71 protein-coding genes and 1 tRNA gene (1 of these 72 only partly in view) are annotated in these 80858 nt (G+C 61.6%); 31 read left to right on the forward strand and 41 right to left on the reverse strand.

Annotated elements, in window-relative coordinates; translation table 11 throughout:
* On the reverse strand, positions 1 to 239 hold the beginning of the coding sequence (locus PQR32_RS17950) for a substrate-binding periplasmic protein (RefSeq protein WP_408229406.1). It extends 499 nt beyond the left edge of the window; only the first 239 of its 738 coding nucleotides appear in the window; the start codon lies at positions 237 to 239; its stop codon lies beyond the left edge, outside the window.
* A gap of 330 nt (positions 240 to 569) precedes the next feature.
* Between PQR32_RS17950 and PQR32_RS17955 the strand changes: the two genes are divergently transcribed.
* The gene (locus PQR32_RS17955; RefSeq protein WP_408229409.1) at positions 570 to 1046 is read left to right on the forward strand and encodes a YybH family protein; all 477 of its coding nucleotides are present in this window, start codon (positions 570 to 572) and stop codon (positions 1044 to 1046) included.
* Positions 1047 to 1171: 125 nt separating this feature from the next.
* Here the strand turns inward: PQR32_RS17955 and PQR32_RS17960 are convergent, their stop codons facing one another.
* Positions 1172 to 1489: a hypothetical protein gene (locus PQR32_RS17960; RefSeq protein ID WP_408229412.1), complete on the reverse strand. Its 318-nt coding sequence runs from the start codon at positions 1487 to 1489 to the stop codon at positions 1172 to 1174.
* 236 nt (positions 1490 to 1725) lie between these two features.
* Between PQR32_RS17960 and PQR32_RS17965 the strand changes: the two genes are divergently transcribed.
* Positions 1726 to 2784 (forward strand): catalase family peroxidase, encoded by a 1059-nt coding sequence (locus PQR32_RS17965; RefSeq protein WP_408229414.1) that lies wholly within the window; start codon positions 1726 to 1728, stop codon positions 2782 to 2784.
* Positions 2781 to 3320 (forward strand): cytochrome b, encoded by a 540-nt coding sequence (locus PQR32_RS17970; protein WP_408229417.1) that lies wholly within the window; start codon positions 2781 to 2783, stop codon positions 3318 to 3320. The genes PQR32_RS17965 and PQR32_RS17970 overlap by 4 nt, the downstream gene beginning before the upstream one ends.
* 87 nt (positions 3321 to 3407) lie before the next feature.
* On the opposite strand, the gene PQR32_RS17975 is transcribed toward PQR32_RS17970, so the two are convergent.
* From PQR32_RS17975 to PQR32_RS18000, 6 genes are all read right to left on the reverse strand, one after another.
* Complete coding sequence (locus PQR32_RS17975; protein ID WP_408229420.1) at positions 3408 to 5150, reverse strand: ABC transporter substrate-binding protein; 1743 nt, start codon at positions 5148 to 5150, stop codon at positions 3408 to 3410.
* 108 nt (positions 5151 to 5258) lie between these two features.
* The gene (locus PQR32_RS17980) at positions 5259 to 5540 is read right to left on the reverse strand and encodes a DUF2160 domain-containing protein (protein ID WP_408205239.1); all 282 of its coding nucleotides are present in this window, start codon (positions 5538 to 5540) and stop codon (positions 5259 to 5261) included.
* Positions 5540 to 6349 carry a carbohydrate ABC transporter permease gene (locus tag PQR32_RS17985; protein ID WP_134132701.1) on the reverse strand — a complete coding sequence of 270 codons (810 nt, stop codon included), beginning with the start codon at positions 6347 to 6349 and terminating at the stop codon, positions 5540 to 5542. The genes PQR32_RS17980 and PQR32_RS17985 overlap by 1 nt, the downstream gene beginning before the upstream one ends.
* The gene (locus PQR32_RS17990; RefSeq protein WP_408229424.1) at positions 6339 to 7235 is read right to left on the reverse strand and encodes a carbohydrate ABC transporter permease; all 897 of its coding nucleotides are present in this window, start codon (positions 7233 to 7235) and stop codon (positions 6339 to 6341) included. The genes PQR32_RS17985 and PQR32_RS17990 overlap by 11 nt, the downstream gene beginning before the upstream one ends.
* Positions 7232 to 8320, reverse strand: coding sequence for an ABC transporter ATP-binding protein (locus PQR32_RS17995; RefSeq protein ID WP_408229427.1), 1089 nt, complete (start codon positions 8318 to 8320; stop codon positions 7232 to 7234). The genes PQR32_RS17990 and PQR32_RS17995 overlap by 4 nt, the downstream gene beginning before the upstream one ends.
* Complete coding sequence (locus PQR32_RS18000; protein WP_408229430.1) at positions 8307 to 9413, reverse strand: ABC transporter ATP-binding protein; 1107 nt, start codon at positions 9411 to 9413, stop codon at positions 8307 to 8309. Before PQR32_RS18000 ends, PQR32_RS17995 begins: the two co-directional genes overlap by 14 nt.
* A gap of 359 nt (positions 9414 to 9772) precedes the next feature.
* Here PQR32_RS18000 and PQR32_RS18005 point away from each other — a divergent pair, with 359 nt between their 5' ends.
* Positions 9773 to 11671 carry a S9 family peptidase gene (locus tag PQR32_RS18005; protein ID WP_408229433.1) on the forward strand — a complete coding sequence of 633 codons (1899 nt, stop codon included), beginning with the start codon at positions 9773 to 9775 and terminating at the stop codon, positions 11669 to 11671.
* Between the two features lie 127 nt (positions 11672 to 11798).
* Here PQR32_RS18005 and PQR32_RS18010 read toward each other — a convergent pair whose 3' ends face one another.
* Positions 11799 to 12329, reverse strand: coding sequence for a MarR family winged helix-turn-helix transcriptional regulator (locus PQR32_RS18010; protein ID WP_408229436.1), 531 nt, complete (start codon positions 12327 to 12329; stop codon positions 11799 to 11801).
* A gap of 106 nt (positions 12330 to 12435) precedes the next feature.
* Between PQR32_RS18010 and PQR32_RS18015 the strand changes: the two genes are divergently transcribed.
* Positions 12436 to 13230, forward strand: a complete 795-nt coding sequence (locus PQR32_RS18015) for an SDR family NAD(P)-dependent oxidoreductase (protein ID WP_408229439.1) — start codon at positions 12436 to 12438, stop codon at positions 13228 to 13230.
* Between the two features lie 33 nt (positions 13231 to 13263).
* Here PQR32_RS18015 and PQR32_RS18020 read toward each other — a convergent pair whose 3' ends face one another.
* The 6 genes from PQR32_RS18020 to PQR32_RS18045 form a co-directional block, all read right to left on the reverse strand.
* Positions 13264 to 14223, reverse strand: coding sequence for an alpha/beta fold hydrolase (locus PQR32_RS18020; protein WP_408229442.1), 960 nt, complete (start codon positions 14221 to 14223; stop codon positions 13264 to 13266).
* 17 nt (positions 14224 to 14240) lie between these two features.
* Complete coding sequence (locus PQR32_RS18025) at positions 14241 to 15653, reverse strand: NAD(P)-binding protein (RefSeq protein ID WP_408229445.1); 1413 nt, start codon at positions 15651 to 15653, stop codon at positions 14241 to 14243.
* A 133-nt stretch (positions 15654 to 15786) separates the two neighbouring features.
* Positions 15787 to 16503 (reverse strand): glutathione S-transferase C-terminal domain-containing protein, encoded by a 717-nt coding sequence (locus tag PQR32_RS18030; protein ID WP_408229448.1) that lies wholly within the window; start codon positions 16501 to 16503, stop codon positions 15787 to 15789.
* 200 nt (positions 16504 to 16703) lie between these two features.
* Positions 16704 to 17726 carry an SGNH/GDSL hydrolase family protein gene (locus tag PQR32_RS18035; RefSeq protein WP_408229451.1) on the reverse strand — a complete coding sequence of 341 codons (1023 nt, stop codon included), beginning with the start codon at positions 17724 to 17726 and terminating at the stop codon, positions 16704 to 16706.
* Between the two features lie 348 nt (positions 17727 to 18074).
* Positions 18075 to 18662, reverse strand: a complete 588-nt coding sequence (locus PQR32_RS18040) for a hypothetical protein (protein WP_408229454.1) — start codon at positions 18660 to 18662, stop codon at positions 18075 to 18077.
* 378 nt (positions 18663 to 19040) lie between these two features.
* Positions 19041 to 19427, reverse strand: a complete 387-nt coding sequence (locus PQR32_RS18045) for a MerR family transcriptional regulator (protein WP_408229456.1) — start codon at positions 19425 to 19427, stop codon at positions 19041 to 19043.
* A gap of 87 nt (positions 19428 to 19514) precedes the next feature.
* Here PQR32_RS18045 and PQR32_RS18050 point away from each other — a divergent pair, with 87 nt between their 5' ends.
* Entirely contained in the window at positions 19515 to 20423 is a 909-nt protein-coding gene (locus tag PQR32_RS18050; protein WP_408229459.1) for an alpha/beta fold hydrolase, read from the forward strand.
* 345 nt (positions 20424 to 20768) lie between these two features.
* Here PQR32_RS18050 and PQR32_RS18055 read toward each other — a convergent pair whose 3' ends face one another.
* A complete protein-coding gene (locus PQR32_RS18055; protein WP_408229462.1) occupies positions 20769 to 21359 on the reverse strand; it encodes a hypothetical protein in 591 nt (196 codons plus the stop codon).
* Between the two features lie 263 nt (positions 21360 to 21622).
* On the opposite strand from PQR32_RS18055, the gene oxlT reads away from it, so the two are divergent.
* The 9 genes from oxlT to PQR32_RS18100 all read left to right on the forward strand — a co-directional run bounded on the left by oxlT (position 21623) and on the right by PQR32_RS18100 (position 32162).
* Positions 21623 to 22954, forward strand: coding sequence for an oxalate/formate MFS antiporter (oxlT, locus tag PQR32_RS18060; RefSeq protein ID WP_408229465.1), 1332 nt, complete (start codon positions 21623 to 21625; stop codon positions 22952 to 22954).
* A 64-nt stretch (positions 22955 to 23018) separates the two neighbouring features.
* Complete coding sequence (oxc, locus tag PQR32_RS18065; RefSeq protein WP_408229468.1) at positions 23019 to 24761, forward strand: oxalyl-CoA decarboxylase; 1743 nt, start codon at positions 23019 to 23021, stop codon at positions 24759 to 24761.
* 25 nt (positions 24762 to 24786) lie between these two features.
* Complete coding sequence (frc, locus tag PQR32_RS18070) at positions 24787 to 26037, forward strand: formyl-CoA transferase (protein ID WP_408229471.1); 1251 nt, start codon at positions 24787 to 24789, stop codon at positions 26035 to 26037.
* Between the two features lie 104 nt (positions 26038 to 26141).
* Entirely contained in the window at positions 26142 to 26573 is a 432-nt protein-coding gene (locus PQR32_RS18075; RefSeq protein ID WP_408229474.1) for a PAS domain-containing protein, read from the forward strand.
* A gap of 96 nt (positions 26574 to 26669) precedes the next feature.
* Entirely contained in the window at positions 26670 to 27596 is a 927-nt protein-coding gene (locus tag PQR32_RS18080; protein WP_408229477.1) for a LysR family transcriptional regulator, read from the forward strand.
* A 355-nt stretch (positions 27597 to 27951) separates the two neighbouring features.
* The gene (locus PQR32_RS18085; protein WP_408229480.1) at positions 27952 to 29169 is read left to right on the forward strand and encodes a YbfB/YjiJ family MFS transporter; all 1218 of its coding nucleotides are present in this window, start codon (positions 27952 to 27954) and stop codon (positions 29167 to 29169) included.
* 49 nt (positions 29170 to 29218) lie between these two features.
* Positions 29219 to 30322, forward strand: coding sequence for an NAD(P)H-dependent flavin oxidoreductase (locus PQR32_RS18090; RefSeq protein ID WP_408229483.1), 1104 nt, complete (start codon positions 29219 to 29221; stop codon positions 30320 to 30322).
* Positions 30319 to 31596, forward strand: coding sequence for an MFS transporter (locus PQR32_RS18095; protein ID WP_408229486.1), 1278 nt, complete (start codon positions 30319 to 30321; stop codon positions 31594 to 31596). The genes PQR32_RS18090 and PQR32_RS18095 overlap by 4 nt, the downstream gene beginning before the upstream one ends.
* On the forward strand, positions 31593 to 32162 hold the full coding sequence (locus tag PQR32_RS18100) for a CHAD domain-containing protein (RefSeq protein ID WP_408229489.1): 570 nt from the start codon (positions 31593 to 31595) through the stop codon (positions 32160 to 32162). The genes PQR32_RS18095 and PQR32_RS18100 overlap by 4 nt, the downstream gene beginning before the upstream one ends.
* 52 nt (positions 32163 to 32214) lie before the next feature.
* On the opposite strand, the gene PQR32_RS18105 is transcribed toward PQR32_RS18100, so the two are convergent.
* Positions 32215 to 33252, reverse strand: a complete 1038-nt coding sequence (locus tag PQR32_RS18105; protein WP_408229492.1) for a transporter — start codon at positions 33250 to 33252, stop codon at positions 32215 to 32217.
* Between the two features lie 294 nt (positions 33253 to 33546).
* On the opposite strand from PQR32_RS18105, the gene pstS reads away from it, so the two are divergent.
* The gene (gene pstS, locus PQR32_RS18110) at positions 33547 to 34587 is read left to right on the forward strand and encodes a phosphate ABC transporter substrate-binding protein PstS (RefSeq protein WP_408229494.1); all 1041 of its coding nucleotides are present in this window, start codon (positions 33547 to 33549) and stop codon (positions 34585 to 34587) included.
* Between the two features lie 72 nt (positions 34588 to 34659).
* On the opposite strand, the gene PQR32_RS18115 is transcribed toward pstS, so the two are convergent.
* Complete coding sequence (locus PQR32_RS18115) at positions 34660 to 37509, reverse strand: DNA-binding protein (RefSeq protein WP_408229497.1); 2850 nt, start codon at positions 37507 to 37509, stop codon at positions 34660 to 34662.
* Between the two features lie 355 nt (positions 37510 to 37864).
* Between PQR32_RS18115 and PQR32_RS18120 the strand changes: the two genes are divergently transcribed.
* Positions 37865 to 38557: an arylsulfatase gene (locus PQR32_RS18120; protein WP_408229500.1), complete on the forward strand. Its 693-nt coding sequence runs from the start codon at positions 37865 to 37867 to the stop codon at positions 38555 to 38557.
* A gap of 96 nt (positions 38558 to 38653) precedes the next feature.
* Here the strand turns inward: PQR32_RS18120 and PQR32_RS18125 are convergent, their stop codons facing one another.
* Positions 38654 to 39103, reverse strand: a complete 450-nt coding sequence (locus PQR32_RS18125; RefSeq protein ID WP_408229503.1) for a hypothetical protein — start codon at positions 39101 to 39103, stop codon at positions 38654 to 38656.
* A gap of 610 nt (positions 39104 to 39713) precedes the next feature.
* Here PQR32_RS18125 and PQR32_RS18130 point away from each other — a divergent pair.
* Positions 39714 to 40346: a helix-turn-helix domain-containing protein gene (locus PQR32_RS18130; RefSeq protein WP_408229506.1), complete on the forward strand. Its 633-nt coding sequence runs from the start codon at positions 39714 to 39716 to the stop codon at positions 40344 to 40346.
* Between the two features lie 40 nt (positions 40347 to 40386).
* Here the strand turns inward: PQR32_RS18130 and PQR32_RS18135 are convergent, their stop codons facing one another.
* Both PQR32_RS18135 and PQR32_RS18140 read right to left on the reverse strand, forming a co-directional pair.
* Positions 40387 to 43386, reverse strand: a complete 3000-nt coding sequence (locus PQR32_RS18135; RefSeq protein ID WP_408229509.1) for an FAD-binding and (Fe-S)-binding domain-containing protein — start codon at positions 43384 to 43386, stop codon at positions 40387 to 40389.
* A gap of 40 nt (positions 43387 to 43426) precedes the next feature.
* Entirely contained in the window at positions 43427 to 44464 is a 1038-nt protein-coding gene (locus PQR32_RS18140) for a DUF1338 domain-containing protein (RefSeq protein WP_408229512.1), read from the reverse strand.
* Between the two features lie 167 nt (positions 44465 to 44631).
* Between PQR32_RS18140 and PQR32_RS18145 the strand changes: the two genes are divergently transcribed.
* Entirely contained in the window at positions 44632 to 45564 is a 933-nt protein-coding gene (locus PQR32_RS18145) for a LysR substrate-binding domain-containing protein (protein WP_408229515.1), read from the forward strand.
* A gap of 19 nt (positions 45565 to 45583) precedes the next feature.
* Here the strand turns inward: PQR32_RS18145 and PQR32_RS18150 are convergent, their stop codons facing one another.
* Both PQR32_RS18150 and pcaQ read right to left on the reverse strand, forming a co-directional pair.
* Positions 45584 to 46720, reverse strand: coding sequence for a 4-hydroxyphenylpyruvate dioxygenase family protein (locus PQR32_RS18150; protein WP_408229518.1), 1137 nt, complete (start codon positions 46718 to 46720; stop codon positions 45584 to 45586).
* A gap of 247 nt (positions 46721 to 46967) precedes the next feature.
* A complete protein-coding gene (gene pcaQ / locus PQR32_RS18155) occupies positions 46968 to 47951 on the reverse strand; it encodes a pca operon transcription factor PcaQ (RefSeq protein WP_408229521.1) in 984 nt (327 codons plus the stop codon).
* Between the two features lie 108 nt (positions 47952 to 48059).
* On the opposite strand from pcaQ, the gene pcaH reads away from it, so the two are divergent.
* A complete protein-coding gene (gene pcaH / locus PQR32_RS18160; protein ID WP_408229524.1) occupies positions 48060 to 48764 on the forward strand; it encodes a protocatechuate 3,4-dioxygenase subunit beta in 705 nt (234 codons plus the stop codon).
* A 4-nt stretch (positions 48765 to 48768) separates the two neighbouring features.
* Entirely contained in the window at positions 48769 to 49356 is a 588-nt protein-coding gene (pcaG, locus tag PQR32_RS18165) for a protocatechuate 3,4-dioxygenase subunit alpha (protein WP_408229527.1), read from the forward strand.
* A gap of 149 nt (positions 49357 to 49505) precedes the next feature.
* On the opposite strand, the gene PQR32_RS18170 is transcribed toward pcaG, so the two are convergent.
* A complete protein-coding gene (locus PQR32_RS18170; protein WP_408229530.1) occupies positions 49506 to 50738 on the reverse strand; it encodes a serine hydrolase in 1233 nt (410 codons plus the stop codon).
* Between PQR32_RS18170 and PQR32_RS18175 the strand changes: the two genes are divergently transcribed.
* Complete coding sequence (locus tag PQR32_RS18175; RefSeq protein WP_408229533.1) at positions 50711 to 50896, forward strand: hypothetical protein; 186 nt, start codon at positions 50711 to 50713, stop codon at positions 50894 to 50896. The genes PQR32_RS18170 and PQR32_RS18175 overlap by 28 nt on opposite strands.
* Here the strand turns inward: PQR32_RS18175 and PQR32_RS18180 are convergent.
* Positions 50893 to 51156 carry an H-NS family nucleoid-associated regulatory protein gene (locus PQR32_RS18180; protein WP_408229536.1) on the reverse strand — a complete coding sequence of 88 codons (264 nt, stop codon included), beginning with the start codon at positions 51154 to 51156 and terminating at the stop codon, positions 50893 to 50895. The two genes, PQR32_RS18175 and PQR32_RS18180, sit on opposite strands and share 4 nt — an antisense overlap.
* Before the next feature lie 467 nt (positions 51157 to 51623).
* On the opposite strand from PQR32_RS18180, the gene PQR32_RS18185 reads away from it, so the two are divergent.
* The 3 genes from PQR32_RS18185 to PQR32_RS18195 all read left to right on the forward strand — a co-directional run bounded on the left by PQR32_RS18185 (position 51624) and on the right by PQR32_RS18195 (position 53275).
* Positions 51624 to 52259, forward strand: coding sequence for a LysE family translocator (locus PQR32_RS18185; protein ID WP_408229539.1), 636 nt, complete (start codon positions 51624 to 51626; stop codon positions 52257 to 52259).
* A 297-nt stretch (positions 52260 to 52556) separates the two neighbouring features.
* Positions 52557 to 52760 carry a cold-shock protein gene (locus tag PQR32_RS18190; protein ID WP_007178877.1) on the forward strand — a complete coding sequence of 68 codons (204 nt, stop codon included), beginning with the start codon at positions 52557 to 52559 and terminating at the stop codon, positions 52758 to 52760.
* A gap of 290 nt (positions 52761 to 53050) precedes the next feature.
* The gene (locus PQR32_RS18195) at positions 53051 to 53275 is read left to right on the forward strand and encodes a hypothetical protein (protein WP_132383764.1); all 225 of its coding nucleotides are present in this window, start codon (positions 53051 to 53053) and stop codon (positions 53273 to 53275) included.
* 133 nt (positions 53276 to 53408) lie between these two features.
* Here the strand turns inward: PQR32_RS18195 and PQR32_RS18200 are convergent, their stop codons facing one another.
* Entirely contained in the window at positions 53409 to 55040 is a 1632-nt protein-coding gene (locus PQR32_RS18200; RefSeq protein WP_408229542.1) for an acyl-CoA synthetase, read from the reverse strand.
* A gap of 155 nt (positions 55041 to 55195) precedes the next feature.
* On the opposite strand from PQR32_RS18200, the gene PQR32_RS18205 reads away from it, so the two are divergent.
* Together PQR32_RS18205 and PQR32_RS18210 are read left to right on the forward strand one after the other, a co-directional pair.
* The gene (locus PQR32_RS18205; RefSeq protein ID WP_408229545.1) at positions 55196 to 55942 is read left to right on the forward strand and encodes a Crp/Fnr family transcriptional regulator; all 747 of its coding nucleotides are present in this window, start codon (positions 55196 to 55198) and stop codon (positions 55940 to 55942) included.
* Positions 55943 to 56123: 181 nt separating this feature from the next.
* Positions 56124 to 57683 (forward strand): methyl-accepting chemotaxis protein, encoded by a 1560-nt coding sequence (locus tag PQR32_RS18210; RefSeq protein ID WP_408229548.1) that lies wholly within the window; start codon positions 56124 to 56126, stop codon positions 57681 to 57683.
* Positions 57684 to 57791: 108 nt separating this feature from the next.
* Here the strand turns inward: PQR32_RS18210 and PQR32_RS18215 are convergent, their stop codons facing one another.
* Entirely contained in the window at positions 57792 to 58112 is a 321-nt protein-coding gene (locus PQR32_RS18215; protein WP_408229551.1) for a transposase, read from the reverse strand.
* Positions 58113 to 58477: 365 nt separating this feature from the next.
* Between PQR32_RS18215 and PQR32_RS18220 the strand changes: the two genes are divergently transcribed.
* Positions 58478 to 59560, forward strand: coding sequence for a porin (locus tag PQR32_RS18220; protein ID WP_408229618.1), 1083 nt, complete (start codon positions 58478 to 58480; stop codon positions 59558 to 59560).
* A 140-nt stretch (positions 59561 to 59700) separates the two neighbouring features.
* Here the strand turns inward: PQR32_RS18220 and PQR32_RS18225 are convergent, their stop codons facing one another.
* From PQR32_RS18225 to PQR32_RS18270, 10 genes are all read right to left on the reverse strand, one after another.
* Positions 59701 to 60834, reverse strand: a complete 1134-nt coding sequence (locus tag PQR32_RS18225; RefSeq protein ID WP_408229554.1) for a porin — start codon at positions 60832 to 60834, stop codon at positions 59701 to 59703.
* A 940-nt stretch (positions 60835 to 61774) separates the two neighbouring features.
* On the reverse strand, positions 61775 to 61948 hold the full coding sequence (locus tag PQR32_RS18230; RefSeq protein WP_408229557.1) for a hypothetical protein: 174 nt from the start codon (positions 61946 to 61948) through the stop codon (positions 61775 to 61777).
* A 203-nt stretch (positions 61949 to 62151) separates the two neighbouring features.
* Complete coding sequence (locus PQR32_RS18235) at positions 62152 to 62361, reverse strand: hypothetical protein (protein WP_408229560.1); 210 nt, start codon at positions 62359 to 62361, stop codon at positions 62152 to 62154.
* A gap of 507 nt (positions 62362 to 62868) precedes the next feature.
* Entirely contained in the window at positions 62869 to 65499 is a 2631-nt protein-coding gene (locus PQR32_RS18240; protein WP_408229563.1) for an enterotoxin A family protein, read from the reverse strand.
* Positions 65500 to 65916: 417 nt separating this feature from the next.
* Positions 65917 to 66004 (reverse strand) — tRNA-Ile (locus PQR32_RS18245).
* Positions 66005 to 66157: 153 nt separating this feature from the next.
* A complete protein-coding gene (gene rpoD / locus PQR32_RS18250; protein ID WP_408229566.1) occupies positions 66158 to 68563 on the reverse strand; it encodes an RNA polymerase sigma factor RpoD in 2406 nt (801 codons plus the stop codon).
* A gap of 91 nt (positions 68564 to 68654) precedes the next feature.
* Complete coding sequence (dnaG, locus tag PQR32_RS18255) at positions 68655 to 70523, reverse strand: DNA primase (RefSeq protein WP_408229569.1); 1869 nt, start codon at positions 70521 to 70523, stop codon at positions 68655 to 68657.
* A gap of 79 nt (positions 70524 to 70602) precedes the next feature.
* Positions 70603 to 71049, reverse strand: coding sequence for a GatB/YqeY domain-containing protein (locus tag PQR32_RS18260; RefSeq protein WP_408229571.1), 447 nt, complete (start codon positions 71047 to 71049; stop codon positions 70603 to 70605).
* Positions 71050 to 71284: 235 nt separating this feature from the next.
* Positions 71285 to 71497 carry a 30S ribosomal protein S21 gene (gene rpsU / locus PQR32_RS18265; protein ID WP_408229574.1) on the reverse strand — a complete coding sequence of 71 codons (213 nt, stop codon included), beginning with the start codon at positions 71495 to 71497 and terminating at the stop codon, positions 71285 to 71287.
* A 68-nt stretch (positions 71498 to 71565) separates the two neighbouring features.
* The gene (locus tag PQR32_RS18270; protein ID WP_408229577.1) at positions 71566 to 72783 is read right to left on the reverse strand and encodes a BaiN/RdsA family NAD(P)/FAD-dependent oxidoreductase; all 1218 of its coding nucleotides are present in this window, start codon (positions 72781 to 72783) and stop codon (positions 71566 to 71568) included.
* 121 nt (positions 72784 to 72904) lie between these two features.
* Between PQR32_RS18270 and tsaD the strand changes: the two genes are divergently transcribed.
* A complete protein-coding gene (tsaD, locus tag PQR32_RS18275) occupies positions 72905 to 73933 on the forward strand; it encodes a tRNA (adenosine(37)-N6)-threonylcarbamoyltransferase complex transferase subunit TsaD (protein WP_408229580.1) in 1029 nt (342 codons plus the stop codon).
* A 77-nt stretch (positions 73934 to 74010) separates the two neighbouring features.
* Here the strand turns inward: tsaD and folE2 are convergent, their stop codons facing one another.
* From folE2 to PQR32_RS18295, 4 genes are all read right to left on the reverse strand, one after another.
* Positions 74011 to 74817: a GTP cyclohydrolase FolE2 gene (gene folE2, locus PQR32_RS18280; protein ID WP_408229582.1), complete on the reverse strand. Its 807-nt coding sequence runs from the start codon at positions 74815 to 74817 to the stop codon at positions 74011 to 74013.
* A gap of 255 nt (positions 74818 to 75072) precedes the next feature.
* Positions 75073 to 76980 carry a 1-deoxy-D-xylulose-5-phosphate synthase gene (dxs, locus tag PQR32_RS18285; protein WP_408229585.1) on the reverse strand — a complete coding sequence of 636 codons (1908 nt, stop codon included), beginning with the start codon at positions 76978 to 76980 and terminating at the stop codon, positions 75073 to 75075.
* A gap of 85 nt (positions 76981 to 77065) precedes the next feature.
* Positions 77066 to 77947, reverse strand: coding sequence for a polyprenyl synthetase family protein (locus PQR32_RS18290; protein ID WP_408229588.1), 882 nt, complete (start codon positions 77945 to 77947; stop codon positions 77066 to 77068).
* Positions 77944 to 78252, reverse strand: coding sequence for an exodeoxyribonuclease VII small subunit (locus tag PQR32_RS18295; RefSeq protein ID WP_007178839.1), 309 nt, complete (start codon positions 78250 to 78252; stop codon positions 77944 to 77946). Before PQR32_RS18295 ends, PQR32_RS18290 begins: the two co-directional genes overlap by 4 nt.
* Before the next feature lie 285 nt (positions 78253 to 78537).
* Here PQR32_RS18295 and PQR32_RS18300 point away from each other — a divergent pair, with 285 nt between their 5' ends.
* Together PQR32_RS18300 and PQR32_RS18305 are read left to right on the forward strand one after the other, a co-directional pair.
* Complete coding sequence (locus PQR32_RS18300; protein WP_408229591.1) at positions 78538 to 79644, forward strand: aromatic ring-hydroxylating oxygenase subunit alpha; 1107 nt, start codon at positions 78538 to 78540, stop codon at positions 79642 to 79644.
* 265 nt (positions 79645 to 79909) lie between these two features.
* Positions 79910 to 80779, forward strand: a complete 870-nt coding sequence (locus PQR32_RS18305) for a sulfurtransferase (protein ID WP_408229594.1) — start codon at positions 79910 to 79912, stop codon at positions 80777 to 80779.
* The last annotated feature ends 79 nt before the right edge of the window (positions 80780 to 80858 follow it).

Consider the following 80858-nt stretch of genomic DNA (forward strand, 5'->3'; position numbering starts at 1 on the left):
TACTCATTGCGCTCGTCGTTGGCAATGCCCGACAGGCTGAAATCAAGTCCGCCGGATTCAATCAGCTTCCAGATCCTGGCCCGCGACATCAGACTGACTCTGATCTGGCAACCGCTGCGACGGATCAGCTCGTCAGCGAAGTCCTTGTCGATCCCGGTATCCGTGTCGACGGAATAGAGCAGACCGTGATCGTGTAAAGCTAGCGTAAATGAACGCGAACATTCGGGACCAGCGGCCATGGCGCTACTCACGCAGCTTAGCGCCAGTAGCCAACCCCCGAGGCAATGTCGAATCACAGTGTCTCCGTCGTACGAAGATGACTTGAATACCACATTCAATTTTCCCGACGATGACGCCGGCGACACGATTCTGCTATTTGGTCACTTTGAATGCGGCTAATGAGATGCCATTTTTTTGCGGACTGGCCAGCATACACCTGTCCGGCTGGACCAGCGGAACATTCAAACCGAATGCGCTCTTCTCGCAATATCGGCAGCGCGCTGCAGTTCTTGAGGGGATGGTTGTTATTTTTTGAGTGGAAGCGGATTCTGTCGATTTGGAGAATTTCGATGACCAGACGGCTGCTTACGATTGCCGCGGTGTTAGCGGGCGCTGTGATGGCGACTCCGGCTCGCGCTGACGCAGGTTCCGACAAGGCCGCCATCACGCAACGGCTGCGAGGTTGGGCAGAGGCTTTCAACGCGCGCAATGCAGCAGGCGTCTGCGATGTGTTCGCGCCCGACCTGGTTTCAACCGTTCCTGAAGTGCTCGATGGTAACCGGGATGCGCTCTGCACGAAGCTCGCCGCGCTGCTGGCGAAGCCTGAGTTGAGCCTCCATTACGATAGCCCGGACATCCGCGAGATCATCGTTTCCGGGGATATCGCCGTTGTGCGACTGTTCTGGACGCTGACAGCCCGCAAGGGTGCTGAGCAAAGCGTGACGCATGAGGCAGGGATGGATATTTTTAAACGGCAACCGGATGGCAAATGGTCCATCGCGCGGTTCATGTCGTTTAGCACGACGCCGAATGGTGTTCTTCAGTAAGGCGGCGGTTGATGGTGCCGACGCGCCGCGCCACAGTCGATGAAACGCGTCGGACGGAACCAGGCCGGCAGCGGACAAAAACATAAGGGCCGGTAATGCAGCCCTTATGTCATCTTTAACAGCTGCTATTGGCCGGCGGCCGGCGACACTACGCTCGGGGTCGCCAGCGTGTTGTTGCTCTTGGGAGCGCTGGTGGCAGACGTCGAACTGCTGTTCGTGCTCGGCAGGCCCGAGTTGGGCGACCTGGCGGCCGAGCCGCTGTCCGAGCTGGTGGCGCCTGGCGTGCCGTAGCCGCTCGTTGCACCGTTGACCTGGTTCGACGGGCTAGCCGTGCTGCCTGACGAACCACTCCCGCTTGAGCCGCCGGCCGCCTGTGCATAAGCGCCCCCCGACAGCGTAAGCGCGGCGACGGCCGCGATTAATGAGCAGGTTGCCTTAATCATGATCCGTTCCTCCTTGATTGACTGGAATCGACGCAGACGATCGCCGCCTGCTTGACCACAGACCGAGCAATCAGCGTGCCGCACGCTCTTATCCTCTGAAGCGGCAGTAGTTGCAGCGGTGCCTTCGGGTCCTGGGGCATCTGGCGGCATTCGATGCACACTCCCCCAACCAATGGCACTATTCTCCCCACCCTGCTAGATTTCTACTCAGCCGAATCATTGCTCGGGAGAGACCGATGGCCGACAGACCGACTTCCAACGCCTCCGCCGTTCGTTCGCTGGTCCTGATTGCAGTCGTCGTGGTCGCGCTGGTCGCGGCCTTCGCCTTTACGGCCGGCTGGCTCTCGCCGGGGCGCCTGACGCCGGCGAAGATCGTCAACGGGCTGGCGCCGCCGGGCGGCGCGGCGCTTGGCTTCCGGCGCAATCACGCCAAGGGCATCTGCTTTACCGGCAGCTTCGAATCGAATGGCGGGGCCGCGGCCCTGTCCAAGGCGCCGATGTTCGCGCCTGGTTCATATCCGGTCACGGGACGTTTCAACCTCGCTACGCCGGATCCCAAAGCGCCGGACGCCACGGTTCGGGTGCGGGGTCTCAGCCTGCGCATCGTCGCGCCGGACGGAAGCGAATGGCGCACAGCGATGATCGACGCGCCTTTCTTCCCGGTCGCCACGCCGCAGGCGTTCTACGCGCTGCTGCAGGCCTCGGCCAACAAGACCGATCCGGACGCCATGAAGAATTTTGTCGCCGCCCACCCGGAGTTCGGCACGTTTGTCGGCTGGGCCGGCAGCGCGCCGTGGACGGCCTCGTACGCGCAGGACCGGTACAACAGCCTCAATAGCTTCATCTTCACCAATGCCGAGGGACAGGACCAGGCCGTGCGCTGGTCCTTCGTCCCGGCCGCGCAGCCCGAGGCGGTATCCCCCGACCAGTTGAAGCAGAAAGGCGCCGACTTCCTCGCCGCGGATATCACGCAGCGGGTGCAGAGCGCGCCGCAACGCTGGACGCTGGTCGTCACCGCCGCCAATCCGGGCGACCCGACCAACGACCCCAGCAAAGCGTGGCCGGAAGATCGACGCAAGGTGGACGCGGGTACGCTGGTGGTCAACGCGATCGAACCCGAGGCCGATGGACCGTGTCGCGATCTCAACTTCGATCCCACCGTCCTGCCGTCCGGCATGCACGTCTCGGACGATCCGTTTCCGGCCGCGCGCTCAGCCGCCTATTCCGTATCGTTCAACCGGCGGACCGCCGAGGATAAGGACTATCCGCGCCATCCGGGAGGAGCCACACCATGAACCCGATCCATGATCGCTTCACGCCGCTGCAACGCGCGCTTCACTGGCTCATGGCGATTTGCATTCTGGCGATGCTGTTCATCGGCGTCGGGATGGTGTCCACCGTTCGCCCGGATTATCTTTCGCTGGTGTCCATTCACAAGCCGCTGGGCATCGTGATCCTCGTGCTGGCGCTGATCCGCCTGGCGGTGAGGTTGACGCGCGGTGCGCCGCCGCTGCCTGCGTCGATGCCGGAACCGATGAAACTCGCCGCGCACCTGTCGCATCTCGCGTTCTACTTGCTGATGATCGGGCTTCCGCTGATCGGCTGGGGCATGCTGTCGGCCGCGAACTATCCCGTTGTGGTGTTCGGAATGCATTTGCCGTCCATCCTGCCGCATAGCAACGGTTTGCACACGCTGCTGTGGAACGCGCACAGGACGCTCGCGCTGTGTTTTTTTGCGCTGATCGTGCTGCACCTGGCGGCGGCGCTTTTGCACGCGCTGGTCAGACGTGACGGTGTATTCCAGGCGATGGCGCCCTGGTCGAAGCGGTGAGGTGCGCGCCTCCAGTAATTGAAACGACACGGGCGACCTGAACAGGCCGCCCGCATCAACTCCTCTCTCATTACCGCATCGCCACCTTTACCGCACCTTCCCCTGTTTCCACGCAGTCAACAGTTGGTCGTACTTGACCGTTTCGCCTTTCGGCTTCTCGTTCGCCAGCTTCTTCCACGGTGCGTGCTGATCCGACAGCCATTTCTCCGGAGCGCTTTCCGGATTCAACTCTGGCGCGCAAACCTTCATCCCCGCGCGCTGCAAACGGGCCAGCACCTGGTCCATTTCCTTCGCCAGATTGTCCATCGCGGCTTGCGGTGTCTTCTCGCCGGCGACGGCCGTCGCGACATTCTTCCACCACAGTTGTGCCATCTTCGGATAATCGGGCACATTGTTGCCGGTCGGCGTCCAGGCGACGCGCGCCGGACTTCTGTAGAACTCGATGAGCCCGCCGTACTTGTCCGCGTTCTTCGTAAAGTAGTCGCTATGAATATCGGAATCGCGGATGAACGTGAGACCGGTAATCGACTTCTTTAGCGAGACGGTTTTGGATGTGACGAACTGCGCGTATAACCACGCGGCAGCGCGCTGGTTCGGCGGCGTCGACTTGAAGAAGGTCCACGAACCGACGTCCTGGTAGCCGTTCTGCATGCCGTCCTTCCAGTACGGACCGTGCGGCGATGGCGCCATCCGCCACTTCGGCGTGCCGTCCGCGTTGGTCACGTTGCCGGGTTTCAGCATCGATGCGGTGAACGCGCTGTACCAGAAGATCTGCTGCGCGATCTTGCCTTGCGCCGGCACCGGTCCTGCTTCGTTGAAGGTCATCCCCGAGGCCTCGGGCGGGGCGAACTTCTTCAGCCAGTCGATGTATTTGGTGGTCGCGAACACCGCGGCCGGACTGTTCGTGCCGCCGCCGCGGCTGACTGATGCGCCTACCGCATGGCAGCCGTCCGGCGTGACGCGCACGCCCCATTCGTCGACCGGCATGCCGTTCGGGATGCCCTTGTCGGCTTCGCCCGCCATTGATAGCCACGCGTCGGTAAAGCGCCATCCCAGCGACGGGTCTTTCTTGCCGTAGTCCATGTGGCCATAGACTTTTTCGCCGTCGATATTCTTGACGTCGTTCGTGAAGAATTCGGCGATGTCCTCATACGCGGACCAGTTCACTGGCACGCCGAGATCGTATCCGTACTTCGCCTTGAACTTGTCCTGCAGGTCCTTGCGCGCGAACCAGTCGGCGCGGAACCAGTAAAGATTCGCGAACTGTTGGTCCGGCAACTGATAGAGCTTCTTGTCCGGCGCGGTCGTGAAACTGGTGCCGATGAAGTCCTTGATGTCGAGCCCAGGGTTCGTATATTTCTTGCCTTCGCCAGCCATATAGTCGGACAGCGGCATGATCACCCCATAGCGATAATGCGTGCCGATCAGGTCGGAATCGGAAATCCAGCCATCGTAAATGCTCTGGCCGGATTGCATCGACGTCTGCAGTTTTTCGACGACGTCGCCTTCCTGGATAATGTCGTGCTTGACGGAAATGCCGGTGATTTCGGTGAACGCCTTGGCGAGCGTTTTCGATTCGTACATGTGCGTGTCGAGTGTTTCGGACACCACGTGCACCTCTTTGACACCTGCCGACTTCAGCGTCGCAGCAGTATCGATGAACCACTTCATCTCGTCCATCTGCTGCTGCTTCGACAGCGTGCTCGGCTGGAACTCGCTGTCGACCCACTTCTGCGCTTCGGGCGTGCCGGCGATCGCTGCGTGGCTCGTCAAGCCAGTCGCGACGACCCCTGCCACGGCGAGCGTGACGATTCGTCTCCTCTGTTGCATGGCTTTCTCCTGTGTCTCCGCACCCCTTGGATCAACTGCCGAGGTCCGCCCGGGGCATCAACGGAACCGGTCTGTCCAGATACGCAAACCTTCAGGACGCAACGCTGTTCATCCTTTCCACATGACGATCAGCAGCACGAGCATCGACGCCGCGAAACCGGGCCACGCGCTCGCGCGTTCCGCGCTGATGCCGATCCATGCGAGATTGATGTACGCCGCAATCAGCAGTCCGATAAAGAGCCGGTCGCCACGCGTAGTGCCGATCGGCAGGAAGCCTTTTCGTTCGACGGTGGGCGAGCGGATTTCCCACACGGTCATGCCCGCCAGCATCACCACGACGCAGCCGAAAAAGATCGCCACTTCCGGTGTCCAATACATCCACGTCAGCATCAGACTCTCCCCATCGCAAAGCCCTTCGCGATGTAATTCCGCACGAAATAGATGACGAGTGCGCCGGGCACGATGGTCAGCACGCCCGCCGCCGACAGCACGCCCCAATCCATCCCCGCCGCCGATACCGTGCGCGTCATCACGGCGGCAATCGGCTTGGCGTTGACAGTGGTGAGCGTGCGCGCGAGCAGGAGTTCGACCCAGCTGAACATGAAGCAGAAGAACGCGGTCACGCCCACGCCCGACTTGATCAGCGGCAGGAAAATCTTGATGAAGAATGCCGGGAACGTATAGCCGTCGATGTAGGCGGTTTCGTCGATTTCGCGTGGCACGCCCGACATGAAGCCTTCGAGAATCCACACTGCGAGCGGCACGTTGAACAGCATGTGCGCGAGCGCGACCGCGATATACGTGTCCATCAAACCGACGCTCGAATACAGCTGGAAGAACGGCAGCAGGAACACCGCGGGCGGCGTCATCCGGTTGGTGAGCAGCCAGAAGAACATGTGCTTGTCGCCGAGAAAGCGATAGCGCGAGAACGCGTAAGCGGCAGGCAGCGCGACCAGCACCGACATCACCGTGTTCATCAGCACGTAGATGATGGAGTTGATATAGCCCCAGTACCAGGACGGATCGGTGAAGATGACCTTGTAGTTGTCGAAGGTCACGTGATGCGGCCAGATCGCGAACGCCGACATCGTCTCTTCGTTCGTGCGCAGCGAGATCGACAGCATCCAGTAGAGCGGAATCAGCGCGAACAGGATGTACACCGTCAGCACGACCACGCGCATCCAGCGGTTATTGCGCATAGTCGTCTCCGGTGGTCGCGGGGCCGCCTTTGCCCACGCGCTCCATCCAGTTGTAGAGAATGAAACACAGCAACAGGATGATCAGGAAGTAGATCAGCGAAAACGCCGCCGCCGGGCCGAGGTCGAATTGGCCCACCGCTTTTTGCGTCAGGTACTGCGACAGGAACGTGGTCGAATCGCCCGGGCCACCGCCCGTCAGCACGAACGGCTCGGTATAGATCATGAAGCTGTCCATGAAGCGCAGCAGCACGGCGATCATCAACACGCCGCGCATCTTCGGCAGCTCGATATAACGGAATACCGCGAAGCGGCTCGCGCCGTCGATTTCGGCGGCCTGATAGAACGCGTCGGGAATCGCGCGCAGACCTGCATAGCAGAGCAGCGCGACGAGCGGCGTCCAATGCCAGATGTCCATCACGAGCACCGTGATCCACGCGGCGGCGGGACTGGCCGTGTAGTTGTATTCAATGCCCACGTGATTGAGCGCATAACCGAGCAGGCCGATATCCGGCCGCCCGAAAATCTGCCAGATCGTGCCGACCACATTCCACGGAATCAGCAGCGGCATGGCCAGCACGACCAGCGACGCCGACGCGCGCCATCCGGACGCGGGCATCGCCAGCGCAAGGCCGACGCCGAGCGGGATCTCGAACAGCAGCACGCACGCGGAGAAGATGATCTGCCGCCCGAGCGCGCCGCGCAGGTCGTCGTCGTTGATGATCGCGCGAAACCACTCGGTGCCGACGAACACATGCTGCGTCGGGCTGATGATGTCCTGCACCGAATAGTTGACCACCGTCATGAGCGGCAAGATGGCGGAGAACGCGACGCAGATGAACACCGGTACGACCAGCAGCCAAGCCTTCTGGTTGACGGGCTTGTTCATCGCGTAATCCTTTCATCGTTGCTGAAGAACACGGTTTCCGTCGTGGCGAGCTTCAACCAGACCGCCCCCTCGTCGACACGCAGATGCGGTTCGACCTTGGCCCTGAAGACGTGCCCATCGCATTGCGCCGTGACCAGTTGGTAATTGCCGAGTTGCTGCACGCGCAGCAGGTGTGCTTTCACCGCACCGGGTTCACCATCGCTCACCACGCGCACGAACTCCGGGCGAATGCCGAGCGTCAGCGTTCCGTTGGCGTGCTTCAGCGTATCGAGCGTAGGCGGGTCGAGTTGCAAGTGTTGCGTGCCGATCTTGATGCCGTCGGCGTTCAGCTCGATCGGGCAGAGATTCATCCCCGGACTGCCGATGAAGTAGCCGACAAACGCATGATCGGGTCGCAAAAACAGCGCTCCCGGATCTCCCTTCTGCACGACGCGGCCGTTCGTCATCACGACGACTTCATCCGCGAAGGTCAGCGCCTCGACCTGATCGTGCGTCACGTAGATCAGCGTCAGCTTCAGTTGCTGATGAATCTTTTTCAACTGACGACGGAGGATCCACTTCATATGCGGATCGATGACGGTCAGGGGTTCATCGAACAGGATCGCGGCGACGTCCTTGCGCACGAGGCCGCGCCCAAGCGAGATTTTCTGCTTCGCATCCGCCGACAGATTGTTCGCCTTGCGCGGCAATTCACGCGTCATGTCGAGAATTTCCGCCACTTCGTGAACGCGCTGTTTCACGTCACGTGCCGTCATTTTCCGGTTGCGCAGCGGAAACGCGAGGTTGTCGAACACGCTCATCGTGTCGTAGATCACCGGGAACTGGAACACTTGCGCGATGTTGCGTTCGCGCGGGCTCTTCGCCGTGATGTCGCTTCCGTCGAACAACACCTTCCCTTCCGACGGCGTCACGAGGCCGGATACGATGTTGAGCAGCGTGGACTTGCCGCAACCGGACGGCCCAAGCAATGCGTACGCGCCGCCGTCTTCCCAGACCATGCTCATTGGTTGCAATGCGTAGTCGTCGAGCGTGGCGGGCTTGGGTGCGTAAGCGTGCGCGAGATTCTGGAACTCAATGCGCGCCATGAGCGGCCTCCGGGCCAGACACCAGCGTCGTGTCCGCGCCGAACACAAACAGTTCGTCGGGGTCGATGTACACGTCGAGTTCCGTACCGAGATCGATCTGATGCACGCCTTGCAGTTGCGCGACCAGATCGATGCCGCCTTGGCGCGTATGCAGATGCAGGTAGGTTTCGGAGCCGCTCAATTCGGCCAGTTCGAGCCGGCAAGGCACCGCAACGGAGCGCTGGGTTCGCGGCGCGAGTCGCAGATGGCCCGGCCGCACGCCGATACGGAACGTTTCGTTTCCGCTGACAGCGCGCGCGCTGGCCCGCCCGAGCGGCACGTCGATGCCGATCGGCAGGCGCGCGGTGCCGTCGGCGGTGAGATCGCTGGCGAGCATGTTCATCGGCGGATCGTTGAAGACGGCGGCGACGTCGATAGTGGCGGGCGCGTTGTACACATCGAGCGTCGGGCCGTGTTGCAGCACGCGCCCCTTGTCGACGATCGCCGTATAGCCGCCGAGCAGCAGCGCTTCGAGCGGTTCGGTCGTCGCGTAGACGACGGTGGTTTTGCCGTCCGCGAACAGCGTCGCCAGTTCGACGCGCAATTCCTCGCGCAGCTTGTAGTCGAGATTGACGAGCGGTTCGTCCAGCAACACCAGCGACGAGCGCTTGACCAGCGCCCGCGCCAGCGCGCAACGCTGCTGCTGGCCGCCGGACAGTTCGCCCGGGCGCCGCTGCAGCAGGTGGTCGATATGGAGTTTGGCGGCGACTTCGTGGACGCGCCTTTTGACTTCGTCGGCGCCGGTCTTTTGCAGCTTCAGCGGCGACGCGATGTTGTCGAACACCGTCATGGCCGGATAGTTGATGAACTGCTGATAGACCATCGCGAGGTTGCGCTGCCTGACGCTGACGCCGGTCACGTCGTTGCCGTCGGCCAGCACCCGGCCCGAAGCCGGGCGGTCGAGTCCGGCCATCACGCGCATCAGGGTGGTCTTGCCGGCTTGCGTCGGTCCAAGCAGCACGTTGATCGCGCCGGGCACGAGCCGCAGATCGACGCCGTACAGGTGCGTCTGAGCGCCCGAAACGACTGTCACCCGCTCCAGTTCCAAGACCAAATCGCTCTCCTTTTTTCTAGTGCGTCTCCGGTGCTGCGGGTGCCTTCTGGTTCATCTTGGGCGGATGGCAAGGCGCGCCCTTTTTTCTGAAAGGAAATCAAAACAACGGATTCGATGTTCCTTTTTGTTCGTTTACGTTTAAATTGGTGTTAACCATACAATCGGTCGACAATGAAGTTCTCTGGCGTTTACCGTATTGATAACGATTGCTTTCGTTGAATATTTTATTTCGTGCCAATCGTAATCTGGGTGTCAGCGTAACAGAATGGTAATCAGTCTGAGGGATTGCCTGCTCGCGCCGCGCGGATAGGACGCAGGTTTGACGCGCATGGTCAAATGGGGCTTTTGGGGAGAACTGCATGAGTGCCGTCAATGATCAGGAAGCCGCTCGCCCAACCGTCAAGCTCTATTCGGTACGCGACTTTTTCCGCAGGCCCGAGAAACACCAGTTCACGATTTCGCCGGATGGCCGGCATCTCTCGTTCTTGACTCGACACGCGGGCCGCCAGAACATCTTCGTTCAGGAAATCGGCGTCGATGGCTCGCCGCTTGGGGACGCGCAGGCGCTGACCAACGAATCCGAACGCGATGTACCCGGCCACGCCTGGAAAGGCAACGACCGCATTCTGTTCGTCAAGGACTTTGGCGGCGACGAAAACTTTCACGTGTTGTCGGTGCCGATCCATGGCGGCCAACCGGTCGACCTGACGCCGTTCGACGGCGTCAAGGCGAGCATCGTCGACGATCTCAGGGACGATGACCGCCATATCCTGATTCAGATGAACCGGCGCGACCCACAGGTATTCGACGTGTTTCGTGTCGACGTCGTCACGGGCGCGTTCACCCCGATCGCTGAAAACCCCGGCAACATCATGGGTTGGATGACCGATCACGCCGGGAGCCTGCGCGTTGCGACCGCCTCCGACGGCGTCAACACGACCCTGCTCTATCGCGATACCGAGACCGAACCGTTTCGCCCGATCCTGACGACGAACTTCCGCGAAACGGTGTCGCCGCTGTTCTTTACCTTCGACGATCAGCGTTTGTACGTGCTGTCCAATCGAGGCCGGGACAAGACGGCCATCTTCGAGTTCGACCCGCAAACCGCGCAGGAGGGCGAATTGCTGTTCGAAACCGAACACGTGGACGTGAGCGGTCTGGCTTATTCGAAACATCGGCGCGTGTTGACTGCCGCGTGGTACGTCGATGACCGCATGCATCGGCACTTCTTCGACGAATGGGCTCGCTCTATCCACGAGGACCTGGGTCGTCAGTTGCCCGGCCAGGAAATCTCGATCACGAGCATCACACGCGACGAGTCGCGCGCGATCGTACACGCTTCGAGCGATCTTTCGCCGGGCTCGATCTGGACATACGATATCGCCACCCGTCATCTTTCCAGGCTCACCGAGCTCATGCCCTGGCTCGACGCCGCGGACATGGCGCGAATGGAACCCATCCGCTTCGTCGCGCGCGACGGTCTGCAGATCAACGGCTATTTGACATTGCCCGCGGGCATCGAAATCGGGCAAAAGCTGAAGCGGCCGCTCCCATTGATCGTCAATCCGCACGGAGGGCCTTGGGCGCGCGATTCGTGGGGATTCAACCCTGAAGCGCAATTGCTCGCCAATCGCGGGTATGCAGTCTTGCAGTTGAACTTCCGGGGATCGACGGGCTATGGACGCGCGTTCTGGGAGGCGAGCTTCGGTCAATGGGGCAAGTCGATGCAAAACGACATCGACGACGGTATCGACTGGCTCGTCGCACAAGGTCTGGTCGACCCCGCGCGCGTGGGCATCTACGGCGCGAGCTACGGGGGCTATGCGGTGCTCGCCGGCGTGGCATTCACGCCCTCGCGCTATGCGGCTGCGGTCGACTATGTCGGCGTCTCGAACCTGTTCACATTACTCGAATCGTTGCCACCGTATTGGAAGCCGATGCTCGACATGATGTACGAGATGATCGGCAACCCGCAAACCGAAACGGGCAAGCAGGCGCTGCACGATGCATCGCCGCTATTCTTTGCGGAGCGGATCGTGACGCCGCTATTCGTCGCACAAGGCGCAAACGATCCGCGAGTCAAGCAAGCCGAAAGCGACCAGATTGTGGACGCCCTGCGCGAGCGTGGGATCGACGTCAAGTACATGCTCAAAGACAACGAAGGGCACGGCTTCCGAAACGAAGAAAATCAGTTCGAGTTCTACGAAGCTATGGAAGCCTTCCTCGCGCAACACCTGGGCGGCCGCTCGACGGCGTAACGCTGAAGGTTCAGCGGCGGTGATGGCCGGCGCTGATCGACCCGCGGCGGCCTGCCGTGCCATGAGGACGAACATCCACCGCGCGCCAGCCGTTTTCACGTGCGAGTGGTCGATACCGGCCGGGAAGCTATTCCCCGTGATAGGCCGCGAGAAACTCGTCGGACGCCACCTCATCCGCGAGCGCCCGCAGCGTTGCAGCCGAGTCGCGGCCCAACACGTCTTCGACGCGACTGTTCGCTTCAGCCCAAAGCACCAATGCCTCCGAGAGGCGCTTCTTGCCAAGGCGTGTAAGAACGCCGTGTTTTGTCCGCCGGTCCTCGGCGTCCTGGCGCAATTCCACCAGTCCGTCCCGCACCAGCGGCCTTAGCGCATGTGTCAATGCCGAAATCTGGATCGCGAGTCGAGCCGCCAGGTCCTGCAATGTCGGCCCCTCTTCACTGCCGCTGGCGGAGAAACGCTCAATTTCGGCGATCAGGCCGATCTGCGTGGCCTTCAGGTCGAGCGGCGCCAGCGCCTCGTCGTATAGCTGGCCCAGTCTGCGTGCGGCGCGCCGCAATGCCGTGTTCGTACACGCGAGTTCGCCGAGGATATCCCGCTCATCAGTAGCTGGCCGATCCAGATCGTCTGGGTTCACCAGTGAATCAATTTTCTTTCCCATACGCATAGGATGGTTGAGTACTGCACTGTTGACAAGAGGGAGCTGTCTGGTTATATACTTGAGCCCTCAATCATTATAGTTGAGTACCAAACTAACGGAGTCACCTATGTCCAGTTCACGGAAAGTTGCTGTCGTAACCGGAGCGTCGTCCGGTATTGGTGCCGTCTACGCGGACCGCCTTGCCGCTCGCGGCTACGATCTCGTCCTCGTCGCACGGCGCGCCGATCGTCTCGAAGCGCTCGCTGCGAAGGTATCGGCGGCACACGGCGTCAAGGTCGATTCAATTGTTGCGGACCTGACGAAGGACGCTGATCTGGCGCGTGTCGAGAAGGTTCTCGCCACCGATCCGGCCGTGCGCGTTCTGGTCAACAACGCAGGTCTCGCGCGACTGCGGCCGGTCGCGGAATCCTCCGCCGAGGACACGGGTTCGCAGATCGCGCTCAACATCACGGCGCTCACCCGGCTGACGCAGGCCGCCGTGCCGGCGTTCGTGTCGCGAAACGAGGGCGTCATCGTCAATATCGCTTCCGTGCTGGCGATCCACTCGATGCCCGTCAGCGCCGTCTACAGCGGCACCAAAGCGTTCGTTCTGCAATACAGCCGCGGCCTCCAGCAGGAACTCGCGGAGACTGGCGTGAAGCTGCAACTCGTCCTTCCGGCATCGACGGCAACCGAAATCTGGGACGAATCCGGCATCCCACTTTCGGCGCTGCAGAAAGAATCGGTGATGACGACAGAGAACCTGGTCGATGCGGCTTTGTCCGGATTCGATCAGGGCGAAACTGTCACGTGGCCGTCGGTGGCCGACGCGAGCCTGTGGGATACCTACGACACTGCCCGCTCGGCGTTGTTTGCCGCAACGCAGGTCGGCAAGCCGGCCCCGCGCTACAAAATCGGTTGATTGTCCTCGGGAGCGCAAAGCGCTTCCGACCCGCTACAGTCCTCTCAGGAACGCAACTAGCAAGTCGTTCACTTCGGCCGAACGTTCGCGCTGAATCCAGTGACCCGCTCCATCGAGAATATGGCAGCCACGCAATCCGGGTAGCACGCGCGCCAGATTCTCGATACGAGCCTGCGAGCCCGGAAACTTGAGAACATCGTCTCTCGCGCCCGCCACGAACATCGATGGCTGCCGGATCACGGCCCCTCGCCATGCAGCCATCAGTTCCGACGAGCGTCGAATGCAGCGGTACCAGTTCAGTCCACCTCTAAAGCCCGTGCGCGCGAACTCGCCCGCCACATAAGCGATCTCTTCGCTGCTCAGCCAGCCCGGCAGCGTCTCGGGGTCCACGGTGCTGTCGAGAAAACCCGCACCGGGCGCCAGTATTCCTGCCACGACGCGCTCGGGTCCATCGCCCGACATGCTGAAAGTGATCCGTCGAATCGCGGCTTCGGGGTCGGCCTCAAACTCGCTCTCGGCCACACCGGGCGTCTGGAAATACTGCATATAGAATGTTCGTATTCCTTGACGATCCAATGCACTGAGCAAATCCTCCCGCGCAGGCGGATGAAACGGCACGCTCATGCCGACGACAGCACGGAACAGATCCGGCCGCATCAGCGCCGCATTCCAGGCCACCGGCGCACCCCAATCGTGGCCGACGATCACCGCCTCGCTCTCACCAAGCACGTTGACGAGTTCGACCATGTCGCCGACGAGATGCAGCATCGTGTACGACTCCGCATCCGGCGGCGCATCGGTGCCGCCATAGCCACGCATATCGGGCGCGACAGCGCGGAAACCCGCGGCGGCGAGCGCCGTCAACTGATGTCGCCAGGAGTACCAGGACTCCGGAAAGCCATGACATAGCAACACTAGCGGGCCGCTGCCCTGGCTGGCTACGCGCATGCGAAGTGCGCCCACCTGCAGCGTTTCGAGGCGAAGTTCGTGCAAGGTCGGCTCCATGAGGTTCAGTTCAGCGTGGCAAGCAACGCTGGCAGCCTGGCGGCCGCCGCCGCGGCCTTGGCCCCGCTCTCCTGCAACAAAGCGAGCTTGGCGGTGTCGTCGGGTCGCATGCCACGCATGATCGCGTTCTGGCTGTTCAGGCGGCATTGCGACAGCCAGGCGTTCAAGCCCGCGTTCTGCCGCCAGCTCGCCATGTTGGCAAGGGTCACCGCCCACATGCGTAGCCAGTCGACGGGATGCTCGGGGCTGGGCACGAGTCGGCACAGCGCGTTCTGCTCGGCCGGGTCCGTGACATGGCTCTCGACATACGCAATCAGCGCGGCACTGAAGACCGGTTGGCACCAGCGCACCATCAGCAGATTGATCTGGTCGCCGTCGAACACAGGCAGCGCGGGCGGCATCTGGATCGCGCGGGCGGAGCAGTCGATATAGAGCGTGTCGGGGTCGGCGGGCAGCGAGCCTCGATCGAGCGTGATCTGCGTGGACTGCACCGATTGCAGGTGACCGAGACGCACAATGTCTTCGATACGCCGGAGTTGTTCCAATTCCGCCTGAGAAACGGTGGCGCAACGATACATGCTCGGTTCGACTGTCTTGTCGATGCGCACGAGCAAGCCGCGCTGTTCCAGCCTGGCAAACAGATCGGGTGTCGAACTCGCCTCGGCGATGGCTTCGAACTGACCGATGGTGCTGCCGATCGTCCGCTCCAGATTCTCCGCGCCGGGCTGCGTGTTGGCGCGATCCAGCAGCCACGCATCGCGCGGCATGATCCAGCGCATGCGCGACGGCGCCACTCCGTTTTGCAGCAGCCAGAGGCAGGCATCCATTCCAGTTTTGCCGGAACCCACCACTGCATAGCTGGCATGTGGACGTTGAATGTCGGGCAGCCGGTTCAACGGTATGCAATTCACGTCTGCCGCAACCGTGTATCTGGGAGGATGCGTCGACGGCACTTCTGTCCGCGCATGGGTGGCGTTCACGAGTTTCCTGCGCGCAACGACTTGCCGCTCGTCGCCATTCATCAACGACTTGAAGCGATGCGTGCCGTCGACGCCCGCGCTGTAGTCGCTCATTGGAAACCATTGAACGCGGCCCGAGGGCAAGAAGCGCTGCCGCATCACCTGGTCGAAATGGCTTAGCACTTCCGCGCCACTCGCCAACTCGTACAGGCCGGTGTTCAGACCAGTCTCGTCCTTGGTCCAGGTGCTCAGCTCGCGCGAGTTCACACCGTAAAAGGCGGACGGCTGATGCAGACCGACGAATGGATAGGCGTCGTTCCAGTGACCGCCAGGACGATGGTGTCTGTCGACCATCACCACGTGGGCGTCGGTCTCGCTGAGCAGCGTGTCGACGAAAGCCATGGCTGTCGCGCCGGTGCCGATGACGAGGTAGTCGGTTTCGATCGGTTGAGTGCCCATTGTCTCTCGCTCCCGATGCGTTTCACGGCAGCAGAACACATTGCCAATAAATCATGCAGGCGCCGTATGTAAGCGCTCCAGCGAATCAATAAGCCTTAATGGACCATTTTGCCGAGTTGCCCATTCGCCCACCTCAAGGGGATACCCGTACATGTAGCTCGACGTTGATCCGCCCATGAATGGCCTCGCAATGGCGAACGAGCGCAGGACGCGAGAGCACGAACTGCTTCAACGGCGTATCGATCTTGTAGAAGTAGATGTTGGCGACAAAGCCATAGATCGCGGCGTCGACGGTGGTCGGGTCGGGCCCAAAAACAAATCCGTCGTTGCCGAGCAGGTCCGCCACGACACGCAGATCGTCGATACCTCTCGCATAGACCTGCTCCGGCTCATAGCGGCCGATGCCCTGATAGTGATACCGCAACCGGTTGTATTCACGCGCGGCTTCGAGATCGCTCGCGCTCACGTCTGCGTGCGTTGCGAGGATGGCGTCGCGGAAAGACGGCCAGAAGCGGTCGTCGCGCCAGCGTGAAAAGCTCATCGGCCAGTACAGGTCGTCGAGCGTTCTTCGGACCAGGAAGTCGAGATTCAATTGCCCCGGCGAAAGCGCGTGGTCGATGCGTAGGTCGTACCGACGCTTTAAATGGGCGATGATCCGGTCGCTATCGCCGATCGTTTCTTCGCCATCGCGCAGATACGGCAGTTGTCCGCGCGGCGCGAGGCTCGTGTCGAGGATGTGACGATGCTCGAAATCCATCCCGCACAGACGCATGAACGCGAATACCTTGAGACCGAAGGGATTGTTGTCGGCAACGCCAAACAGGTCGGGGTAAGAATAAAGCGTCAGCATGAGGCACTCCTCGCCGGGGGCCGTCACTCCGCGAGAAGTCGCTACTGCGGAGTGCGGAAGTGAGCGGGCACGATGCTCCCAAGCTTACTCGACTCGTGGTTGACCGTCATGGAATTGGCGCGCGAACACATCGCAGGTGCGCGCGATGACGATATCGACGCGATCGGTTTTTTCCAGGCGCCGTGCGCCACCTCCCGAATTCAGTGACCGAGACCGCTCTTGGCGAGCTGCTGCTCAACGAACTGGGCGAACAGCGAATGCAGATGTGTCGTCGGATGAAGGTCGTCGGCGAACATATACGTCTGGTCCGCGTTGGCGCTCACGTAGGTGGGCGGCGAGCACAGCAAGGACGTATTATCGGGCGTCTTCTTGGGGTCGCAGGCTTGCGCCGTATTCGACACCGTGAAGCCATTGGCCTGAAAGTTGGCGATGATCCCGTTTAACCACGTATAGGCATCGATCTGGATGACTTTCGGTTGCAAGCCACTAGTCTGCAACGCGGTGTTCAGGCTATCGTTGAACAGTTGCGATAACTGGGTCAAGTTGGCCCCGCCATCCGACGACGTGATGCCGTCCGGCGAGAGTCCGACATTCGGAAGATTAACCACCACGACGTGCGCGCCGCCGTTCTGGACGATCTGCCCGATGATCTGAGCAAGCGTGTTAGCCGCCGTCTGCACGGTGGGCGCCGCAGCCGGCAACTGCCCGGCGCGAAGCACGTCGTTCGCGCCCGCCCAGACGAGCACCAGTTGATTGGCGCTAAAGTTGCCGTGCGCGGCCAGATAGCTCGAAACCTGCTGATTGACAGGCATTTCGACGTTGCCGATCACTGCGGTCAGAAAATCGGATTGGTTTGCCGGCGTCGCCACGGTGGCACCGCCTTCCGCATAACCGAGGCCGCCCTGCGCACTGAGCTTATGCGTGATGTCGATCGTGTACGCAGCCTTTAGCGTGTCGCCGTAGTACTGCGCGACATTCTGAGTCCACACCTGGCCGGGATTGGTCGTGAAACGCCCGCCGCCAACCGCGCTTGCGAGCGGCGCGTAGGTGCCGACGTCCGAAAGGCTGTCGCCGAACGAGACGATTTGCAGATTGATACCGCCTGCCGGTGTGGCTGCGCCGCCGCTATTATTCGAGTCGCCTCCGTGCCCGCCACACGCCGGGAGCAGTGAGATCGCCACGGCAAAAATTGCAGCGCGTACCTTGTCATTTATTCCATGCATGGCAACGTCTCCCGAACCGGCCGGAGAGCTGTGGCCACTTTGCGGCTCAACCGCGCGTCGCTCTCCCGATAAGCACTCCCTTCAAGCAAAAAGCGTGCGCTATCGCGGTTGGCGTTGCCGGGTTGTCACGCATGCCCTCGGGAGCGGCGGACGACATGAAGCAATGACGGGGTATACGACCGTCGTCAATTAAAGGATTCCATATCAATTCAGTGCTGGGATTTTCGGCACGCGCCGCATGCAATATCGGACACATCCCGATCAGGTATAAGCATCTCACTGTCGGCGTCGATGTCGACGGCCCCGCGGCCGTCTTCGATTGGCGAGCCGCAACGGCTGATCCGGTGGCTAGTCTCGCGCCCTGTCGATCGCGCTGACAGCCAACTCGCGCGCCAGGTCCGCGTACAGTTCGGCCCACTTGCCTATCAAGCTGGGATCATCGGTCAGGAAAAGCGGATGTTCGGCCCAGGCACTGACGTCCGCACCTTTCCAGGCCATTTCGAATATCCGCAACTCCTCATCCTCGCTGACGCCGACGTCGACCAACTCGCAGAACGAGGCGAGATTGGAGAGAGTCACAACGTGGGCCGCGATGCCGTGGATAGCAGCCAGCGCGCCAGCCGCCCGCTTTCGCGCATCGTCGCGGCTGCCGGCCAGCAGGAACACGATGCTTTCGTCGTGCGCGTTGTTGAATACCGCCCGATACAGCGAGGTTTTGCAGCGATGGCTCAGTTGCGTGCCCATGGTTGCCCCCGGTTCCGAAAACTGTTCGTCGTTTTGCTCCGCCGCCTGGGTTCCGCTGATTTGCGTCTCCAAACGCTGCTGCCGGTCGCGGTATCTGTCGCTGCTCCAGTACAGGTAAATACCGCACACGAGCAGGCAGGCCAGCGCGAGAATCCCGACGCCCCCAAGTATCGCCAGATCCGCATGCGCCATTTCAGGCCTCCTCTAGTCTCGCGCGAGCCTCGCCCGCCATTTGCGGGACCTTGCCGGCACGCCATCTATCAGAATACGGCGGCCCCGCTCGACTTTTTAAACCGTCCCACGCATGGACCGGACGCGGGCGGCGAAGAATCGGTCCGCTCGTTGCCAGCGTGGCCATGATCTTGCGAGCGTAGGGACGTTGCTTCGAGTATCTGATGGGAGTTGTTATTGATCAATAGAGCACACCTCTCTATTGACCAATCGGCGCCACTATAGGAACCTAGTTGGCTCAGGCCGCCCGTTTCATGATCGGCGACATCGAGATGTCGCCAGCGCCTTGAACTGACTCACTTCGGCGCTTCGCCCGGGCGCGCCGTCAATTCCGGCAAATTAGTCTAAAGGTGGAACAATTCCTTCCGCCAGCGTTTTGAGCAACCGCGCGCGAAGCCGTTCCAGCTCCGCTATCTGACGCTCGATGGAGGCCAGCCGCTTGCGCTGCGCATCGGTCGTTTCAGCGCACGAACTCGCACCTTCGATCATCCGCATGCAGTCGGGAAATGAGCGGATATCAGCCAGACTGAAACCGGTGGCGATCATGCGTTGAATCTGCCTGACCTGCGCGACAGCCGCATTCGGAAAAGCTCGATAACCATTGCTGGCGCGCACCAAGGTGAGCAATCCGTGTTCATCGTAGTGACGGATCGAGCGCACACTCGCGCCGGTCTCGCGAGCGAGTTCACCGATGGTCAGCAGGTCTTGCTTGATGGATTGGGTCATGGAAAAAGCATAGCGCTTTCTGCTTGACCCTCACATCAGTGTGAGGGTTGAGACTGTGGGCATCTCAACGATCCCGGAGTCCTGCTCATGCCCCGCAGCATCTTTCGTCACGCGCTCTGCGCTTCGGTGGTAACGGTCGCCCTGTTTGCAGGGTCGTCTGTAGCCGTCGCGGATACAAAAAACTATTCCGTCACTGCGCCGGATGGCGTCACGCTTGCCGTCCAGGAATCAGGAAACCCAGACGGCCCCGCGATCGTGTTCATTCACGGACTGCTCGGCAGCCATCTGAACTGGGACGCACAGTTGAAGAGCGCCGCGCTCCATCGGTATCGCATCATCACTTATGACCTTCGCGGCCATGGTCTGTCCGGCAAGCCGACGGATGCCGACGCGTATCGCGATGGTCGTCGTTGGGCGGACGATCTCGCTACCGTCATCCAGTCGTCGCACGCGCGCAATCCCGTTCTCGTCGGGTGGTCGCTGGGCGGCGCCGTCATATCGAACTATCTGGCAGCGTATGGCGACGGCCGGATTGCCGGGGCGGTGTATGTCGACGGCGTGATCGAACTGAAGACGGACCAGATCGTGGTTCATCCGGAGGTGTACCGCGACATGATTTCACCGGATTTGAAGACGCACCTCGATGGCGAGCGCACATTTCTCGGCCTGTGCTTCCACACGCAGCCCGACAGGTCCACGTTCGAGCGTCTGCTTGCGAATGCGGCGATGGCATCGTGGGACATGCAGAGCGCAGTTCAGTCGATGACCGTCGCTGCGTCCGAAGGATTGAGCAGGACCAGAGTGCCGGTTCTGTTGATCTATGGCGCACGCGACGCGCTTGTCAAGGCCAGGCCCGCGATCGCGCGCGCGACGGACCTGAATCCGCAAATACAGAGCAAGCTATACGCGAATTCAGGTCACGCACCCTTCATCGAAGAGCCGGATCGCTTCAATCGTGATCTGGCCGCTTTCATCGATACTGCATCGGCTCGCTGAGTGGCCACCTGCAAAAAGAGGCACACATGTCATCAGAAAACGGCCGTCATGACCGACACGACTCCCTCGCAGGCTTTACCCGTCTACAAGTCGACGCCGACGAGATCTGGCGTTGCTGGGCGAACAATGTCAGCGGCAAACCGCTTCGCGGGGGCCATCTTCTTCCCGAAGAATGCCCGGAACAGGTCACGGCGGAGCTTCTTCCATTCCTTTTGAGCCAATAGCGCATCCAAACGAGAGGCCGCTGTCACGCCTGCTTTATTGGCTATGACTGTGAGTCTTCGCATGCACACATGATCGGCCGGTGCGCCCTCGCATAGAACGCGCGCGTGCCGTCCACCGCATCTACACACCTGCCAGCGCCGGCAAGTCCGCCTCGTACGAAACGCGTTCGAGCCAGCTGCTCATTTCTGGCTGATGAACCACGCGGCTCTGACGCGGCGCGATTTCAACGCGTCTCGGCAACGGCGCCGGATAACGCGCACGTTTCTTCTCCAGAATGGCCTGGCTCAAAAACTCAGCGCTGTAAGCTTTCAACAAGTGCGCATGATGCGCTTCGATATAAGCGGCAATCTGCGCCTGCTCGCCTTCGATCATGGCCAGCAACGCCAGCGTCTGCGCATCCCAACGAAAGCGCAGGCCGAGTTCGTCGAAAGCGGCGTTATAGGCGCACAGTTGCGCCTGGATTTCAGCATGGTGCGCGCTGTCGCCAGCGTCGAATTGCGAGGGGTTCATGGTCGTCTCCATCAGGCAGGTGGCATGACGAAGAGTAGAACCGCCAATCGATAAACGATAGTTAAAGTTTTTTCTAAAAACGATAGTGCTTTGTTTATATGTTGGTTTACCCCAAGTCCCCTCAGCAACGAGGTCTGTGCACTTGAACAGGCGGGTCGTCGCCCTCAATCGGGCCATAGCCAAGGGGGGCAGCGCATCCATTAGGAATGCCGAATGCAAACCATAAAATGTTTTAACTTTTACTTATTGCTGTTCTCGCGCAGCATCCCCTCAGACGCGCTGCACGAGCTATTGCCTCTCACCCGGTGGCTTTGCTTTTGACGGGCAAGGGTTTTCGTTAGTGCAGTTCCCTCTGGCCGACCATTGGCGCCTCGTTGCCCGCAAACCTAGCGGCGACGAAGCGGTTCGATCACGTAAGTCCAACGCGCCGCTTGAGCGCGACGGAATATACAGGAGACGGAGACATGGGACATTCCAGTGCATCGGAAAGAGGCCGTACTGCATTCACGCATCACCGCTGGGTGCAACTCGCGATCGGCATTGTGTGCATGGGGCTCGTCGCGAACCTGCAATATGCGTGGACGCTGTTCGTCGTACCGATGGATAACGCCCACCATTGGGGACAAGCGGCGATCCAGACCGCGTTCACGATCTTCATTGTGACCGAAACCTGGCTCGTGCCCGTCGAAGGTTGGCTCGTCGATAAGTTCGGGCCGCGCCCAGTCGTCATCGGCGGCTCGCTGTGCGCGGCGCTCGGCTGGATCATCGACGCGCATGCGAGCAGTCTCGCTGCGCTGTACGTCGCGGCAGTCATCGCCGGGATCGGCGCGGGCTGCGTGTACGGCACCTGTGTGGGCACGGCGCTCAAATGGTTTCCGGATAAACGCGGTCTCGCGGCTGGTTTGACCGCGGCAGGTTTTGGCGCCGGCGCGGCCGTCACCGTGATTCCGATCGCCAACATGATCCAGCATTCGGGCTATCAGCACACGTTCATGTTCTTCGGCATTTTTCAGGGCGTCTGCATTCTGTTGCTCGCCACCATGCTGATCCGGCCGAAGCCGCCCGCAACCGCTGTCGCCGCTAAACGCATCGTCGCTAGCAAGATCGACTACACGCCAGGCGAGATGATCCGTTCGCCGCTCTTCTGGGTGCTGTATCTGATGTTCGTGTTCGTCGCGGCCGGCGGCATCATCGCGACCGCACAGCTCGGGCCGATTGCGAAGGAATACGGCTTTGCCAAGCTGCCCGTGAATCTGATGGGAATCACGCTGCCGCTCCTCACGATGACACTGTCTATCGACAACCTGTGCAACGGCTTCACCCGTCCCTTGTGCGGCTTTCTGTCGGACCGCATCGGCCGGGAAAACACGATGTTCATGATCTTTCTCGGCGAAGGCGTCGCGCTGCTGGGACTCATGCAGTTCGGCCATAACCCGTACGCCTTCATGTTCTTCGCGGCCGCCGTGTTCCTGTGCTGGGGCGAAATCTTCTCGATCTTCCCGGCGACCTGCGCGGATACGTTCGGCAGCAAATACGCCGCAGCCAACGCGGGAACGCTTTACACCGCGAAGGGCACCGCATCGATGCTGGTACCGCTTGCATCGGTACTGTCGGCGAACGGCGGATGGAGCACGGTGTTCATCTCCGCCGCCGTGGTGTCGATCGCGGCCGCCGTGTCCGCGAAGTTCATCCTCGCCCCCATGAGAAAGCGCTGGATCGAAAACTCAGGCGCGCCGGCCAGCGTCGTCATCGCCGAAGCAGGACTGCAGCCGTCGTCCGGCGGCTCGCCTGATTGACTGACCACGTGAGCGCCCCGCTCGCGACACACCACACAACGCCCCGCCACCAAGGAGAGATGTCATGGCAGAAGCCGACCAGCCCACAACAGACAACACGTCGACACAACAGGCGACCGAGACGACCGACGGATTCCATCTCGTCATCGACGCGCTGAAACTGAACGACATCGACACCATCTTTGGCCTGGTGGGCATCCCGATCACCGACCTGGCGCGACTTGCCCAAGCGGAAGGGATGCGTTTCATCGGCTTTCGCCATGAACAGCACGCGGGCAACGCCGCGGCCGTTTCCGGCTACATGACGAAGAAGCCGGGGATCTGCCTGACGGTGTCGGCGCCGGGCTTTCTGAATGGACTGACCGCACTCGCGAACGCAACCACCAACTGCTTCCCGATGATCCTGATCAGCGGCTCGAGCGAGCGCGAAATCGTCGATCTGCAGCAAGGCGATTACGAAGAGATGGATCAGTTGAACGCGGCCAAGCCGTACGCGAAGGCCGCGTATCGCGTGCTGCATGCGGAAGATATCGGCATCGGCGTGGCGCGGGCGATCCGGGCCGCGGTGTCGGGCCGTCCCGGCGGCGTGTATCTGGACTTGCCCGCCAAGTTGCTCGCGCAAACCATGGACGCCGTGAAAGCGCAGCAATCGCTGGTGCGCGTGATCGACGCGGCGCCACGTCAATTGCCCGCGCCGGAATCGGTCAAGCGCGCGATTGACGTGCTGAAGAGCGCCAAGCGTCCGCTGATCCTGCTCGGCAAAGGCGCGGCGTACGCGCAGGCCGACGCGGAGATTCGCGGGTTCGTCGAACAAAGCGGCATTCCGTATCTGCCGATGTCGATGGCCAAGGGTCTCTTGCCCGATACGCACGAGCAATCGGCGTCGGCGGCGCGTTCGTTCGTGCTGCAGGAAGCCGACGTCGTCGTGCTGATCGGCGCGCGTCTGAACTGGCTGCTCTCGCACGGCAAGGGCAAGACGTGGGGCGCCGAGCCGAAGAAATTCGTCCAGGTCGACATCTCGCCGACGGAAATCGACAGCAACGTCGCGATTGCCGCGCCGGTGATCGGCGATATCGGTTCGTGCGTGGCGGCGCTGCGTGAAGGCCTCGATGCGAGCTACAAAAAGCCGAGCACCGAGTGGACTGGCGCGATCGCCGAGCGCAAGAACAAGAACCTCGCCAAGATGGCCGCGACGCTCGACAAGAACCCGTCGCCGATGAATTTCCACAGCGCGTTGCGCGCGATCCGCGACGTGCTGAAGACGCGCCCGGATATCAACGTTGTCAACGAAGGCGCGAACACGCTCGACTACGCGCGCAGCATCATCGACATGTATGAGCCGCGCAAACGCTTCGATTCGGGCACGTGGGGAATCATGGGCATCGGCATGGGCTTCGCGATCGGCGCGGCAGTGACGAGCGGCAAACCGGTCGTCGCGATCGAAGGCGACAGCGCGTTCGGCTTCAGCGGCATGGAACTCGAAACGATCTGCCGTTACGACTTGCCGGTCTGCACCATTGTCTTCAACAACAACGGCGTGTATCGCGGCACCGACGTGAACCCGACCGGTGGCAAGGACGTCGCGCCGACCGTGTTCGTGAAGAACGCGCGCTACGACAAGATGATCGAGGCATTCGGCGGCATCGGCTACCACGCGACCACGCCCGAAGAGCTGACGAAGGCGCTGCTCGAATCGATCGCCTCAGGCAAGCCGAGCCTGATCAATGCCGTAATCGACGAAGCGGCCGGCACCGAAAGCGGCCGCCTGACCAATCTGAATCCGCAAAGCGCGGCAATGAAAAAGTAATCTGGGCAACCACGGAGATATCAACATGACCAAACCTCTCGAAGGCATCAGGATCATCGACTTCACCCACGTTCAGGCGGGCCCCGCATGCACGCAGTTGCTCGCCTGGTTCGGCGCGGACGTCATCAAGGTCGAGCGGCCGGGTTCCGGCGACGTGACGCGCAACCAGTTACGCGATATCCCTGACGCCGACGCGCTGTACTTCACGATGCTCAACAGCAACAAGAAGTCGCTGACGCTCGACACGAAAAAACCCGAAGGCAAAGAGGTGCTCGAAAAGCTGATCCGCGAATCGGACGTGCTGGTCGAGAATTTCGGCCCGGGCGCGTTGGACCGGATGGGCTTTTCGTGGGAACGCCTGAACGAACTCAATCCGAAGATGATCGTCGCTTCGGTGAAGGGCTTCAGCGACGGCCACCACTACGACGACCTGAAGGTCTACGAAAACGTCGCGCAATGCGCGGGCGGAGCGGCATCCACCACCGGCTTCTGGGACGGCCCGCCGACCATCAGCGCGGCGGCGCTTGGTGACAGCAACACCGGCATGCATCTGGCCATCGGCATTCTGACCGCGCTCTTGGGACGCGACAAAACCGGCAAAGGCCAGAAAGTCGCGGTGTCGATGCAGGACAGCGTGCTGAACCTGTGCCGCGTGAAACTGCGCGATCAGCAGCGGCTGGAACGTGTCGGCTACCTCGAAGAATATCCGCAGTATCCGCACGGCGAATTCAGCGATGTCGTGCCGCGCGGCGGCAATGCGGGCGGCGGCGGCCAGCCGGGTTGGGTGCTCAAGTGCAAAGGCTGGGAAACGGATCCGAACGCTTACATCTATTTCACGATTCAAGGCCACGCATGGGAGCCGATCTGCAAGGCGCTCGGCAAGCCGGAGTGGATCGATGACCCGGCGTACAAGACGGCGGAAGCACGTCAACCGCATATCTTCGACATCTTCAAAACGATTGAAGGCTGGCTCGCCGACAAGACCAAGTTCGAAGCAGTCGACATCCTGCGCAAGTTCGACATTCCGTGCGCGCCGGTGCTGACGATGAAGGAACTGGCCAACGATCCGTCGCTGCGCGCGAGCGGCACGATTGTCGAAGTGCCGCACAAGAAACGCGGCTCGTATCTGACCGTCGGCAGCCCGATCAAGTTTTCGGATCTGAAGCCGGAAATCACCGCCTCACCGCTGCTGGGCGAACACACCGAAGAAGTGCTCGCGAGCCTCGGCTACAGCAAGCAGGACATTTTTAACCTGCGCGAAGTGAAAGCGGTTTAAATGGTGCTACGCAAGGCCGGGTATAAGCCCGGCCTTGCCGATGCGGCGTCCCTGGCGGCGCCGTATCCTATTGAGCATTCGTGTTTTCACATAGGGGGAGCGCCATGCAAAACGCCATCGACTTCCAGCAACTTGCCAACGCGATCGGCGACGCGATCATCATTTCAGACGCCCGCGGCAACATCACATTCTGGAACCCCGCGGCTGAACGCATGTTCGGCTTCACGCAAAACGAGGCGCTCGGCCATTCGCTGGACCTGATCATCCCGGAACGTCTGCGCGGCCGCCATTGGGACGGCTACCACAAGACCATGGCAACAGGCGAAACCCGCTATGGCAACGACGTGCTGCGCGTCCCCGCCGTGCACAAGGACGGGCGCTCGCTGTCGATTGCCTTCACGGTCGCGTTGCTGCATGCGCCACAAAACGAACTCACCGGCATCGTCGCCGTGATCCGCGACGAAACCAGCCGTTTCCAGGAAGATCGCCTGCTGCGCAAGCGGCTTGCGGAACTGGAGGCATCCGCCGGCGCGTGAGCGCATAGCCGCTCAAGCGCCCCTGCTCCACTCCCTTTCGGTTCGTCGCTGTAGACTCTGCCAGATCGCGTTTTCAATCACACCGGATCAGGCAACATGGACCGCATCGACGCAATGAAGGTGTTCGTCGCCACGCTCGACGAAGGCAGCCTGGCCGGCGCGAGCCGTCGACTCGGCCGCTCACCCGCCGCGGTTAGCCGCGCTATCGCGTTCCTCGAAGAACATGTCGGCACGGCCCTGCTGCATCGCACGACGCGGACGATCAAACTGAGCGAAGCCGGCGAACGATATGCCGCCGCCTGCCGGCGCATTCTCACCGATCTCGAAGAGGCCGATCTGTTGATCGCCGGCGAGCGCTCCGCGCCGCGCGGGCTGCTCACGATCACCGCGCCGGTGGCCGCCGGCCAGGACATGCTGCAGCCGATCATCGACGAATTCGTCGATCACTATCCGGCGGTCTCGGTGCGCCTGAATATGCTCGACCGCCCGGTCAGCCTCATTGACGAAGGCATGGATCTGGCGTTGCGCATCGCCCATTTGCCGGATTCGACGCTGGTGGCGATCCCCGTCGGCGAAGTGCGGCGGGTCGTTGCCGCGTCGCCTCGCTACCTGGCTAAGCACCCTCCAATTACCGAACCTGCGGATCTGGCCCAGCATCAGATCATCTCCATGACCCACTTCGGCCTGGATTCGTGGAGCTTTCCGCCGCCGAACGGCTCGACGATTCCGCGAGTCGTGCAGTTCACGCCTCGCTTCATCGTCAACAGTATTCAGGCGGCCGTGGCCTCGGCGGTCGCGGGACACGGCGTCACCCGCATGTTTTCCTACCACGTCGCCGAACAGGTCAAGGACGGCTCGCTCAAGATCGTTCTGAGCGACAACGAACCCGCCCCGCTGCCGGTCCACCTGCTGACGCCGCACGGGCGCCTCGCCGTGCCCAAGGTGCGCGCGTTCGTCGATTTCGCGGCGCCGCGTCTGCGCCAGCATTTCACACAATCCCAACGGATTACCACGCGAAATTGAATCGTTTCGCGGAAGAATGTCTGCCGTGCCGCGTGGATTCTCTCTTCAATCGGTTCAATCTAGACTTACTTCCATCGAGATTACCTAGCGCAAGCTGTCGGCCGCCCCGGCCAATTCACTGACACGACCGACGCCACGCTCGACTCGAATCGGCAATCTTCGTAACGGGCAAACATCCCACACGTGGACGGCGGCGACAGCGTCGGCGCTCCCGGCATCGTTTGTCACATTGCGAGGCATTCCGCATTCAGTTTGCAATCCTCATGAGAGGCATTGCGAGCTGTGACCTACGTACCTATCGTGTCGACCCCGCCAGCCAGACGAGTCGGCGCGTAACCGAACAGTGGAGACAGTGATGCAACGTGCAGTCGTCAACGGACCGATCCCGCCGGCGTTCAATGTCTGGCGCGGCACGCTGGCAGGCGCCAGCGCGAGCCTTGTCGGCATCGGCCTCGCGCGCTTCGCCTATACCCCGTTATTGCCGGCGATCGTCAGCGCGCACTGGTTTCCGGCGTCGACCGCAGCGTATCTCGGCGCGGCCAATCTCGGCGGCTATCTGGCGGGCGCGCTCGCAGGCGGTTGGCTGGCACGGCGTTTCGATGCCACGTTCGTGTTACGCGCGATGATGCTGCTCGCGACCGTCGCGTTCGTTGCCTGCGCCTTCCCGGTTTCTTTTCTCTGGTTCTTCGTCTGGCGCTTCGCATCCGGCCTGGCCGGCGGCGCGCTGATGGTGCTCGCCGCGCCGACGATCCTCGCGCACGTCATCCCATCGCGCAAGGGCTTTGCGAGCGGCGCGATCTTCAGCGGTATTGGTCTCGGCATCGTGGCATCCGGGACGATCGTGCCGATACTGCTGCGTCAGGGCCTGATGCAAACGTGGCTGGGACTTGCCGCGATCTCCCTCGCGCTGACGGCCGTCGCATGGAACGGCTGGCCCGGACGAGGCGAAGCCGCCGTTCAGCCGGCGACGCATCACAGAGGGCATGGCCGGTCTTATCCGGCTGCATCGATGCGCGCGCTCTACACCGGGTATGCGTTGAACGCCGTGGGCCTCGTTCCGCACATGATCTTTCTCGTCGATTTCGTGGCGCGCGGCCTCGGCAAGGGCCTTGATGCCGGCGCGCAATTCTGGGTGCTGTTTGGACTCGGGGCGATTGTGGGCCCGCTGCTGAGTGGCCATCTGGCTGACCGTACCGGGTTCGGTCCGGCACTGCGCGTGGCCTATGTCCTGCAGATCGTCGCGGTGGCCTTGCCGGCTGTCGTGCGCGGACCTGCGGCACTGATTGTGTCGAGCGTCGTAGTCGGCGCGTTCGTGCCGGGCATCGTGGCGCTCGTGCTCGGCAGGGTCAATGAATTGCTCGCGCATCATCCGGCTGCCCAGAAAGGCGCCTGGAGCGCGGCGACCACCAGTTTTGCCGTCTTGCAGGCAGTCGCGGCGTACGGCTTGTCGTTTCTGTTCGCGCACGACGGCGGCAACTACGCGATGTTGTTCGTGATCGGCGCGGCGTCGTTGGCACTTGCTCTGGCAGTGGATCTGTTCGCGGCGCTTCGCTTCGGTCCGAAGCAAGCATAGCCACTCCGCTCCAGGCGTTTCTATCCACTACTCGAACTGTGAGAACCCCATGACCTCCGATATCCGCTTTCTGCAAGCACTTGGCGTGCGGCATCCCATCATTCAGGCGCCGATGGCCGGCATCTCGACGCCCGCACTGGCCGCCGCGGTTTCCAATGCCGGCGCGCTCGGCTCGATCGCCGTCGGTGCGAGCACCGCGCAGCAAGCGCGTGAACTGATCGTCGCGACGCGCGCACTCACGAGCCAGCCGTTCAACGTCAACGTGTTCTGCCATCGGCCGGCGTACAGCGATCCGCTTCGCGAAGCGACCTGGCTTGCGCATCTGCAACCGCTGTTCGCCGAGTTCGGCGCCAGAACGCCCGCTGCGCTCAAGGAGATTTACACGAGCTTTGTCGTCGACGAGGCACTGCTGCAAGTGCTGATCGAAGAGCGTCCCGCTGTCGTCAGTTTCCATTTTGGGCTGCCATCGCGCGAATGGATCAATGCACTGCATCGCGCCGGCATTCTGCTGTTCGGATGTGCGACCACGCCGCACGAAGCCATGCAGATCGAGCAGGCCGGACTCGATGCGATCGTCGCGCAAGGTGCGGAAGCAGGCGGCCACCGTGGCGTCTTCAATCCGGACGATGACGCGATGATCGGCACCCTGGCACTGGTCCGTCTGATCGCAAAACAGTCGACGCTGCCGGTCATCGCCGCGGGCGGCATCATGGACGGTCAAAGCATTGCCGGCGCATTGCTCCTCGGCGCTAGCGCCGTGCAGATGGGCACCGCGTTCGTGCTGTGTCCGGAATCGGGCGCGGATGCCGCCTACCGGAGCGCACTGACCACCCAACGCGCGTACCGGACGGCCGTGACGGCCGCGATCTCCGGCCGCCCGGCACGTGGACTGAGCAACCGGTTGTTTACCGACGTCGACTCGCCGGACGCGCCGCCGCTGCCCGACTATCCGATTGCGTATGACGCCGCCAAGGCGCTGAACGCCGCGGCCCGCGCAAAGGGCAACACCGAATTTGCCGTCCAATGGGCCGGCCAGGGCGCGCCGCTCGCGAGAGCATTGCCTGCGGCGGAGTTGGTGGCCACCTTGGTGAGCGAACTTGCCGAAGCACAGGGCCAGTCACGCTCGCATTCATTTGCCGGGAAGGCGGTATGAACACCCCTCAACAAGTTTCCCTGCCGTCCGGTCAGGCAACGCACGGCCTCGATTATTCAGCGCGACATGAACGCTATTGGCGCCGCAATCTGGCCGTGTGCGTATTCGGCTCGTTCACCACGCTCGTCAGCCTGAGCATGCTGCTGCCGTTCCTGCCCATCTACGTCCAGCAACTCGGTGTGCAGTCGCAGTCCGCCGTCATCCAGTGGTCGGGAATCGCGTTCGGCGCCACGTTTCTGGGAACTGCTGTCACCGCGCCTGTCTGGGGACGGCTTGCCGATCGTTATGGCCGCAAGCCGATGCTGGTGCGTGCGGCCGTCGGCATGGCGGTGGTGATGTCGTTGATCGGCCTTGCGCACAACGTGCATCAACTCGTCGCCCTGCGCTTGATTGCGGGTCTCGTGGGCGGGTACTCGTCGGCGTCGACGGTGATGGTCGGCACGCAGGCGCCGAAGGAACGCGCGGGCTGGGCGCTGGGCGTGCTGTCGACAGGCGCGCTGGCCGGCAACCTGATCGGGCCGCTCGTCGGCGGTTTTTTGCCGGGCTGGCTCGGCATTCGCGGCACGTTCTTCGCCGGCGGCGCCATGATCGCGGTCGCCGCGCTGCTCACGATTTTCGTCGTCAAGGAAGATTTCGACCCGGCCACTCATTCCAGGCGACGTCCCGCCGGGCATGCGTCGACGAGCACACATCGCAACAACTATCCGGTGATCGCCGCGTTGCTCGTCACAGCGATGATGGTGCTGCTCGCCAACATGTCGATCGAGCCAGTCATCACGGTCTATGTCGGCAGTCTCGGCGTGCCGTCGCTTCATCTGGCGCGCGTGGCGGGTATCGTGATGGCCTGTTCGGCGTTCGGCAGCATGCTCACGGCAGCGCGCCTCGGCGCGTTGGCCGATCGGATCGGCAGCTGGAACGTGATCGTCGCTTGTCTGGTGTTGACCGGTGTGGTGATGATTCCGCAAGCGTTCGTTCACGCATGGTGGCAACTGGCGGGATTGCGCGCGCTGATGGGCATGACACTCGCCGGTCTCCTGCCTGCGATTGCCAAACTGGCCCGGCATGCAGTGGAAGAGCACAAGACCGGTCAGATGCTCGGCTACCTGCAGTCGGCGCAATTCAGCGGGCAAGTCGTCGGTCCGATTATCGGCGGCGTAATCGCTGTCCATCTCGGGCTGCATTCCGTGTTCTTCGTCACGGGCTCGTTGCTGGTGGCGTGCGCCGCGCTTGCTCAGTGGGCGCGGACTCGTCAGCGGTTGGCTATCGTTCGATGAGCGCCGCAAAAGAGTGCGGCGTCGGTGCGTCTTCCGCCAGCTTTTTGCGCAATCGCGCAACGATCGCCGCAGCAAACGTCGAAGCCATGCTCGCGCAATGGATAGCCGGCGTGATGCTGCAACTCGACGCGTGCTCGTTTGACGAACCGCTCGCGGCATTCGCCGCGAACCGTGTTGCCACGGCGAAGCAGGCGCTGCGAAAACGGATGGAGCGTGTGCTTAGGAAGCCGGACGCCGTATACGCCGAGGTTCACGAAGTCCGAATCGCAGGGAAAAAGATGCGCTATCTGCTGGAGTTTTTCGCGCCTCTGCTCGAAAACGGGAACGAGATCGGCGTCGTAGAGCTCACGCAATTGCAGGACGAGCCAGGAAAACTCAACGACATCGTTTCGAGTGAAGCGCTACTCCTCGAGCACACAACTCAGCTTGGTGGGCGCGGCGTTGTAGAAGATGCGATAGCGCATTTGAGGCATCGCAAAGGCGATCACATGCAACGCGCCGACGCACTGTTACGCGCGTTCAGCGATACGTTGGCCGGCGAGCGTCCCGACGCCGGCATGAGTTGACGTTACCGCGTGCAGAGCCGCTGATGCTGAAGTCGGATGCAACACCTCGTCCCTACCGTTCCTTGCGCCGACGAAATGCCCACCAGCCCGCGAGCCCCGTAAAACCGGCGACAAGGAACACCATCACCCAGAAGCCGTGCCGGTTTTCAGCGAGCGGAATACCGCCCACATTCATGCCGAAAAAACCCGCGACAATATTGATCGGCATCGCCAGAACCGTCACCAGCGTGAGCGTGAACAGCGTGCGGTTGTTCTGTTCCTCGAGGCGGGAAATGATTTCCTCCTGCAACAGCCTGACCCGTTCGATCAACCCGGCCACATCCGAGAGAACCACGGAAAACTCTTCCGTCGACTCGCGCAGGTCCTGTACGTCCTCTGAATGCAGCCAGCGCGGCGGCCTTGCGAGCAGACGGAAGATCGCGCCGGGTTCAGGCGCGAGCATGCGCTGCAAGCGCGTCAACATACGACGCATCGCGCCCAGATCGATCCGGTTCTGTGTCGGCCGCTGCGACAGGAACCGATCCTCGATCCGGTCGACGTCGGCGCTGGTTCGCCGGACGATCTGCACCAACAGGTCCGCCTGGTCACGCATCAGGTGAACCAGCAATTCCGCTGGAGACCTGAACACCTCGCCTTCCCGAACGGATGCGCGCAATCGGTCGACCGAACGCAGCGGCTTGAGACGCGCGGTCACGATGATCCGTTGATTCGCGTAAATCCACAGCGTCGCAATCTCGGAGGGAGTGAACTCAAGATTGAACATGACGTCGTTCACGACCGCGCGCAGCGCGCCGTCCGCATGTTCGATACGCGTGGAGTGCGAGCCTTCACGCAATGCGTCGAAAAAAGTCTCGGGCAAGTCGAGTTGGGCTCTCATCCACCGTTCGCTGGCACTATGCGCCAGATTGAAATGAAGCCAGAGAAACTCACTGCCTTCCTTCGCCGGGCCGTTCGCGTCGTGGGCCTGGAGCCATTCGGCGACTTCATCGGCGTCGACGGACCGTCCGGCGCGAGTCGAGGAAAAGAGAAAGCCGCAGACCATGCCGGACGAGTCCGCGCCGTAGGTTTGCAATAGCAGATCAGATTTCATAGGTCATTCAGCGTTTGCTTCCCGCGCGGGATTGGCCTATCCAGCAATTTGCCGGCCGAAATCAGAACCGTGGCAATCGCCACGCAATGCCAACTTCAAGCGCCGCACAGATTGAACCGGAATCAAAGGCCTGAGCATATCGCGGCCGATCAAAAGAAGGTTAACCCGCTAGTTTTCACGACGTCGACTTAGCGAATGCTTAAGGTTAGGCAAGCGGCTCATTTAATTTGAGTAGTCACAAGAACGTCATATTTCACCCTTAAGTTGCAGCCCATCGACGGCGACCGCGTCGCCATGAGGAGTCTCATCATGAATCTCAAGCAACTTACGCTGGTTGTGTGTGCATTGTGTGCCAGCGCCGCACACGCCGCCGACATCACCGGCGCGGGCAGCACCTTTGCCGCGCCGATCTATACGAAATGGGCCGACGCCTATCAAAAGAGCGGCGGCGGCAAGGTCAACTATCAGGGCATCGGTTCGTCGGGCGGTATCAAGCAGATCATTGCGAAGACCGTGGATTTCGCCGGCTCGGACGCCCCGCTCAAAGACGACGAACTGGCCAAGGACGGCCTGTTCCAGTTCCCGACGGTGGTCGGCGGCGTGGTCCCGGCAATCAACGTGCCGGGTTTGAAGGCTGGCGAACTGGTGCTGTCGGGTGAAGTGCTCGGCAACATCTATCTGGGCAAGATCAAGAAGTGGAACGATCCGGCGATCGTCGCGCTGAATCCGAAAATCAAGCTGCCGGATACCGACATCGCCGTGGTTCGTCGTGCCGATGGGTCGGGCACGAGCTTCATCTGGACGAACTACCTGTCCAAAGTGAACCCGGAGTGGAAGTCGAAAGTGGGCGAAGGCGCGACGGTGAGCTGGCCGACGGGTACGGGCGGCAAGGGTAACGACGGCGTTGCCGCTTTCGTGCAGCGTCTGCCTGGCGCGATCGGCTACGTCGAGTGGGCGTATGCGAAGCAGAACCACATGACCTATGCCGCGCTGAAAAATGCAGCGGGCACGGTGGTCGTGCCGGCGACTGACACCTTCAAGGCCGCAGCAGCCGGCGCCGACTGGTCGAAGTCGTTCTACCAGATCCTGACGAACGAACCGGGCAAGAACGCGTGGCCCGTGGTCGGCGCGACGTTCGTGCTGTTGCACACGACGCAGGACAAAGCACCGCAAGGCGCCGAAACGCTGAAGTTTTTCGATTGGGCGTTCAAGAACGGCGGCAAGGCGGCCGACGATCTCGACTACATTTCGCTGCCGGAATCCGTGACGGCTGAAATCCGCACGCAGTGGAAACAGAAAGTGAAGGACGCGTCGGGCAAGCCGGTCGCGCCGTAAGCGTCGAGCTCATGGGGCGCGCGTCGCAGGCGCGCGCCTTTCTCCATCATGCGTCCGACCGGCCGCCACGCGTCAGGTCGCGACCTTCGACATCACCGCCGTCGCCGGATCGTAACGGTAGCCCTTCTGCGCAAGTTGGTGCGTCATGGTCGCGGCGATCAGTTTTTGCTGCATCTCCCTGGAGATCAATTCGTGATCCGGCTTGAGCCGCTCCAGTTCGGATGAGAGCCGCCGGACAAGCGCCACCTCGCCGGTGCTGCGTGCGTCGATGAACAAGATCTTCTCGCTTGCCAGACCGAGCCGCTGTTTAAGGTCCTTTGCGTGCACGACCCACTGTTCGGCCGTTGTGCGAAGCTCGCTCATGGCCTTTGTATGAGCTTTGGCTTGTGTCGATATTTGGCGTTGCAACGCCGCGACTTCCTCCGCGCTGTCGGTCTCCTCGGCGCGGGCTGCTAACTGCTGGGCGCGCTGAGTGTGTTGCGCGATAGCGGCGGCTTGCGACGCTACGCGCTGCTCCAACTGCGCGACATGCTGTTCGGCGGCCTCCGCGCGTTCCCTCACGGCGGACGCATCTTGCGATAGTCGAGCCAGGTTGGCGCTGACCAGTGTCTTCGCCTCTGTCACGGCACTGATCTGCTCCCGCGCCTCGTCCAGTTCATGCGTGACGCGCTGGAACTCGCTGAGTTGAGCCGACGTTTCCTCGGCCCGCGCCTCGGCGGCCTCACGCTCTGCTGTCAGCGCAGCGCGGGCTTGCTCCAGTTCAGCTTCCAGCGCGGTGAGCCGCGCGAAGTTCTCGTTGGCCTGCGCCTCGACGGTCTGTGCATGCGACGAGGCCGCCTCCAACTCGGTCGACAACCGTGCCGCTTCTTCTTGCCTGGCTTGAGAGGCGCTGCTCAACGTCGCAATCTGCTGCCGGGCTTGATCGCGTTCCTGCGTGGCTCGCGCTATTTCATCGTTCTTGCTTGATATCGCTGCAGCCAGTTCCGCCCGTGCCTTGCGTTCTTCGTCGAGCAAAGCCGTCGTGGCTTGCTGATCGGCAGCTTGCGACGCTGCGCGCTGCGCGAGTTCGTCTATGCGTGCCTCGGCTGCTTGCGCGCGCGACGTGGCGGCGCTTAACTCCTCGGACAGTCGCGTCGCTTCTTCTGACTTCGCCCGATGGGTGTCGCGCAAAGTGGCGAACTGCTGCCGGGTCTGTTCGTGTTCCTGAGTGACTCGCGTGACATCGTCGTTCCTGGCTGAGATAACCGCGGTCAACTCTTCACGTGCTTTGCGTTCCTCTTCCAGCAACGCGTTCGTCGCCGTCAAATTGGCCTGATCCACTGATGCACGCTGTTCGAGTTCTTCTACACGTGTCTCTGCTGCCTGCGCGCGCGCCGTCGCTGAGTTCGCTTCCTGCGACCATCGTGTCACTTCTTGCGAGCTCGCCTGACAGGCGGCGTCCAACGTTGTGACTTGCTGCAGCGCCTGATCGCGTTCCTGAGTGACTCGCGTTACGTCATCGTTCTTGCTCGAGAGAGCCGAGGCCAACTCTTCACGTGCCTTGCGTTCCTCTGCGAGCGATGCCTTCGTGGCTTCCAGGCTGGCATCTTGCGACGACACACGCTGCGTGAGTTCTTCCACGCGCGCCTCTGCCGTTTGCGCACGTGTGGAAAGAGCGCTCGCCTCGTGCGACTTGGCCTCATAGGCGTCGCGCAGCGATGTGATCTCCTGCAGCGCAAGATCTCGCTCTTGGGCGACTCGCGTCATCTCATCGTTCGTGACGGAGACGATCGAAGCCAATTCCTCGCGTGCCTGGCGTTCTTCAGCAAGCGATGCCTTTGCAGCTTCCAGGCTGGCATCTTGCGACGACACACGCTGCGTGAGCTCTTCCACGCGCGCCTCTGCGGCTTGCGCACGCGACGAGGCGGCGCTCGCCTCTTCCGACCGTTGCGTGACTTCTTGCGACTTCGCCTCATAGGCGTCGCGCAACTCTGCGATCTTCTGCTGAGTCTGATCACGTTCCTGCGTGATTCGCGCTACTTCCTCACTCTTGCTCGCGACAACCGCGGCCAACTCTTCGCGTGCCTTGTGTTCCTCTTCCAGCAATGCGTTCGACGCTTCCAGATTGGCATGGTCCACCGACGCACGCTGCACGAAATCCTCGATGCGTGCCTCCGCCGCTTCAGCACGCGACGTGGCCGCGCTCGCCTCGTGCGACCATCGCGTCGCTTCTTCCGTCTTCGCCTGACAGGCATCGCTCAATGTCGCGGCCTCGTGCCGCGCCTGATCCCGTGCCTGAGTAACCTGAGCGACTTCATCATTCTTGCCGGCGAGCGCCGTGGCCAACTCTTCACGCGCGAGGCGTTCCTCGTCGAGCGAGGCCTTCATGGCCTCCAGGTCGGCGTCTTGCGCGGACGCACGCTGCACCAGTTCGTCGACGTGAGTCTCAGCCGCTTCGGCGCGGCCGTTGGCGGTCGCGAGTTCCGCTTCGAGGCGCAGGGCAGCACTTTCCGACGCGCTCAGCGCGTCCGTCAGCGCGCTGAGACGATTGCGCCCCGTTTCGATCTCATCAATCGTCTTTTGATATTCGGCAAGCGCCTCGTCCCGTTCCGCGAGGGCCGCTTCGAGGTCCTGATTCACCGTGGCGAGACGTTGATTGAACGCCTTCTCCGCATCGTGTTGAGACGCTGCCCAGATCCTATCCGCGGTGCTGATCACGGTTTCGGCGAGGCCCTCCGGCAATCCGGGCTGGGCCTGCACTTGTGGCGTTTCGGCCTGCCGCGCTTCGCGCCAGCGTTGCAAGGCCGCGACTATCGCCACAAGCGAACCGCCGCGAACCTCTTTCCAGATTGTCACTGGCGACACTCTTCTGCCTTCTTCGACCATGCGGTCGGCGATTGCAGCGATCTGTTCATCGGTGATTGTGTCTGTGTCCGTGGACATATGCGCCTCAAGAATCAATGTAACGGGGCGAAAAGGTTAAATTTTCAATACGTTACTACGTCTGCGGACGTCCGGCGACGTTCGGGATCCAAGCTAAATGACAGCTAGCAGGATGCGAACCGATGATATTAGGGCTCAACGGTCTTCTCGAATGCACGGAACAAGGGACCATAAGGCGGCTATATCGTCGCGGATCGCTCGCGCAAGAGAGGTACTGGCGATACCGGTAGAAGAGCTTGCCTTGTTAGCCCGCAACGACGTTGCAACAATGCAGGCGAACCGATTGGGCAGCCCGTCGGCGTGAAAACCACGAAGCGGCGTCGACCTGACGCACCTGACACCGAGGCATACGGCCATGCGTATTTCGTTTCTCCATACGATGGATGGAAACCGGCGAGTGTTCGAGCAGGCAGCAACAACGCTTGGACTGCGGGCCGAAGATCTTCAACATGAAGTGCGAGCGGATCTTCGCGAGGCTGTCGACCAAACGGGGACGTTCTCCGACGAGTTGCGAGCCCGGACAAACCAGCGCCTTCTCGCGTTGGCAGCCGATTCCGATGCTGTCATTCTCACTTGCGCCACGCTCGGGCCGGCCGTGGCCGATATCGAGAGTCCGCCTGTGCCCATCGTCCGAGCTGATGTCGCTTTGGCTGCGGCGGCAGCGGAAGTGGGCGGGAAAATCGTCGTGTTGTGTGCCGCTGAATCGGCAATCGAGTCGATCAGGAAGCTCTTTACGGAGCACGCAAGCAAAAGCGCTGCATCGGTGGAGGTCGTTCACGTTGCCCACGTTTGGGCGCTGTTCAAAGCGGGCGACATTCAAGCATGCGTAGCAGCGACCGCGTCATCCGCCGATGAGGCGTATGAGGCGGGCGCGACCGTAGTCGCATTCGCTCATCCGTGGATGGCGCCCGCCGCCGACCTCGTCCAGAAGGGAAGACGGCCGCTCGATAGTCCGAGCGCGGCGCTGCACGTTGCAACGCGGCGATTCAACGAACGCTCGGGTCACGGCAGACTGGGACCGGCGCTAAATCAGCCACAACCGGACTGAAGACAGCAGGTGTCAAAAGACGAATCACGTCGCCCGACTCCACGTTAAATGCCTGCGGCGACCCACACTTTTGGAGTTGTCACGCTTCAAATCCGCTCACCAGGGCGATTGTTTGTCACTCTGACCGAACCGCACGACGCGCGACTCAGCTTCGTCCACTGCGAATACAGGTGCAGTTTGCAATTGCTGTTCGTGCAAATCGAGAAGCCTGGTGATCGGCGCGCAGTCCGTTGCCGCGATCAGCCAGATGTCTTTGCTCGCACTACGGGCGGCGGCATCCAGAATACGTTCGGCATCGAGATAAACGTCATGCTCCAGCGCACCGAACCCGGCCTGCTGAAGATACCAGGCCAGGTAAAGCGCCTTCGCCAGTTTCGCCAGCAATTCGCCGTTGCCCTTGCCCGCCTGAAATGCGGCCAGGGCGAGATGCCAGCGCAATGACTGTTCTCGCACGTATGTCGTGGTATGCGGCAAGAGCTTGGCTTTGCCAAGCGGCTTTCTGCGCGCCTGATTCCCCGGCGGTCGTTTTTTACGATTCTGAGACATGGATCGTTTATCTTGCCGATGCCGCTTTTAATTCCAGCATCGTAATGCATGCGACAAAGAAAAATCCACCATCAACGCGATTTAACAAATTTATTAATATGCCGTTCGCATACCAGGCTTGATGATTAAATGAATGCGGCTCCATTTATATTTGGCAAGCGACTGTTTTTATTGATCTTCCTGAATCAGGTCGACCAAAATTGGTTCGCCGATCTGGGAGTGACGTTATCAAGGCTAGCGGGTGGGAAGAGAGCAATAGCGCGCTGCGCAATGACTTAACTAATGCCTTCCGTCCAAAGCCGATGCGATTATCAGGCACGCGATATAAAACGAGACTCGCAACTTGAGTTAATAGCCGGCCCGGCTACAGTAGCTTCACGCCGCCCATACGCCGAAGACCAAAAGTTTCCAATGAGAAAAACACGCGGACATCGCTCACGCTCGGATGCCGCCTATCCGCTTCGCCGCTCAAGCCCGGCGCGACCGCTCAAAGCGTCCCCGACGACCCCCACCGCCGACACCCAACCCTCCAAACTTGCTGCTCGCCCCAAATGTTATTATCGGAAACAACACTGTCCCCCCAAAGCGCGCATTTCGAGCATCAAGCCCCATGGACACCCATCTTGCCAAACCCGCCGATCCGTCCACCACCGACCTCGGCCGCCGCGTCCGCGCCGCCCGCCAGGCGCAGGACCTGACGCTGGAAACCGCCAGCCGCCTGTGCGGCGTGTCCCGCTCGACGCTCTCCAAGGTCGAAAACGGCCTGATGTCCCCCACTTTCGACGTCCTGCAGAAAATCGTCCTGGGATTGAAGATCGAAATCGGCGAGCTGTTCGGTTCGACGCCGAAAGTCAGCGCCAGCGGCCGTCGCGCGCTGACCCGCAAGAATGAAGGCCAGCGCCACGCGTACCGCGGCTACCAGATGGAACTGCTCGCAACCGACCTCGCGCACAAAGCGATGCTGCCGTTTCGCATCCGCATCTCCGCGCACACGCTCGACGCATTCGACGACTGGGGTCGTCACGAAGGCGAGGAGTTTCTGTATGTGATCAGCGGCAGCGTATGCCTCTATTCGGAGTTGTATGCGCCGACGCATCTGAACGCCGGCGACAGCCTCTACTTCGATAGCCGCACCGGTCACGCGGCGGTCTCCACGAGCGAAGAAGACGCCGAAGTGTTGTGGATGGCGACTAGCGCCGACATTCCGCAAGCGCCGGCCACCATCGAATTAACGAAGAAGTAACGCAAGCGCATCAGCGCGCGTGAATGCGCATGAATGCGCTTTAGCGCGCCGCCAACGCCCGCTGCGCGAGCTGCGCAATATGCATTGTGTGACGCCCCGTACCCTGTGCGATCTGCTCACGGCAACTGAAGCCGTTGGTCAGCACGATCGTCTCCGCGGCCGCCGCACGCACCGCTGGAAATAGCTTGTCTTCGCCGATCTTCGTGGACAGCGCGTGATGCTCCGCGTCGAAGCCGAACGATCCGGCCATGCCGCAGCATCCCGTATCGAGCAGTTTCCATTTCACGCCGAGCTTGTTCAGCAGCGCGGTATCGCCCTGCATGCCGAACAGCGCCTTCTGATGACAATGCCCGTGCACGATGACGTCCGCGGCGAGCGTCGGCCAATCGAACGGCTGACGCGCGACGAAATCGGAGAACAGGAAAGTTTGCGCTGACAGCTTCTTCGCTAGCGGATGGCCGGGCAGTTGCTTCAGCAGTTCGTCCTTGAACACCGACAAACAACCCGGTTCGAGACCGACGAGCGGCACGCCGGCGGCGATATCGTCGGCGAGGTCGTCGAGAATGTGCGTGAGTAGTTCGCGCGCGCGTTCGAGCAGGCCGAAGTCGTACAACGGACGCCCGCAGCACAACCGGTTCTTTGGCAACACGACGTGCCAGCCCAATTGCTTTAGAACATCGGCAGCGGCCTGCGCGATCTCGGGCGTGAAGTGATCGTTGAACGTGTCCACCCACAAGATGACCTTCTTCACGTTGCCGCGAGCATCACGCGCCGTTTGCGGCGAACGCTGTGCGATGTACCTGTACGTGGCATTCGCGAACCGGGGCAGTTCGCGCGTTTGCGCCACACCGGCCAGCCACTTGCCGAACGAAGACAAACCCGGCGCCGACGTCATGAAGTTCGTCAGACGTGGAAAACGCGCCGCCCACGGCGCCCATTCGCCGATCCGTCCCATGAACAGCGCCTGCCGTGGTCTGCGATTCGTCTCGTAGTAATGTGAAAGAAATTCCGCCTTGTATGACGCCATGTCCGTATGCGTCGGGCAATCGGATTTGCAGCCCTTGCATGCGAGGCATGTATCGAGCGCTTCCTTCACTTCGCGGCTTTGCCAGCCGTCGGCGATCACATCGCCTTGCAGCATTTCCCAGAAGAGATGCGCGCGGCCACGCGTCGAGTATTTCTCTTCACGCGTCGCGCGATAACTCGGGCACATCGTGCCGCCTTCGAGCGAGCGGCATTTGCCCATGCCAATGCATCGCTCGATCTCGCGTTGGAAACCGTCGCCTTCCTGGCTCGCAAACGTCAGCCTGGTTTGAAGGGTCACCGACTTGTAGGCGGGCCCCATGCGCAGGTTCTCGTCGGCGCGATACGCATGCACGACCTTGCCTGGATTCAGACGATTGCCCGGATCCCAGATCGCCTTGAATTGCTCCATCGCCTGCATCAATTCGGGGCCATACATGACCGGCAGAAACTCGGCCTTGGCCTGGCCGTCGCCATGTTCACCTGACAGCGAGCCGCCGAACTCGACCACCAGTTCGGCCGCTTCGCGAAGAAACTTGCGCCACGTCGAGACACCTTCCGCGCTGCGTAGATCGAAGGTAATGCGCGCGTGCACGCAGCCATCGCCGAAATGGCCGTAGAGACTTGTCTCGTAACCGTAGCGATCCACCAGCTTCTGGAACGCGCGCAGATAATCGCCGAGACGCAACGGATCGACCGCCGCATCTTCCCAGCCGACCACCGGGTCCGGCGTGCCGGAATCGACCGACAACGCCACCGCCGACGCGCCCGTCTCACGAATCGACCATACCTTGGCCTGCAACACGCGATCTTCGACGAGCATCGCCGACACATTCGGCCCTGCTTCACCCGAGGCAAAGTAAGCTGCGGCGGCTTGCGATTCAAGCATCACATCGTCTTGCGTGTCCGCGCCGAATTCGAGCACGACCCACGCATCGCCTTTGGGCAGCAACGCGATCTCGTCCTTTTTCAAACCGCGCGCCTGCAAGCCGCGAATGATCGCGCGGTCGAGTCCTTCGATAGCGATCGGCCCGCAGCGCATGAAATGCGGCACGGCATCCGCCGCCGCGTAGATATCCGTGAAGCCGACCACGACGATCACACGCTTCGCCGGACTCTTCACGAGGCGCACCTTCGCCTGCAAGGTGAGCGCGCAGGTCCCCTCGGTGCCGACCAATGCACGCGCGACGTTGAAGCCGTTTTCCGGCAGCAGTTGATCGAGGTTGAAACCCGACACACGCCGCTTGATCTGCGGGAATTTCGCACGAATCTGCTCGGCGTAGATATCGCGCAACTGCTTCAGCGCGGCGTAGATTTCGCCTTGACGGCCGCCCGCAGCGATGATGCGTTCGAGTTCCTGATCGGATGTGGGACCGACCCAGAAACGCGCGCCGTCGAAGGTCGCGATTTCCAGCGCTTCGACGTTTTCGACCGTCTTGCCGGCCATCACCGAATGCGCGCCGCACGAGTTGTTGGCGATCATGCCGCCGAGCGTGCAGCGGCTGTGCGTCGCCGGGTCGGGCGCGAAGGTGAGTCCATGCTGTTCGGCCGCATCGCGCAAGGTGTCGCAGACCACGCCGGGCTCGACGATCGCGACTTGCGCCACCGGATCGACCGATACGACGCGGTTCACATACTTGCTCACGTCGGCGACCACCGCGACGTTCACGCATTGGCCGTTCTGCGACGTGCCGCCGCCGCGTGCGAGAAACGGCACGTCGTTGCGGCGGCATGCGGCGAGCGTGGCCAACAGATCGTCGACATCCGCGGGCACAACGACGGCGAGTGGCACTTGTCGATAGTTCGACGCATCCGCCGCATACAGCGCTTTCGAACCCGAATCGAAGCGCACTTCGCCGCGCACGTGGCTGCGCAAATCGGCTTCGAGCGCCTGCATCACGGCGGCGCTGCCCACGAAAGGCGTAGCGACACGCGGCGCCTCTTTCAACCCGCGACGGCCGGCATCGTTCAACTCATCGACGCTCGCGCCCTGTTCTTCATCAAATGATGTTCCCACTGCGCCCCTCGTCTCTCGTGCGAGTGCTGCCTCTTTGGACTCAGGCAGCCTGGCTCGCGGTCATCTTGAAGATGCCCTGTGCGTTGCCCGCGTCGAAACGCAGGTCCGTTTCCCAACGACGCGCGTCCTGATCGAAAGTCCGCTTGCGCGTGATGAACTCGTAAAACGAACCCGGCACTTCACGCGTCACGATGCCGCCGTCAGCCGCGCGGAACTCGCGCTGCACCATGTCCGCGCGATACGCAGTCTGAAACACGCGGCCCGAGCGCGAACGCTCCACTTCCGGTTTCATCGGACGACCCTTGGCCTTCTCGTCGTCGGAGAGTTGAAAGACATCCGGGACGCGATCGGTGGCGTGATTGAACGCGTTGCCTTCCGTGGCGATCCACGCCATTTCCGCCGATTCCTTCAACAATACTTCGTAATCGGCTTCGCGTGGCATGTCGTGCTGGCGCGCAAACGCGCCGACGATCACCGGCAGCAATTCATGCGCTGCGTCGCGCGATAGCACGCCGTCGCGTTCGAGTTCCCACAATTGGCCGATGGCGCGCGGCGTCAACGGATCGCGCGACGCGCCGATCACGTTGGTCACGGCCTGCTGAAACGCCGCCGAGAACCGCTCGGGATGCAATTCGCTGACGAAGAACTGCGCGATTTCATCGGGCGCATCGTCGTGCGCCCACGCGCGGCCGGTCATGCCGAGGCGGTCGAGCGGATAGCGGCCGTTGATGCGGAAGCCGAGCGGACGAAGAATGCGCGCAAACGCGGCTTCGCCCGTCGGCAGCGCGCCGCTGTGCGGCCAGCGCACCGTGCGCAACGCGCCGTGATCGAAGTACACGCTGCCGCCTGCCGCGATTGTCTCGTCCGTGTACTGGCGGCCGTTCGCCGAACGCGCCAGCAGATCTTCGAACAGCGCCATGTTCATCGCCTGCGCGAGTTCGGCGCGTGTGACGATGCCGTCCTCCCATTCGTTCAGAATGCGCGGATGATTCAGCGCCGTGAAGAGCCTCGCAGTTCGATCGGCGCCGAGCAATTTCAGCAACAGTTGTTCGACATTCGCATTCTTGATATTTCGCATAGCGGTTCTCTACGTGGCTTTTACGGGCGCTGATTCACTTGTTCGAGCAGACCTGCCGCCGTGTGAGAAAGCCACAGGAAGGCATAGTCGAAGGCGTGATTATTCAAACCGGCCAGCTTCCCGTAAAGCGAGATAAAATCGCCACTTGATGCGTTTTTGGAATCAACGTGCGAAAGTTCAAGATCCCCAACATGGGCGCGCTGCTCGCTTTCGAAGCCGCAGCGCGGCACGAGAGCTTCACGCATGCGGCGCGCGAACTCTTCCTGACCGAGAGCGCGGTGTCGCGGCAGATCAATACGCTGGAGAGCAATCTTGGCGTGCGGCTGTTCGTGCGCGTCAAACAGCGCGTGGTGCTGACGAAGGCGGGCAAAGTCTATAGCGCGCAAGTGCGGCGCTCGCTGGAACAACTCGATCGCGACACGCTGTCCATCATCGCGCACGGCAGCGGCGGCGGTTATCTGGAACTGGCCGTCCTGCCGACTTTCGCGTCGCAATGGCTGATTCCTCGGCTTGCGGCATTCAATACGCAGTATCCGGACGTGCGCGTGAACATGGGCGTGAGGACCGGCACGTTCCCGTTCGCCGAGACCCATTTCGAGGCCGCGATTCACTACGGCAAGCCCACATGGCCTGGCACCTCGGCGGATTTTCTTTTCAGCGAAGAGGTCGTGCCGGTGTGCGCGGCGAGTTTGCTGAAGCGGCCGGTTCAAAGCGCCGCCCAGCTTCTGGACTATCCGCTGCTGCACTCCACCACCCGGCCGGACGGCTGGGCGTCATGGTTCGCCAGCATGGGCGTCGACGACAACCGGACCATGCAGGGCGTGCGCTACGAACTCCACACCATGCTGATCAGCGCGGCTGCGGCCGGCCTCGGCATTGCGCTGGTTCCGCGTTTTTTCGTCGATGCGCAACTCGACCAGCTCGGCCTCGTGATTCCGCTCGACGCGCCCGCGGTCGCGGACTCGGCGTACTACCTCGTCTATCCGACCGAGTTGAGTCATGGCAAGCCGCTGGCGAGTTTCCGCGAGTGGCTGTTGCACGAAGCCGCGGCCTACAGTGCGGTGAATCCCCTGGTGGCCGGGCCGCCCGATTCCGCTTGAGCCGGTGTCACTCCAGGCCTTAAGCGCCGCCGGTTTGTTCCCGCGCTTTGGCCAGCGCGCTCAGATTGCCTTCGCCGAAGCCGTGATGGCCCTGGCGCTGAACGATCTCGAAGAATATTTCGCCGGCACGGCGCCGCACGAAAGTCTGGAAGAACAAGAGCGGCACGCCGTCCGCGCCGATCTCACCATCCACCAGCACGTGCGTGCGCTTGAGCCGCGCGACGTCGAGCCCATGACCCGGCAGGCGCGCGTCGAGTTGCTCGTAATAGCGCGGCGGCGGCTCGACGAATTCAACGCCGTTCGCGAGCAACTGCTCGACGCACGCGAAGATGTCGTCGGTCGCGAGGGCGATATGCTGCACGCCTTCGCCCGGATGGTCCGGCAGGTACTCGTGCATCAAGTTGGTCCGGCTCGTGCCTTCCTCGTACAAGGGCACGCGGATCGCGCCGCACGGTGACACCATCACGCGCGATTCCGCCGATACATGCCAGTTGGCGTGCAACTCGTGAATCTCGCGGAAGTTGAGCAGGTCGCGATAGAAGTCGAGCCATTCCTGCATCCGGCCCTCGCCGACCGTTTGCGTCAGATGATCGACCGCGACGAGGCCGTTGCCCGCGTGGCTCAAGTCGGCATGCGCCGTGTCGATCTCGATGGGCCGGAAATCGATATCGAAGATCGAGATGTCGCCGAGTCCGCCACGCTGGCCGCCGCGGCCGCGCCAACGGTCGACGAAATAGATATGCGAGTCGCCAATGCCCTGAATGGCCGGAATCAGCAACTCGCCCGCGCCGATCTTTTCGCCTTCGAACGCCCATGCGCCGAGTTCGATCGCGCGGTCGAAGGCGCGCTGAGCGTCCGCCACGCGAATACCGATCGCGCAAATGCCTGCGCCGTATTCCTCGGCATAGCGCGCGGCGAACGAATCCGGCTCGGCGTTGATGAGGAACTGCATCTCGCCCTGGCGATAGAGCGTGACGTCCTTGCTGATGTGCCGCGCAATCGCCTTGAAACCGAGCTTGGTGAAGGTTTCGCCGAGCGCTTGCGGATCGCGCGCGGCGAACTCCACGAATTCGAGGCCGGCGGTGCCGAGCGGATTGTGCTCAGGCGCCGACACGGCGCGCAGCGCGACGTCTGGAGTGGGCAAGTCGCTGGGCATGGCAATCTCCTTTACAGTCTTTCGACGCTGTTCCCACTGTTCTGGTGTTCGGTGCAGCCGTCGCCACACCCTTAGTGTGACACCGCATGCGTGATGTGCCGCAGCATTGCGGCCCGCGACGGCTTTTGCACCGTGTTTGTACACCGGGTAGGCGGGCGTCCGCAACCTTCATTTTGTACCGGATGGTTCACACGCCAGCACGCGCATGCCTGGCGGCACTCAACACCATGATTGAGTACCGCACGCCCTATTTGCGGCGCCGCTTCTGCGCCCTTTTACCGGCCGCCTTATCCGCACTCGACGCCATGCGCTGCTGCGCGACCTCGCGCACCGCCTCGATAAACGCCCGCCCGACCGGCGACGGCTGCGTGTCCGAGCGGCGGATCAAGCCGACCGGCTCGCCGGTGCCGGCGAAGGGCAATGGCAAACGTACCAGCATGCCGTGCGCCAGCTCGTATTCGACGGCGCTCAACGGGACGAACCACACCGCGCCGTTCTCCAGCGTCAACGCGCGGCCCGTCGAAACCGACAATACCTCGACGAACGCCGACAACGGCGGCACGCCCCATGCGCTCAACAGACTGTCCGCCGATTGCCGGATCAACGTGCCGAACGGCGGCAACACAACTGGAAAATCCTCGAGCGATGTAGCCGGCAAACCCGCGCCCGCCGCCAGCGGATGCCCTGCGCGTACCACCGCGATCAACGGTTCGCTGAACAGCTGTTCGAAGCTGAGCCCGACCATCCGCTCGGGATCGGCCAGGCGTCCGATCGCAAATTCGATCGTGCCCGCTTTCAGGCGCTCGAGCAATTCCGGATTGGCGCCGGTCGCAAGACGCACGATCACGCGCGGCCACAACGTGGCGAACTGCTTCAGCACCGGCGGCATCAATGCCGCCGCGACGGTCGGCAGAATGCCGATTTCCAGCGTGGCGGCGGCCGCGCCTTCCGCGCGCGCCAACAGATCGACACCCTGGCGCAACGCGCTGACGCAGGCGCTCGCGTGCGGCATGAAGAGTTGCCCCTCGCGGGTTGGCACGGCGCCGTGGCGGCCGCGCTCGAACAGCTTCACCCCGAGAATCGCTTCGAGTTCGGCGACGGTCTTGGAGACCGCGGGCTGAGTGATCGACAGGCTGTCGGCCGCCCGCTGGACGCTGCCGAACTGCGCGACGGCCAGAAAGCACTGGAGGTGACGGAATTTGACGCGGCTATCCGCGAGACTGCGTTGCATAACGGCAGGTTATACGAAAAGGGCGAAAACGTCATTTTGCATAACCGCTCAGGTTGGATAAAGTCTTTCCATAACGCCGTATCCCACAATTCCTCGAAGGAGACACTGATGGACGATTCCTTTCTCAGCGCGCGTGACTTCACGTCGCATCCCGCTTACGTCTACCCTGGCTACGGTTCGTCGGTCAAACGCGGCCCGACGCGTCCGCTGATTCCGCTGAAAGAAAAGCTGCGCGACCAGCGTGTGCCGGTCTACGGCACCGACGATCTCGGCGCGCTCGATCACGACCTGACGCGCAACGCCGCGCGCAATGGCGAGCCGCTTGGCGAGCGCATCATCGTGACGGGCCGTGTGCTCGACGAAGGCAACCGCCCGGTGCGCAACACGCTGGTCGAAATCTGGCAAGCCAACGCCGCCGGCCGCTACGTGCACAAAGCCGACCAGCACGACGCGCCGCTCGACCCGAACTTCCTCGGCGCAGGCCGCTGCATCACGGACAACGAAGGCCGCTACCGTTTCCTGACGATCAAACCGGGCGCGTATCCGTGGGGCAACCATCCGAATGCGTGGCGTCCGAACCATATCCACTTCTCGCTCTTCGGCGACCATTTCGGCTCCCGCCTCGTCACGCAGATGTACTTTCCTGGCGACCCGCTGCTGGCGTTCGATCCGATTTTCCAAGGCACGCCGGAGCACGCCCGTGACCGCCTGATCGCGGATTTCTCGCTCGACACCACGCAAGAGGCCTATGCCCTCGGCTACGACTTCGACATCGTGCTGCGCGGCCGTAACGAAACTCCGATGGAGCGCTAAAGCCATGACGACCCTCAAGCAAACGCCTTCGCAAACGGTCGGACCTTACTTCGCGTACGGTCTGTGCCCGCAGCAGTACGATTTCGACTTCAAGAGCCTGTTTACGCCGGTTCTGGCTGACCGCGAAGCGGCCGGCGAACACATCACGATCGTCGGCCAGGTGTTCGACGGCGACGGCAAGGTGATCGGCGACGCCATGCTCGAAGTGTCGCAAGTGGACGCGAACGGGCACTTCCCTGAGTCGCGTGAGGAAATCCTGAAGACCGGCTTTCGCGGTTTCGCGCGTGTCGGCACCGGCACGGATCCGCACAAACGCTTCGTCGTGGAAACGGTAAAACCGGGCCGCGTCACTCCGGATGAAGCGCCGCATCTGAACGTGATCCTGACCATGCGCGGCATGCTGCTGCACACATTTACGCGCGTCTATTTCGAGGACGAAGCCGCGGCGAACGCGAAAGACCCCGTGCTGGCAGCGGTTCCGGCGGACCGGCGCGATACGCTGATCGCGCGCCGCGAGCCGAATGTGGCGAACGTTTACCGTTTCGATATTCACATGCAAGGCGATAAGGAAACCGTATTTTTCGATCTTTGACGCGGTTTTTCTACACTTTCATATAGCTTTCACATACACTGAGCGTGATCCTTCTAGCGACTGGATCGCGAAACTCCGAGTAGTTGAGCCCGCCTTGTGCGGGCTTTTTTTTGGGCTTTTTTTCGGTCTTCTTCTCTGATGAATAATACTTACCGCAGCGAACAGCGAAGCCAGCGGCTGATTCTTACCACGTCGGCAATGTGATCGTGCGCCCCGGGCGCACCCAACACCACGATGTCGACCGGCCTGCCGTGCACCCTCATTCGCACGACAACGCAATGCCCGGCCTCGTTGATGAAGCCGGTTTTCTGCAGCACGATCGAGCGGTCGCCGCCTCGCACCAGCGCATTCGAGTTGTGATAACTCAGGCTCGCTCGGCCACCGCCGGGTAAAACTACTTGCGCGCGATCGGTGGAGTAAGCACGAATCAACGGATAGCGGCTGGCCGCGGCGACCAGCAACGACAAATCCCGCGCGGTCGAAACGTTCTGCGGCGACAAGCCCGTGCCATTCACGAACGACGTGTGCCGCATACCGAGCACGCGAGCCTTCGCGTTCATCGCGGCGACGAAGCCCGGACGGCCGCCCGTGTAATCGCGGCTGAGCGCGGCCGCGGCGCGGTTCTCCGACGACATCAGCGCAATATGCAGCATGTCATGGCGTGACAGCGTCGAACCGACACTCAAACGTGAACCGGTGAACTTGTCGAAATCCTGGTCCTGAACCGTGACGTTAAGCGGCGAGTTCAATGCATGCTTCGCATCGAGCGACACGACCGCCGTCATCAGTTTGGATACCGAAGCAATCGGCACGACGCGGTCAGCCTGCTTTTCGGTAAGCACGGTTTGCGTTCGTTCGTCGACGACGTAGACGGATCTGGCGCGCAGCAACGCGCGCGATTTCGGCGTATAGCCGCAGCGCGCCAACAAGCGAAGCCCTTGATGCGGCATCGACGCGCGCGACGCTGACGCATGTTGCGTATCGCGCTTTGCCGCCAACTCTGCGGGGCGTCTCGCACTGCGCGGATCCCGCGCAATGCGCGCAGCTTGCCGGCGATGTTTGGGTGTGACCTTGCTGACATGCATCGTCCGCCCGGTGCTCGTCACATGCTTGCGCTTGTGCGCGACACGACGCCGAGCCTTGCCGGCAGTCGGCTTCTTCGCTTTGCTCGAGCGTTGGGCTTTCGCTTTGGACGTGTGCCTCGTGGACGGCTCAACGTGCCGGCTCACGCGCGCGGACGGCTGCCGTGCAGGCTCGTGGGCCGCACCAAACGACCAGCCGGTATTCAGCCACAACAGGCCGAATACCGCGAGACAGCGGAGCCATGCAGGGAAACGAAAAGCAGGAAATTCAGATGAAGGAGTTCGACGACCGTACGGCATGCAGCTTCCAGTTCTGTGCCGCTTGCGCCCGCATGAATGGGCACGGAATCGGCAACGACCTGCCGATCTTAAGGCAGATCGCGCATGCGTTCAACGGCAAAGGAACGCGCCGACTGGCGATGCGACAACTGCACGCAAACGGCAAACACCGCCCTTAGCAACGGAAATGATCGATGTTCTGTCCAGCGTAGATTGCACGCGCGAGCCAGTCCGGTTTATCACCGTGACCGTCCCACGTATTGCCGTAGGCGTCGCGATATATCACGGCCCGGGTCGTGGCCGCATCGGCTTCGATCGCTTCGGCGAGCGCTTCTATCGTAATGCCGTATTCTTCCATGCGGCGGCGGATCCATACGACGAGGCGCTCACGCGCATTCCCGTCGAAGTCGAGCTGCCGTTGTTCTCCAAGCTCTTTCATAACGTACCGGTGTCGCGGCTAATAATGCTCGCGTTGGAAAAACAAAAAGCTTCGCTAAACAACGCGAAGCCTATGCGTGATTCAGATGGCTCGAGTGCGAATCGAACTCGCGATGCCTCTCCCGATGCGGGAGAACTCGCACCTGGAAATCATGCCCATTAAATCTTGGATTATGGGGAATTCGTCGGCAACCGGATCGAATTGCGCTCGTGTCTCGCCCCGTTGTTCAGGGCTGCTTCAGCGTATGGAAAGCGATTCTAGCATCCAATTTCTTTTGCCTGCAGCAATGAATTGTTAGTCCGCGATGCAGGGCTTTTCGATTCCCATTGGCTTATCCAGACTGCGAGCAGAATCGGCAATGCTCATCGACAGGAAATGAGCGGGCAGCAAAGGCAAAAAAGCAAAGGCTCGCTCTCTCATGTTATGTTTCACTGCCTAGCACGCTAGCGCATAGGAGACACTCGGCCATGACCGCTTCAACCGCCATCATCACCATCCTCGCCGCACTCCTGTTAGGTGCCATGAGCCCGGGGCCGAGTTTCGTCATCGTCGCCCGTAACGCGATCGGCTTGTCGCGCGGCGATGGTCTCGCCACCGCCATCGGCATGGGCGTCGGCGGTGTGTTCTTTAGCGGCATCGCATTGCTCGGCCTTTATACCTTGCTGGCGAGCGTCGAATGGCTCTACGTCGGCCTGAAAGTGGCAGGCGGGCTCTATCTGATCTACCTCGCGTCGAAAATCTGGCGTGGCGCCGCGAAACCGCTCGCCTTCGATGCCACGCAAGCGGTCCGGGCCAATGCCCGCAAATCTTTCTGGATCGGCTTGAGCACACAACTCAGCAATCCGAAGACAGCCGTGTATTACGGCAGTATCTTCGCGGCCCTGCTGCCGCAACATCCGCCGCTGTGGTGCTACTTTGCATTGCCGCCCGCGATCTTCACTATCGAAGCCGGCTGGTACACCGTCGTCGCGCTGTGCTTTTCGAGCAAGCGGCCGCGTGAAATTTACCTGCAATGGAAAGCCTGGGTCGATCGCGTCGCCGCGAGCGCAGTCGCTGCGCTCGGGTTGCGCCTGATCCTGACGGCACACAAAGTGGGCATCTGAAACACGTTGGCGCTCGAACGGGATGCCGTGCCGCGTCGCACGGCATCCCGGGAACCGGGGCTCTATCGGCCAGCGTCCAGTGCAAGCCTTCCGCGGCACCCGGCAAAACAGTTACAAGATAAGTGTTGACGCTGATACACCCCGGCGGTTACTGTGGCATCCGAAGTTCAAGAAGTTCGATTGCTGTTCATCAATGTCTCGCTCCCTCAGCGGTATTCGTTGTCCTCTCCCTCCTTGACGCTTCACACGCTCTCGCACAGAGCACATCTTTCTATTTTTTTACCTCAAGGATTCTTCATGGATACCGGTACCGTTAAGTGGTTCAACGACAGCAAAGGCTTTGGCTTCATCACCCCGGACAAGGGCGGCGACGACCTGTTCGCGCACTTCTCCGAAATCAGCGGCGACGGCTTCAAGACGCTGGCTGAGAATCAGAAGGTGAGCTTCGAAACGAAGCAAGGCCCGAAGGGTCTGCAAGCGGCTAACATCAAGCCGATGTAAGTTTGAAGGGCTCGGTGTCCGGCAAACGGACATCGGGCTGCAGCGACATCCTCGCGGAGCTTTGTCTCCCACAGTTGGCGCGTATCGCTTTGAGCTGCATGTCATTCAAGCAGCTTGCCTGAGCGCCAAACGCCTCGTCGCACCTCATTCTCCCCTCCGGCTTCAACGCCCATTTTTCGCTTTCCGACTGCGTCAGGATTCGGCTCGCAATGGCTTGAATCAGTTCGTCCGCGCGACCCATCCATGGGTCTGCAAGGCAGGCGCGCACTCGAACATCATTAAAATATAAAATGCAAAACAAACATATTCATCACTACAACGGCTATGCCGTCAAACCCTCGGCGCACCGTTTGCCCGATGGCACTTTTTCATCCAATCTGCTGCTCGAACGTGCCGACAGCGCGCGTACCGAAGGGCGCTACCAGTTCTATTCGCTCGATTACTTCACGAACGAAGAACAGGCTTTGCAGCACTCGGCACGCTGGGCACGTCACTGGGTCGACACGCGCGGTTAAGCTCGCGACCGGCGTGCGATCCTGCGCGGCGATGCGCACGTAATCCACGCGCTCGCGTGCGCTTATCTTGCGGCGCGAACTACCGGCACTGACGTGCCACTCGGCACGCCACACCGTCACACGCGCGACCGCATCATGGCTTTTCTTCGGCCTTGATGCGCGCGCGCAGTTCGAACTTCTGAATTTTCCCCGTCGATGTCTTCGGCAATTCGCCGAAGCGCACCGCTTTCGGCAGCTTGTATCCCGCAAGAAAGAGCCGGCAGTGCGCAATGATCTCTTCCGCGCTCACCTGAGCGCCCTCCTTGAGCTCGACGAAGGCGCACGGCACCTCGCCCCACTTCGGGTCCGCCATCGCCACCACGGCGGCTACGGACACCGCAGGGTGACGGTACAGCGTGTCTTCGATCTCGATGCTCGAGATGTTCTCGCCGCCGGAAATGATGATGTCCTTACTGCGATCGCGAATGCGGATATAGCCGTCGGGCATCCGCACGCCGAGATCGCCGGTATGGAACCAGCCGCCCTCGAAGGTGGCTTCCGTCGCGCGCTCGTTCTTCAGATAGCCCTTCATGCAGATGTTGCCGCGGAACATGATCTCACCGATGGTCTCGCCATCGGCGGGCACGGGTGCGAGCGTGTCCGGGTCGAGCACGGTCACCGCCGCCTGCAGGTGATAGCGCACGCCCTGCCGCGCGTTCAGTTCGGCGCGCGCGCTGTCGTCGAGCGACTCCCACTCTTCCTGTTTTGCGCAGACCGCGGCCGGTCCGTAGGTTTCGGTGAGTCCGTACACGTGCGTGAGATCGAAGCCGATCTCTTTCATCTTCGCGATCACCGCCGGCGCGGGCGCCGCGCCCGCCACCATCGTCGACACGCGATGCTCGATGCCCTCGCGCCATTCGGCCGGCGCATTCGCGAGCGCGCTCTGAACAATCGGCGCGCCGCAATAGTGCGTGATGCCTTCGCGGCGAATCAGATCGAACACCGTCTTCGCATCGAATTTGCGCAAACAGACATTGACGCCGGCACGCGCGGCCACCGTCCACGGAAAACACCAGCCGTTGCAGTGGAATAGCGGCAAGGTCCACAGGTAGACCGCGTGCTTGGGCATATCCCACTCGAGGATATTGCTCAGCGCATTCAGATACGCGCCGCGATGGTGGTAGACCACGCCCTTCGGATCGCCGGTCGTGCCGGAGGTGTAGTTCAGAGCGATGGCGTCCCACTCGTCAGCCGGCAGGGTCCACGCGAATTCGGGGTCGCCGGATTGCAGGAACGCTTCGTAGTCCGTGGCGCGGATGATTTGTGCAGGATCAGCCGGCATCGCGTCCGCCACGCTGATCACACGCAGGTTCGGGAACTCCAGCGCGGCGCGATGCGCGAACTCGCCGTACTCGGTATCCACGATCAGCGCCTTCGCCTCGCCGTGGCGCAGCATGAACAGCAGCGACGACACGTCGAGCCGCGTATTCAGCGTATTGAGCACGGCGCCGGCCATGGGTACGCCGAAGTGCGCTTCTATCATCGGAGGAATGTTGGGCAGCAAGGCCGCGACCGTGTCGCCGCGCTGAATGCCGGCCCGCTGCAGCGCGCTGGCCAGACGCCGGGCGCGTTCGTAGGTCTCGCGCCAGTTGCGGCGCATCTCCCCATGGACGACCGCCGGCCGCTCACCGTAGACTTCGGCTGCGCGCACGATGAAATCGATCGGCGTCAGCGGGACATAATTGGCCTCACGGCGCTCGAGGCCTGCTTCGAACATGTGCTTCATCGGATCGTCTCCAGAGGCGCTGGCCGCGCCGTCGATTATTCTGATTGATGAACTAGGCTAACAATTGTCATGGTGAACTGTCTGTCATTCAAATGACAGAGTGGCGCGCCCTGGCGCTTCTGCACCCCCATCCGCCCCAAAACCGCAAGCCGCCCATGAACGACGCTCCCCTCACCGCCCCCGTCGACGCCCGCCCGCGCAGGCCGGAGCGGGTCGCGCGCGCCGATCTGCCGAGCCTGTTTGCCACGTGCGCGTGGTTCCGGGCGCTCGCCGCCGAGCATCAGGCCTGGGTGCTCGCCAGCGCGCATGCCGAGCATCTGGAAGGCGGCGCATGGATCGCGCGCCGCCAGGAGCCGTCGGACTACTGGATCGGCGTGCATTCCGGCCTCATCAAACTTGCCATCTACAGCCCTTCGGGACGCAGTTGCACGCTATCCGGCGTGCCGCGCGGCGGCTGGTTCGGCGAAGGCAGCGTGATCAAGCGCGAACTGCGCAAATACGACGTGGCGGCGATTCAGCCCTCGCTGGTCATGTTCGTGCCGTCGGAGACGTTCCATGCGCTGCTGGAGTCGAGCCTGCCGTTCACCGGCTTCGTGATCCGGCAATTGAACAACCGCATGGGCGAATTCATCGCATCGATCCAGAATAGCCGGCTGCTCGATGTGGACGCTCGCGTCGCACAGTCGCTCGCGCAACTATTCAACCCCGACCTCTATCCCGACACCGGCCGCACGCTGGCCGTCTCGCAGGAAGAAGTCGGCCTGTTGGCGGGCGTTTCGCGTCAACGGATCAATCAGGCGCTGCAAAACCTCGAACGGCTGCAGATTCTCCGCCTCTCGTACAACCAGATCGAGGTGCTCGACCTCGAACGCCTGGGCGCGTTCGGCCGGGAACAGCTCTAGCGCCCACACTCCGTCAGCCGCCTTTTGCCCCGCCATGTTTCGACGGCCGCCGCCGCGCGGCTGTTCGCCTGTTTTTTGAGCAACCGGATAAAGAAAGCGCCGCACGCGCCGTTATGCGAGCTATGCAGCGCAGATTGCAGCCTCTCCCTATTCCGAACTCAACGTATTGTCGAATCCGATAATGAACCGACTGACACTGAAACAGAAATTGTGGGTGCCATTGCTGCTGTGCTGGGCTGCGCTCCTGATCGTGACCGTTGTGAACGCGTACGAAGCACGTAACGGTCAAATGGACGCACGGCGCGCGGATCTGGCCGATGTCACCGACATGGCGGCATCGATCGTCGCGGACTATGCGAAACAGGCCGACGCCGGCAAGCTCTCCGCCGACGACGCGAAGCAGCAAGCCATTGCCCGCGTCAATGCCCAACGTTACGGCGCATCCGGCTACGTGACGATCGTGCGCAGCGATTCGGTCATGATCGACCACCCGATGAGCCCGAAGCTGAACGGCAAGGACATGAGCGGCTTTCGCGACGCCAAAGGCAACGCGCTATATCACGACATCGCCCAGGCCGGCGGCTCGGCGGCCGGCGCCGGCTACCTACGCTACTGGTGGCCGAAACCTGGCGAAACGACGCCCAGCGAAAAGATCGGCTACGTGAAGCGCTTCGGGCCGTGGGGCTGGGACTTCATCGCCGGCGCCTACATGGACGACATTCAGGCGCAGTTCTACGCGACGCTCGCGCGGTCGGCCGGCATGCTGGTGGTACTGGGCGTGATCGTGTCGTTCGTGGCGTCGCGCGTGGTGCGCAGCGTGTCGCGCTCGATTGGCGGCGAGCCCTCCACGGCGGCCTCGATTGCGATGCAGATCGCGCGCGGCGATCTGGCCACTCGTATCGACTTGCGCCGCGACGACAAATCGAGCCTGCTGTGCTCGTTGCGTGAGATGCGCGATCAACTCGCGTCCACTGTCGCGCGGATCAAGACCTCGGCGGAGACGATCACCGTCGCCTCGAAAGAAATCGCCGCCGGCAATCTGGATCTGTCGAGCCGCACCGAGGAACAGGCCGCGTCGTTGCAGCAGACCGCCGCCAGCATGGACGAACTCACCAAGACCGTCACGCAGAACGCCGACAATGCGGCGACCGCGTCCGAACTGGCCAGCGACGCGTCGGCCATCGCCGCGCGCGGTGGCCAGGTGGTCAACGACGTCGTCGAGAAAATGGCGGGCATCACCGATAGTTCGCGCAAGATCGGCGAGATCATTAGCGTGATCGAGGGCATCGCGTTCCAGACCAACATTCTGGCGCTGAACGCCGCAGTGGAAGCCGCGCGCGCCGGCGAAGAAGGCCGCGGCTTCGCGGTGGTCGCGGGCGAGGTGCGCAATCTCGCGCAGCGCAGCGCGACAGCGGCCAAGGAGATCAAAGTGTTGATCGATCAGTCAGTCGCGCAAGTCGGCGAAGGCTCGACGCTCGCGGGCAAGGCGGGCAGCACGATCGGCGAGGTGGTCGACGCAGTGCGCCGCGTGACGGCCATCATGAATGAGATCTCGGCCGCTTCGAAGGAACAGAGTTCAGGTATCGGCGAAGTCAATCTCGCGATCCGTCAGATGGACGATGTAACGCAGCGCAATGCCGCACTCGTCGAGCAGGCCGCCGCCGCGGCCGGTTCGCTCGATGAGCAGACCGAACAGTTGCGACATGCCGTCGCCGTGTTCAAGGTCGAGCAAACTGCGTGATTGAGTAACGGTCGGTCTTTTCAGATCCACAGATCTTCTGACTGATCAAACAAGGCTGTCGCCGGGACCCGGCGACAGCCTTTTTATTTGTCGTTGCGAAGCTGCCACCTATGCAGCACTCACACCGCTCCTTCGCGTAACAGGCCGCTCCAGGATCGCATCGGTCTCGAACAGCGTGAACACGATGTCGGCCAGCACGCCGGACTTCTTCCAGCGCAGGTAGTAGCGATGCGCCGTTTGATACGGCGCGTAGCGTTCCGGCATCGCGCTCCAGGGCGCGCGTGCGTGCAGCACCCACATCACGCTATTCACCACCCAGCGGATATCGATGCTGGGACGCCCACGCCGAGGTCCAAGGGCCTTCATTTCAGGCAGCAGCGGCACGATGCGATGCCATTGCTCGTCAGTGAGATCGTGATTGGTCAGCAAATGAGGCTGCGTCTTTCGGGCGGAATTATCCATGCGGTAAAAGCGCGCGGCCGCCGCATACAGGCTGGCGTCGCGGCGAAATAGCGTCTATCAATCAATGGATTTCAGACTAACCGAAGCACGCTTCCGCGAAGGTTAACTCTTGTCAGACGGACCGGAATCATTGTCAGAAAGTGCAATAACTTATTGCGCTAAAGGACTTTTGGCGCGATGAGGGTGCTGGTCTATCATCGGCGCGCCGGCGCATGGCCAGCTTGCGCGCGGCGGACTCGAATGAAAAATCCATAACCACATAAGCAGGAAATTCAGTGAGACAAATAAGACTCCTCAAGACCGCCGCCATCGTGGGTGGCGCGGCCCTCGCGATGACCTCCGAGCAAGCCTCGGCACAGAGCTCGATTACGCTGTACGGCGTCGCCGACGTGAGCGTTCGCTATCTGACGAACTCCAACGCCAAGAACGATGGCCGTCTGTATATGACGAACGGCGCGATCACCAACAGCCGCTGGGGTCTGCGCGGCTCGGAGGATCTGGGCGGCGGACTGAAGGCGATCTTCGATCTGGAAAGCGGCATCAATCTGCAGGACGGTTCGGCCTCGGACAGCCAGCGGCTCTTCAACCGCAATGCGTATGTGGGCCTGAGTAGCCAATACGGCACGCTCACGCTTGGCCGACAGAAGACACCGTTGTTCGACTTGCTCGGCGACACTTACGACCCGCTCACGGTCGGCAACTACTTCGAGAACTCATGGCTGCCGGGCGCGCTCGGCGCGGGGCTCTATGCGGACAACGCCGTCAAATACACCGGCTCGTACAAAGGCCTGACCATGGCCGCGATGTACTCGTTCGGCACCAACTCGGAATCGACCGGCGCGGGCGGTTTCTCCGGCCAGGTGCCGGGCCATCTCGGCGCGGGCACGATGTACGGCTTCACGTTGTCGTATGTGGCCGGCCCGTTGAGCGTCGCAGGCGGCGTGCAGCAGAACAGCGACAACAGCAATCACAAGCAGACCATCTTCAACGCGAACGCCGTGTATGCCTTCAGCACGGCGAAGGTGTACGTCGGCTATCTGCATTCGAAGGACGACACCGGTTTCGTCGACAGCGCGCTGGCGCAGCAGACGCTCGTGCCCGGCGTCGATATCCTGAAGGGCTCGGGCCGCGGCGACAACGGTCCGTTCGCCGGCGTGACGTGGCAGGCCACACCCACGCTCACGTTGACGGGCGCGGCGTACTACGACCACATGTCCAATGCGGCGATCGGCAACGGACAACTGGGCAGCGGCAATCGCTATACGTTGGTGGCATTGGCTGAGTACGCATTGTCCAAGCGCACCGAGGTGTACGGCACGGTCGATTTCGACAAGGTGTCGGGCGCTGCCTCGGTCGAATTGCCGGGCAAGAGCAATCAGACCGGCGTTGCACTCGGTCTGCGTACGATTTTCTAAAACGGGCAGGGCCACCTGAGCCCTGCAACGCGCGCGGCATCCGGCATTTACGCCGGGTGCCAACCATCGAATCGCGCACGCATAAAAAAAGGTGCCGCGAACGGCACCTTTTTCGTACAACAACCAGCTTCTGCTGAAGCTTAGAAGCGGTGACGCAGACCGACCGTAGCAGCCGTCTGGTTCTTCGACGACGACGGCAGTTGCGTTACGTCGCCGCTGTAGATCGAAGCGACACCGCCGTCGCCCATTGCGTGCTGGTACACGGCTTGAGCGTAGACGTCCGTACGACGCGACAGCGAATAGTCAGCCTGCAGGCCGATCTGATGGTAACGCACCGACTCCGAACCACCGTTCGCGCCAACGCCGTAGCCCTTGCCGTCCGTGAACGTGTAAGCAACGCCCAGGCCCAGAGCCGGGGTCACGTTGTACTTGCCGTTGACTTCGTAGTTGTTAGCGCGCAGCGTTTGCTGACCAGCCGTGAAGTTGTCCGAACGCGATTGCGTCCATGCCAGACCGACGGTAGCCGGGCCGAAAGCGTACGAACCAGCAACGCCGAATTCACGTTGACGGAAGTTGCCGACGTTGCCTGCCAGTGCGTTGACGTACGAACCGTCCGAAGCACCCGTGTTGCCTGCGCCCGGGTTGTTCTGCTGTGCGTAGGCAGCGCCCAAACGCAGACCTTGCCACTGGTATGCAGCACCAACGCTGTATTCGCGGTTGTTTGCGAATGCGCCAGCCTGGTTCGAGAAGCCGTACGTGCCGCCGAACGAGAAGCCAGCGTAGTTAGCGCTCGAGTACTTGACCGAGTTGTTGACTGCGTAGCCGCCGTTCGTGTTCAGGTTGTCGTTGTTGAACGGGTGCGCGAAGTACGTACCGCCCCAGCTGCCCGTTGCGGTCAGCGGTGCCAGGTAGTCTTGAGCTGCGTCATATTGACGACCCAGCGTGACCGTACCGAATTGCGCGCTCGACAGACCGACGAACGCTTGACGGTTGAACATGCCGTTGTTGTTAGCAAACTTGCCGTTGTTGATGTTGAAGCCGCTTTCCAACGTGAAGATTGCCTTCAGACCGCCGCCCAGGTCTTCCGAACCGCGCAGACCGAACATGCTTTGGTTGATGCCGCCGCTACCCGCTGCCCACTTGGAATTGTGGTTGACGTTGCTCGTGTACGTCAGGCCCGCGTCGAGCAGACCATACAGGGTCACGCTGCTTTGTGCGTGAGCGACGGAAGCGAACGATGCGGCAACCGCAACGACGATGAGACTCTTTTTCATGCGTGGGACTCCTGTTCGATGAATTTACGCGGGGAGCGGGACCTGCCTCGGCAGCGCGTGCATCGCACTCGTTGCCGCCCGGTTCGCTGACCCGTTTCGGATCAGCCGGGCACCCTTGAAACGAAGCGTGAGTGTAGGGGGACACCCTGGTAGCAAGGTCGGCAATTCACGCAACAGGATTTTTCGGAATCAGCAACAATCGAAATGCCACGGACATTAAGTCATTGTTTTTCCGACGTTAATTGCGAGATTAGGCTACTGTCGCACCTGCCGTGGACATAAGTATTTTGCAACTTCTCAATATTGTCAGTTGTGTGTATGCAACAGCGTTTTAATATTCCTGACCTAATCGGGTCGGAACGATTAAAAAATCAGAGACATCTGATTGCCCGGAAATGAGGCAATTAACCGCACGCATTCAGCTCGCTGTAAATTTATTTTAGAAAACCGGGAACTTAATTGAGTTGGTAATGTCGCAGCTATTCGGAGCGAATGAAACCGTGCCATTGGCTTTGGCCATTAACTTCTTTTGTTACGGCAAATCGATTAATGACGCGCTTTTACTCTCCCGCTGTTCGATAGAGCGTTTCGATAGCGCTGAGCGGTCCCGTGCGCACCGCGGCACGCGTGCTGCCTGTCTGCCCGCCGCGCGCGGACGGTTGGTCACGTGCAGCCCCAAGAAGTGCCGGTAAACTCGCTGCCAGCCGGTCCGACAGAGATCGAGTCTGCACTCTGATGCGTCGCCGCAAAACCCCGTGCGTCGAAGGGAAAGCCTTCAGCACGGGCGTTGCCCGGAGGTGAGATGCGGCGCCGACCGCCGCGTGACAAAAACCCGTGCTGAAAGCGGATGGCAAACATCGAACAGCCTTCCGCCTTCATTAAACGGCACGAACGTGCCATTTTTTACACGGAGTTTCCCTAGTTCCCGGTAACCATGGCCTTATGGGTTGTCTTGCGATCGCCGGAGCGCGCCTTCGTCCTCGGGAGAAGCGCCCGGCGCAAGCGGATCGGTTTCGGGCGGCACGCCCGGCAACGGACGCGGCTGCTCGCCGGGTTCATCGAGCGGCTGGTTGGCGGGATCGGCGACGGGGTCGATGGTCGGATCGGTTTGCATGATGAGCGTCCAGAGGATGGGAATGTCTCCCAACGTTCAGCGCGCAACGGCTATTCCCGGGGTTCTGGCGCGACGGTCGAATCGCTCGGCCGTCGCGCGGCGATCTCGATCGGGTGATGTCTGGCTGTAGAAATTGCCCCGCTATGCGGCGAAACTTTCAACGCCTAATCGCAAGGCTGCCTGCGCCATGCCGTGTCACAAGACTAATGGCGATCGAGCCGCGAGCGCGGCGTCTCGTCGCCCGAACCGGTCAGGAATGGCTCCAGCCCGAACAGCCAGGCAAAACAAAAGGTGACGCGCGCCAACGCACTGACCCGCTGCCGTTGTGGCGCGCCCTCGCCGCAGCCTTCCAGTGGCGTGGCCAGTAAGGGTTGAGTCTGGACAAACTCAGTAGCGGTGTGGTCGGGTCGCATGGTCGTTCTCGTTATTGATATGGTTTGGAAGCCGAGCTTACGCAAACGACGTGCCACTATCGCGGACGGCGTGCGGACCGACTGGTATTCAGGGTAGCGCTGCCATCGCAAGCAAGACTGTATGCCGGACCACTATATAAGCGTCACGAAATGACACGGCGCATTCCGCGGATCCGAGATTGAACCGGACGGAATTTGTGACGGCATTAGCCAGAGGCCGGGAGATATACCGAGGGTTGAAATGCGCTGGTCAATACGCTCGTTTGAACCCGCAACAATCAATTCGAAGCGCTTTAAAGCGCACCCATGCAGCGGTGAACGCTATCTGGCCTTTCACATAACCGGACAGAAACCCATCGCACGTAGCTTAATAGCGTAGTGGAAGTGACATATCGCCGCGCCCGATAATCGTTTTTCGGGGGCAAGCTCATTCTACCGGGGCGGCATGTATTCTGACGCCGGCCAAGGTCTTAGGCCTGGCGGCTTCGATAAACGGGCTCGCCACAGCTACATTCTGTACTTTTCCTTTTGTAGCTGCTCGACATACCGGCGCTCGGCTTCCTGTTCGCCAATCGACTGCCACAGTGTGTCTGGGGCGCGGTAATTGGACGACAGCGACTCCGACAGCCTCTGCATATCTTCCTTGCGTGTGGCAGGATTGATGTCGATCCGCCAGACGGGCGTGCCGTCCAGCTTGCGCACTTCAAGCCGGTTGGGCCCCGCCGACATCGCATAGAAGCCATCCCTGAAGAACCATGCAGCGTGGTGTTCGGACAGCCACGCTGCGGCTTTAGCGCCATCCCCGGCAGGGATCTCGCTCACGTAGTCCAGAAAATTGTTTCCGGATGGCGGATGCGTTCCGGGGACTTGCGTCACAAAGTGGGTGGTGCCGTACGGTAGCGCGGCGTCGGGGTCCTGACTGAACTCATATAGCTGAAACTGATCGCCGGCTGTGTTTCCCCTGAAGGTATGGATGTTCGTCCGCGGCAGCGTGGCAGGTTGCCCCTTGTCATTGAGCGCACTCCATTCCGAATACGAACCTTGATCTGTGGCGCTGACATAGACCGCCTTGTTCAACACACCTCCAGCGTTCAGAAATTTTCCGTCCTCGTCGTGAACGAGGTGACCGTTGCGATAGTCGAACACGCCGTTCCGGTTGTACGGATCCGACGGGATATCGCCGACATAGACATAGCCCCTGCCATCGACGCGAAGCACCTTGCCGAAGTCATCGGTCAGATGAAAACGGCCGTCCTCGCCCCAGATGAAACTGGTCTTGGCCTGGTCGCCATAGCTGGCTGAGACGCCCGTATAGACGTAGTTATCGCTGAACGCGTAAAGGTGTGTGTAAGCGCCTCTATTGGCTGGGTTCAGTTGCAGGGGGCCGCGATAGTCCAGTCCTCGCGCTTGCCTGTCTGCCAGATAGTGAATTTTGTCCGTTGCGTGCCCATAGAATTCGGCGTTAATCAGATCCGGATTTTGTCCGGGCGCGTAGGTCGTTTGCCCATCGCGATGCTTGACGGTCACGAAAGGTCTGTGAATCTCGTCAGCCCATGCTGGGTCAGTCGCCGGAAAATGGCTTAGTTGCGGTTGTGCGCCCGCCGTCCGGGTCTGGTCATAGATGTCCCAGCGATAGTCGGGATTGGCGACGTAAGCGCCAGGTTTGCCGTTTGCTACCTGTCGCCAGCCACGTATCTGCGTATAGTCGATACGTCCCATTGCGGCCACTTCCTGCGTCTGTGGTGCGCGAGCATGGCTGCCGAGGCTTGCGTTGACGTCGACCATGTTTGGGCTTGGCGCGACATAGTAGATGTAACCGTTCGTGGCATTCTTCTCGGAACCGTTGCCCGGCCCGGCGGGCAATCGCCCGATCGCCACATCCGGACTCCGGAAAGTGCCCAGATATCCCGCGCTGTCGGTACCGGACGGATTGGCTGCCACGTCAAAATCGTGCAGATCGAGGTTGATGTCCCGCAGTCTGGTGCGCTCAGCGCTAAATCCACTCTGTTTTTTTAGCGCACTGGGCGTCACGTCGGACGGCCGGTAGAGCGCAAAGGGCTGGCGGTCTGCCGTCGGGTCGGCATCGCGCTTAAGTTCATGATACGTCTGGTGACCGGGAGGCTGGTACCCGGAAGGGCCTGGCTGATCGAAAGAGGGCAATGGCGGCAAGTCGGCGCGCGGCGGTGTCAGCGAGCGGCCGACCATCATCCCGAATCCGTAGTCCAGATCACTCAAGGACTGCGCACCGAATTCAGTTTGCCGCTGACCCGGATTCGCGTAATAGACCGAATGAACCATGCTAATTCCAGCGTATTCCGGATAAGCGTGGTGGAAATAATCGGTCAGGACAGAATGCATACTTTCAAAATTGCCGTAGTCGAATACGCCGAAATTTGCATCGTATATTTGATAGTGATCGTTCAGGTAGTTTCCGGACGGGTTGATTCTTTCTATGAGGATTGAATGCGATGCATTGGGTGCGTCGTTCACCCGGAGCGATAGCCGTGCGAAATCCACTTGTGGACCGCCAGCGTCCGCGCCAGCAAACCTGTTCCGCAATTCTCGAGTCAGTTCATCCGGACTTCCGAGACCAACGGTTCCGGGCATTCTGATACGTCCGGGTATGTCCTGTTCGGGGTAAAAGAACTTCGCTTGCTCCTGCTGGAAACGCCGCACATCGCCGAGTGCCGATTCTCTTGTTTGAGGATTGCCTAGCCTCGTGCGAAGACGATCTGTCGCATCCATCAAATCTGGCGACCTGCCTGTCGTCACTTCATTCATTCCATACACCAGTAATCCAGTGCATAGGCCTTCGCCCGCCTCACCCTTGTTAAACCCAAGATTCTTGTAGTCCAGCCCGTTATAAATCGCGCCACCCTTTGCGAGCGCCTGAAAAGTAGCATGTCCCTTATCGATCGGGAACGGAAGTGGAGTCGTGGATTGCGCGGGCGGAGGCGAAGTTCTACGCACACGCGGCAGGCTGGAATGAGCAGTGGAGAATTCCTGCAGCTTCGACTGCGCGGCTGACGGAATAATCGGCGTGCTGCCGGTTTGTGCAGTCGAGTGATCGTTCTGGTTCGACGGATCCGCTAACGGAATGGTCGGCGTGCTACCGACAGCAAGCGTTGACATGTTCATGCATGGCTGGATTGAGGGATGACTATGTCAACATATTCATGTCGCGCCATGTAGTGCTTGCGTAGGCTGTCCTCTACTCTCTTCCGCGAGGTGGAAACCAACTCATCTAGCCAATCGGCCACGAGCTTGGCATAGGCAGCGCATCCAGACCGACAGGGGCATGCTTCGTGAGAATCGGGCTCAAGGCCTCGATAAGAGTCGCGACGTACATGCCCGTCATGGTGTATCAGGCGGAGGTTCTTGAGGCGGTAGAAAAATTCTGACGGCCGCATCCGCGCGAATGGCGATCATCGAAAGCCAGGATGATCGCCCAGACGGCGGGAAAGTGAGCAGCGTCCCTAGGATACGTGACGGATTGCGCCGTAGCCTACGGTCAATTTTCGAGCTAAGGAATTGCCTCAAAAATCGCTGAAAATTTGGTGGGCCGGGTCGGATTCGAACCGACGGTGTCCTTTCGGAGGCGGATTATGAGTCCGCTGCCTGCAACCAGCACGGCGTCCGGCCCAAGAAAAAAGACCCGGTCGTGAAGGCCGGGCCTATTCGTTGATTGGCCGACATACTACACGAAAAAGGGGCCTTCGCAACCGCTTCGCTACGGCGAACCAACCGCGAGGCCCCTTCAAACCGCTACATCATTTGCAACGAACCCCTGCCTCGATCAATTCCCTTCGAGGAACGACTTCAGCTTGTCCGAACGGCTCGGGTGACGCAGCTTGCGCAGCGCCTTCGCCTCGATCTGACGAATCCGTTCACGCGTCACGTCGAACTGCTTGCCGACTTCTTCGAGCGTGTGATCGGTGCTCATCTCGATACCGAAGCGCATGCGCAGCACCTTCGCCTCACGCGGCGTCAGCGAGTCAAGCACGTCCTTCACGACATCGCGCATGCTGGCATGCAAAGCGGCGTCGGCCGGTGCAACCGTGTTGTTGTCTTCGATGAAGTCGCCCAGATGCGAATCGTCGTCGTCACCGATCGGCGTTTCCATCGAGATCGGCTCCTTCGCGATCTTCATGATCTTGCGGATCTTGTCTTCCGGCATTTCCATCTTCTCGGCCAGCGTTGCCGGATCCGGCTCGAGACCGGTTTCCTGCAGAATCTGACGCGAGATGCGGTTCATCTTGTTGATCGTTTCGATCATGTGAACCGGAATCCGGATCGTGCGCGCCTGGTCGGCGATCGAACGCGTAATGGCCTGACGGATCCACCACGTTGCGTACGTGGAGAACTTGTAGCCACGACGGTATTCGAACTTGTCCACCGCCTTCATCAGGCCGATGTTGCCTTCCTGAATCAGATCGAGGAACTGCAGACCACGGTTCGTGTACTTCTTCGCGATCGAGATCACGAGACGCAAGTTCGCCTCGGTCATTTCGCGTTTCGCCTGACGCGCCTTCAGTTCCCCCGCCGCCATCTGACGGTTGGTTTCCTTCAGGTCCTTCAGCGGCAGAACGACACGCGCTTGCAGGTCCAGCAGACGCTGTTGCTGTTCGCGAATGGCCGGAATGTTCCGCGTGAGGATCGCGCTATACGCGTGACCTTCACCGACGATCTTGTCGGCCCACTCGAGATCCGTTTCGCTGCCCGGGAAACGCGCGATGAATTCCGCACGCGGCATGCCGCACTTGTCGACCACCGTGTGCAGGATCTGGCGCTCGACCTGACGCACTTCGTCCACTTGCGCACGCAGCGTGTCGCACAGACGTTCGACGGTACGCGCGGTAAAGCGGATCGTCATGAGTTCGTTCTGGATCGTTTCCTGCGCCTTCAGATACGACTTGGACTTGTAGCCTTCCTTCTCGAAAGCGCGACGCATCTTGTCGAACCATTCGCTGATCATCGCGAATTTTTCGAGCGACGCACGCTTGAGCGCTTCCATCTGCGCAGCGTTGGCCGTAGCTTGCGCCGTGCCGTCGTCTTCTTCCTCGTCCTCTTCTGCGTCCTCTTCGACTTCCTCGTCTTCGCTCTCGATAGCTTCCGCTTCTTGCGCGGAGAAGCCGTCCGCGTCTTCCGCGTTGGCGTCGATCAGGCCGTCGACCAGTTCGTCGATGCGAATTTCCTCATTCGCGACGCGTTCCGCCATCGCCAGGATGTCGGCGATGGTGGTCGGGCACGCGGAGATGGCCATCACCATGTGCTTCAGGCCGTCTTCGATCCGCTTGGCGATTTCGATTTCGCCTTCGCGCGTGAGCAGCTCGACCGTGCCCATTTCGCGCATGTACATGCGGACCGGGTCGGTGGTGCGGCCGAATTCCGAGTCGACGGTAGACAGCGCAACTTCCGCTTCCTCTTCCACTTCGTCGTCCGACGAAGCCGCCGGCGCGTTGTCGTTCAGCAGCAGCGTTTCAGCGTCGGGCGCCTGTTCGTACACAGCCACGCCCATGTCGTTGAACGTGCTGATGATGCCTTCGATCGCCTCGGTCTCGGTGAAGTTATCCGGCAGGTGGTCGTTGATTTCAGCGTACGTCAGGAAGCCGCGCTCCTTGCCGAGCTTGATCAGCGCGCGCAGCTTGGAGCGGCGTTCCTCGAGTTCCTCGACCGTGCCCGGCTGTGACGACGCGAAAGCGTCTTTCAGCAGCGCTTTTTCCTTTGCACGACGATCGCGAGCCTTGGCCTTTTCCACCTTGGCTGGAACTGCAGCCGCGGGGGTTTCTTCGCTTTGGGTTGCGTCGTCATCGACGGGTACTTCGTTCAGCTTTTTCGTCATGGAGTTCGCCGTACCGGCTGTAGTCTCGACTCGCGGCTGGTGGACAACAGCCGTTTGAACCGTGGATACTGGAACCTCGCGCACTACCGCATCGTCCTGCGCGGCAGCCGCTTCCCTTGCGCTTCTGACACCCGACCCCTTCGTGGCCGGTACTGCTACAACTTTCGCCGCCCTGTCCGGCTCCGCTCGCGCAGCCGCCGTGGTCGAGGACCTCTTCCCGGCAACCGGCGCAACGCTCACCGCAGACGTTTTTCTGGCGGAAGAAACTAACCTGGCCTCGGTGACCTTTCTGGTCGGCTCCCTGGAGCCTGTGCCTGTGGTTTTCTTCCCGCCCGTAGTTCCGCCTGCAGTCTTTGCCATCGCATCGCCTTTTCGCCTTTGCTAGGAAAACCCTTAAAAAACAAACCGCTGGAAACCTTTTATTATAGCACTCCGGCTTCCTGCGCTCCGCCTACAGCCCGAGCTGGCGCTTCATGTCAGCCCGCTTCCGATTGAGCTCCGACAGCTCCGCAAACTCCTCCGGCGTGTGCCGGGATTGCCGAGAAAGCTGCTCGAGACGATCGCAGTAAGCGTCGTACCGCATCTTCAGGATCGCCGCAATCAGTTCCTCTCCAACGATCCGTTCCTGCTCGCGCCGTTCCTCGATGACGGTCGCATCTTCCGGGTCCTTCAGCAGTAAATCCCGGACGTTTTCATCATAGTCTAGAATTTTGCGAAAGATTTCCTCGAAAGTTGGGGCGTTCGCGCCGTTTCGCAATAGGTCGGACAACAACTGAAACTCCGCCGAATCGCCCAGCGCACGCGCGTGCGTCGTCACTTCCTCGAACAGCTCGCCGTGCCGCGTGACCGTGAGAAGAGCCTGTTCGGCCTCTTCATCCAGCACTGACACCGTGCGCGGATACATCACCAGATTGCGCAGCGTTTTTTCCTCGATCCCGGTCACACTGCGCCGGTCTTTGCGGGCCGGCGCCGCGCGGGCCGCCGCCGCGATTCGCGAATCGACCTCACACAGCGCGGCGACTTCGTCGAACGGCACGTCGAGCCGGTCGGCGAACATATGCATGATCTGGGCGCGCAGCGCATTGGCCGGCAGCGCCTGCAGCAGCGGCTTGGCGTCGAACAGCGCGCGGGCCTTGCCTTCCGGCTGGTCCAGCTCCTTGCCGGTCAGCACCTCGTTCAGCATGAACTGCGACAGCGGCATGGCCCGCTCGACCTGCTCAGCGAAGGCCTCGGTGCCGAATTCACGCACATAGCTGTCCGGATCGTGCTCGGACGGCAAGAACAGGAACCGGATGGTCCGGTTGTCCGCCGCGTGCGGCAAACAGGCATCCAGTGCACGGCGAGCGGCGCGCCGGCCGGCCGAATCGCCGTCGAAACTGAAGATGACCGTGTCGGTCTGGCGCATCAGTTTCTGCACATGAATCGGCGTGCAGGCCGTGCCGAGCGTGGCGACCGCGTTCTGGAACCCCAATTGGGCCAACGCGACCACATCCATGTAGCCTTCCACGACCAGCACGTAGTGCTGCTCGCGAATCGCCAGACGCGCCTCGAACAGTCCATACAGCTCGCTGCCCTTGTTAAATAAAGGCGTTTCGGGCGAATTCAAATATTTCGGCTCGCCGCCGTCCAGCACGCGGCCGCCGAAGCCGATCACCTGCCCCTTCACATTGCGTATCGGGAACATGACCCGCTCGCGAAAGCGGTCGTAGCGACGGTTCTGACCCTGAGCGTCAGACTTTTCGCTGACGATCACCAGACCCGATTCGACCAGCGAATCGTCGCGGTAGTTCGGAAATGCCGCTTCGAGGTTCTGCCAGCCGTCCGGGGCGTAGCCGAGCCCGAAACGGGCCGCGATCTCGCCGGTCAAGCCGCGCTTCTTCAGATACTGGATCGCGACCGGCGCGCTGCGCAGTTGCTTGCGGTAGAAGTCGCAGGCGGTCTGCATGACATCGGACAGCGCGGTGGTGACCGCTTTGGACGCCGCCGGCGCATAGCCGCCGCCGGAACCGCCGCCATATCCCGGCGATGGTTCGTTCGGCACGGTTAGGCCAACCGACTGCGCCAACTCATTGACTGCCTCGGGAAACGATGAACCGACGTGTTCCATCAGAAAACCGATGGCCGTACCATGCGCGCCGCAGCCAAAGCAGTGATAAAACTGTTTAGTCGGACTAACCGTAAACGAAGGGCTCTTCTCGTTGTGGAACGGGCACAGCCCCATGAAGTTCGCGCCGCCCTTTTTCAACTGCACATACCGGCCGACCACGTCGACGATATCGACGCGGTTGAGCAGGTCCTGCAGGAATGACGGTGGAATCACAGTAAATGACGCTACCTAAAAAGCTCAGCACCGCGCACGCCGTCGAAAAACGGCACGCACAGCGCGGAAATACGGGAATTTACTTCGCGAGCGCGGCTTTGACTTGCGCCGACACAGCGGTCATGTCGGCACGGCCGGCCAGCTTCGGCTTGAGCACGCCCATCACCTTGCCCATGTCCTGCGGGCCGGCTGCACCGGTTTGCGCCACCGCGGCTTGCACTTCGGCAACGATCTCCGCCTCGGACATCTGTTCCGGCATATAAGCAGACAAGATCGCCAGTTCGGCCTTTTCCTTGTCGGCCAGATCGGTGCGGCCAGCGGCTTCGAACTGGCTGATCGAGTCTTTGCGCTGCTTGATCATCTTGTCGATGACCGCGGTGATCGCAGCGTCGTCGAGCGTGATGCGCTCGTCGACTTCGCGCTGCTTGATCGCGGCGAGCAACAGGCGGATCGTGCCGAGACGCTCGGTCTCACGTGCCCGCATGGCGGCTTTCATATCGTCGTTGATCCGGTCCTTGAGACTCATCACTCACCTGAATGCGTTGGAATTTGAAAAACCGGCCGGGCTAACCACCTCAACACGCGCATCAACACGAATACCCGCTTGGGACTGCTTCCTCAAGCGGGTTGGCACACTGTGCGTTGTGGTTGCGACCCTGCCGGCTGGCCCGAAGGGCCGTGTTTTCCGTGATGGCACATGTCGCGCCCTCACCGGTTGAATGTCGCCGCTCCGTTCGACGGGAACCGCGGCAACGCCAGAATCAGTAGAACTTCTTTGGCAGCATCTGGCCACGCAGACGCTTGAAATGACGCTTCACCGCAGACGCTTTCTTTCGCTTGCGCTCGGCCGTAGGCTTTTCGTAAAACTCACGAGCGCGCAGTTCCGTCAGCAAGCCGTTTTTCTCCATGGTGCGCTTGAAACGGCGCATGGCAACTTCAAACGGCTCGTTGTCTTTTACGCGGATGGTCGTCATTTTTCAATAACGGAACTTTGTAAAGGTTCAGGAGTATAGCAGAGCTTTCTCACAAAGCCAGAGCGCCGTCAAGCCCCTCTGGCGTACTCCGCGGCCGCCTGGCCGGCCGCTACGCCCGATGCCCACGCCCACTGAAAGTTGTAGCCGCCGAGCCAACCGGTGACGTCGACAGCTTCGCCGATGAAGTACAAGCCCGCCGCGCGCGCGCTCATCATCGTCGATGACGACAGGTCGCGCGTGTCGATGCCGCCGCGCGTCACTTCGGCTTTGCGATAGCCTTCCGTGCCGTTGGGGGTCAGCGTCCAGCGCGACAGGGCTTCGCCGACGCGGCGCAGGGTTTTGTCCGGTAAATCGGCCACGCGGGCTTCGGCGGAAATCTGATGAGTTTCCAGCCAGACATGGGCGAGCCGCTGCGGCACCCATTCCGACAACAGATTGGCGATCTGGCGCTTCGTGCCGGTTTTTGCTTCGAGCAAGGCGGTCGTGGCGTCCTGTTTCGGCAAGAGGTTGATGTGAATCGGTTCGCCGGGCTGCCAGTAGCTGGAAATTTGCAGCACGCCCGGGCCGGAAAGGCCGCGGTGGGTGAGCAGCAGGTCTTCGTTGAACTCGACGCCGGTCTTCTTGTTGCCGGTCGCCAGTTGCACTTCCAGCGAGACACCGGACAGCGCCGAGAACGGCTCCCAGTCGGCCGCGGCGAAGGTCAGCGGGACCAGCGCGGGGCGCGTGTCGATCAGCTTGTGACCGAACTGCTTGGCAAGACGGTAGGCGAAATCGGTAGCGCCGATCTTGGGGATCGACAATCCGCCGGTCGCGACCACGAGTGCGCGCGCGGTGATCGGCCCCGACTGCGTATCCAGCGTGAAGCGCCCTTCCGGATCCTGCCGCACCTGCTCGACCGACAGCGGCGTGCGCCACGCCACGCGGCCCGCGTCGCACTCGTTCTTCAGCACGTTGATGACCGCGTCGCTCGACTGGTCGCAGAAGAGTTGGCCTTTGTGCTTCTCGTGCCACGTCACATGATGGCGCTTGAGCAGCGCCATGAAGTCGCGTGGCGTGTAGCGCGCGAGCGCCGAGCGGCAAAAATGCGGATTGGCCGACAGGTAATTGGCCGGGCCGGCATACAGATTCGTGAAGTTGCAGCGGCCGCCGCCGGAGATGCGGATCTTCTCCGCGAGACGCTGCGAGTGGTCGATCAGCACCACGCGACGGCCGAGCTGCCCAGCCACGGCCGCGCACATCATGCCGGCCGCGCCTGCGCCGATCACTGCGATATCGAAGGATTCCATGGGGCCGCATTGTACCTGCGCGTCGGCGGCGCCTTGCCCGCACTGCTATACTTTCAGGCTTGCCTTCTCACTTTCGGGCGCCGGGGTTTTGTCACTTCAGCGTCCGCTCAAGCCACCCATCATGCTCGTTCTCGGCATCGAAAGCTCCTGCGACGAAACCGGTCTCGCGCTCTACGACACGGAGCGCGGCCTGCTCGCGCACGCGCTGCATTCGCAAATTGCGATGCATCGGGAATACGGCGGCGTGGTACCGGAACTGGCCTCGCGGGATCACATCCGGCGCGCGCTGCCGTTGCTCGAAGAGGTGATGGAGCGCGCCGGCACGGCCCGTAGCGACATCGACGCGATCGCCTATACGCAAGGTCCGGGTCTCGCGGGCGCGCTGCTCGTCGGCGCGAGCGTGGCCAATTCGCTGGCCATGGCGTGGGACAAGCCGACCATCGGCATTCATCATCTGGAAGGGCATCTGCTGTCGCCGCTGCTGGTGGATGAGCCGCCGCCGTTCCCGTTCGTCGCGCTGCTGGTGTCCGGGGGGCATACGCAACTGATGCGTGTAACCGACGTAGGCGTCTACGAGACGCTCGGCGAAACGCTGGACGACGCCGCCGGCGAAGCCTTCGACAAAACCGCCAAGCTGCTCGGCCTCGGTTATCCGGGCGGCCCGGAAGTCTCGCGCATGGCCGAATTCGGCACGCCTGGCGCGGTGGTTCTGCCGCGTCCCATGCTGCATTCCGGCGACCTGGATTTCAGCTTCAGCGGCTTGAAGACCGCCGTCCTCACGCATGCCAAGAAGCTCGGCGGCTCGAATATCTGCGAGCAGGCGAAAGCCGATCTGGCGCGCGGTTTCGTCGACGCGGCAGTCGAGGTGCTGGCGGCGAAGTCGTTGGCCGCGCTCAAGAAGACCAAGCTCAACCGGTTGGTCGTCGCGGGCGGTGTCGGCGCGAACCGGCAGTTGCGCGAAGCGCTTTCCGCTGCCGCGAAGAAGCGCAATTTCTATGTGCACTATCCAGACCTGTCGCTGTGTACGGACAACGGCGCGATGATCGCGCTGGCCGGCGCCTTGCGATTGCAACGCTGGCCCGATCAGTCGGGTAAGGACTACGCGTTCACGGTGAAGCCGCGCTGGGACCTGACGTCCCTCGCACGCTGAGTCCCGTATCGTATGACCGTAAAAAAACCGCTTTCAAAAGAAGCGGCTTTTTTTAATGCGGTCAGCAGAAGCGCGTATCAAGCCACGCGCTTATCCCGCTCGATCACTGCGTACGCGCTGTGATTGTGAATCGACTCGAAGTTCTCGGCTTCGAGCACATAAGCAACGATCCGCTCGTCGGCGTTCAGACGCTGCGCGACGTCGCGCACCAGATCTTCGACGAACTTCGGATTTTCGTAAGCACGCTCGGTGACGAACTTCTCGTCCGGACGCTTGAGCAAGCCCCACAGTTCGCATGAGGCTTCTTCTTCGGCGATACGGATCAGTTCTTCCACGGCGACATCGCCGGCCAGTTCGGCCTTAATCGTGACGTGCGAGCGCTGGTTATGCGCGCCGTACTGCGAGATCTTCTTCGAGCATGGGCACAGGCTCGTCACCGGCACCAGCACCTGCAGGAACAGACGCGTCGCGCCGTTGCGAGTGTCACCCGTCAACGTGACTTCGTAGTCGAGCAGGCTTTGCACGCCCGACACCGGCGCGGTCTTGTTCACGAAGTAAGGGAACGACACCTCGATGCGGCCGGCCTCGGCCTCGAGCTTTTCGAGCATCGCGGCGAGCATGGTGCGGAACGTAGCCGGCTCCAGCGGCGCCTTGTTCTCTTCGAGCAACGCGACGAAACGCGACATGTGCGTGCCCTTCTGCTCAGCCGGCAGATGCACGTCGAGGTTCCACGTACCGACCGTCGGCTGCACCTCGCCGCCCTGCGTGCGCACCGTCAGCGGATGGCGCACGGCCTTCACGCCGACCCGTTGAATCGGGATCTGGCGGGTGTCGGGCGTGCTTTGCACGTCGGGCATCACAAAGGCGGGATTCATCTGATTCATTTCTTGTCCTTTCAGGAAACGCCGGACCGTTCCGAGTCTTTCGCCCCGCAGAAAAGCCCATGGGGCATTCCGCTCGCGAGGGCTGTCGCGAAGCGACAGCTTCGGCGGCTCCTAGCGGCCGCGCGGATCAAGGCGCGCAACGGCGAACGCCGGCCCCTGCCGGCGTTGGATGATGGGCCCGTAGGCCCACCGATTCAAGTTGGAGATTGCTTATGGCCGCCATGGCACGGCGGCCGCACCGCGAGCGGCGACGCTTTACGCGACGCGCTTCACCGACGACTGGCCGCCGACCGCGCCGCTCGACAGAAAGCGCTCGCGAATCGACTTGGTGATACCCGCGGCGTCAAGACCACACGCGGCGAGCAGCTTGGCCGGGTCCCCATGATCGATGAACCGATCGGGAAGGCCCAATTGTAGTACGGGTCGCATAACCCCACTTTCAAGCAGGGCTTCGACGCAGGCCGAGCCCGCGCCGCCCATTACGCAGCCTTCTTCGACCGTGACGATGGCGTCATGCGTCTCGGCCAACTGCCGGACCAGATCGGCATCGAGCGGCTTCACGAAGCGCATGTTCGCGACCGTCGCGTCCAGTTGCTCGGCGGCTGCCAGCGACGGCGCCACCATCGTGCCGAAAGCCAGAATCGCAATGCGCTTGCCAGCCGGCTGCGAAGTTTCGCGACGAATCTCGCCCTTGCCGAGCGGCAGCGCCACCATCTGCTTGACGGTGGCGACGCCCGTGCCGGCGCCGCGCGGATAGCGCACCGCCGTCGGGTTCGGCTGCTGCAACGCCGTGTACAGCATCTGGCGGCATTCGTTCTCATCCGACGCGGCCATCACCGTCATGTTCGGGATGCAGCGCAGGAACGCCAGGTCGTAAGCGCCCGCGTGCGTTGCGCCGTCCGCGCCGACCAGACCCGCACGGTCGATGGCGAACACCACCGGCAAGTTCTGCAACGCGACGTCGTGAATCAGTTGATCGTAAGCACGTTGGAGGAAGGTCGAGTAGATCGCGACCACCGGCTTCATGCCTTCCGCAGCCAAACCGCCGGCGAACGTCACCGCGTGTTGCTCGGCGATGCCGACGTCGAAGTAACGGTCCGGGAAGCGCTTCTCGAACTCGACCATGCCCGAGCCTTCGCGCATGGCCGGCGTGATGCCGACCACACGTGCGTCCAGTTCGGCCGCGTCGCAAAGCCATTCGCCGAACACCTGCGTGTAGGTCTTCTTCGACGGCGTGGTGGCCGGCTTGATGCCTTCAGCCGGATTGAACTTGCCGGGGCCGTGGTACAGCACCGGATCGGCTTCGGCCAGCTTGTAGCCTTGACCCTTCTTCGTCACGACGTGCAGGAATTGCGGGCCGCGAAGTTCCTTGATGTTCTGCAGCGTCGGGATCAGCGAATCGAGATCGTGGCCGTCGATCGGGCCGATGTAGTTGAAGCCGAACTCTTCGAACAGCGTGGCCGGCACGATCATGCCCTTGGCGTGCTCTTCGAGCTTGCGGGCGAGATCGAGCATGGGCGGCGCGACGCGCAGCACGCGCTCCACGCCGGCACGCGCGGCGGCGTAGAAGCGGCCCGACATCAGGCGCGCCAGATGGCGATTCAGCGCGCCGACCGGCGGCGAAATCGACATGTCGTTGTCGTTCAGGATGACCAGCAGCGGCACATCGTCTTCGACGCCGGCGTTGTTCATCGCCTCGAACGCCATGCCGGCCGTCATTGCGCCGTCGCCGATCACGGCGATGCCCATGCGGTTGTCGCCCTGCAGCTTGCTTGCGACCGCCATGCCGAGCGCGGCGGAAATCGACGTGCTGGAGTGCGCCGTGCCGAACGTGTCGTACTCCGACTCGTCACGTTTCGGGAAGCCCGAGATGCCGCCCAGCTGACGCAGCGTGTGCATCTGGTCGCGGCGCCCCGTCAGGATCTTGTGCGGATAGGTTTGATGGCCGACGTCCCAGACGATCCGGTCGCGCGGCGTGTCGAACACATAGTGCAGAGCAATGGTCAACTCGACCGTGCCGAGGTTGGACGAAAGATGGCCACCCGTCTGCGATACGCTGTCGAGCACGAAGGCACGCAACTCGTCGGCAAGCGGTTGCAATTGGCGGCGATCGAGGCGGCGCAGGGCTGCCGGGTCGTCAATGGTTTTCAGCAAGTCGTACATCGTCGTTCCATTGTAGGAAAACTTACGCGCCCGCACTTCATACATGCGCCTCATAACGGAGACGCGCGGCGGCGGGCTTTCGCGTTCAGCTAACCCGGTTCACCACCAGGTCGGCCAATTCGGCAAGACGCTGCGCGCGTGCGCCGAACGGCGCCAGTGCGGCGTGAGCGTCGCTACGCAACTGCGCTGCGAGCGCGCGCGATGCGTCGAGCCCAATAATCGACACGTAGGTCGGCTTGCCGTCCTTCGCGTCTTTACCTGCCGTTTTGCCGAGCGTCGCCGAATCGGTCGTGACGTCGAGAATATCGTCGACGACCTGAAACGCGAGGCCGACAGCGGCCGAATATGCGTCCAGCGAACGCATGGCGTCCGCGTCCGGCGTTTCGCCCGCCAGTGCGCCCATGCGCACCGCAGCGCGCAGCAACGCGCCGGTTTTCATGCGGTGCATGGTTTCGAGTTGCGTGCGCGTCAGCGTGTGGCCGACGCTCGCCAGATCGATGGCCTGCCCGCCGCACATGCCAATCGAGCCGCTCGCCAGCGCCAGTTCGCGCACGAGAGCGGCCTGCTGCGCCGGGGCCAGAACGTCCGACGTCAGCGAAACGAATGCCTGCGATTGCAGCGCGTCGCCGACCAGCAATGCCGTCGCTTCGTCATATTTGACGTGTACCGTGGGTTTGCCGCGACGCAGCGCGTCGTCGTCCATGCACGGCATGTCGTCGTGGACAAGCGAGTACACGTGGATCATTTCCAGCGCCGCCGCCGCCGCGTCGAGGCACTCGGCGCGCGCGCCGGTCAGCTCGCCGGCCGCGTGGCACAGCAGCGGGCGAACCCGCTTGCCGCCACCCAGCACCGCGTAGCGCATGGCTTCATGCAGCGTGGCGGGCGCGGTTGCCTCGGTCGGCAAGTAATGTTCTAGTGCCGTTTCGACGCGCTCCAGTACCGAGCGCATCCATTGTTCGAATGTCATAGGTCGTCCCCGCTTTCAGTAGCGGCTGTGCCTGCGGTATTCATGGGCAGCGGCTTGAGCGTCTCGCCGTCGAGCACGCGCACCTGCTGCTCGACCTTCTCGAGCTGCTGCTGGCAAAACGCCACGAGGGCCGCGCCGCGCCGGTAGGCGGTGAGCGACTCCTCCAAGCTGAGATTGCCGCTTTCCATGCGAGCAACCAGCCCTTCCAGCTCCGCCTGGGCGGCCTCGTAATTCTCGGGCAGCGGCGTGGTGTCGACGCCTTCGGCTGGCGTGGCAGCAGTATCTTTCGACGCGGTCTTCGCCATGAATAGTCGCAAAATTAAAACAAGTCGGACATTCTACGGCAAAAGCGATATTTCCGAGCCGCCGCCGCCCTTTGCCCCGCCTTCTCGCTCCGCGCCGCCCTAGCAGTCTCGCAGAAAAAAAACGATCGGTCTGCGGCGAAAAAGCCGAACTTTCCTGAGATTTTTGACCCAAATCAGGCACTTAACGGCCCCAAAGAAGGGGAAACGGGTATAATCGCGGGCTCCCTAAATCGAATCTTCGATGGTTGGGTTGTTCACTGCTTTCACGTCTTCACGGGAGTGGGAATGTCCAATCTGAGCAATGCATTGCAGTTGCGGTCTGTCCACAGCCAGCTGCCAGTCACGGCTTACTTTGACGAAGCGCTTCTAACGCGCGAAATCGAAACCCTTTTCAAGAAAGGTCCTCGTTACATCGGCCACGATCTCATGGTGCCCGAAGCGGGGAATTATTTTGCTTTGCCGAGCGAGAGCGAAGGGCGTGTGCTCGTCCGTAACCAGCAGTCGCAAGTCGAACTGCTGTCGAACGTGTGCCGCCACCGGCAAGCCATCATGCTCAACGGCCGCGGCCAGACGGAGAATATCGTCTGCCCCCTGCATCGCTGGACGTACGACCTGAACGGCCAGCTCCTCGGTGCGCCCCATTTCGCGGACAACCCCTGCCTGAATCTCGGCGCCACGTCGCTGCAGAACTGGCAAGGCCTGCTGTTCGAAGCGCAGGGGCGCGACGTCGCGCGCGATCTGGCGCGCCTCGGCACCAAGGAACACTTCGACTTTTCGGGCTTCATGTTCGATCACGTCGAAGTGCACGAGTGCAACTACAACTGGAAGACCTTTATCGAGGTCTATCTGGAGGACTACCACGTCGCGCCGTTCCATCCGGGCCTCGGCAGTTTCGTCAATTGCGACGACCTGACGTGGGAGTTCGGCGAGTGGTACAGCGTCCAGACGGTTGGCGTGCACAAGGATCTGGAGCAGCCGGGCAGCCCCACGTACCGCAAGTGGCACGACGAAGTACTGCGCTTTCGCGGCGGCAATCCGCCGGAATTCGGCGCGATCTGGATGGTGTACTACCCGGGCATCATGATCGAGTGGTATCCGCACGTACTCGTGGTGTCGTGGCTGATTCCGCGTGGTCCGCAGAAAACCACCAACGTGGTGGAGTTCTATTACCCTGAGGAAATCGCGCTGTTCGAGCGTGAGTTCGTCGAAGCCGAGCGCGCCGCCTACATGGAAACGGCTCGCGAAGACGACGAGATCGCCGAACGCATGGACGCCGGCCGCCGTGCGCTGATGAATCGCGGCGAATCGCAGGTCGGCCCGTATCAGAGCCCGATGGAAGACGGCATGCAGCACTTCCACGAATTCTTGCGGCGTGAACTCGGTACGATCTGATCGGCGCTGAATCAGATTCACCAGATTCTTCTGGCAGTAATCAATGCATGGAAAGACGGGCTTCGGCCCGTCTTTTTTTGTTTAGACTAACGACATAGCTCGGCCAGCCGTTGGTGGCAGCAAGTTGCTCCAACGGAGCCGCCATCGCCCGCATCGAGCTTTACACGGGACGCGAGTAAGGCGCTAAAGTGCCACTCGGGGTCGACCGCTTTGCACGGGACCCGAGTAAGCGCTAAAGCGCTAACTCGGGTCGACAGGAGACGTCATGCCGCACACTCACTACACCACTCTGATTTCCGCGACCAATCTCGCGGAACGGCTTGCCGCCGTGCCGGGCAGCGTGTTCGTCATCGACTGCCGTTTCGATCTGGCCGACACGGAAGCCGGCGAAAAAGCCTATCTGGCCGGGCATCTGCCGGGCGCGCATTACCTGCATCTCGATCGCGATCTGTCGGGGCCGAAGAACGGTCACAACGGTCGCCATCCGCTGCCGGATCGTGCGCGGCTGGTGGAGACGCTGGAGTCGCGCGGCCTGAAGCAGGGCCAGCAAGTTGTCGCGTATGACGCGCAAGGCGGCATGTACGCCGCCCGCGCATGGTGGCTGCTGCGCTGGCTCGGTCACGACGCGGTCGCGCTGCTCGACGGCGGCCTGCAGGCATGGGAAGCCAGCGGTCATCCGCTGACGCAGGACGCGCCGGCCCAGAACACCGGCGACTTCAAGGCAGGCGCGCCGCTGTCCGTCACGGTCGATGCGCAAACGGTCGAGCGCAATCTGGGCTCGAAGGAACGCGTGGTGGTCGACGCGCGCGCAAACGATCGCTATCGCGGCGAGAACGAGACACTGGATCGTGTCGGCGGCCACATTCCCGGCGCGCTCAACCGTTTCTTCAAGGACAACCTCACCGCCGACGGCCGCTTCAAGCCGGCCCATACGTTGCGCGAGGAATTTCACGCGCTGCTCGCCGAAACTCCGCCGGAACACGTGGTGCTGCAATGCGGCTCGGGCGTGACGGCATGCGTGAATGCTCTCGCGATGGAAGTCGCCGGCCTGCACGGTGCTGCGTTGTATGCGGGATCGTGGAGCGAGTGGAGTTCCGACCCGAAGCGACCCATCGCGACGGGCCCGAATCCTTGAGAGTCCCTGCGAAAGTCACCGCGCGTCGTTAGCAAAAAGGCCCGTTCCCCCCCCAAGCGGCCACCGCCGTTTTATAGCC

The sequence above is a fragment of the Paraburkholderia dipogonis genome (assembly GCF_046027395.1).
Taxonomy (GTDB): Bacteria; Pseudomonadota; Gammaproteobacteria; order Burkholderiales; family Burkholderiaceae; genus Paraburkholderia; species Paraburkholderia dipogonis_A.

Excerpts from the sequence above, each read along its gene's own strand:
- PQR32_RS17955 (WP_408229409.1), top strand. The coding sequence starts at position 570 with ATGACCAGACGGCTGCTTACGATTGCCGCGGTGTTAGCGGGCGCTGTG.
- PQR32_RS17960 (WP_408229412.1), bottom strand. The coding sequence starts at position 1,489 with ATGATTAAGGCAACCTGCTCATTAATCGCGGCCGTCGCCGCGCTTACG.
- PQR32_RS17965 (WP_408229414.1), top strand. The coding sequence starts at position 1,726 with ATGGCCGACAGACCGACTTCCAACGCCTCCGCCGTTCGTTCGCTGGTC.
- PQR32_RS17970 (WP_408229417.1), top strand. The coding sequence starts at position 2,781 with ATGAACCCGATCCATGATCGCTTCACGCCGCTGCAACGCGCGCTTCAC.
- PQR32_RS17975 (WP_408229420.1), bottom strand. The coding sequence starts at position 5,150 with ATGCAACAGAGGAGACGAATCGTCACGCTCGCCGTGGCAGGGGTCGTC.
- PQR32_RS17980 (WP_408205239.1), bottom strand. The coding sequence starts at position 5,540 with ATGCTGACGTGGATGTATTGGACACCGGAAGTGGCGATCTTTTTCGGC.
- PQR32_RS17985 (WP_134132701.1), bottom strand. The coding sequence starts at position 6,349 with ATGCGCAATAACCGCTGGATGCGCGTGGTCGTGCTGACGGTGTACATC.
- PQR32_RS17990 (WP_408229424.1), bottom strand. The coding sequence starts at position 7,235 with ATGAACAAGCCCGTCAACCAGAAGGCTTGGCTGCTGGTCGTACCGGTG.
- PQR32_RS17995 (WP_408229427.1), bottom strand. The coding sequence starts at position 8,320 with ATGGCGCGCATTGAGTTCCAGAATCTCGCGCACGCTTACGCACCCAAG.
- PQR32_RS18005 (WP_408229433.1), top strand. The coding sequence starts at position 9,773 with ATGAGTGCCGTCAATGATCAGGAAGCCGCTCGCCCAACCGTCAAGCTC.
- PQR32_RS18010 (WP_408229436.1), bottom strand. The coding sequence starts at position 12,329 with ATGGGAAAGAAAATTGATTCACTGGTGAACCCAGACGATCTGGATCGG.
- PQR32_RS18015 (WP_408229439.1), top strand. The coding sequence starts at position 12,436 with ATGTCCAGTTCACGGAAAGTTGCTGTCGTAACCGGAGCGTCGTCCGGT.
- PQR32_RS18025 (WP_408229445.1), bottom strand. The coding sequence starts at position 15,653 with ATGGGCACTCAACCGATCGAAACCGACTACCTCGTCATCGGCACCGGC.
- PQR32_RS18030 (WP_408229448.1), bottom strand. The coding sequence starts at position 16,503 with ATGCTGACGCTTTATTCTTACCCCGACCTGTTTGGCGTTGCCGACAAC.
- PQR32_RS18035 (WP_408229451.1), bottom strand. The coding sequence starts at position 17,726 with ATGCATGGAATAAATGACAAGGTACGCGCTGCAATTTTTGCCGTGGCG.
- PQR32_RS18040 (WP_408229454.1), bottom strand. The coding sequence starts at position 18,662 with ATGGCGCATGCGGATCTGGCGATACTTGGGGGCGTCGGGATTCTCGCG.
- PQR32_RS18045 (WP_408229456.1), bottom strand. The coding sequence starts at position 19,427 with ATGACCCAATCCATCAAGCAAGACCTGCTGACCATCGGTGAACTCGCT.
- PQR32_RS18050 (WP_408229459.1), top strand. The coding sequence starts at position 19,515 with ATGCCCCGCAGCATCTTTCGTCACGCGCTCTGCGCTTCGGTGGTAACG.
- PQR32_RS18055 (WP_408229462.1), bottom strand. The coding sequence starts at position 21,359 with ATGGATGCGCTGCCCCCCTTGGCTATGGCCCGATTGAGGGCGACGACC.
- oxlT (WP_408229465.1), top strand. The coding sequence starts at position 21,623 with ATGGGACATTCCAGTGCATCGGAAAGAGGCCGTACTGCATTCACGCAT.
- oxc (WP_408229468.1), top strand. The coding sequence starts at position 23,019 with ATGGCAGAAGCCGACCAGCCCACAACAGACAACACGTCGACACAACAG.
- frc (WP_408229471.1), top strand. The coding sequence starts at position 24,787 with ATGACCAAACCTCTCGAAGGCATCAGGATCATCGACTTCACCCACGTT.
- PQR32_RS18075 (WP_408229474.1), top strand. The coding sequence starts at position 26,142 with ATGCAAAACGCCATCGACTTCCAGCAACTTGCCAACGCGATCGGCGAC.
- PQR32_RS18080 (WP_408229477.1), top strand. The coding sequence starts at position 26,670 with ATGGACCGCATCGACGCAATGAAGGTGTTCGTCGCCACGCTCGACGAA.
- PQR32_RS18085 (WP_408229480.1), top strand. The coding sequence starts at position 27,952 with ATGCAACGTGCAGTCGTCAACGGACCGATCCCGCCGGCGTTCAATGTC.
- PQR32_RS18090 (WP_408229483.1), top strand. The coding sequence starts at position 29,219 with ATGACCTCCGATATCCGCTTTCTGCAAGCACTTGGCGTGCGGCATCCC.
- PQR32_RS18095 (WP_408229486.1), top strand. The coding sequence starts at position 30,319 with ATGAACACCCCTCAACAAGTTTCCCTGCCGTCCGGTCAGGCAACGCAC.
- PQR32_RS18100 (WP_408229489.1), top strand. The coding sequence starts at position 31,593 with ATGAGCGCCGCAAAAGAGTGCGGCGTCGGTGCGTCTTCCGCCAGCTTT.
- PQR32_RS18105 (WP_408229492.1), bottom strand. The coding sequence starts at position 33,252 with ATGAAATCTGATCTGCTATTGCAAACCTACGGCGCGGACTCGTCCGGC.
- pstS (WP_408229494.1), top strand. The coding sequence starts at position 33,547 with ATGAGGAGTCTCATCATGAATCTCAAGCAACTTACGCTGGTTGTGTGT.
- PQR32_RS18115 (WP_408229497.1), bottom strand. The coding sequence starts at position 37,509 with ATGTCCACGGACACAGACACAATCACCGATGAACAGATCGCTGCAATC.
- PQR32_RS18120 (WP_408229500.1), top strand. The coding sequence starts at position 37,865 with ATGCGTATTTCGTTTCTCCATACGATGGATGGAAACCGGCGAGTGTTC.
- PQR32_RS18125 (WP_408229503.1), bottom strand. The coding sequence starts at position 39,103 with ATGTCTCAGAATCGTAAAAAACGACCGCCGGGGAATCAGGCGCGCAGA.
- PQR32_RS18130 (WP_408229506.1), top strand. The coding sequence starts at position 39,714 with ATGGACACCCATCTTGCCAAACCCGCCGATCCGTCCACCACCGACCTC.
- PQR32_RS18140 (WP_408229512.1), bottom strand. The coding sequence starts at position 44,464 with ATGCGAAATATCAAGAATGCGAATGTCGAACAACTGTTGCTGAAATTG.
- PQR32_RS18150 (WP_408229518.1), bottom strand. The coding sequence starts at position 46,720 with ATGCCCAGCGACTTGCCCACTCCAGACGTCGCGCTGCGCGCCGTGTCG.
- pcaQ (WP_408229521.1), bottom strand. The coding sequence starts at position 47,951 with ATGCAACGCAGTCTCGCGGATAGCCGCGTCAAATTCCGTCACCTCCAG.
- pcaH (WP_408229524.1), top strand. The coding sequence starts at position 48,060 with ATGGACGATTCCTTTCTCAGCGCGCGTGACTTCACGTCGCATCCCGCT.
- pcaG (WP_408229527.1), top strand. The coding sequence starts at position 48,769 with ATGACGACCCTCAAGCAAACGCCTTCGCAAACGGTCGGACCTTACTTC.
- PQR32_RS18175 (WP_408229533.1), top strand. The coding sequence starts at position 50,711 with ATGAAGGAGTTCGACGACCGTACGGCATGCAGCTTCCAGTTCTGTGCC.
- PQR32_RS18170 (WP_408229530.1), bottom strand. The coding sequence starts at position 50,738 with ATGCCGTACGGTCGTCGAACTCCTTCATCTGAATTTCCTGCTTTTCGT.
- PQR32_RS18180 (WP_408229536.1), bottom strand. The coding sequence starts at position 51,156 with ATGAAAGAGCTTGGAGAACAACGGCAGCTCGACTTCGACGGGAATGCG.
- PQR32_RS18185 (WP_408229539.1), top strand. The coding sequence starts at position 51,624 with ATGACCGCTTCAACCGCCATCATCACCATCCTCGCCGCACTCCTGTTA.
- PQR32_RS18190 (WP_007178877.1), top strand. The coding sequence starts at position 52,557 with ATGGATACCGGTACCGTTAAGTGGTTCAACGACAGCAAAGGCTTTGGC.
- PQR32_RS18195 (WP_132383764.1), top strand. The coding sequence starts at position 53,051 with ATGCAAAACAAACATATTCATCACTACAACGGCTATGCCGTCAAACCC.
- PQR32_RS18200 (WP_408229542.1), bottom strand. The coding sequence starts at position 55,040 with ATGAAGCACATGTTCGAAGCAGGCCTCGAGCGCCGTGAGGCCAATTAT.
- PQR32_RS18205 (WP_408229545.1), top strand. The coding sequence starts at position 55,196 with ATGAACGACGCTCCCCTCACCGCCCCCGTCGACGCCCGCCCGCGCAGG.
- PQR32_RS18210 (WP_408229548.1), top strand. The coding sequence starts at position 56,124 with ATGAACCGACTGACACTGAAACAGAAATTGTGGGTGCCATTGCTGCTG.
- PQR32_RS18220 (WP_408229618.1), top strand. The coding sequence starts at position 58,478 with ATGACCTCCGAGCAAGCCTCGGCACAGAGCTCGATTACGCTGTACGGC.
- PQR32_RS18225 (WP_408229554.1), bottom strand. The coding sequence starts at position 60,834 with ATGAAAAAGAGTCTCATCGTCGTTGCGGTTGCCGCATCGTTCGCTTCC.
- PQR32_RS18230 (WP_408229557.1), bottom strand. The coding sequence starts at position 61,948 with ATGCAAACCGATCCGACCATCGACCCCGTCGCCGATCCCGCCAACCAG.
- PQR32_RS18235 (WP_408229560.1), bottom strand. The coding sequence starts at position 62,361 with ATGCGACCCGACCACACCGCTACTGAGTTTGTCCAGACTCAACCCTTA.
- PQR32_RS18240 (WP_408229563.1), bottom strand. The coding sequence starts at position 65,499 with ATGAACATGTCAACGCTTGCTGTCGGTAGCACGCCGACCATTCCGTTA.
- rpoD (WP_408229566.1), bottom strand. The coding sequence starts at position 68,563 with ATGGCAAAGACTGCAGGCGGAACTACGGGCGGGAAGAAAACCACAGGC.
- PQR32_RS18260 (WP_408229571.1), bottom strand. The coding sequence starts at position 71,049 with ATGAGTCTCAAGGACCGGATCAACGACGATATGAAAGCCGCCATGCGG.
- rpsU (WP_408229574.1), bottom strand. The coding sequence starts at position 71,497 with ATGACGACCATCCGCGTAAAAGACAACGAGCCGTTTGAAGTTGCCATG.
- PQR32_RS18270 (WP_408229577.1), bottom strand. The coding sequence starts at position 72,783 with ATGGAATCCTTCGATATCGCAGTGATCGGCGCAGGCGCGGCCGGCATG.
- tsaD (WP_408229580.1), top strand. The coding sequence starts at position 72,905 with ATGCTCGTTCTCGGCATCGAAAGCTCCTGCGACGAAACCGGTCTCGCG.
- folE2 (WP_408229582.1), bottom strand. The coding sequence starts at position 74,817 with ATGAATCAGATGAATCCCGCCTTTGTGATGCCCGACGTGCAAAGCACG.
- dxs (WP_408229585.1), bottom strand. The coding sequence starts at position 76,980 with ATGTACGACTTGCTGAAAACCATTGACGACCCGGCAGCCCTGCGCCGC.
- PQR32_RS18290 (WP_408229588.1), bottom strand. The coding sequence starts at position 77,947 with ATGACATTCGAACAATGGATGCGCTCGGTACTGGAGCGCGTCGAAACG.
- PQR32_RS18295 (WP_007178839.1), bottom strand. The coding sequence starts at position 78,252 with ATGGCGAAGACCGCGTCGAAAGATACTGCTGCCACGCCAGCCGAAGGC.
- PQR32_RS18300 (WP_408229591.1), top strand. The coding sequence starts at position 78,538 with ATGTCCAATCTGAGCAATGCATTGCAGTTGCGGTCTGTCCACAGCCAG.
- PQR32_RS18305 (WP_408229594.1), top strand. The coding sequence starts at position 79,910 with ATGCCGCACACTCACTACACCACTCTGATTTCCGCGACCAATCTCGCG.